The organism is Neptunomonas marina, from assembly GCF_004005935.1.
Taxonomy (GTDB): Bacteria; Pseudomonadota; Gammaproteobacteria; order Pseudomonadales; family Balneatricaceae; genus Neptunomonas; species Neptunomonas marina.
In genome coordinates this window covers 115,344-230,686 of sequence record NZ_SACQ01000001.1, presented here as the reverse complement: position 1 = coordinate 230,686, position 115,343 = coordinate 115,344, and the positions used below count along the sequence as shown (strand labels likewise).

Annotated in this window: 107 protein-coding genes and 1 tRNA gene (2 of these 108 cut by a window edge); 43 read left to right on the top strand and 65 right to left on the bottom strand. The window is 50.3% G+C overall.

Annotated features, from left to right (window positions below; genetic code table 11):
• The 3 genes in view from EOE65_RS01075 to EOE65_RS01065 are tightly spaced (at most 10 nt apart) and all read right to left on the bottom strand, a layout consistent with a single transcriptional unit that may run on beyond the window.
• Positions 1-177 carry the beginning of a class II glutamine amidotransferase gene (locus EOE65_RS01075; protein WP_127692444.1) on the bottom strand. Its footprint begins 624 nt before the window's first position, so the window shows 177 of its 801 coding nt (coding positions 1-177); the start codon lies at positions 175-177; its stop codon lies off the left edge, out of view.
• Between the two features lie 10 nt (positions 178-187).
• Positions 188-640 (bottom strand): bactofilin family protein, encoded by a 453-nt coding sequence (locus tag EOE65_RS01070; protein ID WP_127692443.1) that lies wholly within the window; start codon positions 638-640, stop codon positions 188-190.
• Complete coding sequence (locus tag EOE65_RS01065; protein WP_127692442.1) at positions 589-1,566, bottom strand: peptidoglycan DD-metalloendopeptidase family protein; 978 nt, start codon at positions 1,564-1,566, stop codon at positions 589-591. Before EOE65_RS01065 ends, EOE65_RS01070 begins: the two co-directional genes overlap by 52 nt.
• Positions 1,567-1,753: 187 nt before the next feature.
• Here EOE65_RS01065 and EOE65_RS01060 point away from each other — a divergent pair, with 187 nt between their 5' ends.
• Positions 1,754-2,938, top strand: coding sequence for an acetyl-CoA C-acyltransferase family protein (locus EOE65_RS01060; RefSeq protein ID WP_127692441.1), 1,185 nt, complete (start codon positions 1,754-1,756; stop codon positions 2,936-2,938).
• Between the two features lie 59 nt (positions 2,939-2,997).
• On the opposite strand, the gene ppnN is transcribed toward EOE65_RS01060, so the two are convergent.
• The 4 genes from ppnN to cobB all read right to left on the bottom strand — a co-directional run bounded on the left by ppnN (position 2,998) and on the right by cobB (position 7,051).
• Positions 2,998-4,368: a nucleotide 5'-monophosphate nucleosidase PpnN gene (gene ppnN / locus EOE65_RS01055; RefSeq protein ID WP_127692440.1), complete on the bottom strand. Its 1,371-nt coding sequence runs from the start codon at positions 4,366-4,368 to the stop codon at positions 2,998-3,000.
• Positions 4,369-4,620: 252 nt separating this feature from the next.
• A complete protein-coding gene (locus tag EOE65_RS01050; RefSeq protein ID WP_127692439.1) occupies positions 4,621-5,640 on the bottom strand; it encodes an alpha/beta hydrolase family protein in 1,020 nt (339 codons plus the stop codon).
• A 67-nt stretch (positions 5,641-5,707) separates the two neighbouring features.
• A complete protein-coding gene (locus tag EOE65_RS01045) occupies positions 5,708-6,235 on the bottom strand; it encodes a DEAD/DEAH box helicase family protein (RefSeq protein WP_127692438.1) in 528 nt (175 codons plus the stop codon).
• A 99-nt stretch (positions 6,236-6,334) separates the two neighbouring features.
• Positions 6,335-7,051 carry a Sir2 family NAD+-dependent deacetylase gene (gene cobB / locus EOE65_RS01040; protein WP_127692437.1) on the bottom strand — a complete coding sequence of 239 codons (717 nt, stop codon included), beginning with the start codon at positions 7,049-7,051 and terminating at the stop codon, positions 6,335-6,337.
• Between the two features lie 107 nt (positions 7,052-7,158).
• Here cobB and EOE65_RS01035 point away from each other — a divergent pair, with 107 nt between their 5' ends.
• From EOE65_RS01035 to EOE65_RS01020, 4 genes are all read left to right on the top strand, one after another.
• A complete protein-coding gene (locus tag EOE65_RS01035) occupies positions 7,159-8,559 on the top strand; it encodes a PhoH family protein (protein ID WP_127692436.1) in 1,401 nt (466 codons plus the stop codon).
• A gap of 109 nt (positions 8,560-8,668) precedes the next feature.
• On the top strand, positions 8,669-9,520 hold the full coding sequence (locus EOE65_RS01030; RefSeq protein ID WP_127692435.1) for a GGDEF domain-containing protein: 852 nt from the start codon (positions 8,669-8,671) through the stop codon (positions 9,518-9,520).
• A gap of 2 nt (positions 9,521-9,522) precedes the next feature.
• Positions 9,523-9,795 (top strand): membrane protein insertion efficiency factor YidD, encoded by a 273-nt coding sequence (gene yidD, locus EOE65_RS01025; RefSeq protein ID WP_127692434.1) that lies wholly within the window; start codon positions 9,523-9,525, stop codon positions 9,793-9,795.
• A gap of 55 nt (positions 9,796-9,850) precedes the next feature.
• Positions 9,851-12,061, top strand: a complete 2,211-nt coding sequence (locus tag EOE65_RS01020; protein ID WP_127692433.1) for a sodium:solute symporter family protein — start codon at positions 9,851-9,853, stop codon at positions 12,059-12,061.
• Between the two features lie 37 nt (positions 12,062-12,098).
• On the opposite strand, the gene EOE65_RS01015 is transcribed toward EOE65_RS01020, so the two are convergent.
• Positions 12,099-12,938 carry a mechanosensitive ion channel family protein gene (locus EOE65_RS01015; protein WP_206052583.1) on the bottom strand — a complete coding sequence of 280 codons (840 nt, stop codon included), beginning with the start codon at positions 12,936-12,938 and terminating at the stop codon, positions 12,099-12,101.
• 200 nt (positions 12,939-13,138) lie between these two features.
• Between EOE65_RS01015 and EOE65_RS01010 the strand changes: the two genes are divergently transcribed.
• Complete coding sequence (locus tag EOE65_RS01010) at positions 13,139-13,711, top strand: TIGR04211 family SH3 domain-containing protein (RefSeq protein ID WP_127692432.1); 573 nt, start codon at positions 13,139-13,141, stop codon at positions 13,709-13,711.
• 43 nt (positions 13,712-13,754) lie between these two features.
• On the opposite strand, the gene EOE65_RS01005 is transcribed toward EOE65_RS01010, so the two are convergent.
• Both EOE65_RS01005 and mqo read right to left on the bottom strand, forming a co-directional pair.
• Complete coding sequence (locus EOE65_RS01005) at positions 13,755-14,306, bottom strand: nucleoside deaminase (protein ID WP_164846983.1); 552 nt, start codon at positions 14,304-14,306, stop codon at positions 13,755-13,757.
• Between the two features lie 87 nt (positions 14,307-14,393).
• Positions 14,394-15,893, bottom strand: a complete 1,500-nt coding sequence (gene mqo / locus EOE65_RS01000; protein ID WP_276317490.1) for a malate dehydrogenase (quinone) — start codon at positions 15,891-15,893, stop codon at positions 14,394-14,396.
• A gap of 519 nt (positions 15,894-16,412) precedes the next feature.
• Here mqo and EOE65_RS00995 point away from each other — a divergent pair.
• Together EOE65_RS00995 and EOE65_RS18280 are read left to right on the top strand one after the other, a co-directional pair.
• A complete protein-coding gene (locus EOE65_RS00995) occupies positions 16,413-16,655 on the top strand; it encodes a GrxA family glutaredoxin (RefSeq protein WP_127692429.1) in 243 nt (80 codons plus the stop codon).
• Positions 16,656-16,696: 41 nt separating this feature from the next.
• Positions 16,697-16,825: a hypothetical protein gene (locus tag EOE65_RS18280; RefSeq protein WP_276317489.1), complete on the top strand. Its 129-nt coding sequence runs from the start codon at positions 16,697-16,699 to the stop codon at positions 16,823-16,825.
• Between the two features lie 37 nt (positions 16,826-16,862).
• Here EOE65_RS18280 and recD read toward each other — a convergent pair whose 3' ends face one another.
• The 4 genes from recD to EOE65_RS00975 are packed head-to-tail and all read right to left on the bottom strand — an operon-like array spanning position 16,863 to position 25,646.
• Positions 16,863-18,686, bottom strand: coding sequence for an exodeoxyribonuclease V subunit alpha (gene recD, locus EOE65_RS00990; RefSeq protein ID WP_127692428.1), 1,824 nt, complete (start codon positions 18,684-18,686; stop codon positions 16,863-16,865).
• On the bottom strand, positions 18,686-22,195 hold the full coding sequence (gene recB / locus EOE65_RS00985; RefSeq protein ID WP_127692427.1) for an exodeoxyribonuclease V subunit beta: 3,510 nt from the start codon (positions 22,193-22,195) through the stop codon (positions 18,686-18,688). Before recB ends, recD begins: the two co-directional genes overlap by 1 nt.
• Entirely contained in the window at positions 22,192-25,425 is a 3,234-nt protein-coding gene (gene recC, locus EOE65_RS00980; protein WP_127692426.1) for an exodeoxyribonuclease V subunit gamma, read from the bottom strand. The genes recB and recC overlap by 4 nt, the downstream gene beginning before the upstream one ends.
• A gap of 14 nt (positions 25,426-25,439) precedes the next feature.
• Positions 25,440-25,646, bottom strand: coding sequence for a hypothetical protein (locus tag EOE65_RS00975; RefSeq protein ID WP_127692425.1), 207 nt, complete (start codon positions 25,644-25,646; stop codon positions 25,440-25,442).
• A 135-nt stretch (positions 25,647-25,781) separates the two neighbouring features.
• Between EOE65_RS00975 and ptsP the strand changes: the two genes are divergently transcribed.
• Positions 25,782-28,031: a phosphoenolpyruvate--protein phosphotransferase gene (gene ptsP / locus EOE65_RS00970; protein ID WP_127692424.1), complete on the top strand. Its 2,250-nt coding sequence runs from the start codon at positions 25,782-25,784 to the stop codon at positions 28,029-28,031.
• Here the strand turns inward: ptsP and EOE65_RS00965 are convergent.
• The gene (locus EOE65_RS00965) at positions 28,028-28,462 is read right to left on the bottom strand and encodes a PACE efflux transporter (protein WP_127692423.1); all 435 of its coding nucleotides are present in this window, start codon (positions 28,460-28,462) and stop codon (positions 28,028-28,030) included. The genes ptsP and EOE65_RS00965 overlap by 4 nt on opposite strands.
• A gap of 83 nt (positions 28,463-28,545) precedes the next feature.
• Here EOE65_RS00965 and EOE65_RS00960 point away from each other — a divergent pair, with 83 nt between their 5' ends.
• The gene (locus EOE65_RS00960) at positions 28,546-29,427 is read left to right on the top strand and encodes a LysR family transcriptional regulator (RefSeq protein WP_127692422.1); all 882 of its coding nucleotides are present in this window, start codon (positions 28,546-28,548) and stop codon (positions 29,425-29,427) included.
• A gap of 434 nt (positions 29,428-29,861) precedes the next feature.
• On the top strand, positions 29,862-30,953 hold the full coding sequence (locus EOE65_RS00955) for an acyltransferase family protein (protein ID WP_127692421.1): 1,092 nt from the start codon (positions 29,862-29,864) through the stop codon (positions 30,951-30,953).
• 149 nt (positions 30,954-31,102) lie between these two features.
• Here EOE65_RS00955 and EOE65_RS00950 read toward each other — a convergent pair whose 3' ends face one another.
• Positions 31,103-32,284 (bottom strand): MFS transporter, encoded by a 1,182-nt coding sequence (locus tag EOE65_RS00950; RefSeq protein WP_127692420.1) that lies wholly within the window; start codon positions 32,282-32,284, stop codon positions 31,103-31,105.
• Between the two features lie 187 nt (positions 32,285-32,471).
• On the opposite strand from EOE65_RS00950, the gene EOE65_RS00945 reads away from it, so the two are divergent.
• Positions 32,472-33,275 carry a response regulator gene (locus EOE65_RS00945; protein WP_127692419.1) on the top strand — a complete coding sequence of 268 codons (804 nt, stop codon included), beginning with the start codon at positions 32,472-32,474 and terminating at the stop codon, positions 33,273-33,275.
• 68 nt (positions 33,276-33,343) lie between these two features.
• On the opposite strand, the gene EOE65_RS00940 is transcribed toward EOE65_RS00945, so the two are convergent.
• The 6 genes from EOE65_RS00940 to EOE65_RS00915 all read right to left on the bottom strand — a co-directional run bounded on the left by EOE65_RS00940 (position 33,344) and on the right by EOE65_RS00915 (position 40,543).
• Positions 33,344-35,137: a methyl-accepting chemotaxis protein gene (locus EOE65_RS00940; protein WP_127692418.1), complete on the bottom strand. Its 1,794-nt coding sequence runs from the start codon at positions 35,135-35,137 to the stop codon at positions 33,344-33,346.
• Between the two features lie 150 nt (positions 35,138-35,287).
• Positions 35,288-36,010 carry a M48 family metallopeptidase gene (locus EOE65_RS00935; protein WP_127692417.1) on the bottom strand — a complete coding sequence of 241 codons (723 nt, stop codon included), beginning with the start codon at positions 36,008-36,010 and terminating at the stop codon, positions 35,288-35,290.
• Positions 35,997-38,078 (bottom strand): transglutaminase TgpA family protein, encoded by a 2,082-nt coding sequence (locus EOE65_RS00930; RefSeq protein ID WP_127692416.1) that lies wholly within the window; start codon positions 38,076-38,078, stop codon positions 35,997-35,999. The genes EOE65_RS00935 and EOE65_RS00930 overlap by 14 nt, the downstream gene beginning before the upstream one ends.
• Positions 38,075-39,028 carry a DUF58 domain-containing protein gene (locus tag EOE65_RS00925; RefSeq protein WP_127692415.1) on the bottom strand — a complete coding sequence of 318 codons (954 nt, stop codon included), beginning with the start codon at positions 39,026-39,028 and terminating at the stop codon, positions 38,075-38,077. Before EOE65_RS00925 ends, EOE65_RS00930 begins: the two co-directional genes overlap by 4 nt.
• 4 nt (positions 39,029-39,032) lie before the next feature.
• Complete coding sequence (locus EOE65_RS00920; protein ID WP_127692414.1) at positions 39,033-39,947, bottom strand: AAA family ATPase; 915 nt, start codon at positions 39,945-39,947, stop codon at positions 39,033-39,035.
• A 113-nt stretch (positions 39,948-40,060) separates the two neighbouring features.
• Complete coding sequence (locus EOE65_RS00915; protein WP_127692413.1) at positions 40,061-40,543, bottom strand: FKBP-type peptidyl-prolyl cis-trans isomerase; 483 nt, start codon at positions 40,541-40,543, stop codon at positions 40,061-40,063.
• 285 nt (positions 40,544-40,828) lie between these two features.
• Between EOE65_RS00915 and EOE65_RS00910 the strand changes: the two genes are divergently transcribed.
• Positions 40,829-41,074, top strand: coding sequence for a hypothetical protein (locus EOE65_RS00910; protein WP_127692412.1), 246 nt, complete (start codon positions 40,829-40,831; stop codon positions 41,072-41,074).
• 45 nt (positions 41,075-41,119) lie between these two features.
• Here the strand turns inward: EOE65_RS00910 and EOE65_RS00905 are convergent, their stop codons facing one another.
• Positions 41,120-42,061: a LysR family transcriptional regulator gene (locus tag EOE65_RS00905; protein WP_127692411.1), complete on the bottom strand. Its 942-nt coding sequence runs from the start codon at positions 42,059-42,061 to the stop codon at positions 41,120-41,122.
• Between the two features lie 147 nt (positions 42,062-42,208).
• On the opposite strand from EOE65_RS00905, the gene EOE65_RS00900 reads away from it, so the two are divergent.
• From EOE65_RS00900 to EOE65_RS00875, 6 genes are all read left to right on the top strand, one after another.
• Entirely contained in the window at positions 42,209-43,657 is a 1,449-nt protein-coding gene (locus EOE65_RS00900) for an NAD-dependent succinate-semialdehyde dehydrogenase (RefSeq protein ID WP_127692410.1), read from the top strand.
• Between the two features lie 150 nt (positions 43,658-43,807).
• Positions 43,808-45,124 carry an omega-aminotransferase AptA gene (gene aptA, locus EOE65_RS00895; protein ID WP_127692409.1) on the top strand — a complete coding sequence of 439 codons (1,317 nt, stop codon included), beginning with the start codon at positions 43,808-43,810 and terminating at the stop codon, positions 45,122-45,124.
• Between the two features lie 432 nt (positions 45,125-45,556).
• On the top strand, positions 45,557-46,579 hold the full coding sequence (locus EOE65_RS00890; RefSeq protein ID WP_127692408.1) for a TRAP transporter substrate-binding protein: 1,023 nt from the start codon (positions 45,557-45,559) through the stop codon (positions 46,577-46,579).
• 142 nt (positions 46,580-46,721) lie between these two features.
• On the top strand, positions 46,722-47,279 hold the full coding sequence (locus EOE65_RS00885; RefSeq protein WP_127692407.1) for a TRAP transporter small permease subunit: 558 nt from the start codon (positions 46,722-46,724) through the stop codon (positions 47,277-47,279).
• Positions 47,269-48,585 carry a TRAP transporter large permease gene (locus tag EOE65_RS00880; RefSeq protein WP_127692406.1) on the top strand — a complete coding sequence of 439 codons (1,317 nt, stop codon included), beginning with the start codon at positions 47,269-47,271 and terminating at the stop codon, positions 48,583-48,585. Before EOE65_RS00885 ends, EOE65_RS00880 begins: the two co-directional genes overlap by 11 nt.
• Before the next feature lie 6 nt (positions 48,586-48,591).
• Entirely contained in the window at positions 48,592-49,032 is a 441-nt protein-coding gene (locus EOE65_RS00875; RefSeq protein WP_127692405.1) for a universal stress protein, read from the top strand.
• A gap of 47 nt (positions 49,033-49,079) precedes the next feature.
• On the opposite strand, the gene csiR is transcribed toward EOE65_RS00875, so the two are convergent.
• Positions 49,080-49,754 (bottom strand): DNA-binding transcriptional regulator CsiR, encoded by a 675-nt coding sequence (csiR, locus tag EOE65_RS00870; RefSeq protein WP_127692404.1) that lies wholly within the window; start codon positions 49,752-49,754, stop codon positions 49,080-49,082.
• Positions 49,755-49,931: 177 nt separating this feature from the next.
• Between csiR and glaH the strand changes: the two genes are divergently transcribed.
• Together glaH and lhgO are read left to right on the top strand one after the other, a co-directional pair.
• Positions 49,932-50,891, top strand: coding sequence for a glutarate dioxygenase GlaH (gene glaH, locus EOE65_RS00865; RefSeq protein WP_127692403.1), 960 nt, complete (start codon positions 49,932-49,934; stop codon positions 50,889-50,891).
• Between the two features lie 84 nt (positions 50,892-50,975).
• Complete coding sequence (lhgO, locus tag EOE65_RS00860) at positions 50,976-52,202, top strand: L-2-hydroxyglutarate oxidase (RefSeq protein WP_127692402.1); 1,227 nt, start codon at positions 50,976-50,978, stop codon at positions 52,200-52,202.
• A gap of 66 nt (positions 52,203-52,268) precedes the next feature.
• On the opposite strand, the gene sodB is transcribed toward lhgO, so the two are convergent.
• A complete protein-coding gene (gene sodB, locus EOE65_RS00855) occupies positions 52,269-52,850 on the bottom strand; it encodes a superoxide dismutase [Fe] (protein ID WP_127692401.1) in 582 nt (193 codons plus the stop codon).
• A gap of 547 nt (positions 52,851-53,397) precedes the next feature.
• On the opposite strand from sodB, the gene EOE65_RS00850 reads away from it, so the two are divergent.
• A complete protein-coding gene (locus EOE65_RS00850; protein ID WP_164846982.1) occupies positions 53,398-54,063 on the top strand; it encodes an outer membrane protein in 666 nt (221 codons plus the stop codon).
• 296 nt (positions 54,064-54,359) lie between these two features.
• On the opposite strand, the gene EOE65_RS00845 is transcribed toward EOE65_RS00850, so the two are convergent.
• The 10 genes from EOE65_RS00845 to EOE65_RS00800 all read right to left on the bottom strand — a co-directional run bounded on the left by EOE65_RS00845 (position 54,360) and on the right by EOE65_RS00800 (position 62,807).
• Positions 54,360-54,436, bottom strand: a tRNA-Pro gene (locus EOE65_RS00845).
• A 56-nt stretch (positions 54,437-54,492) separates the two neighbouring features.
• A complete protein-coding gene (locus EOE65_RS00840) occupies positions 54,493-54,855 on the bottom strand; it encodes a MerR family transcriptional regulator (RefSeq protein WP_127693126.1) in 363 nt (120 codons plus the stop codon).
• Positions 54,827-55,138 (bottom strand): integration host factor subunit alpha, encoded by a 312-nt coding sequence (gene ihfA / locus EOE65_RS00835; RefSeq protein ID WP_127692399.1) that lies wholly within the window; start codon positions 55,136-55,138, stop codon positions 54,827-54,829. Before ihfA ends, EOE65_RS00840 begins: the two co-directional genes overlap by 29 nt.
• Before the next feature lie 19 nt (positions 55,139-55,157).
• Positions 55,158-57,548, bottom strand: a complete 2,391-nt coding sequence (pheT, locus tag EOE65_RS00830) for a phenylalanine--tRNA ligase subunit beta (protein ID WP_127692398.1) — start codon at positions 57,546-57,548, stop codon at positions 55,158-55,160.
• Positions 57,549-57,597: 49 nt separating this feature from the next.
• Positions 57,598-58,581, bottom strand: a complete 984-nt coding sequence (gene pheS / locus EOE65_RS00825) for a phenylalanine--tRNA ligase subunit alpha (RefSeq protein ID WP_127692397.1) — start codon at positions 58,579-58,581, stop codon at positions 57,598-57,600.
• 207 nt (positions 58,582-58,788) lie between these two features.
• Entirely contained in the window at positions 58,789-59,145 is a 357-nt protein-coding gene (rplT, locus tag EOE65_RS00820; RefSeq protein ID WP_127692396.1) for a 50S ribosomal protein L20, read from the bottom strand.
• A 41-nt stretch (positions 59,146-59,186) separates the two neighbouring features.
• A complete protein-coding gene (gene rpmI, locus EOE65_RS00815; protein ID WP_127692395.1) occupies positions 59,187-59,381 on the bottom strand; it encodes a 50S ribosomal protein L35 in 195 nt (64 codons plus the stop codon).
• 90 nt (positions 59,382-59,471) lie between these two features.
• Entirely contained in the window at positions 59,472-60,029 is a 558-nt protein-coding gene (gene infC / locus EOE65_RS00810; RefSeq protein WP_476739120.1) for a translation initiation factor IF-3, read from the bottom strand.
• Between the two features lie 3 nt (positions 60,030-60,032).
• A complete protein-coding gene (gene thrS / locus EOE65_RS00805) occupies positions 60,033-61,949 on the bottom strand; it encodes a threonine--tRNA ligase (RefSeq protein ID WP_127692394.1) in 1,917 nt (638 codons plus the stop codon).
• Positions 61,950-62,111: 162 nt separating this feature from the next.
• On the bottom strand, positions 62,112-62,807 hold the full coding sequence (locus EOE65_RS00800; protein WP_127692393.1) for a FadR/GntR family transcriptional regulator: 696 nt from the start codon (positions 62,805-62,807) through the stop codon (positions 62,112-62,114).
• A 137-nt stretch (positions 62,808-62,944) separates the two neighbouring features.
• Here EOE65_RS00800 and EOE65_RS00795 point away from each other — a divergent pair, with 137 nt between their 5' ends.
• Genes EOE65_RS00795 through EOE65_RS00785 form a run of 3 tightly spaced genes read left to right on the top strand, consistent with a single transcriptional unit; the run spans position 62,945 to position 65,825 of the window.
• Positions 62,945-63,733 (top strand): (Fe-S)-binding protein, encoded by a 789-nt coding sequence (locus EOE65_RS00795; protein WP_127692392.1) that lies wholly within the window; start codon positions 62,945-62,947, stop codon positions 63,731-63,733.
• Positions 63,734-63,744: 11 nt separating this feature from the next.
• The gene (locus EOE65_RS00790; protein WP_127692391.1) at positions 63,745-65,148 is read left to right on the top strand and encodes a LutB/LldF family L-lactate oxidation iron-sulfur protein; all 1,404 of its coding nucleotides are present in this window, start codon (positions 63,745-63,747) and stop codon (positions 65,146-65,148) included.
• A gap of 5 nt (positions 65,149-65,153) precedes the next feature.
• On the top strand, positions 65,154-65,825 hold the full coding sequence (locus EOE65_RS00785; RefSeq protein WP_127692390.1) for a LutC/YkgG family protein: 672 nt from the start codon (positions 65,154-65,156) through the stop codon (positions 65,823-65,825).
• 66 nt (positions 65,826-65,891) lie between these two features.
• Here the strand turns inward: EOE65_RS00785 and EOE65_RS00780 are convergent, their stop codons facing one another.
• Both EOE65_RS00780 and EOE65_RS00775 read right to left on the bottom strand, forming a co-directional pair.
• Positions 65,892-66,029: an entericidin A/B family lipoprotein gene (locus EOE65_RS00780; RefSeq protein ID WP_127692389.1), complete on the bottom strand. Its 138-nt coding sequence runs from the start codon at positions 66,027-66,029 to the stop codon at positions 65,892-65,894.
• Between the two features lie 39 nt (positions 66,030-66,068).
• Positions 66,069-66,302 carry a DUF2789 domain-containing protein gene (locus tag EOE65_RS00775; RefSeq protein WP_127692388.1) on the bottom strand — a complete coding sequence of 78 codons (234 nt, stop codon included), beginning with the start codon at positions 66,300-66,302 and terminating at the stop codon, positions 66,069-66,071.
• A 150-nt stretch (positions 66,303-66,452) separates the two neighbouring features.
• On the opposite strand from EOE65_RS00775, the gene EOE65_RS00770 reads away from it, so the two are divergent.
• The 7 genes from EOE65_RS00770 to EOE65_RS00745 all read left to right on the top strand — a co-directional run bounded on the left by EOE65_RS00770 (position 66,453) and on the right by EOE65_RS00745 (position 71,528).
• Positions 66,453-67,073: a YigZ family protein gene (locus EOE65_RS00770; RefSeq protein WP_127692387.1), complete on the top strand. Its 621-nt coding sequence runs from the start codon at positions 66,453-66,455 to the stop codon at positions 67,071-67,073.
• A 47-nt stretch (positions 67,074-67,120) separates the two neighbouring features.
• Positions 67,121-67,294: a hypothetical protein gene (locus tag EOE65_RS18005; protein ID WP_164846981.1), complete on the top strand. Its 174-nt coding sequence runs from the start codon at positions 67,121-67,123 to the stop codon at positions 67,292-67,294.
• Positions 67,295-67,503: 209 nt separating this feature from the next.
• Positions 67,504-68,463: an alpha/beta hydrolase gene (locus EOE65_RS00765; protein WP_127692386.1), complete on the top strand. Its 960-nt coding sequence runs from the start codon at positions 67,504-67,506 to the stop codon at positions 68,461-68,463.
• A 12-nt stretch (positions 68,464-68,475) separates the two neighbouring features.
• Complete coding sequence (locus EOE65_RS00760; protein ID WP_127692385.1) at positions 68,476-69,024, top strand: nuclear transport factor 2 family protein; 549 nt, start codon at positions 68,476-68,478, stop codon at positions 69,022-69,024.
• A 61-nt stretch (positions 69,025-69,085) separates the two neighbouring features.
• Complete coding sequence (locus tag EOE65_RS00755; RefSeq protein WP_127692384.1) at positions 69,086-69,625, top strand: hypothetical protein; 540 nt, start codon at positions 69,086-69,088, stop codon at positions 69,623-69,625.
• A gap of 28 nt (positions 69,626-69,653) precedes the next feature.
• On the top strand, positions 69,654-70,541 hold the full coding sequence (locus EOE65_RS00750) for a helix-turn-helix transcriptional regulator (RefSeq protein ID WP_127692383.1): 888 nt from the start codon (positions 69,654-69,656) through the stop codon (positions 70,539-70,541).
• Between the two features lie 105 nt (positions 70,542-70,646).
• On the top strand, positions 70,647-71,528 hold the full coding sequence (locus EOE65_RS00745; RefSeq protein WP_127692382.1) for a DMT family transporter: 882 nt from the start codon (positions 70,647-70,649) through the stop codon (positions 71,526-71,528).
• 10 nt (positions 71,529-71,538) lie between these two features.
• On the opposite strand, the gene EOE65_RS00740 is transcribed toward EOE65_RS00745, so the two are convergent.
• The 6 genes from EOE65_RS00740 to EOE65_RS00715 all read right to left on the bottom strand — a co-directional run bounded on the left by EOE65_RS00740 (position 71,539) and on the right by EOE65_RS00715 (position 76,338).
• Positions 71,539-72,354: a helix-turn-helix domain-containing protein gene (locus EOE65_RS00740; protein ID WP_127692381.1), complete on the bottom strand. Its 816-nt coding sequence runs from the start codon at positions 72,352-72,354 to the stop codon at positions 71,539-71,541.
• Between the two features lie 14 nt (positions 72,355-72,368).
• Positions 72,369-73,163 carry a hydroxyacylglutathione hydrolase gene (gloB, locus tag EOE65_RS00735; protein ID WP_127692380.1) on the bottom strand — a complete coding sequence of 265 codons (795 nt, stop codon included), beginning with the start codon at positions 73,161-73,163 and terminating at the stop codon, positions 72,369-72,371.
• Between the two features lie 30 nt (positions 73,164-73,193).
• The gene (locus tag EOE65_RS00730; protein ID WP_127692379.1) at positions 73,194-74,147 is read right to left on the bottom strand and encodes a PDR/VanB family oxidoreductase; all 954 of its coding nucleotides are present in this window, start codon (positions 74,145-74,147) and stop codon (positions 73,194-73,196) included.
• A gap of 101 nt (positions 74,148-74,248) precedes the next feature.
• Complete coding sequence (locus tag EOE65_RS00725) at positions 74,249-74,635, bottom strand: cupin domain-containing protein (RefSeq protein WP_127692378.1); 387 nt, start codon at positions 74,633-74,635, stop codon at positions 74,249-74,251.
• A 49-nt stretch (positions 74,636-74,684) separates the two neighbouring features.
• Entirely contained in the window at positions 74,685-75,107 is a 423-nt protein-coding gene (gene gloA, locus EOE65_RS00720) for a lactoylglutathione lyase (protein WP_127692377.1), read from the bottom strand.
• Between the two features lie 106 nt (positions 75,108-75,213).
• Positions 75,214-76,338 carry an aromatic ring-hydroxylating oxygenase subunit alpha gene (locus EOE65_RS00715; protein ID WP_127692376.1) on the bottom strand — a complete coding sequence of 375 codons (1,125 nt, stop codon included), beginning with the start codon at positions 76,336-76,338 and terminating at the stop codon, positions 75,214-75,216.
• Positions 76,339-77,016: 678 nt separating this feature from the next.
• Between EOE65_RS00715 and EOE65_RS00710 the strand changes: the two genes are divergently transcribed.
• The gene (locus EOE65_RS00710) at positions 77,017-78,636 is read left to right on the top strand and encodes a BCCT family transporter (RefSeq protein WP_206052582.1); all 1,620 of its coding nucleotides are present in this window, start codon (positions 77,017-77,019) and stop codon (positions 78,634-78,636) included.
• A gap of 235 nt (positions 78,637-78,871) precedes the next feature.
• Here EOE65_RS00710 and EOE65_RS00705 read toward each other — a convergent pair whose 3' ends face one another.
• The gene (locus EOE65_RS00705) at positions 78,872-79,729 is read right to left on the bottom strand and encodes a LysR family transcriptional regulator (protein WP_127692375.1); all 858 of its coding nucleotides are present in this window, start codon (positions 79,727-79,729) and stop codon (positions 78,872-78,874) included.
• Positions 79,730-80,034: 305 nt separating this feature from the next.
• Here EOE65_RS00705 and EOE65_RS00700 point away from each other — a divergent pair, with 305 nt between their 5' ends.
• Positions 80,035-80,943, top strand: a complete 909-nt coding sequence (locus EOE65_RS00700) for a DMT family transporter (protein ID WP_127692374.1) — start codon at positions 80,035-80,037, stop codon at positions 80,941-80,943.
• 79 nt (positions 80,944-81,022) lie between these two features.
• On the opposite strand, the gene gcvP is transcribed toward EOE65_RS00700, so the two are convergent.
• From gcvP to EOE65_RS00680, 4 genes are all read right to left on the bottom strand, one after another.
• Positions 81,023-83,908 carry an aminomethyl-transferring glycine dehydrogenase gene (gcvP, locus tag EOE65_RS00695; protein ID WP_127692373.1) on the bottom strand — a complete coding sequence of 962 codons (2,886 nt, stop codon included), beginning with the start codon at positions 83,906-83,908 and terminating at the stop codon, positions 81,023-81,025.
• A 14-nt stretch (positions 83,909-83,922) separates the two neighbouring features.
• A complete protein-coding gene (gene gcvH, locus EOE65_RS00690) occupies positions 83,923-84,309 on the bottom strand; it encodes a glycine cleavage system protein GcvH (RefSeq protein ID WP_127692372.1) in 387 nt (128 codons plus the stop codon).
• A gap of 80 nt (positions 84,310-84,389) precedes the next feature.
• The gene (gene glyA / locus EOE65_RS00685; protein WP_127692371.1) at positions 84,390-85,691 is read right to left on the bottom strand and encodes a serine hydroxymethyltransferase; all 1,302 of its coding nucleotides are present in this window, start codon (positions 85,689-85,691) and stop codon (positions 84,390-84,392) included.
• Between the two features lie 21 nt (positions 85,692-85,712).
• Positions 85,713-87,098 (bottom strand): L-serine ammonia-lyase, encoded by a 1,386-nt coding sequence (locus EOE65_RS00680; RefSeq protein ID WP_127692370.1) that lies wholly within the window; start codon positions 87,096-87,098, stop codon positions 85,713-85,715.
• Between the two features lie 492 nt (positions 87,099-87,590).
• Here EOE65_RS00680 and EOE65_RS00675 point away from each other — a divergent pair, with 492 nt between their 5' ends.
• The 3 genes from EOE65_RS00675 (at position 87,591) to EOE65_RS00665 (ending at position 90,741) form a co-directional block, all read left to right on the top strand.
• Entirely contained in the window at positions 87,591-88,973 is a 1,383-nt protein-coding gene (locus EOE65_RS00675; protein ID WP_127692369.1) for an alanine/glycine:cation symporter family protein, read from the top strand.
• 63 nt (positions 88,974-89,036) lie between these two features.
• On the top strand, positions 89,037-90,167 hold the full coding sequence (gene gcvT, locus EOE65_RS00670; RefSeq protein ID WP_127692368.1) for a glycine cleavage system aminomethyltransferase GcvT: 1,131 nt from the start codon (positions 89,037-89,039) through the stop codon (positions 90,165-90,167).
• 19 nt (positions 90,168-90,186) lie between these two features.
• Positions 90,187-90,741: a hypothetical protein gene (locus EOE65_RS00665; protein ID WP_127692367.1), complete on the top strand. Its 555-nt coding sequence runs from the start codon at positions 90,187-90,189 to the stop codon at positions 90,739-90,741.
• A 29-nt stretch (positions 90,742-90,770) separates the two neighbouring features.
• On the opposite strand, the gene EOE65_RS00660 is transcribed toward EOE65_RS00665, so the two are convergent.
• The 11 genes from EOE65_RS00660 to EOE65_RS00610 all read right to left on the bottom strand — a co-directional run bounded on the left by EOE65_RS00660 (position 90,771) and on the right by EOE65_RS00610 (position 104,969).
• On the bottom strand, positions 90,771-93,152 hold the full coding sequence (locus EOE65_RS00660; RefSeq protein ID WP_127692366.1) for a DNA polymerase II: 2,382 nt from the start codon (positions 93,150-93,152) through the stop codon (positions 90,771-90,773).
• Positions 93,153-93,166: 14 nt separating this feature from the next.
• Positions 93,167-94,165 (bottom strand): diphosphomevalonate decarboxylase, encoded by a 999-nt coding sequence (mvaD, locus tag EOE65_RS00655; protein WP_338067666.1) that lies wholly within the window; start codon positions 94,163-94,165, stop codon positions 93,167-93,169.
• On the bottom strand, positions 94,155-95,090 hold the full coding sequence (gene mvk / locus EOE65_RS00650; protein ID WP_240656886.1) for a mevalonate kinase: 936 nt from the start codon (positions 95,088-95,090) through the stop codon (positions 94,155-94,157). Before mvk ends, mvaD begins: the two co-directional genes overlap by 11 nt.
• The gene (locus tag EOE65_RS00645; RefSeq protein WP_127692364.1) at positions 95,065-96,111 is read right to left on the bottom strand and encodes a mevalonate kinase family protein; all 1,047 of its coding nucleotides are present in this window, start codon (positions 96,109-96,111) and stop codon (positions 95,065-95,067) included. The genes mvk and EOE65_RS00645 overlap by 26 nt, the downstream gene beginning before the upstream one ends.
• Positions 96,111-97,280: a hydroxymethylglutaryl-CoA synthase gene (locus tag EOE65_RS00640; protein WP_127692363.1), complete on the bottom strand. Its 1,170-nt coding sequence runs from the start codon at positions 97,278-97,280 to the stop codon at positions 96,111-96,113. The genes EOE65_RS00645 and EOE65_RS00640 overlap by 1 nt, the downstream gene beginning before the upstream one ends.
• A gap of 2 nt (positions 97,281-97,282) precedes the next feature.
• Positions 97,283-98,329, bottom strand: a complete 1,047-nt coding sequence (fni, locus tag EOE65_RS00635; RefSeq protein WP_127692362.1) for a type 2 isopentenyl-diphosphate Delta-isomerase — start codon at positions 98,327-98,329, stop codon at positions 97,283-97,285.
• Positions 98,329-99,366, bottom strand: a complete 1,038-nt coding sequence (locus tag EOE65_RS00630) for a hydroxymethylglutaryl-CoA reductase (RefSeq protein ID WP_127692361.1) — start codon at positions 99,364-99,366, stop codon at positions 98,329-98,331. The genes fni and EOE65_RS00630 overlap by 1 nt, the downstream gene beginning before the upstream one ends.
• 118 nt (positions 99,367-99,484) lie before the next feature.
• Positions 99,485-100,786: a TolC family outer membrane protein gene (locus EOE65_RS00625; protein WP_240656885.1), complete on the bottom strand. Its 1,302-nt coding sequence runs from the start codon at positions 100,784-100,786 to the stop codon at positions 99,485-99,487.
• A gap of 33 nt (positions 100,787-100,819) precedes the next feature.
• Positions 100,820-101,431, bottom strand: coding sequence for a helix-turn-helix transcriptional regulator (locus EOE65_RS00620; protein WP_127692360.1), 612 nt, complete (start codon positions 101,429-101,431; stop codon positions 100,820-100,822).
• An 84-nt stretch (positions 101,432-101,515) separates the two neighbouring features.
• Complete coding sequence (locus EOE65_RS00615) at positions 101,516-102,841, bottom strand: HlyD family type I secretion periplasmic adaptor subunit (protein ID WP_127692359.1); 1,326 nt, start codon at positions 102,839-102,841, stop codon at positions 101,516-101,518.
• A 7-nt stretch (positions 102,842-102,848) separates the two neighbouring features.
• On the bottom strand, positions 102,849-104,969 hold the full coding sequence (locus EOE65_RS00610) for a type I secretion system permease/ATPase (protein ID WP_206052581.1): 2,121 nt from the start codon (positions 104,967-104,969) through the stop codon (positions 102,849-102,851).
• A 67-nt stretch (positions 104,970-105,036) separates the two neighbouring features.
• Here EOE65_RS00610 and EOE65_RS00605 point away from each other — a divergent pair, with 67 nt between their 5' ends.
• Positions 105,037-105,393 carry a hypothetical protein gene (locus EOE65_RS00605; protein WP_127692357.1) on the top strand — a complete coding sequence of 119 codons (357 nt, stop codon included), beginning with the start codon at positions 105,037-105,039 and terminating at the stop codon, positions 105,391-105,393.
• Here the strand turns inward: EOE65_RS00605 and EOE65_RS00600 are convergent, their stop codons facing one another.
• From EOE65_RS00600 to EOE65_RS00590, 3 genes are all read right to left on the bottom strand, one after another.
• Positions 105,394-106,974 carry a tetratricopeptide repeat protein gene (locus EOE65_RS00600; protein ID WP_127692356.1) on the bottom strand — a complete coding sequence of 527 codons (1,581 nt, stop codon included), beginning with the start codon at positions 106,972-106,974 and terminating at the stop codon, positions 105,394-105,396.
• 108 nt (positions 106,975-107,082) lie between these two features.
• Positions 107,083-108,309, bottom strand: a complete 1,227-nt coding sequence (locus EOE65_RS00595) for an argininosuccinate synthase (RefSeq protein ID WP_127692355.1) — start codon at positions 108,307-108,309, stop codon at positions 107,083-107,085.
• Between the two features lie 160 nt (positions 108,310-108,469).
• The gene (locus EOE65_RS00590; protein ID WP_127692354.1) at positions 108,470-109,336 is read right to left on the bottom strand and encodes a flagellar protein MotY; all 867 of its coding nucleotides are present in this window, start codon (positions 109,334-109,336) and stop codon (positions 108,470-108,472) included.
• A gap of 163 nt (positions 109,337-109,499) precedes the next feature.
• Here EOE65_RS00590 and rnt point away from each other — a divergent pair, with 163 nt between their 5' ends.
• Positions 109,500-110,129 carry a ribonuclease T gene (gene rnt, locus EOE65_RS00585; RefSeq protein WP_127693121.1) on the top strand — a complete coding sequence of 210 codons (630 nt, stop codon included), beginning with the start codon at positions 109,500-109,502 and terminating at the stop codon, positions 110,127-110,129.
• Positions 110,130-110,196: 67 nt separating this feature from the next.
• On the opposite strand, the gene EOE65_RS00580 is transcribed toward rnt, so the two are convergent.
• Positions 110,197-110,799 (bottom strand): peroxiredoxin, encoded by a 603-nt coding sequence (locus tag EOE65_RS00580; RefSeq protein WP_127692353.1) that lies wholly within the window; start codon positions 110,797-110,799, stop codon positions 110,197-110,199.
• A gap of 77 nt (positions 110,800-110,876) precedes the next feature.
• Positions 110,877-111,212, bottom strand: a complete 336-nt coding sequence (gene grxD, locus EOE65_RS00575; RefSeq protein ID WP_127692352.1) for a Grx4 family monothiol glutaredoxin — start codon at positions 111,210-111,212, stop codon at positions 110,877-110,879.
• A gap of 279 nt (positions 111,213-111,491) precedes the next feature.
• On the opposite strand from grxD, the gene EOE65_RS00570 reads away from it, so the two are divergent.
• The 3 genes from EOE65_RS00570 (at position 111,492) to EOE65_RS00560 (ending at position 114,648) form a co-directional block, all read left to right on the top strand.
• On the top strand, positions 111,492-112,694 hold the full coding sequence (locus EOE65_RS00570; RefSeq protein ID WP_127692351.1) for an aspartate aminotransferase family protein: 1,203 nt from the start codon (positions 111,492-111,494) through the stop codon (positions 112,692-112,694).
• 48 nt (positions 112,695-112,742) lie between these two features.
• On the top strand, positions 112,743-113,645 hold the full coding sequence (gene argF / locus EOE65_RS00565) for an ornithine carbamoyltransferase (RefSeq protein ID WP_127692350.1): 903 nt from the start codon (positions 112,743-112,745) through the stop codon (positions 113,643-113,645).
• An 88-nt stretch (positions 113,646-113,733) separates the two neighbouring features.
• On the top strand, positions 113,734-114,648 hold the full coding sequence (locus EOE65_RS00560) for a LysR family transcriptional regulator (protein WP_127692349.1): 915 nt from the start codon (positions 113,734-113,736) through the stop codon (positions 114,646-114,648).
• Between the two features lie 14 nt (positions 114,649-114,662).
• Here EOE65_RS00560 and EOE65_RS00555 read toward each other — a convergent pair whose 3' ends face one another.
• Entirely contained in the window at positions 114,663-115,052 is a 390-nt protein-coding gene (locus EOE65_RS00555) for a carboxymuconolactone decarboxylase family protein (protein WP_127692348.1), read from the bottom strand.
• Positions 115,053-115,175: 123 nt separating this feature from the next.
• Between EOE65_RS00555 and EOE65_RS00550 the strand changes: the two genes are divergently transcribed.
• A protein-coding gene (locus EOE65_RS00550; RefSeq protein ID WP_127692347.1) for a class II 3-deoxy-7-phosphoheptulonate synthase crosses the window boundary here: on the top strand, positions 115,176-115,343 show its 5' end (the start). It continues 1,188 nt past the right edge of the window; only the first 168 of its 1,356 coding nucleotides appear in the window; its start codon is at positions 115,176-115,178; its stop codon lies off the right edge, out of view.

Sequence of the window (115,343 nt, the reverse complement as noted above, 5' to 3'; positions counted from 1 at the left end):
CCGCGACTGGCAGCTAGGCTCGGGGTCGTGAAATGAGCGAACACCCTTACCTTCGTAGAAGGCGATCCCCCAACCGTCTCGATGTGGCCCGGTGCCGCCACCGCGCTGCATCAAACCGCTAAAACTAAAGCAGATGTCCGTCGGGACATTTGCGCTCATACCTAATAGTTCACACATAATCGCAGAATTAAGAAGACTCGGAAGGCAGGGTTATCTTATCAGGGAGAGAATCGATCGCTTCAACTCCCGCTTTATACTCAGAGGCTTCCAGAGTCCGCCCAATACTTGTCTCAGGCTGGCGGCGCTCTCCTAAAAAGCAGCCTGCAGGATCAATTGCCATGGTCTTGCTAAGTACCGTTGCACGTACCTGGCCACCCTTTTCAATATGCAGCTCATCGCACACCACCTCACCTTCAAGAAGACCAGAAACCATGATCTGCTTAGCTTTGATGCTACCCGTCACATGGCCAGATTTTCCGATTGAGATATCATCCAACGAGCTGATGCTGCCATCAAACATACCGTCTATGTGCATCTTTCCGACGATACTCATGTCACCGGTAAACTTGTTGCCTTCAGCGATGATCGTTATGGCTGAGCGGATTGATTTAGCGGATACAGATTTTTTAAGGATGCCCATTTAACACTCTTTACGTTTGAAAAAATTGTATCGAAATTGGCGATATTCCAAGACACAAAATGCGCCGGATTCAGCGGTTTATAGAGATATCTTACCTCATAATGCAGATGCGGGCCTGTCGACTTACCCGTATTGCCACTTTCAGCGATCTTCTGCCCTTTGTGAACCAGCTCACCCCGCTTCACATTGGTGGAATTTAGGTGCGTATACACTGTTTTAAAGCCAAAGTTATGCAGTACAACCACCTGTTTACCGTAGCCGTCGCCTTTATTGCCTGCATACTCCACAACACCATCTGCCGTAACATAAACAGGGGTACCGATGTTAGCTTTGTAATCAATACCGTTATGCATAATACGCCGCTTCTTAATAGGGTGCATCCGCATACCAAACTTGTCGGTGATACGCAGCGGCTGAATCGGCAACCCGTTTGGAATGCTGTTCAGCATAAAGAGACGCTGGTTCGCCATCAATGTGAGCTGTTCTAAGCGTTCAGGCGTGACCTCTTCGGTGGTATCTAAGTTGAGCATCGCCTCCAAGCCGTTGAGGCTTGCACCCAATGTGGCATGCAGCTCTCCTACGCGAATGGTCTCCTCCTGCAGCTGATCGCCCATACGGATGTTCTCGGCTTGCAGCCGATCCCGCTCGAAGGCCACACGTGATAAAGATGCACTGAGCTGGTCTAACTCTGTTTTATATAGGCTTTGCGTACCCAGCATCAGCTCGTACTGATCTGTCAGTTGCTGATGATCCTCTTCAAGTACCGCTAGATCATCTTGCGTACGCACTAGCAACCAATTAGACACCGCAAAGCTCAGCATCGTGAGCACAATAAACAACGCGATCACATAGCGCGCTAACTGCCCGAGCGAATACTGCCTAGAACCCTTTACGGTGGTCAGTGTAACTATTAACTTGTTCTTCAAACCAAAACTCGTTCCCACTTTAAGCGCTGCTAAATATACCACCACGCCCTAAACGTCGCTAATGTCCGGTGCAACTGGATGATTCATTAGTCTAATTTTACGCCTATTTGCTTAGCTGCACCGATGACCTGTCGCAAACGTTTGTTTTAACATCAAGACACAGTGCAAACAGGAAAGGTGAATAAGAATGAGTCAGAACGAAGTTGTGATCCTTAGCGGTGTACGAACAGCGATCGGCGGTTTTGGTGGCAGTTTAAAAACAAAAACGCCATGCGAGCTTGCTGCAGCCGTCGTCGCTGAGGCAGTCAACCGCTCCAATGCAGACGCAGACGCCTTCGGGCATTGCGTCTTTGGCAATGTTATTCACACCGAGCGTCAGGATATGTATCTCAGTCGTGTCGCTGCAGTTAACGGTGGCTTAGCCAAAGAAACACCCGCTGTAACCGTCAATCGCCTCTGCGGCAGTGGTCTACAGGCCATTGTTACTGCGGCTCAACAAATTGAACTCGGCGAATGCGATGCTGCGGTTGCCGGTGGCGCAGAGGTTATGAGCCGCTCGCAGTACTGGATGCCAAGCGCACGTTTTGGACAACGCATGGGTGATGGCCAAATCGTTGATGCGATGGTCGGTGCACTGACCTGCCCGTTCGACGACACTCATATGGGCATCACTGCTGAAAATATCGCTGAAAAATGGCAAATCAGCCGCGCAGACCAAGATGCACTCGCAACGCAAAGCCACCACCGTGCCGAAACCGCGTCAACAGAAGGTCGTTTCAAATCACAGATCATGCCAGTTGAGCTTGTCAGCCGTAAGGGCACAACGGTGTTCGATACCGACGAGCATATCCGCTTAAACTGTGAAGTTGCAGATATGGAAAAGCTGCGTCCAGTCTTCAAAAAAGATGGCACTGTGACAGCAGGTAACGCATCAGGCCTGAACGACGCAGCTGCGGCAGTCACACTGATGAGCGCAGCCGAAGCTGAGAAGCGCGGCCTGAAGCCGATGGCTAAATTAAAAGGCTACGCATTTGCCGGTGTCGAACCCAAATATATGGGTATCGGCCCGGTTCCAGCGGTGAAAAAGCTGCTTGATAACGCAGGTCTATCGGTCGCTGATATCGACGTTTGGGAAGTGAACGAAGCGTTTGCCGCACAAGCACTCGCGGTTTGCCGTGACTTGGAGCTACCTAGCGATAAAGTTAACCCGAATGGTTCAGGCATTTCCTTAGGCCACCCTATCGGCGCAACGGGTGCCATTATCACCGTCAAAGCGCTGTACGAACTCGAGCGAGTTCAGGGTAAATATGCCGTTGTCACCATGTGTATTGGTGGCGGACAAGGTATCGCAGCACTGCTTGAGCGTCCGTAACAGCACCTCTGCTCCGTATAAGCGCACCCAGCAAAACGCTCGGTGCGCTTTTTTATTGCCTAATTAACGATGCGATAGCAGGGCACATACTCTTCGTGATTGATCTTCATACGATGCTGATTCACGAATGACTCCAACAGCTCATCTAGTGCATCCATAATGACCTTGTCACCAGTCAACTCGAACGGGCCGTGTTTCTCAATGGCAAGCACCCCAGGTTCTTTCACGTTGCCAGCCACAATACCAGAGAGCGCTCTGCGTAGTTGCGCGGCCAGAATATAATCAGGCTGCCCCTCTTTTAAGCACAGTTGCGCCATCGCCTCATGCGTCGGCTCAAATGGTTGCTGAAACTCTTCGGGGATATGTAACTGCCAATTAAAGTGAAATGATTCATCGGTCTGCTTACGGTACGCCAGTACCTGCTCCATCCCCTCTTTAATTGTCACAGCGACACCATGCGGGTCATCAACAATAATCTGGTACCGTTTCGTCGCCTCATCACCCAGTGTTGTGCGGATAAAACGATCTACCGTCTCAAAGTATGCCTCGCTTCCTTGTGGGCCGGTGAACACCAACGGATAAGGCACATCCGCGTTTTTCGGATGGAGCAAAATACCCAACATATAGAGGATCTCTTCTGCCGTTCCGGCACCACCTGGGAACACAATAATACCGTGCCCAAGGCGCACAAAAGCTTCTAGGCGCTTCTCGATATCGGGCAGTGTCACCAGCTCATTGACGATGGGGTTAGGCGATTCGGCCGCGATAATGCCAGGCTCAGTTAAACCGATATAACGCGGATTGGCTTTGCGCTGCTTAGCATGAGCAATCGCCGCGCCTTTCATCGGGCCTTTCATCGCCCCCGGGCCGCAACCGGTGCAGATATCAAAACTGCGCAGCCCTAGCTCATAGCCGACCTTCTTGGTGTACTCGTACTCGTGGCGCTTGATGGAGTGGCCACCCCAGCACACCACGAGGTTCGGTTTTATGTGTGGCCGCATCGCCGCCGCATGGCGCAGGATATGAAATACGGTGTTGGTTGTACGCCCGGTCTCGTCGAGACCATCACAGCATTGATCAAGCTCATCGCCGATATACAGCAGGTCTCGTAACACCGTGAAGAGGTGCTCACGGATACCCTGAATGATCTCGCCATCCACAAACGCGGACGCAGGCGCGTTGATCAGTTCCAACTGAACACCCTGATGTTTGTGAGCAATGCGGATATCAAAATCACGAAACTTATCGAGTACTTGGCTGGTACTGTCCATTTCGCTACCGGTGTTTAAGACGGCCAAGCAACATTGGCGAAACAAACGATAAAGACCGCCTTTACTGATATCCTGAAGCTTGGCGACCTCATGGGGGGATAACGTATCTAAGCTCGCCAACGGCGTCACTTTCGCGTTAATAAAATGTTCTTTAATCATACACAACCTCCAGAACGGGCCATGCAGCTAATAAATAAAGCGCTAACGATCAGCGGCATGCCTTTGATGACGCAGTGGTCTTTTCACCATAGTCCACTTTTATGACAGATTAAACCTTTGTATTACAGCAAGTTAATCTATCTTGATGCCAGCATTGACCTAAGCGCAGGTGAATAGATGACTTAGTGGCAGTTAAACTGATACGGCCTCTCTAGCCCTTACGATGACAACAAAGGGCGTGGCCACCTCGGGCTACGGCGCTCCATCATGCGCCGCTGTTTGCGTCGCTAGCCAGCTTGTGATCTGCGCTAACAAACGCTGCTGCTGTGCCGCCCGAGACTCATCCGCCGGTTCGTCACAGATAGGACTTCCCACCTTTGTTAGCATCGCTTTCCCCTCTTCGGTGCATACGCTAAATGCACTCATGGCGGCGATACTGGGCTCTGCTTGATAATCAATCGATAGCGCGGCGCGGGCCGCATCGTTAAACGCCAGCGCCTCCTGCCCTGATCGATTTAGCTCGAGAACGTTGGCTGGCACACCGATGCGGCTAAGACCAAATGCAGCACTAAACTCTGGGTTGATCGCTAGCACTCCCGCTATACGGCGGTCCTTTCTGGAACCTGCCAGCGGCTGTAACACCTGCGCGGTTAACTCAACGCCCTCTCGGGCTAACCAAGCGCAATCGACTGTGCTGTTAGCTCGGTTACAGGTCTGCATTAATCTGCCAATATCAAACTCCATTCCCGCTAGCGATAAAACTGCAGCGCCTCCAACGAAAAAGCCAACACCGAACACCTGCTCAAAGCGGCTATGCGCTGCCAAAAGATCATGTTGCTGGAGTGCTGTTAGCGCACTTGAAAGATCAGCGGAACGCAGCGCCAACTCATTAAATGCGGAACTTGCAGTGATCGCGCGCGGATCCGGTGGCACCGGTGTCGCCACAATGAAACCCTTGCGCGCCAGCGAACGGGCAACCCAGCTATAGTGGCTAAACGCGGCACGAATACCTCCGTGAGAGAGCACTATCACAGGAAAACGACCATCGACAGGTTGCGCGCCGTCCAGCACTTCGGGTACCGCAAAGACCCGTGTATTGCCAATCTGTTTTAGCTTCCCTTCGCTCACACTGGGGTACCAAAACACCACCTCTATGGGCGTTTCGCGGCTGCTACTGACGGCGTCTGCTGTCACAACAGCGACAGGGTAGTCACTGGCACAAGCGCCAATGCTAACGGCCCATAAAAAAGCAGCTAAGAGTTTTTTCAACACACTCAATCCTTTATTAGGTTGCAAATGCCAACATACTGCTGACAGATGACACTTTTGCTAACTATCTCTAGTCTACGTGGCGATGAATCACGCCGGCGACCTGCTCCGCGGTCAGTTCGGTATTGTCGATAACAAGGCCGTTCTCATGCTCTATGGCTGCAAACGGTTGTTTATCGAGCAGTGCTGCGACTTTTTTTGAGTCAGAGAGCTTGTGTGAAGGTTTTCGCTCATCGCTTATGGCACGCTCTAAGAGCGCGCTACGGCTTGGCTGTAGGTGTACAGGATACGTCTGTATCCCCTGCGATAGAAAGAAGGCGAGGTAATCTTCCATGATCTCTCGATCATGATCAGCACAGGCCATGTGGGTCATCACAAGATGAGAAACGCCAATCTCCTTCGCTTTAGCTAGCGCAAGTTGGCGGACCTGCTTGGTAAAACTGAGAAAGTCTTTCTCGCCAAACCGATCATAGATCGCAAGGCCAATATCAACGGCCAAATGATTGTGAAACAGCTTGTAGCCAAACTGCTCTTTTAAGCAGGTAGCGACTGTTAACTTCCCTGCAGCTGGCGGCCCGTAGATCCATACTAATTTCACGCCAAGCTCCCTAGCCAGATTCAACGCAACTAAAAATGTAACTACAAGAACTGTAACTACAAGCGTGACTCAAAAAACAACAGCACGACGTCCACGAAACTACTGGCGGCCAGCGGTTATTAGTGAGTTCACAAACTCAGGCACACACTCACTCGCCAAGCCGTAAATATGCTCTTTAAAGTGCGATTGCTTTTGGCTCGGCTCAAGGTTGATCTCAACCGTGTGTGCACCCGCTTCATTGGCGACCTCGACAAACCCCGCGGCGGGATAAACATGCCCCGATGTCCCGATCGATAGAAAAAGATCGCAATGACTCAATGCGGTGTAAATCTCGTCCATAAACATCGGCATCTCACCAAACCACACGATGTCTGGGCGCAAGGTGCCTTTCAAGCCGCAACAAACGCACGATTCGTTTTCAGAGCTATCGCCATGGTGATCAAAGGAGTACCCCGATTCATTACAACGCAAGCGCAATAACTCTCCGTGCATATGGCGCAGAGCATGGCTGCCAGCGCGCTCATGGAGGTTATCGACATTTTGAGTGACCAAGAGAAACTCTCCGGCAAAGTGCTGCTCTAACTCAGCCAAGGCTAAGTGTGCGGCATTGGGAACGACCGCCGTATCCTGCAGCTGCGCGCGGCGAGCATTGTAAAAGCGATGTACTAACGTTGGGTCTGCCGCAAAGCCTTCAGGTGTGGCAACCTCCTCAATGGGATGATTTTCCCATAAACCATCGCTCGCGCGGAACGTTCGAATACCTGATTCCGCAGAAATACCCGCGCCGGTCAGCACCACAATTGAACGATACTCCACATCTGACTCCTTAATGTCGCTTTTCCGTCATCTGTCATAGACTATCATGAAGAGGGCAAAGTCATATGATTTTGCACCGCTACCCATGGCTGCAAAGGATAACGCTCATGAGTGCTACAAAGCTGTACATTCTCGACACCAACGTACTACTCCATGATCCTCGCTGTCTCTACGAGTTTAAAGAGCAGGATGTCACCATCCCCATGACTGTTCTGGAGGAGCTCGACGATATCAAAGATCGCAAGAAGAATGTGGCCCAAGAGGCTCGCTTTGCCATCCGGGCGATCGACGAAATACTCTCCAAAGCTCACTCTCCGGCTCAGATAAAACGGGGCGTACCCATTTTTCTGCCAGGAGAAGACCAGACCCAAAGCCATAGCACGAAGCTAGGCAAGCTCAGCATCTTCCCAGACCACGAACTACAAGCCACCAAAGAGTCACTGCCCAACAACCGCAACAAAGATAATCTGATTATCAATTGCGCGTTACATCTGCAGTCGCTTGAAACAGATCGCCAAGTCATTCTGGTGACCAAAGATATCAATATGCGCCTCAAAGCACTGGGGGCTGGCCTTGAAAAGGTAGAGGACTATCGTACCGACCAGTTAGTGGCTGATATCGACCTGCTGCCGGCAGGCCATACCCATCTTGATGGCGTGTTTTGGGAGCAAGTGGACGATGTCGAGAGCTACCAAGAGGGCGGGCGCACCTTCCATAAAGTGGCGCATGACCTTCTACCCAACGCATATATTGGCCAGTATATCTACGACGACTCCAAAGACTTCGCGGCACGCGTTGCCGATATCGATGGCGAGACACTCATCCTGCGCGACCTTGGCTACGATAAACTTATGCAGCAATCGTGCTGGGGTATTCAGCCGATCAATATCTATCAGGCTTTCGCCATGCAGGCTCTGCTTGATCCAACACTGGACCTAGCCATTCTTAACGGCGCCGCAGGCTCTGGTAAAACACTAATAGCGTTAGCCTGTGCACTTGAACTCGTTATCGAAAAAGGGATCTTCAGTAAGATCATCGTGACCCGCTCGACACCACCGGTTGCAGAAGATATCGGCTTTCTGCCGGGCACCGAAGAGGAGAAGATGACGCCTTGGATGAGCGCAATACACGATAATCTTGAGGCGATGCATGAAAACGATGACCGCCCACAAAGCAGCGTGAAATATGCCATTGAGAAGGCCAACATTCAGTTTAAGTCCTTAAACTTCATTCGCGGTCGCAGCATCCAAGACGCTATTGTGATTATTGATGAGGCACAAAACCTAACGCCTTCGCAATTAAAAACGATCCTGACGCGTTCAGGTAAAGGAACAAAGATGATCTGCCTCGGTAACTTAGCGCAGATCGATTCCAATTACCTGACACCATTAACGTCGGGTTTGACCTATATCGTCGAACGCTTTAAGGGCTATGAAGGCGCCGTTAACGTGCACTTCGAAGGTATATTCCGGTCACGTCTTGCCGAGTATGCTGAACAGCATCTGTGATCGACTAAAAGGAAGCGAAACTCGCCTTGATACGGCCAAGGGCGAGTTTCTAAACACCTGTTTACATCGTATGATGTACGCACAGATTCAATGCCGTTAGGGAAATGTTATGGTTGATGAAACTCTCTCGTTAGATACGCTGCTTGAAGGCAGCCCTACTGCGGCTATTGCAGTCGATGCGCAGTACCATATTCACTACGCCAACGAGGCCGCCGTTCAGCTATTTCACACCCAACGTGATGACTTGCTCAATATGGCGCTGCGCCAACTCAATCAAAGCAGCGACGTGGTGGAAGCGCTAGAAGCCTTCACAGAGGATGCTCAACTGTCAGCAGAAGCCAGCACACACCGCTTAAGTTTGGTCAGCGGCGATGGTTTACACCACTACCGGGTTACCTTTTCACCTATCGACAGCCACATTGCCCTTTTCTTCCAAGATGTCTCCGACCTTGTCGAGATGGAGAAAAGCCTCAAAGACCAAGCCACCCACGACACGCTAACGGGCCTTTTTAATCGTCGCCAACTCTTCACGATGGGTTCGCAAGATGTTGCACGAGTGAAACGCTACCGCACGCCCTACTCAATCTTGATCGTTAGCATCGCCAACATTCGCGATATTAATCAAACGTACGGTTACGTCATGGGCGACCATGCGTTGATCTGTGTTGCGCGCACTCTGCAAGAGCAGCTGCGTGAATCTGATTATGTTGCGCGTTTAGATAACAAGAGCTTTGTGGTTTGCCTAATTGATGCGACGTTAGAGCAAACCAGTTTGGTAGAAAAGCGTATTCTTAACGCATTAGGCCAGCGCAAAGTGCGTATCGCAGACAGCACCATCCCAATCAAAATTGCCACTGGCGCCGCTGAGTTTCAAGCCGAGACAGATCAGCTCTTTGACGACCTTCTGCTACGTGCTGAGCACGAAGAATATGAGCGCGAACAAAAGATGCATGGTTCTTAACAGTGCTTGAGAAACTGATAAAGACACTACTAACAGGGCTCGTACGCGGCTACCAACTGCTCATTAGCCCTTTGCTTGGGAATAACTGTCGCTTCTACCCAAGCTGCTCGCACTATATGATTGAAGCGATTGAGACACACGGTATCTTTAAAGGCACTTGGCTCGGTCTCAAGCGAATTGGCCGGTGTCACCCTTGGAATGATGGTGGAATAGACCCTGTGCCACCAAAATGTGGCTGCGAACCATCGCCAAGCGAACAGGTTAAGAAGCACTAGCTCACAGATACAACGCGCACATCTCAGCTAGTGCAGACGAAGTGGAGTAAGGCGTATGTTCTCACCGCTTGTTGTTGTATCGACCATCCTGATCTACATGGCCTGCCTTTTTGGCATCGCGCAGCTGGTTGAGCGGCGCGTTGCCACAACCGGCGAGACTTTCAAAAGCCCTTGGATCTATGCCCTCTCGCTCGCTATCTATCATACCTCTTGGACATTTTACGGCAGTGTTGGCTTTGCCAGCACCTCTGGGCTGCTTTTTCTTGGCATCTACGTTGGCGCATTGATTGGTATAGCGCTCTGGTGGGTCATCTTGCGCAAGATGGTCATCGCTAAAGAGGTTTTTCGGATCACCAGTGTTGCTGATTTTCTCTCCACGCGATATCGGCGCTCACAAAAAATCGCAGGCCTCGTGACCCTGATTGCGCTCACCGGTTTGCTCCCCTATATCGCCTTGCAGCTAAAAGCATTCATTAGTTCGTTTGAGATAATTACCCAACAAAGCTCTGATCAGTGGTCCTACAGTGGGTTACTGGTCACCCTGCTGATGACCCTCTTTACGATTCTATTTGGGGCGAAGCGCCTCGATCCCACCGAGCGGCACCAAGGTATGGTAGTGGTCATGGTGGTGGAGAGTATGGTGAAGATTGTCGCGGTATTCTCTGTTGGGCTCTTTGTGCTGTATGGGCTGTATGACGGTATCGGTGATCTCAATGCCCGCATCGCAGAGGCAGAGCTTACTCACCTAACCAGTGCATCGGCAACAGAGCATAGCTTCTCCATGTGGGTTACGCTGATCATTCTGAGCTTCTCTGGTATCTACCTGCTACCACGTCAATTCCATATGAGCGTGGTCGAAAATACCGATCAACACCATATTAAAACGGCCATGTGGGTCTTCCCGCTGTATATGATAGCGATCAATCTGTTTGTGATACCTATCGCCGCCGCAGGTCTATTGGGCGACTTTTCCAACCACCAGGCAGACTACTTTGCGCTATTGCTGCCGCAGGAGGCAGGCCAGTCAGCGCTCACCATGCTGGTGTTTATCGGTGGCTTCTCCGCGTCAACAGCGATGATTATCGTGACAACGGTGACGCTAGCAACCATGGTATCTAACCACTGGGTGTTGCCTACGATAGAGCGGTTTAGCAAGGCACAAGGACTCCGTCCTTATCTGCTGCAGATGCGTTGGGCACTAGTTGCCCTGATACTGGCCAGTGCTTACTGGTTCGAGCATGAGTTCAGTGATTCCTATATTCTTGTCGCGATAGGACTTCTCTCATTCGTGGCGGTCTTGCAGTTTGCACCCGCGGTATTTGGTGGTCTTTTTTGGCCTAGGGGTAACAGCGCGGGAGCATTCGCAGGTTTGCTAGCGGGCTTCGGCATCTGGGTATACACCCTTGCGATCCCCACTTTTATCAAGAACGGTTGGCTAGATCCAAATATTTTGCTGGCTGGCCCATGGGGAATTGAGCTGCTGCGGCCAGAGGCACTTTTTGGTCTTGATGGATTCCACCCAATCGCTCATAGCGTGATCTGGAGCTTGAGCTTCAACTTGATATTTTATGTCGTCGGTTCGTTGATCTATCAGCCACACAAGGACGAGCGCACGTTCACCACCGAGTTTATGAGTGTGCTTACCCCCGTAAGGAAGCCTGCAAAAGCGCGCCCCACGGGCTTGGACTCCTACATTCCACTGAGCGCAAAACTCGAGGAATCCCAGCATCTGCTGGCGCAGTATCTGTCTGATGATAAGTCCCGTGATGCGATCTTCACGATTTGTGAAGATCTGCAAGTTGCTGGCAAAACTCACATCACTATTATCGAGCTGATGGAGTTTCACCGTATGGTCGAGCACATCTTGGCCGGTTCCATTGGCGCGGCGAGCGCACACCGCGCTATGGAGCAAAATATTCGCTACTCCACCCGCGAATCAAGCGATCTCAAAGCGCTTTATAGCCATATCGTTAGCGAGCTTAAGGGCGGCCCGAGCAGTACTGCGGGCAGTATGCTAACCACCGACACCAGCGCACTTGAACAGCACGGCTTAATCGGGGAGCTACAATCATCGATCGACAAGCTCGAACTTAAAAACCAAGAGCACTTAACCCGCCTTGCACGACTGGAAGAGAAACTTGAAAAGCGCGACCACGATATCTTTAAGTACCGGATGGAGGCACAACGCAAAGAGCGGGATAACAAAGATTTACGCTTAGAGCTTGAGGATATGAAGCAGAAACTGCTCGCCCAGCGAGAGGAGTAGCGCCACAGCCAGTGTTGCCATGGCGCTGGTGCGTAACTTAGTTACTTGGGGTTTCTGTTTTATGCAAGTGCACATCCATTTGTGGGAATGGAATACTGATGCCTGCCTCATCAAAACGCAGCTTCACTGTCTCGTTCATATCCCAAAGTACTTTCCAGTAATCTTCCGATTTGACCCAAGGGCGTACGATGAAGTTCACGCTGCTATCGGCGAGCTCTGAGACTGCGATAACAGGCTCAGGCTCTTTCAAGATTCGCTCATCTTCCTGAACAATGGTTTGCAAGATGCGCTTAGCCTCGCGTAAGTCTGAATCGTAACCGATGCCAAACACCAAATCGACACGACGTGTTTTACGCTTCGAATAGTTGGTTATAACCCCGGTGTAGATCGACCCATTCGGCACAATGACTTCGCGGTTGTCACCAGTACGCATCACGGTGTTAAAAACTGTGATGTTCTCAACAATTCCAGATACGCCGCCCGCTTCCACAAAATCACCTGCACGAAAGGGGCGAAAAACAATCAACATCACGCCTGCGGCAAAGTTCTTCAGTGAGTCTTGCAAGGACAAGCCAATCGCCAAACCAGCAGCACCCACAATAGCGATCAGCGATGAGGTATCAACTCCCAGCTGGTCAAGCGATGCCACGATGACAAATAGCAGTAACAACGCAGAGAGAATCGATGCAAGAAATTCAACTAGCATCTGATCCATACGCGTGCGCCCCAGTACACGCTTGAATAGCGCCATAATGACGCTAACCACCAGGCGACCGACGATAAAGACCAGCAACGCAGTTACAATATTAATGCCCCAAGGAATAATATATTCCTCTTGCAGGGACTGGATCATCGTAGGATCGAACCACTTCTCCATTCAGCTAAACTCCTTTTGTATTAAAAAAATTAACGAAAGCTTAAGCTGCTGAGACCAGTCGAAGCAAGCCCTCGATGAAAAAGCACAGGAACTTAACAGCCCGATGGCCATCAGAACCCTTTATCGGCCGCATTTCACTAGCCCTGCTAGCTAGAATCCGTAAAATGCTCCGTCAGATAGATAGAGGACTTCCCACAAGAATGAAAAAATTGATTTTAACGACTGCGCTTTTGATCGCATTCCAGCCCGCTTTTGCCGAAAAGGGCCATATCGCTGATGATGTATTTGTATTTATTCATGGCGGCCCAAGTAATAAATTTCGTATTACAGGGCGTGTACGTAGCGGCTCTCCGATCACCATCCTTAAAAAAAGCCCCGATGGTAAGTTTGTTCAGATCCGCACAGCATCAGGAAAAGTAGGCTGGGCTGACGGCAATAATGTTGCTAGCGGCGACAGTATGCAGATTAAAGTACCAAAGCTAGAAACGGCACTGCAAAAGAGCGAAGCGATGGTCACTGAGCAAGGCGAAGAGATTGAGCAACTCGCCGCTGAACTGGATACTTACAAAGCTGAAAACAGTACCTATACCGAACAACTCGATAAGCTAAACGCAGAGATAAAAGGCCTCAATCGCCAGATCGAAGGCATGGACGAAAGCAACCTTATGCGCTGGTTTACGCACGGCGGGCTTGTGGCACTCGGTGGCGTTATCCTTGGCTTGCTCATTCCGCTGCTGCCGAAAAAGAAGAAACGCCGAGACGACTGGTTCTAAATGATGTAATACTGATAGGTGGGTTACTCAGGTAGTCTCCCGCCTACCTTCCCATTGCCTTGAGCAGTTTCTCTCGTAATGCCGATCTGTTCACGTTAGCAAATCCAGCTGCCAACTCACTCAGCCTGGCATCGCCATGGAATTGTGTTACCCGCGTCAGTGTTGCGAGGTTACGCCATGCAGGCGGAAGCTTATCTTGGTGTGACGCCATTCCGCCGCTACTGTCAGGCGCAAGATAGATTACCCGCCCAATACCTGCTGAGATGATGCGGCAAAAGCACATCGGACACGGCTCCAGTGAAACCACTAAGGTCATCTGCTGTCGCGGACAAACAGGTGCCACTTCCTGATCTAACAATGCGAGCAACTGCATCTCTGCATGGGCAGCAGAGTTAAAGCTGGGGCTAAACACCGCATTGCTCGATTCTAGTAGTATGTTTTGATCCTCATCGAGGAGCACCGCACCTACGCCATAGTTGCCAGCCTCGAGCGCTGCTAACGCAAGCTCACAACAACGCAGCGCCCAACGCAATCCACTTGCAGCATGTTCCGTCTGAGCTATCGCGAGCTGCACCCGTAGATCATCAATGTCCATACTCATTCTCTCTTGTTTCGCTTCGCTATATATTTGCCACAAAAAAAAACCGCCCTGCAAGGGCGGTTTTTATCATGTCTTCAAAGGCTAAGCTTCATCAAGCTGCAGCGTCGAGAGCGTAAACTCACGCACCTCTTTGAGTAGCTCTGGATTATCCACCAGCGACTCACCGTATGAAGGAATCAGCTCTTTAAGCTTCTTATCCCAACCTTGGTTAGCCAACTCATCAGCAAAGCAATTTTCAACAATGCTGACCATCGTATTCACCGCTGTCGATGCACCCGGAGAAGCGCCTAACAACGCTGCTAGAGAACCATCTGAGCTGCGAATCACCTCAGTACCAAATTCTAGCTTACCGCCCTTCTCTTCATCTTTCTTGATGATCTGCACACGCTGGCCGGCGTAAGCCAGTTCCCAATCATCGTTTTGCGCATCTGGATAGAAGTTGCGGAGCGAATCAACACGCGCTTCGTGCGATTGCATCACTTCACTGATCAAGTAACGCGTCAGGTCCATATTGTTCATGCCGACAGAGAGCATAGACTTAAGGTTGTTGGCACGCACACTCTTCGGTAGGTCCATAACCGAACCCTGCTTAAGGAACTTCGTTGTAAAGCCAGCAAACGGACCAAACAGCAACGCCTTCTCACCATTAATGATACGCGTGTCCAAGTGAGGAACCGACATCGGCGGAGCACCAATTGGCGCTTGACCGTAGACCTTCGCCAAGTGCTTCTCAACGATCTCTTTCTTCTTACAAACTAGCCACTGGCCACTAACTGGGAAGCCGCCATAGCCGTCACCCTCTGGGATACCTGAGAGTTGCAGTAATGGCAGGGCACCGCCGCCAGCCCCCAAGAATACAAAGCGGGCGTTAACGGTTTCGTTTTCACCGGATTTGTCATTACAGACAACAACATCCCACGTGCCATCATCACGCTTTTGTAAGTCTTTAACCGTTGAGCTTAGCTTAAGCTCAAAGTTCTCCTGCTCGTTAAGATGCTCACACATGGAGCGAGCCAAAGAGCCGAAATCAACATCAGAGCCGTATCGAACGCGTGTACCCGCAACCTTCTGCATTGGGTCGCGGTTTTCCAGTATGAGTGGCATCCACTCACGTAGAACGTCAGGATCTTCGCTGTACTCCATATCAGCAAACTGCGCAGACTGGCTAAGTGTTTCGTAGCGTGTACGCAAAAACTCAACGTTCTCTTCACCCCAGACGAAGCTCATATGGGGTGTTGGGTTGATGAAAGCACGTGGCTCAGGAAGAACATCCTTTTTAACCAGTGACGACCAAAACTGTAAGCTCACCTCAAACGCAGCATTGATCGCATACGCCTTAGTTGCATTCACAGAACCATCGGCCTGTTTTGGCGTGTAGTTGAGCTCGCAATATGCGGCATGGCCCGTGCCAGCGTTATTCCACCCGTCGGTGCTTTCGCTTGCAACATGGTCCAAACGCTCAACCATCACAATGTTAATGGAGGGGTCTAACTGCTTGAGCAGCATACCCAGGGTGGTGCTCATTGCACCGGCCCCAACTAACAATACATCTGCCGTTTTTGCCGTCATCTCGTTACTCACCGTTTGATACGTGGTTGTGGGGTTCGAAAATCACCGCGGTCAGTCTAAAAGCCCTGCTTTTTTACAGGTTATTCCGCACTGCAACGAAACTTTTGGTTCCGCTTTTTACCGCTGATGTCGCCCAGCTATTTTCGTATTCTGTTTTTATGCACATGAATGTGACAGTACTGACATCCACGCGGGGCTTTTTGCGCAGAATTATACGGATTATTCTCCAAAAGTCTTGGCTAATTGGCTAGATGATCCTGAGCAATTCGTAGTATATCTCGCAAATGCAGCACGCTATTTTGTTCTCGGCAACCGCACTAAGTGGTTAAAATAGCTTAAATTTTCGTCGTTTTTACAAAACCTAGAGATAATGCCACTCACAGCGGTTTCAGCACGGATATCTACAAACTTATCCACACCTTCTGTGGATAGCTAACACGATAGTCAATTCCAATAACTCAGATAGCTACAACTGATTAGATTTCTTGTCGATTTTACGGTTTCATATAGGAAATAGATGAGGAGATACCCATGCAACGAGTTACAATTTTTGGCCGACCAGGTTGTGGATTTTGCACACGCGCAAAAGAGCTATGTGAGATTAAATCACTCGAGTACCGCTACATCGATATCTATGCGGAAGGCATCAGCAAAGCCGACCTAGAAAAAACGATCGGCCGCCCTGTTGAAACGGTTCCACAGATCTTTATTGGTCAGGAATACGTAGGAGGATTTACAGACTTTGAACAAAAAGTTGCTGAACAGGGTCTATAAAGACTAGAGTTAGTTTATAGCCAATAAAACAGGAGTCGCTTATGACGATACTGGCCGCACTTCTACTGATTGCCACCATCGCTTATTTGGGTAAAACCACACTTGAGCGGAGCAACAATCAGCTAAAACCGATCCGCATCAAAGTGGAAGATGAGAAGCGTCGCCGCTAGCGTCTCCCTGTGATGCTCCACCAACGGCTGTGAGGCTTCACCCCCACAGCCGTTCTGCTAGCCCGCTCATTCTCACCGTGGGCTGATCAACCGCCGCTAACATCACCGCTTTTTTGCCGTACAGATTACAATGCTGTTTTGCGCGTGTAATGCCCGTGTAGACAAGTTCCCGGCTCATCACCCGAGCGCTATCCGTTAGCACAAGCGTAATCTCCTTAAACTCTGAGCCTTGGCTTTTATGCACTGTCATCGCGAAAACCGTCTCGTGTTGAGGGACGCGGCTGGTTGAGTAAGATCGCATCTCTCCGCCTTGCTCAAAGTACACTCGCAGCTGTTGCTGCTCGGTGTCGAACAACGTGATCCCAATATCGCCGTTATACAGCTGCAACGCTGCATCGTTACGCGTAATAATTACAGGCCGCCCTTCATACCAGCGGTTATCAGCGGCTTTTAAGCCCCGCCGCTCTAGGTAGTTTTCGAAGGCTTCATTCAGTGCATCAACCCCAAAGACGCCTTTGCGCAATCCACACAGCAACTGGAACTTGGCAAACGCAGCATGCGCCTCGTCTGGGCTAATCGCTTGCTTAAAGCAGCTCAAGTAGTGGCTATACTTTTGGGCCATGTGCTGCACGAGATGTTGGTTATCTGCCGTTAGTGCCTCTATCCAGTTAAGGTCATCAAAACCACGACGTAACACCGCCTGCGTTTGCTTCACACTGCCTCTATTGACTGCACTGGCTAGCTCCCCGATACCACTATCTCCGGCGAAGCGGTAACTTTTGCGCAAAAACGCCACGCTATCAGCCAGTACACGCGTGTCTCCCTCAGTAACTGGTAGCCCACACGTTACACAGAGCAGCTCTTGCATCGCTTCTGTCGGCACGGCTGCACTTTGCATCGCGCACAAATCACCCAATACACTACCGGCTTCTACTGAGGCAAGCTGCTGCTTATCACCAATCAATACCAAACGAGCATGCTCTGGCAGCGCTTCAAGTAACGCGGCCATCAGTGGCAGATCGATCATGGAGGCCTCGTCTACCACCAGTAGGTCAACCTGAAGCGGGTTATCACGATTGTATCGATAACGCACACTTCGTGGCCTTGCTCCAAGTAAACGGTGCAAGGTTATCCCCTGCTCTGGGATAAGCTGTTTGATAGGTTCCGCCACTGGCAACTGGGCTTTAGCTCCGGCAATCGACTCCGATAACCGAGCAGCAGCTTTACCTGTTGGGGCGGCAAGCAGAATATGCGGGCGCGCTTGCCGGTCGGCGCTCAAGGTCTGTTGTAGGTACATCGCCAACATGCGGGTCACCGTTGTGGTTTTACCCGTTCCCGGCCCACCACTAATCACCGCTAAACGCCGCGCAACCGCCGTCACCACAGCGACCCGCTGCCAATCAGGTTGCTCGGTCGCACCTATAAATAGTTGATCAAGCGCAGCGCCAAAGCTTGGCAAGTCACAGGCGGCGTCGCGGGCTTGTGCGCGTGCCAATAGCGCCTCAGCAACCTGCTTTTCCGCGTGCCAAAGCCGGTAAAGATAAACACGATTACGCTCAAGCACCAACGGCGTTGGCTCTGTACCATAGCCAAGCAGAAGCTGATGAGTATCCAAGGCCGCATCAAGTTGCGCATACCACTGCTTGGCGTCGCTATGCAGCTCATCCGGCCAGCTCGCGATCAAGTTGGGGAGTTGTTGTAAGTGCAAGCAGGCGTGCCCCTCGCCCGATTGCTGGCTAACAACTGCCGCTAGGGTGAGTAGTGTATGAGAAGCCTCGAAGCGCTGGCCCAACCACCGAGCAAACTGTAGATCGATATCACGTAATAGATCCAGCTCATATAGACGTTGTAATAGCTGCATCACACACCCTCCTGCAGCAGATGGTCCAGCTGCTCGATAAGAGCGCGCTCGGGCTTGGTGTAGTAGATACCATGGTCACTGCCCGGCGCCATGCCGCGCAAGAAGAGGTAGTAAACACCGCCAATATCGCGGTCATAGTCGTAATCGGGCAAGCGCAGTTTGAGTAGGCGGTGAAGCGCCAGCGTGTAGAGCACATATTGAAAATCATAGCGGTGATCACACATCGCATCTGCCATAGCTGACTGGCTATAGTCTTCCACCGTATCGCCTAGGTGGTTGGATTTATAGTCCAGCACGTAGTAACGCCCACCAAAGCGAAAGGTCAGATCGATAAAGCCCTTCAACATACCGCGCACCTGTTCAAAACGCAGCTCGCCCGCACTTTTCGCGAGCGGATCGTACTGCTGCAACAGCCTATTAACCGGCGCTGCACTTAAAGATGCAAAGGGGATAAAGAACTCCATCTCCACACAACGCTCTGTAGGACCGATATCAGCCAGTGCACAACCTGCCTGCGATAGTTCGGTGCTGAGCACACGGCGCATAAAATCGATCAACACCGGCTGCCACTGTTCATCAAAACCTGCCAGCAAAAGCTGTTTTTCGATGACGTCGGCTAAAAGCGCGTCATCGGTGTTCTTGAAGTCGATCTCTTCAAATAGCGTGTGCAAAAAAGTCCCGGCGACGGCGCCGCGGGGGAAGTGCATAATATCGGGTATGTCATCATGCTGCGGTGTATCAGCCTCTTCAGCAACCTCCAGATCCAGCGCATCAACTAACACAGGTTCTGCGGTGATCGTTTGATGGCCACGGCTCAACGCAGAGTAGCTGGTGACGCGCCACTCCCGCTCAATCTCACCGACGAAGCCTCGTGCGCTTAATGGCGGCGCACTGCATGCGGCCAGCAGATCACCGGTTTCCATAGGCACGGCGCTATCAAACTCGATTGCAGCAAAATCCACGGCTGCTGTTTGCTCAACAAATGCATGTAAACGCTCGGCCAGCGTATCGCCATCGGCATCTAACAGATAGCCCAGCGCACTGCCGGAAACTCTGCTAATGCGCTTACTCCCCCAATCAGCCACCCCAAGATAGCAACCGTAAACGGCACGCGTGACCGCAACGTACAATAAACGCAAGTCTTCCGCGAGGCGCTCACGATCCGCTCTGGCGAGGGCTTCGTCATCAGCCGCCAGATTAAGCACCGTGTTACCGTGCTCATCGTGATATAGCGCTCGATCACTGGCGCGATAGAGCGTTGCGAAGGGCAGAAAAACAAGGTTGTACTCCAGGCCCTTCGATTTATGAATAGTGATCACCTGCACCCGAGAACGATCACTTTCTAGGCGTAACTGTTGCTCTTGTGCATTGTGGTTTGGCGATGTCAGGTGCTCCGATAACCACCGCAAAATACCGCTCAGCCCTTCCACTTGTTGGCTGGCTTGCTGCAGTAACTCACCTAGGTGTAGCAGATCGGTTAACCGGCGTTCGCCACTGGCCGATGCTAGAAAACCGCCGGTTAGCTCGCGTGTAACCAGTAGTTGGTGCAACATCGCCAGCACGCCAAGGCGCTGCCAGACCTGCTTCAGCTCACGAAACTCAAGCACCAGCGCCTCCCAAGCTAACTCATCCTGAAACAACGCTTCCAGCTGCCCTACCGAAAGCTGAAAGACTGATGTCGCAATCGCTGTACGCAATAAACGCTCATCGGTAGGCTCTGCCACCGCCTCTAAGATGTAGTAAAGCTCGCGTGCTTCCGGTGTGGTAAACACACTATTGCGGTTGGACATAAACACCGAAGCGACGCCCTGCTCATCCAGCGCTTGTTGCACCGCTGCCGCTTCGTTGCGATCTCTGACTAAAACCGCAATATCAGCAGGCTCAACTGCCCGCCCTTTCAGTTGAAAGCGCTGATCGGTGAGCAACGCCTTGATCTGCTGCGCCGTTAACTGTGAAAACTGCGCTAGGTATTCCGTCTTATTGAGCCGCTCTGGAGCCAACCAAAGCTGCAATGCCGGTTGCGGGGTGCTGTCAAACTGCAGCGTTTTAGCACCTGCATTGGGTGCCGACGCAACAGGGGAGAAAGGAATTTGCTCAGCGTAGATAAAGGCCTCAGGGTGATGGCTGAAGAGCGCATTGGCGGCTGCCACCATGCTTTCACCCGAGCGCCAGTTCGTCTCTAGTGTGTAGTGTGCATCCACCTCCTGTTTTGCCTGCATGTAGGTGAATATATCCGCGCCACGAAAAGCATAAATAGACTGCTTGGGATCACCGATCATCAGTAACGCGGGAGCCGTTTTATCTTGGCTGTCCGCACGATAGATGCAGCTAAAGATCTGATACTGCAACGGGTCGGTATCTTGGAACTCATCGATCAGCCCGATGGGGTATTGGTGGCGGATCGCGTCTGCCAGTTGGCTCCCCTGCGCTTTTTGCAGCGCTCCCGCTAATTGGGTCAGCAGATCGTCAAATGCGAGCAACTGCTGTTCCTGTTTAGCTCGGGCTAAACGTATACGCACTTGAGCGAGTGCTTTGGAGGTAATAGCCGCTTTGATCGGCACATCGGCTGCAAAATAGGCATCCACCAGCGCGAAGATCGCATGTTGTGGCACAGCACCTTTCGTGGTTTTCTCGTGCAGCATGGCGGTTGAGAAACGTGACAGCGGCTCACGCCCCTCTTTCATGCTGATCACGCCGGCCAGCATATCGCTTACTTTATCCACCCATTTGGGGACGTTACCTTTGCTGTAGGAGCGCTTGTTGATATCGGAGTCAGCAATGATCTGCGCCAGCTCACCGGCAGCACTTGGCCACGCTTCACGTAGCGCTTGCAGGGCGGAGTCTTGCGCCGCCCAAGCTGCGGCTAAGTCGAACTCAGCGTAATCAGGCGTTTGAGTTAGCAGTGGCAAACCCAGATAGCTGCGCACCTCACCTAATAACGCATCGGGCGATGCAAACTCAGCTAAAACCGCGTCAGCCAAGGACTTGGGTAACGGGTACACAGTGGTGCGCCAGAAATCCAGCAATGCCTGGCGCACGAGCGGCTCATCATCCGTGGTTAGGGTTTGGCTAAACATCGCGCCGCTCTCGAACGCGTGTTGGCGCAGCATTCGTTGACAAAAGCCATGGATTGTGAAGATCGCCGCTTGGTCCATCGCAGCGCCCGCTATCTCCAGTAGCTTAGCGCTTTGTGCATGATCGCTGTTGTCGGCCACCAAACGTTGCAGCAACGGGTCATCACTACTGCCTTCTAAAAAGGCTCGCCGAGCCTCTCGGATACGTACGCGGATACGGTCACGCAACTCTTGTGTGGCAGCTTCTGTGAAGGTTACCACCAGAATTTCTTCCACCCCGAGCGGGCGACGTTGCTGTTGGTCGTTGCCCATACCAAGCAACAGACGCAGATAGAGCGCCGCCAACGTGAAGGTTTTACCGGTGCCAGCACTGGCCTCGATTAAGCAGCGCCTCTGAATGGGCAAGCTAACCGGATCTAATAGCTGTGCGCTCATTTCTCATCCTCCTTGCGGTAACGCAACAAAGATCCAAACAGCGCCTCGGTCTGCTCAATCATAAGCGGCTCAATCACCTCCCAGCGATACGCTAAGCGGGTTAGATACGGGTCATATTCTTGTGCTTCAAGAAAGGCTTTTTCGCCACGCTTCCTCGCCTCTTCTGGGTCATGCTGATAGCCCGTGAGCAGCGGCCATGCAGCTTTTGGCTGCCAACTCGTCGCTTTGCCCCTATAACGGAGCATAAACTCAATCAGCTGGGCCAATGTCTGGTGTGCTTCAGATGGCGGTACCGGTTGATAAGCAAAACACTTATCGATACCTCGGTAGGTGGAATCGCGTTCAAGCCCCATGGCATTCATTGCCAAATGGCGAATCCATAGCCCAAAACGATGATGATCGCGGCTTTTGGAAGCGCGATATTCTAGGCGTGTCGTTGCGTAGATGTCGCGCAGCCAGCCTTGCAGTTGCACTTTCTGCCCAAAGCACTCAAAGCGCAGATCTATCGCTTGTTTTGAGGGCTCACCCACAAGAAAAGCTTGCATCTTGTCTTTCAGCACAGCCATCTGCTCCAACTCCCGTGTAAGGACTAACTCACCGGCAGGGCCAACCGGCAAGATCCCTTCAGCACGCAGTTGCTGGCTGATCCGCTCAGCAGGCTCGCCTTTGAGCGCATCGTCTAGCAAGCGCTCACGCAGAGCAAACAACGCTAGGTTCGAGACAGCAAACGGCTCCTCTTCTGGCAGCGCCTCCTCCTGCTCGGGAAAATACACTTGCAGGTGTTGCTCAAAGTAGTATTTTGCTGGGCTGCGGAAAAATCGCACCACACTCTCGATATCTAACATGATGGGCTCATCGCCCAACGGCTCGGATATCGGCTTAGCGTCTGCTACTAGCGGTTGTGCTGTTGGTAACCAGCGCCCGTTGTAGCTAAACAAGCGCGCATCTGAGCCATCAAAGTAACGCTCGCTGTAGGCGGTGAGTGGATGATCGACTTGCAACAAGGCCTGCAGGCTCTCGCCTTGCTCCGCTATACCGTAAGCTTGCTCACAATATTCAAGTAGTTCGCTCACCAATACTGAGGGGATGCGCGGCGTGTTATCCGCGATCGAACGTCCCACATAGCTTAAGTAAAGCGTCTCTTTGGCGGACAACAGGGCTTCTAAAAAGAGGTAGCGGTCATCGTCTCGTCTTGAGCGATCACCTTTGCGTGGATGGTTGGCCATTAAGTCAAAACCTAGCGGCGGTAAGCTGCGCGGATATGCGCCATCGTTCATACCAACGAGGCAGACGACACGGAACGGAATCGCCCGCATCGGCATCAAGGTACAAAAATTGATCTGCCCCGAAAGGAAACGCTGCGATGCACGCTGTGCGCTCAGTGATTCGGCTAGATGAGCGCGTAAAATATCCGCCGCCAGCGGTTGCTCAAAGGCCGCCTCCGCAAAGGTTGTTTGCAGGTTTTCTAGCGCCTGGTTGATCAACGCAAGCGCCTCATGGTCGTGATCATCTGGCTGATAAGCCGTTTGGGTCAGCTGCAGAATTTCACTGATCCATTGCGCTAAGCTGCGCTCGCCGGTGAACACCTGACGGTAGTGTTTTAGGTCGCTGATGAAGGCAGCAAGCTGACCAAGCGCCACCGACGATAAACCGCTGACACCCGCATAGGGTGCTGTATCCTGCCATAGATCTACATCCCCGAGTGCGTAACCACCAAAGAGCCGATCTAAACCAAATGCCCAGCTGTTTTCAGCAAAGGAGATATCGCAAACCTCGGCACGCATATCGGCATCTAATCCCCAGCTAATGCCCGATTCCGCCACCCAGTGGCGAATATCTTCAAAGCTCTCGGGCGAGATACCGTAAGCTCGCTGCGTCGCCGGTAACTCTAACAGCTCGATAATCTGCGGGGCGGTAAAGCGGCTCTTTTGCAAGTTCAACAGCTGTAAGAAGCTGTTGATCAGCGGGATCTCTTGATCAGCGGACCGGTCCGATATGGAGTAAGGCAGGAAGTGTTCAGGCTCTGCATTACCAAACACCGCATCAATATAGGGCGCATAGCTGGCAACATCCGGCATCATAACAATAATGTCGCGGGGTTTAAGTGCGGGATCTTCGGCAAACATCGCCAATAATTGGTCCTGCAGCACCTCAATTTCACGCAAAGGGCTATGGGTTGCATGCAGCTGGATGCTCTTGTCATCCGGACGATAGCGAAAGGCGCTGGTGGTGTCTGCCGCTGCACTATCTTGCAGGTCTAAAATATCAGACTGCACCGCATGGAGCAGGTTGTCGTAGCACGGCTCTGAAAACAGGCCAACTTCTGGCTTTTCGAGCTGCTGCACAATGTGGAGGTAATCACGGCCCAGTTTACCCATGGACGCGAGAATCGGATGCCCCACGTGGTGGTAACTCTGCGCTTCACCTTGATGTTTGGTAAGCCACTCTCGGTTTAGCCGAGCAAGATATTTGGGATCAACAATATCTCCCCAGTAGTGGCGGCAGGGGTTTGCAATCATTAGGTGCACATCCACCTTTTCACCCAGTCCGGCCAACGCCTCAACGTAGTTCTCCGGTAGTGCAGAGATACCAAAGACAAACACACGCGATGGCAAGCTGTTCAGTCGGTCAGCTTTGGTTAGCGCCTGAAAAAAGGTTTCATACATATTGGCACGATGCCAATGGGGTAAGCCACGCTCAGTAACATCGGCCACAATGCGACGCCATAGAATGGGTTGCCACGCGTGTTCTGTATTGGCTGCGGGGCTATTTTCTCCCGCTTCCCACGCTGCAATCCAATCGGGACGATAAACGAGATACTGGTCAAACAGGTCAGCGATACAGGCGCAGAGCTGATATAGGCGCAGCGGATCGCTGTCTTCGCTACAGTAACGGCGCAGCACAGCGAAGTGCGCTTGCTCGAGTAGTTCGGGAAGCTGGCGCATCAACACCCATGTCATGGCTGCTTTGTTATATACCGAGCGCTCAGGCACCTCATCCAGCACATCCACAAACACTTGCCATAAAAAGCTAGCCGGTAGTGGAAAGTCGATGTTGGCAGCGATGCCCATGCGCTCCGCTAGCTCCAGCTTGAGCCACTGAGCCATACCGGGGCTTTGAACCAAAATCTGCTCACTCGCGAATGGATCGCTGAGCGGCTCGCGATGTACCATTTCAACAAGTACATCGCGCAGTGTTTCGAGGGAGTTTGCGTAGTAGATGCGTAGCATTTAGGTGTCCCGAATCATCCTTGTTCTGGGGGTGGATCATCTTGTGGTGAATTGAGGTAAACAAAGCCACTTTGCTCTGTCCAGTAGTCCTTGCCCTGCTCCACGCGCACCACACCTTTAAAGCGGATATGTAGATAGTCCACTGCCTCTTCGAGGGTATCGAGATTGCAGAGTATCACGCCACCGCGGTCATTATCAGTTGTAAACAAAAAGCTCTTCACACATTACCCCTTGTTAGCATCAAACACATGTTTGAAGGCGTTTTTAACGCAGCACAACAGCCGTTGCTAATCAATTGTTTTATGTGCGATTATCAAGAATCGCTCAGCCTTCTCGATTATACAGGACCGGCCCGTATGCAACACTCATTAGCTAATCTGACCCCCTTGGTACAAGAGATATCTGATGCGGAAAATGCAGTCGCGGCCATGCAGACGATTGTGGCCAGACTCAGCGATCTGATGGAGGTGCCTGTTTGCAGTCTTTATCTAAAATCCCCCTCGCGTGCGCAACTGATTCTTGCCGCCACGCAAGGCCTATCTCAGTCGGCTGTGGGGAAGATTCGCCTTAATCCTGAGGAGGGTTTGGTTGGTACAGTTGCTGCCACAAAAAACTTGCTAAACCTTGAAGATGCCTCGCTGCATGAGAAGTTTCGTCTGTTCCCAGATGCAGAGGAAACCCCCTATCGCCAGTTTATGGCTGTTCCGCTGATTCACTTGCGCCAGTTAGTGGGCGTTATTGTTATTCAGGGTACTAAACGTGCGCCTTTCTCACCGGAGGCTGAAGCGTTTTTGGTGACCGTGGCTTCACAGCTTGCTGCAACGCTGAACGCGATTCAAAAGTCTGGCGACTGGATGCCAAGACGCCGACCCGGCAAGCTATATAAGCGTTATGACGGTATCTCTGGCTCGACAGGCGTTGCTGTTGGTCAGCTTACGCAGCTAAACAGCCAAGTGGACCTTAAGGCATCCCTGCCGAAAAAAGCCGATGATATTCAAGAGGAGCTGGAGCGCTTTCATCACGCACTCGAAGGTGCGATCGCCGAAGTAGAGCAAGGCGAGGCCCGTATTGAAAAAGACCTACCCGAAGATATCGCGTCGCTTTTCACCGTTTATCGCATGATGCTGGCGAGCCCAGAACTCTCCGCAAACGTCATCACCCTCATCGAGAAAGGCAACACAGCGATCTGGTCGGTGCGTAAAGCTGCGCTTGATCACGCGGCGGTGTTTGAAGCCTCAGAAGACCCTTACATGCAGGCGCGCGCTGAAGATGTGCGTAATATCGCCATTAAGCTGATCAATCAAATGCTCCGCAAGAAGCGATTGCGTGAGCCCCCTAAAGATACCGCCATCATCCTGGCGGGGGATTTGATCAGTATTACGGACCTATCTGATTTCGATAAAGATCAGCTTGTCGGCATTATTTGCCGCTCGGGCTCGGCATTATCCCATACGGCAATCGTTGCAAACGCCTTAGGTATTCCCGCAGTGATGGGCGTCACTGAGCTAGATATCGAACGTTACAGCGGCCAGACCGTCATCATCGACGGCAACAGTGGTTTTGTTATCGCGTCACCGCCTAAAGAGATGACACGCGAATACCGCCAGATCAAGCGTAATGAGGAGAAGTTCAACTCCCAACTGGCGCAGCTCAAAGATTTACCTGCAGAAACAGACGATGGCTTCCATGTCACGCTACTGACCAATACCGGCCTATTGGCTGACGTATCGCCGGGGCTTGTGAATGGTGCCGAGGGTGTGGGGCTGTATCGCTCTGAAATCCCGTTTATGGTCCACGATGGCTTCCCAACAGAAGATGAGCAGTACCGGGTTTATAAGCAGGTCATCGATGCCTACTACCCAAGACCCGTGTCGATGCGGACGCTAGATATTGGTGGCGATAAGCAACTCCCCTACTACGAGATCAAAGAGGAAAACCCCTATCTTGGCTGGCGAGGTATTCGCTTCACATTGGATAACACTGCGCTGCAAATTACGCAGCTACGCGCTATGGTCCGCGCTGGGCACGGCCGCGAGAACCTGCAGATCATTGTGCCAATGGTCAGCCGTATTGACGAGATCAAAGCGCTGCGTGCCCTGCTCGATCAAGTACTCAAAGATCTACACAATGAGGGCAAGCAAGCAACGGCGCCAAAGCTCGGTATTATGATCGAAGTACCCGCAGCTATCTTGTTGTTAGAGAAAGCCGCACCCTATATCGACTTTGTATCTGTCGGCACCAACGACTTAGCGCAGTACTTGCTCGCCGTTGATCGAAATAATCCGAAAGTCTCGCGTCTATTCGATCCGCTGCACCCTGCGGTGTTGTCAGCGCTTGAGATGATACAAGCGCGCTGTAAAACACTTAACCTACCCATTTCGCTGTGTGGAGAGATGGCTGCCGATCCTGCGGCCGTGCTGCTGCTAATCGCGATGGGCTTTGACCGGCTGAGTTTGAGTGCTCATCGTATTCCGATGATTAAATGGGTGATTCGCAATACGAGCCGCAAAGATCTCGAAAAGCTACTGATTAAAGCGCAAAAAGCGGAGGACGAGAGTGAGATCCGCCGTATGACCAAACGCAAGCTCAAAACGCTGGGGCTTTAACACTCCCCCAGCGTAGCAGGGCTATCGGAGCGCACGCGTTGGCGAATCAGGTCGTATGACCAGTTGAACACAAAGGCATACACCAAGAAGAAGACCACCATGCCAAGATCCAAAACCAATACCGACCAAAAATCCATCTTTAACACGTACATCAATACAGGTAGTGAAACCGCCATTAAACTTAGTTCAAACAACCCTGCATGAAGTAGCCGTAGCTTCAGCCCACGGACCGCACGATCAGCACCGGCCACGTGGTCGAATACCCAGTTATAGATAAAGTTAATCATCATCGCTAGCAAAGACATGCCGATACCCAGCCCCGCTAAGGTGGCAGAGTCACCTTGAGTCACTACGCCAGCTAAAAGAACAAACAGCAGCAGCGCAATGGCCTCAAATAACAGCGTGTGAAAAATACGCTCCATCACAGACATTGAAAAACCTCCAGTAAGAAACTGGCGTCGATTCTATCTAGATATACAATAGTATAAAGTTAGTTACTATCAGGTTATGTGATATGTTGAGCCTTGATCAAATCCATCTCTTTATTACCGTTGTTGAGACCGGCTCTTTCTCTGCTTGCGCCCGCAAACTGGGCAAAGCGCAATCAGCGATTAGCCAAGGCATCGCTAATCTAGAACTCGATCTCAACGTGACGTTATTTGATCGCTCCACTCGCATCCCCTCGCTTACCAGCGATGGTAAGCGTTTACTACCGCAAGCTCGTGCCATATTGATGCAAGCCGCTGAATTCGAATCAGCCGTGGTAGCGGTCAATAAAGCGGAAGAACCTCTCATTCGAGTGGCAGTGGACAGTGCACTGAGCTACCCACGATTATGGAGTACACTCAAGCGCTTCTCCGATACCTTTCCAAATACTGAGCTTGAGCTTTTAGAGTGCGCCAGCCCAGACATTCACGAGCTCCTGCAAAATGAGCGCCTTGATATAGGTTTAGTGTTTTCAGATGTGGCACTGAAAAGTGCGCTAAAGATCTATCTTATTGGTTATGTGCCATTTGTCGCCGTATGCGACCCGCAGCACCCGCTTGCCTTAGCATCCGACCTAGACTTATCTGACCTACTTTTACACCGCGAAGTTGTGATGCGCAGCCAGTCACAACAAGTGCTGCAGCTGTTACCTCCCATGTCACCAAAAACTTGGTGGGCAGATAGCTTTTACCAAATGCGAGAGCTCATTGCTGCAGGGGTTGGTTGGGGCTACCTGCCTCAACCGATCGCTGCGGAAGGTTTAGGCAACAACGAATTACACACCATTGATTTAGCCCTAGACTATAAAACGTGGGCTGCACCTGCCGACCTTGTTGTAACAAAATCACGAACATCCGGCCCTGCGATGCAGTGGCTTGTCGCAGAACTGAAAAATCTATTGGATCAGTAGATCAACTCAATCCACTGCCGCGACCATGATGTCTAGCAAAAGCCACGATCACTGATCTCACTTTAACTGAATAAACACAACGAGAACTGATAACTTTTCCGACTTTCTATGCTATTTCCCGTACAATCAGGCTAGGAGTGATCGCCAGCTAACGCTAATGCACACGCAGCTAGGTTAGAGTCGGCGCTAGGACTAAGCAGAGAGGGTAATTTGGCTGTATAGGCTTAAGTTCACTCTTTAGAAAGCAATTCTATGAGATGATCAAGATCGCGTTTTCTATCTCCATTTTGGCCAGCCCAAGAAGTAGGTAGGCTTAATGATAAGTAGTAACACAACGCAGCAACGCTTCTATGAAGCCATGAAAAAAGTGCCGTTTGGTTCGCTTAAACGACGACCTTTTTCGCGTGTGTTTGGTAGGTAAGCTTAATCTTTCTATGAATAGACAATTTTCTGTATATTTGGATTTAGTAAGGTTTTCAGCGGCAATCGCTGTTTTCATATCACATGTGCCTGCCTTTGCAGGCGGATGGCTTTGGCAATTATCGGGCTTTGGCCATGAAGCTGTCGTTATATTTTTTGTTTTATCTGGCTTCGTTATTTCTTATGTTGTATTTGATAGAAAAGAAAATGCCCAAAAATACACAATAAGTCGATTATCGCGAATATATTCTGTCGCCATCCCCGCCATTATTATTACTGCGGTGCTTTATTACGTAGGCCAATCACTAAATCCTGAGGCATTCTACTCGCTAGGCGAAGAAAAACCAAACCCATTATTAACGTTATTTTCAGCTTTAACGTTCACTAATCAAAGCTGGATTGCAACTCCAATACTTTCAAATCTTCCATATTGGTCATTAGGCTACGAAGTTCTTTATTACATATTTTTCGGTGTATTAGTTTATACAAAAGGAAAGTCTCGCATTGCCCTACTCGCGTTGATCACACTGGTTATGGGGCTAAGCATATTACTCTACCTTCCTATATGGCTGGCCGGTGTATTCTGCTTTAAAAAGCTCAACGCTTATTCACTCACTCTGCACCAATCGCTATCAATCTTTATTCTCTCTGTGGTAGGTATCGCATTATTCTCAACAGATAATGCGCAAGACCTAATCAATGGCTTCTCTCAAAGCATTATTGGACCGGGATTTTATCAACTTTTATTAGAACCTGCAGAAAAGTTTGCTTCTGATTATATTCTTGCTTTTTTTGTAACTGCACACATATTTAGTGGCTATCACCTCACTAAAAAATCCAATTTCTTTGCAATAAGCCAAAAAGCAGAGCAGCTTATAAAAGAAGCCTCATCCCATACTTTCTCACTATATCTTTACCATATGCCAATGCTTTACTTCATATCAGCTGTTTTCCCATACAGCTCAAACCCCGTTATGAGTATAGTTTTTTGCTGGATTATAGTGCCTACTTTAATCTTCATGATCAGTAACATCACAGAGAAACGAAAAGGTCTATATACGGTGTTTTTTAATAATTTATTGGCTAAGCACTTCAAACTCTCGTGAAGACTTTCTCAACGAAGCTCTCTGATATACCTATCTAACCGCGCGCTCTGTAGAATAGCTCTCTCGCCCAACAAGTACCTCACCGGCGGGAGAGCTAAGCAGGGCTCAGCTATGCAAAATACGTTGACTACACACTCCAATAACGATCACTAACTTACACATTCTGCGCGACTCGTCATCTTGCGCGAAAAAATAGCGATCACAAGCATCGCCCACGCTACAATAGGCACCATCATCCAGTTCATTGTTTGCCATCCCACCGTTGCTTCAAGCCAACCGGTCAACATGGCTGAGAGCGTGACCATACCAAAGACAAGAAACTCATTCGTCGCCTGCGTTTTTGCTCGTTCTGACTCACGATACGTACTGGTAACTAAACTCGTTGCGCTGATAAACATAAAGTTCCAACCCACACCCAAAGCGACTAGCGCACACCAAAAGTGCCATTCGGACTGGCCATTAAGATTGATCGCTGTGCATAAAAGCAGCAACGCGCCACCACATTGCATTAAGTTCACAGCACCAAAGCGCTGAATTAAGCGCCCTGTGAAAAAAGAGGGTAAGAACATCCCTAACACATGCCACTCGATCACCCACGTTGTCTGAGGGAACGAAAAGCCACACCTTGCCATCGCTAACGGGGTTGCCGTCATTAATAGGTTCATTACCGCATAACTGGTCATGCCCGCAACAACAGCAACCACGAATATAGGCTGTGAAACGATCTCTATCAGTGGCCGAGCGGTGGCTTGGCTCCTCACACTCACAGCGGGTTTCGGAATTTTTACGCCGGTCAGAAGCAGCAACGCCAAAATATAGAGCCCCATTAAACCCACAAACGAGCCAACAAAGTCATAGCCTTGCACCCAATCACGACTCTGAACAGCCAATGCAGGGCCGATCAGCGCCGCGAGCACTCCCCCTAACATGACAAGTGAGATAGCTCGGTTCTTTTGCGCCGGCTCGCACGCTTCAACAGCTGCAAAACGGTACAGAGTGCCAAAACCAATCCCTACACCTAGACATAAGGTTCCAACACAGAATAGGTAAAACTGCTCGCTCATTAGCGCCATCGAGGCAAGTACAGCACCACCAATACCGATACTATTCCCTAGATAAAAGCCGTTGCGGCGACCTATTTTTTGCATGATTAGCGACGCTGGAATGGTTGCCAGCATTAAGCCGACAAACTGCATGGCCACTGGCAAGGTGATCATAGAACTACTCGGCGCTAGGCTCTGCCCGATAAGCCCTGTTACAGCGACTAACAGAATATTTCCGGTTCCTAATAGCGCTTGGCACAGGGACAACAGAACAACACTGCGATTCATCGATAACTCCAAAACTGCATGACAGCTCAAACCACTTAGCTAAATTAGCGAACCATAATAGTGCTTACGCCTTTACATGGGCCAGTATTATTGCCACCGCGGTCAAAAAAATGGCCAGATTCCAGCAGATCTGGAGATCAGGTGTTAAACTGATTAACACATGTAAACGCTAAATGAGAGCATCCTTATGACGCTGGAAGATCTCTTTGTATTAGTGATCGAGCCATCCAATATGCAGCGCGGCATTATTGTTAATCGCTTGAAAGCACTGGGTATTGTTAACATCGACGAGTTTGAAGAGGGAGCCGCTGCCATCACAGCCATGCAGCAGCAAACGCCCGACCTTGTGCTATCCGCTATGCACCTTCCCGATATGACGGGCACAGAAGTCGTGACGCAAATGCGAGAGCAGGCAGAACTCTCTGATATCACCTTTCTACTGATCTCGTCGGAAACACACTATCGCTACCTAGAGCCCATTCGCCAGGCCGGGGCCATTGCAATTCTTCCCAAGCCGTTTGATGAGAACGATTTTCGCAAAGCGCTGCAAAGCACGCTGCACTATATCTGTGACAAAGATGAGATCACTGACCGCGATACATCGGAGTATGAGAACCTGCGCGTTTTGCTTGTGGATGATAGTAAGTTCGCGCGCAAGTACCTCAATCAGATTCTGACGAATATCGGGATCGAATCGATTGTTGAAGCAGAAGACGGCGCTCAAGGACTCGCTTTACTGGAGCAAGAGCGTTTCGACTTAATTGTCTCTGATTACAATATGCCCAATGTTGACGGCAAAGAGATGGTTGAACATATCCGCGCTAGCGATGATCAGCCAACCATTCCGATTATGATGGTGACATCAGAACAAAATGAGAGTCAACTGGCCGCGATACAAGCAGCAGGAGTCTCGGCGCTGATATCTAAACCGCTCTCCTACGACATGATGAAACAGCTGATCGAAAAGCTCGTTTTCGACTCGGACCTGTAACCGATCACTCCACAAAAAAGCCGGCACTCAATGCCGGCTTTTTTATATCAGCTATCGCAAGACTCGGGCTACTCCTCCAACAATGTTTCTGGGTTGAAGCCCATGATCAAAGCGCCCCAGTGTTTACCATCAACATAAATGGGGATCGATAAATCGTTCAACACTTCGCCCGTATCACGAATAAAAGTCTGAAGTAAAAACGGCGAGGTATTTTGAGCACGGCGGATCTCCGCACGGTTCCCCGCAAAGATCCGACGGTGACGACTCTTAAGATTGTCTACCGAAAAATCGCCGGTGATAGGGTTAGATACCTTCTGGTGGTGAGCAGGCGCATAGCCATTTTTATCCACCGCGATCGCATAAATAAACTCTGGGCGCTCAGAGATAAAGCGGTCAAACAGAGGCTGTAACGCCGCTTCGTAAGCATCGGTGTAGCTGAGGTCAAACTTTGCAGGCTCAACACCTTCATTAGTACGGCGATACTGCACATCAAACACATTCAAGCCCTGATGCGCCAACGCCTGAATAGCGTCACTTGTTTGTTTCGACCAGCTTCGTCCAGCCATAATCATCGACTCAAAACCACCAAAGCCTATGATAAAGCGAGATAGCAGTTCTTGAGTCTCTTCGGTTGCAACTTCTAGCTTGTCAGAGTGCTCAACAGACTCATCAACTTCATGTTTGATCTCGTGCGCAATACTGGCAATTTCAGAGACATTTTCGTGGGATTGCTTGTTGCTGTATGCCAACTCATCAATCGCCGCGCTAATGCCCGAAAGTTGGCTATTCACCTGCTCAAAATCGCCCACGAGTTTTACAAACTGCTGGTTGGTCGACTCGATAAAGCCCTCGGTGTTGTGAACATACTGCTGAATATCTTCAGCACTGCTGCGCGTGGTTTGTACCAGCGTGGCCATTTGTGAAATATTTTTATCAATCTCACTCGTCGCTGAGCTGACTTTCTGCGATAGCGAGCGGACCTCATCAGCCACCACCGCAAAACCGCGCCCCGCTTCACCTGCACGCGCAGCTTCGATCGATGCGTTCAAAGCCAGCAAATTGGTTTGGTCTGAAAAATCTTGCACCATCGATAGGATCTGCGTGACATTTGCCGAGTTCTCACTTAATTGAGAAACCGTTGATTGGAAATTATTCACCAGATTGCGTATTGAACGTACCTGCTCAAGGACTTTCATTAGCTCATCACCTGACGAGCGCACCTCTTCCATATTGGTATCGGTTTGAGTGCTAATCATCATGGTGCTGTTGGCCACCTCATCAATGGCGACCGTCGACTCCTGGCTCGCTTGGAACACCAACTGAGCTTTCTCTTCCTGCTGCGACACTTTGCCCGAGGCACCTACCAACGCTTTCTTCAAGCGTGTTGCACTGAGTGCAACGCTCACACTGCGGCGGCGGGACTCTGAGATCATCTTTTTCAAGCTATCAGAGAAACGGTTATAGCTGCTCGCCATCTCCGAGATTTCATCGTAGGTATACTCAGGCAACGTCACCGAAATATCGCCATCCTTATCGCTAATTTGGCTTAAAACATCAGTGATGGCGCGCACTGGACGCAAGAAAAGATGACGCATAAAAAAGATGGTAAAGATACCCGAAAGAACCGCTACAACCACAGTAACGCTCGCAATAACCCACAATTCGCTCGATAACGTTAACAGCGCACTTTTTGCGCCCTCATCGAGCACACTTTCAGTGGCGATACTGACGATCTCGGCAGAGTAGTAGAAGCCTACTCCTAGGAGCACAAGGTGGGGGAGAAGAAGGAAAACGACGTTACCAACAATCTTTTTCGTTAACGAATTGAACAGCGCTTGCTCAACTGCCGTGTATAAACTCATTGCTACATCCCTACTACGTATAATTATTGTTTGTTGGCTTTAAGCAACTTTCCTTTCAGTATAGAAGCTCTCAGCGTAATAGCTTGATGTTAGGGTTCGAAAAGATAAAACTGAATCCAAAAAGAGACAAATCGACCAAGTTATTGATCTCTATCGCCATTGCAACCAAACACCACGCTCACGAAGAAACGCCCGGCTCTGGTCAACATGATGACAGTGGCGATGAACAAGTGCCCAAAAACGAGCAGAGTGGTTCATCTCTTCGAGATGCGCCAACTCATGAATCACCACATAATCGATCACCTCTGGCGGCGCCATCATCAGGTGCCAATTGAGCGCGATTCGCCCACGTGAGTTACACTGTCCCCAGCTCGATTTGAAGTTTGCGACTTTAAGCTCGCTAGGCTGCAGCTTCATGACTGCCGACCAGTAGTCCAACCGCTCACTAAGATAATCGTTTGCTTGCTCTTTTAACCATAGCTTAGTCAATTCATTCGTTAACTGCTCTGGCACTTTGGTACTGCGTCGTCCTAACGAGATCACGAGGTGCTCGTCGGTTAAGGTTGCTGATGATGCGCGAGCGCCAGCAACTACCTGAAGCGGCAGACTTTGGCCTAGATAAGGAAGGCATCGCGCTTCCCAAGGGTTAATAGTGTGCTCTGTAAGTAGAACTTGCTGCTGGGCAAGGTGTTCCCTTACCCACCCAGCACGCTGAGTAAGGAAGTGGATGAGCCAAGCTGCAGGGGTACGCAGCGGTACACGCGCTAGCGCTTCACCATGCCTTACTTCGATGGTTGCCGTTTTGCGCCTAGAGAAAATGACTTTAATCGAAAGCCCTTCAACAGTAACAAAGCATGTTTTAGGCTGAGGCACGCGCGGGTTTCCCTAACAAACGGGTGGGTTTCTTGACTGTTTTGATCATGTTTTTGAAGCTGGCATGGTAGCTTGCATCACCTTCGGGCTGCCCACGGGCAGGTGAGTAGCGTAACTGCTCTAGGTTATTTAGCCATTGCATTAAGCTCTCTTCCCAATAAGGTTGATGCTTCGCGAGGCGCCAACAATAGGTACGAACGGTTTCTCCTTGCTCACGCGCTAAGCTTGAGTCAGCTCGACTCACCAAGCGAGATAGATACTGCACATCGGCATCGACAGCGTGATAGCGCCTTGGGCGTGCACGCAGCAGCCACCAGATCAGCCCCCCTGTTACTAGCGAGCCCGGCACAAAGATCACTAAGAGCAGTTTTAAGGTGCTCAGACTACCCATCAGATCATGTAAAAAATCGACCTGCTGGTTGTGGTAGCCCAAGATCCAGCGGTGCCAACTATAGTTAACCGCCTCATAGCGCAAGCGCACCTCATTCAACCACTCTATATTTTTACCTAAGCGCAGCACCGACAGCGGCGACTCAGCAATAAAGTCATCACTGCTACCAAATAATTCATCGAATGGCAGTTGGATACGCTCAGGTGCCACTGCGGTCGTCGGGTCTAAACGACGCCATCCAGTGTTTTCATCCCATACCTCAACCCAGGCGTGGGCCTCGTACTGGCGCACCAGCATATACTTTTCGTACGGGTTCCACTCACCACCCTGGTACCCGCCCACGAGCCGGGTAGGATGCCCAGCTAGGCGCAGTAAGTAAGCGGTGCTACTGGCAAAGTGCTCACAAAAGCCCCGTTGGGTTTCAAAGAGAAATTGATCAACGCTGTTACGCCCCAAGCGGCCGGGCGATAGCGTGTATTCAAACGATTGATTAAAGCGCCGATAGAGTGCATCGATCTTCTCAGTTAAGGATAGCTGCTGCTCAACCCAAGAGGCGGCCAGCGCACGCGCTTGCGGATTTCCATATGGCGGCAGTCTAAGAAAACGTTCCCGGTCTTGCAGAGATAATTCTTGCGTTGCTTCACGCACAACGGAACGCCCAGAATAGGAGAAACGATCCAAAATAGGCTTACCCGCGGTCACGGTAAAGTCGTTTTTTAGAGTTAAAGTCCCTCTAGCCGCACGGACCGACTGGGGATAATCAAGCGCCACCAGCCATGGCCGTGCTGTCGGCTCCATGATGATTTCATAGTCATAGTAGGTATCTGTATCAATCGCGCTGGCCTCAAGCCCAACATTTTTACCCACATTGAGCCAACTGCGGCCATCGTAAAAATCATACGTAATCGCGCGCCAATAGCGTTGCGACCGCTCGGGTGGCGCGTCATCCGTGAAACTGGCACGGAATGCAACGCTATCATTGCGTGTTAAGTTAGCAACAGAGCCTGGGTCAACTTCGTTAGACAACCCTGTTTTTGCCACTGCACGCTCGGATTTAACACTCCATAGCGGCTCGATTCGCGGAAACACGAGAAATAGCACCACCATCACAGGGACAGACTGAGCTAGTATCGTTGCACTCCTTTTTAATGTGCCAAAGTTCACCTGCTTGGCCTGTACCTCGTTCAGAGAGATCAGAGCCGCGAATGTGATAGCCAGAGAGAAAAATCCGTATAGCGCCGCGACAATCGACTGATCAAACAGGAAGTTAACGGCTACCATGAACAGGGATACCAGCACTAAAACCCAGCCGTCACGACGCGTACGTAGCTCTAAAACTTTCAGGCCAGCGCCTGCAATCAGCAGCGTTGCCAGACCTGCTAGGCTCTCTAAGCCGGATGCCGAGACCAATACGCCCACTGACATCAGCGGGACCACAGACCATCGCACCCAGCGCGCCAACGGTTTGCGAACCTTCAGCGTGCTCGCAAAGCCCCATGCAAGCAAAGCGCCTACAACGATGGTAAGCCATAACGGAATTTCGCGTATCTGTGGCAAGCATACTGCGACCAACATCGTTAGCAGCCATAGCTTGCTAGAGCGGGCGAGCAACACCTCTGGTTTGTTGGTAGCCTCCGCTACTGTCGACTTTTTAAATTGAAACGTTGGAAGTTTCACAGCAACGCTCCCTCATCATAGAGTGCTAAGTGCTTGAGCACTTCGCGCAAATGATCATCCCCGACTGCTGGTTCCATCGTCACATTTGGCAATACTAAGCCAAAGGGCGTTTGGCGCTCATTCAATGTGACTGCCCAGTAGGTCAACCGCGATAGCTTTGCTTCGGTGTCCAGTTGCGGCCACAAGTGCCAGGAGAGCCAACGCTCTTGAGCCTCCTCCCCTTGGTAAGATTTCACATGCAGCCCATAGCCTTTTGCGTATACTTTCCATGCCACTCGGCTGAGCGGGGCTCCTGGCTGATAACTTTTCAGTTCTTGGAAGTCCTCTTCACCGACATGCCCCTCGGCACCGTCTCCGCCCACAGGGCGATTCAGTTGCCCCAGCTCGCCTCCAGCGACGGGTCTTGGGTAGATTAGCGCAGGCTCTTCGAAGCGCAGCCAAGTCCAGCAACGAAAAATACCCAGCGGGTAAACAGATGAGATGCGTAATAGCGCAGGGGCTTGCCACCCTCTCACCTCACTACTCGCAGGCACGTAAACCAACAGCGGCTTATCCCGCTCAAGATCATAGGTAACCTGCTCTTGGCCACGAAAGCCAAACTGTAGCTGTTTCAGGGAGCGGCTCGATAGCACTTCAAAACGATAACGGAGTTCATCGCCAACAAAAACCGGCGAGGGTGTTTGTATACGTATTCGTAACCCAGAGAGGTTGGCGTAGGTATGCATAATTGCCGTGATGAAAAGCGAAGTCAGTGTAAAACAGATCGCATAGGCTAAGTTGTTTTGGTAATTGATCGCGAGCATCAAGACAAGCAGTGCCACACAGATAAATGCAAGCCCTGCCAAGGTGGGGAAGATGTAGATGCGCTTATGGGTCAGCAACACCTCTGACTGAACAGGGTAGCGACTTACCAGCCAGTTTCTGAACTTATGATCGACCGTATCCCACATGCGTTTAGCTCAGTACATCCACGCTAGCAAGAATATTGGTTGTAATACTCTGCCCTAGCTGGGTGCCAGAACGAAGCATCAGACGGTGTGCAACCACCGGCTCAAATACAACTTGAACATCATCTGGGGTCACAAAATCGCGGCCTTCCATATAAGCCCACGCTTTGGAAGCTTGAATCAATGCCAGCGCACCACGCGGCGATAAACCAAGCTGGATCGTCTCAATGGCACGTGTTTGCTGGGCAAGACGCTGTACATAGTCAACCACGGCATCGCTCACCGTAACTTGATCGCACGCAAGCTGAATATTCATAAGCGTCTGGCGATCAATACTGACGGCCAAACGACCGATATCCTGTCGAGTATCGCCATGCTTTAATAGCGCGCGCTCAGTTTCCTCATCTGGATACCCCAACGAAAGCCGCATCAAAAAGCGGTCCAACTGAGATTCTGGCAGCGGGAACGTACCATACTGGCTTGCGGGGTTTTGTGTTGCTATCACAAAGAAAGGCTCTGGGAGCTGACGCGTTGCTCCCTCCGCAGAAACCTGCCCCTCCTCCATCGCCTCAAGCAGCGCACTTTGCGTTTTTGGCGTCGACCGGTTGATCTCATCCGCAAGTAGTAGCTGCGTAAAAACCGGCCCTGGATGAAACTGAAAACCACCTTCCTGTTGATTGAATACCGCACTGCCGATGATATCAGCCGGCAGCAGGTCGCTGGTAAACTGCACGCGACGATACTCAAGATCAAAAACATGAGCTAACGTGTGCGCCAGTGTCGTTTTACCCATCCCCGGTAAGTCTTCAATTAAGAGATGCCCGCGAGACAACATACATGCGACGGCGAGTTTTACCGTTTCCTCTTTACCCATCACAACCGATGATACCGCTTGCACTGCTGTTGCTAATCTATCCTGCATCTCCAACCCTTTTCCTATACAAACCAACCAGTTGAGCTTTCACACCACTATAGTCTAGACACAAAAAACGCAGCTAATGCTGCGTTTTTATAAAAAGAATTTAAGCGAGTGTATTAGTGGTGATGACCACCTTCACCATGGGCATGACCATGGCTAAGCTCATCTTCAGTGGCAGCACGCACTTCTGTCACTTCGATATCAAAGAACAACTCTTGGCCAGCCAGTGGATGGTTGCCATCCAATGTTACGCCGTCATCTTCAATTTTGATCACAGTTACTGGTTGCTCTCCCCATGGGGCCTGCGCCATAAATTGCATACCCACTTGCAACTCGTTAATGCCTTGGAAGTTTTCATGTGGCACTTTCTGCACCAACTCTTCACGCACGTCACCGTAACCCTCTTCAGGTTTGACAGTTACTTCTAGCTTATCGCCTGTCGCCTTGCCCACCAACGCATTCTCTAAACCCGGAACAATGTTGTTCGCACCGTGAAGATACGCCAAAGGCTCTTGGCCTTGTGACGAGTCAAGCACTTCACCTGCTGCGTTTTTGAGTGTGTAGTGCATTGTGACTACTGCGTTATCTGCGATTTGCATAACATTGCTCCTGATTATTGGCTTTGAAGACAGAACACCCACGCCTGAGCGCCCTCTTGGGCCATCCTAACCATTGCGATCCAAAACCGAAAGGCAAAACAGATATTAATGTTGAAAAAGCCACTCAGTGAGCGTCGCTATTCACTCGACACTTTTACCCTGCAAAATTAAAATGTCTGTTTTAAACTACGCTACAGACCCCATAATCTCTGGCTAAAAGTAAAAAATAGGAATTATTCCTATCGCTCTATGCGTCGCTCAGACTTATCATAGTGGTTAACAAAAATGGATTTTTCGTTGGAGTTTATCGTTATGGATAATATCTGTGTCCAGTGTCAAGAACTGGTCAGTTACCAAAGTGTGCGTCCTCATGCTCAGCTTAAACTCATGAGCAGCCTACCTAATAGCCAGCTGTATAAATGCTCTGACTGCGGGTCTTATCTACATGCGTTTGATCAAGACTGGGAAGTACTTATCGAAGGTGGTGAGCAACCAACCGACAGCCCTTCCCATATCGCGGCATACGCTTAAGTACCGCTAACAACTAGACAAGCTACCTTAAACAGCACGAGTAAGCTACGAGGCTCCGGTTAAAGAGTCCGGATGGAAAGACCTGATAATCTCTTGAAAGATCTCAGTGGGGCGATTTTGATGGGCGCGCTTCTTGATAACCGCTGCGATGCCAAGGGTATAACAGCGCTCAGCTCCGCCCACTTGCCTTAACTGCCCCTCTTCGACATAAAGCTTTGCATAATTTTCGGGTAAGAAGGCGATGAACTTACCCGATAATATCATCGCTAAACGCGTTTCATAAAAGTACGCTGTGCCCTTAAAGCTCATGCTTGATAGCTGTGCACTCGCCTCCTCGTGGGGCTTCAAGCCCGGTAAGATCGCCGTGAACTGATTAATTACTTCATCGGTGATCTCACTCTCCGGCAGATCAAACAACGGGTTTCCGCGCCCACAATAAAGGCGACACACATCACTATAAAGGTGATAGTACTCCAACCCATCCAGCTGTCGGTGATATGGGATCAAACCTACATCGACCTCGTCATTGAGCACCATGCGCTCAATCTCCGCCATATAGGAGACTTCGCTTTGTAGCTTGATCTCAGGTGCAAGCGTCGAGAAACGGCTGATCATCTCGGGGAACTTCGCTCGTGGATCAAGACTAGTGCCGTCTGATACGAGGATGCGCATAATCCCAGCCGGGTTCTGGCTCATATCGTTCACGACATCGCGGAACTCATCCAATGATTCCAATAGCTTATTTGTCATCTCGTAGACAACGGCGCCCTCTTTAGTCAGCGAGAAGCCGGCACGCCCGCGCTTGCACAAGGTAAGGTTGAGCCGAGACTCAAGGTTCGAGATGTGGATACTGATCGTCGAACGGCTGATATTTAGATCGGTTTCTGCCGCTGAGAAGCCCCCGTTATCAACGACCGACTTGAAAATTCTCAACTGCTTAATTTCGAAGTCACCGACTTGACCAAGCGAATAGTTTTTCAGACTCATGAGTTACTTTCTAAAACTGAACGTTAATAGATCTTCATCTGTTAACCGCAGAGCTATTGCTATATTGCGATCAATATTACGAAGAGAAAATCACACAACACCGATCCTTGCGTGTTTTCAGTTTAAGAAAGTTAGGGTGTAACAACAATGAAATTCAGCGAATTATTAAAAGAATCAGCTTATATCAATGGTCAGTGGGTCGACGCAAAGTGCGGCGGAAAAATGGAAGTTATCAATCCAGCCGATGGTAGCTACATTGCTTCTGTTCCTGATCTTGATGTTGACGATGCAAAGAACGCGATTGCAGCGGCTGAGGTGGCATTCCACTCATGGAAGAAAACCACAGCGAAAGCGCGTGCTGCTATTCTCCGTCGTTGGTTTGACCTAATCACTGAAAACGCTGACGTGCTGGCAGAGCTTTTGACAAAAGAGCAAGGCAAGCCATTGCGCGAAGCAAAAGGCGAAGTGCTCTCATGCGCATCCTTTTTTGAGTGGTTCGGCGAAGAAGCCAAGCGTACATACGGCGAAAACATCCCATCAAACATGGGCAGTACACGTCTACTAACGATCAAGCAACCGATTGGCGTTGTAACGGCAATTACGCCGTGGAACTTCCCCATTTCGATGATTGCACGTAAAGCAGCACCGGCTATCGCCGCAGGGTGTACGATCGTGATTAAACCTGCAGAGGATACGCCGCTATGCGCACTCGCATTAGCTGCACTGGCAGAAGAAGCGGGCGTTCCAGCAGGTGTTATTAACGTTGTAACGACCAAGCGCCCTATTGAAGTGGGCCGCGAACTTTGCACCAACCCGATTGTTAAGAAAGTCTCTTTCACAGGCTCAACGCCGGTTGGCAAAATCATCCTAGGGATGGCAGCTGAAACCGTTAAGAAAGCCTCGATGGAGCTGGGCGGCAACGCACCTTTCATTGTGTTTGATGACGCTGATCTTGAATCTGCTGTCGCTGGGGCAATCGCTTCTAAATACCGTAATGCAGGCCAAACTTGCATCTGTACAAACCGCTTCTATATCCAAGCGGGCATTTACGACGCATTCGCAACGCGCTTCAAAGAGGAAGTTGAGAAGCTAGCGTTAGGTTCTGGCTTTGATAGCAGCACAGATATTGGCCCACTTATTAATAATGCAGCGGTCGATAAAATCGATGGTCTGGTGCAACGCGCCGTTCAAGAAGGTGCTGAACTAAAAGTAGGTGGCCAACGCGACGCGGCTGGTGAGCGCTTTTACCAACCGACGCTGCTCGCCAACGTTACCGATGAGATGGAGATCTCCCAAGCAGAACTGTTTGGCCCCATTTCAACATTATTTAGCTTTGAAGACGAAGCTGAAGTTATCGAACGCGCGAACAACACACCGTTCGGTCTAGCTGCCTACGTATATACCCGCGATATTGGTCGCGTATGGCGCGTATCTGAAGACCTTGAATACGGTATGGTTGGCGTCAACGAAGGCTTAATCTCGAACGAACTCGCGCCATTTGGCGGTGTTAAAGAGTCAGGTGTCGGCCGTGAAGGCTCCAAGCACGGCATGGATGACTACATGGAACTGAAGTACATCTGTATGGGTGGTATCTAACCCGCCCGCTTTAACGATAAAGGTTATGGGAGTTAAACCTTTGTTTGGCTCTCATAAAAGTTTAAATCGAATAGCGGTGATTTTTCCTACCGCGCTCCCCCTTTATCGTACACACACAATTGCACATCTCTATTTAATGGTTGCAGATATATGAAAAACTATAAGAGTCTCGATGCTTTCTGGATGCCGTTCACACCCAACCGCGCATTCAAAGCAAACCCACGTATTGTTAGCCGCACTGAAGGTGTATTTTGCTACACCGACGACGGTCGTCAAATTCTTGATGCGACAGCAGGTCTGTGGTGCGTAAACGCAGGTCACGGCCGCAAGCAAATTGCCGAAGCGATTGGTAAACAAGCTCTTGAGCTGGACTACACATCGCCATTCAACTTCGGTCATGATATTGGCTTTGAGTTTGCGGAGCGTTTGATTCAGTACACGCCAGACCCATTGAATAAAGTTTTCTTCGCAAACTCCGGCTCAGAAGCCGTTGAGAGTGCGCTTAAAATTGCTCTGGCATACCAAAACGCGCGCGGCAAAGCGAACAAATTCAAGTTGATTGGCCGTGAAATGGCTTACCACGGTGTTAACTTCGGTGGTATTTCGGTGGGCGGCCTTACGCCTAACCGTAAGGCGTTTGGTCCATTGCTGCCAGTCGATCACTTGCCACACACGCTAGACCTTGAAAACAACGCCTTTAGCAAAGGCTTGACTGAGCACGGTTTAGATCGCGCGGATGCACTCGAAGAGCTGATCAAGTTCCACGATGCTAGCAGCATTGCAGCAGTGATCGTCGAACCAATCAGCGGCGCTGGTGGTGTTATTATCCCACCAAAAGGTTACTTGCAGCGCCTACGTGAAATCTGCACAAAGCATGACATCCTGCTGATCTTCGACGAAGTCATCACCGGCTGGGGTCGTCTAGGTGCACCTTTCGCGGCTGTTGAGTTCGATGTAGTACCTGACATGATCGTATCTGCGAAAGGTATCACCAACGGTATCGTTCCTCTGGGTGCAGTATTTGTAGCAGATCATATCCATGACACGATCATGGAAAATTCACCTGAAGGCGGTGTTGAGCTTTACCACGGCTACACGTACTCAGCGAGCCCTGTCGCGTGTGCAGCAGGTATGGCAGCGCTTGACGTATATGAAGAGGAAGGCTTGCTAACGCGTGCCTCCGGCGAAATTGGTAAATACTGGGAAGAAGCACTGCACAGCTTGAAAGATATCGAGCAGGTCGTCGACATCCGTAACTACGGCTTAATTGGTGCTGTGCAGTTTGCACAACCAGAAGGCAGCAGTGCACCAATCGGCGGGGCTTTCCAAGTGAAGTGTTACGAGAACGGCGTTATGATCCGCGCAATGGGCAACATCATCGCCTTCTCACCACCACTGACAATCGAACCTGAGCAGATTGATCAACTAGTAGCTGCCATTCGTAAAACAGCAAGCGAGCTGTTTTAACCCCTTTTAGGCAGTGACACCCCACTGCCTACTCATGCGTGAAGGTTCGCCCTTTTCAGCATTAGCTGCCCTGCTGCACTAGCAGGGCCGTCTCACCCTTCGCTTATGCTCCGCGTAAGCAACAAGCTCTAACGCAAGACCTTGGCCCGTCGATTCTAATCCACGGGTCTTTTTTATTCCCCTCTCATATAAATGTCATCAATATTTTGTAGGCTAAAAACCCTTTAAGCATACGACTTTTGCGTAATACCAACCTATTTACACCCCAAAAACCCTAATAAACTCATAGGTTTTTGCTAAAGTTTGACCTATGCAAAACTTTACGTTTTAAGAGCCTGATGTAATTCACCTACCCCCTTTGCTAACTTGGCTGTGTGTCATGCTGGTACCAAAAATCCGGCGTTATAAAACAATTAGAAAGAGAATGAAGACATGCGGAAAGTTCTTTGCAAATTTAAAAAACAGATTATTTCTAGCTCTTTGGCTGTCACTCTGGGTCTAGGTGCTGTTGCAGCGTCCACTGCACAAGCAGCTGAACACAACTGGCGTTTTGCAAACCTGTACACACGTGGTACAGCGTTTGGTGAAGTGTATGGAAATCTGGCAAAAAATATCGAAGAGATGTCTAACGGCCGCATCAAAGTTAAGATGATGTACGCTGGTGAAGGTGTCGACACGAAGGGCATTCTAGGTGCTGTGAAAAGTGGCCTGATCACAATGGGCGCGACATTCCAGCCGATGAACGCTGGCGAACTACCTGCGGGTATCGTTGAAGTTGGTCTACCTGGCGGTACTGCTGACGTTGGTGAACTGAGTGTTCTTTTCCACGAGAAAGGCTGGAACGAAGTCCTAACTAAAGCCTACGGCGAGCAAGGCCTAGTTTACCTAGACCCTTACATCCAGCCACCTGTTTACTTGCTGACAAAGAAAGAGATCAAATCTGTTGAAGACTTCAAAGGTTTGAAGCTTCGTGCACCCGGTGCATACGGTAAGTTCGTACGTAACTTGGGCGCTTCTCCAGTATCTCTAACGTGGAGCGAGATCTACACAGGTTTAGCAACAGGCGTTATCGATGGTTCTATCGGTTCTAACCTGATTGACCACCGTGACGGTAACCACGTTGAAGTGGCGAAATACATGTACCGCCTACCACTCGCAGGGGCACAAGTTCTGCCTGTATTCGTGAACCAGAAAGCTTGGAACAAGCTACCTGACGACCTGAAAGCGATTGTTAAAGCAGCAACAGCTGTTCACGCTCGCGAGCAGATGACTAAGTCACGTCTATGGGAATCTGAAGCGATTGCTGACATGGAAGCAAAAGGCATGAAGTGGAGCCCAGCACCATCTGCTGAAGATAAAGCAGCATGGACAAAAGCGGGCGAATCCCTATGGGATGAATACTCTGCTCAAGATAAGCACAGCAAAGCGCTTATCGACATCCTGAAAAAGCAGTAATCACCGCTTAACTCAGTACCGAAGAAGCTTCTGACTCTTGGGTCAGAAGCTTCTTTATTTCGCCCCTCTGGCAGTATACTGAGGCCTGCAAAAGGTAAAGGGAAGTTCCTTTAGATTCCTTTCATTTCAAGGCTGTATAACCATGTTCACATCAACCCTTAGACTCTATTGCACTGCAGTGCAAAGGCTTGTTGCCTTTATCGGCCGTGGTGTTTCTATCCTGATGCCGATGATTGCGCTTGTCATCGCGTTCGAAGTGTTTGCGCGCTACTTTCTAAACAAGCCAACGATATGGGCTTATGATCTATCGCTGTTTCTATCAGGTTATCTCGCAGCGCTTGGTGGTGCCTATGCTCAGCAGCGCAAAGCACACATCAATGTGGATATCTTGTACCTGTCTGTTTCTGCCAATGTGAAGCGTATCTTTCACCTTGTTTCCGGTGCGCTGGCCATCTTTTTCATGGCAGTGGTGGTATTGGTGTCTATTGACAAATTCAACGAAGCACTCAACTTCAATTATCGCCGTATGAGTGAATGGGCGCCGCCAATGCATCACTTTTGGATGATGCTGATCGTCGCGTGCTCTTTGCTGATACTTCAGATTATCAGCGACATTATTAACGATCTTTATCACCTTGTTACAGGGCGTGACTTGGTACCGGTATCTGACGAAGATGCGGAGGATGACAATGGAAATTGAATTACTTACTGGCGTCCTGTTGCTGTGTATTCTCGTTGCCTTCGCAATCGGAACTCCGGTTGGTTTAGCACTGGGCGGCATCGCCATGGCAATTGGCTACAGCACATGGGGTGAAGGCATTTTCAACATCGTGCCAAGCACGTTCGAATCAATCTTGTTTAGCTTCATTCTGTTGGCTATCCCGCTATATATCTATATGGGGCAGCTACTCACCCGCTCAGGCATCGGCGATGCGATGTTTAATGCCAGCCAGTTGGTTATCGGTAAGGTACGTGGGTCATTGGCAATTAGCGTTGTGGGCGTTTGTTCCATGATTGGTGCCATGGTAGGCATCATTGGTGCAGGCATCATGACATCCGGCAGTATCGCGCTAAAACCCATGCTAGAGCGCGGTTACGATAAGCGCCTTGCTTTAGGCGTTATTATGGCCGGTGGTGGTCTTGGTATTTTGATTCCGCCAAGCGTACCGATGATCATGTTTGCAGCGTCCACGCAAAACTCCGTGGGTAAAATGTTCATTGCCGCACTTGTACCTGCAGTGGTCACAATTGTTTTGCTGGTTACGTATATCGTTATCAGTTGCAAAATTAATCCAGAAAAAGCACCGCTAGGAACAGGCGCCGAAGCTAAGATGACGCCTGAGCAGAAGTTCCGCACGCTGCGCGATGGCTTACTATCGGTTCTGCTTATCGTGGCAGTGTTGGGAAGTATTATTAGTGGTATTGCAACGCCCACGGAGTCAGGAGCAATCGGCGTCGTGGGTGCGATTATACTAGCGTTCTTCTTTAAACGTTTCCGGTTTGGTCTGTTCAAGTCCGCAGGTTTAGAGACAGCTATGCTTGTGAGCGTAGCCATGTGGATCATTTTGGGTGCCACCCTATTCAGTAACTTCCATCTATTGATGGGTGTTCAGGATATGGTTGCGGGCTTCACCTCTGACCTTGGCCTCCCCCCGCTGGGCGTTGTTATCATGATGCAGCTCGTGATGCTGTTGCTCGGTTTCATCATCGATGAGTTCATCATCGTATTGATGTGTGCACCGCTGTTCACGCCGATCGTCGTTGATCTCGGTTTCGACCCAATTTGGTTCGGTATTTTGATGATTCTTAATATCGAGATTGCAGTACAAACACCACCTTACGGCTTCGCCCTCTTCTACTTGAAAGGTATCGCGCCGCCTGATGTCACTATGCTCGATATCTATAAATCGGTCACGCCGTTTATTCTTATCAAGTTACTGGTGCTCATACTGTGCTTGCTCTTCCCTGATGCCGTGATGTGGCTACCGAACAAGATCATGGGGTAACTTGTTATGTATAACAATATTCTGATTCCGATCGACCTAGAGCATGTCGAGATGTTTCCACGAGCGGTTGAAGTGGCAATTCAGCTGTTCGGAAACGAAAAAGGCAAGATACATAGCTTGTATGTGGATTCCACCAAGATCCACAGCATCTCATTCACGCAGGTAGACAACGAAGTTGCGAGCCAGATGCGTAAAGAGATGAAGAAGCGTGTACGCCGCGTCTTTGAAGAGCATGTTCCAGAGGAGATGCAAGGCAGCTGCCACATCCGCAACGGCGTTGTTTACGACGAGATCCTCGAGGAGGAAAGCCGCTTGCAGCCCGATGTCATTCTAGTGGCTGCAGGCAAACCTGGCGTTGCCAGCTACCTGTTGGGCTCTAATGCCGAAAAGGTCTTGCGTCACGCGCAAGGTAACGTCTTTGTTATCCGCGATAACAAACACTGGTAGAACAAAAAAGGGGAGCTTAGCTCCCCTTTCTCATGCATAGCACGCTACTAGTTTTCAGCGATCAACTCGCTAATGATGGACACCGGAGACATCAGGTGAGCATACATCAACGCACTTGCCCTCTCTGCGTTTTTGTCGAGCAGTGCATCGACCAATGCTTGGTGCTCCTCCCGCTTTGCCGCCAGCGCAGACTGCGAGAATACCGTCTGCTTAAGCCAAAGCTGCCGATAGCGTTCAGCTTGGTCAAATAAAGCGGCGCGCATCTCGAGCAACTTCGGCGAGCTACAGCCCTTCGCTATCGCCAAATGGAACGCTTTATGGCGCATATCCCAAATATTGAGCATATCTTCAGCCGAGTTGATCTCATCGACCCGCGCTAACGTGTGTGCTTTACCGATGACTTCCGCCTCCCACTGCTCATCACCTCGCTCCACGGCCAAACGAACAATCAAGGCCTCCAGATGAGCACGCGCATCATAGATATCTTCCATCTCTTCCTGAGTCATCTGCGCTACCCGAAAACCACGCTGGCTAATAGCTGTGACTAAACGCTCTGATACTAGTTGCGAGAGCGCCTCACGCATAGGCCCAGCCCCAATATCGTACTGGGTTTTCAGATGGCTCATTAGTAGCTTGTCGCCGGGCCGATGAGCGCCATTGATAATATCAGCCTTCAACAGGTCATAGGCGATTGCCGCCTGGCTTGTCTTCTCTTCACTCATGTCGTTTGTAATCGCCCTTTTAGCGTCAGCGCTTTTCAATAGATGGTGCGAATTATATCCCGCCGTACAAAAGTGACAACATGGATAAAAATCAATAAAACATAAAAATGTAGATATTTTTAAATTTTAGCGATATTATTAGCCCATCTTAAAGATTAGCCATCCAGGAATAAGAAAATGAACAGCATTGTTAACCTAGATACACAATTCACAGGTTTCTCCGTTAAACCAAGCGAACAATACCCAGAACGTCTGATTGAGTTGACGTTCCCAAAAGAAACACTCGATGCATTCTTCGCTGCAACTGAAGAGTGGCCTGTTCAAGCGTTGGAATATAAGTCTTTCCTACGTTTCCGTGTGGCGAAGATTTTAAACGATATCTGCGGTGGCCAGCTGCAACAATTCCTGATCGATACAATGGTTGATCGCGGTACAGGCGCAATCCTGTTCAAGCCTGAGGGCCTAGACGACGTATCTCGTGCAGAAGATATGGTTAAGCTAACAACAGCCGTTGCTCACAGCTATGGCCGTTCAAACTACGATGCAATGAGCGGTCAATACTACGCACGCTTTGTCGTACAAAACGTCGACAACTCTGACAGCTACCTGCGTCAGCCGCACCGTGTAATGGAGCTGCACAACGATGGTACATTCGTTGAACAAGACACTGACTACGTTCTGATGCTGAAAATTGATGAGCAGAACATGGAAGGTGGTAACTCCCTGCTGCTACATTTGGACGACTGGGAAGGCCTAGAGAAGTTCTCTAACGATCCTATGGCTTACCGCGAACTGCGCTGGTCTGCGCCACCAAGCAAAAAAGTATCGAAAGAGGTCTTCCACCCAGTATTTGATCTGGACGTGGAAGGTAAGCCGATCATGTCTTACATCGATCAGTTCGTTCAGCCTGCTAACTACGAAGAAGGTAACTGGTTGTGCGACCTATCTGAGTCAATCGAAAACAGCCCAGCTATTCACGGTATTCGTGTTGAAACAGGTAACTTCTTGCTGATCAACAACCACTTCTGGTTGCATGGCCGTGACAAGTTCACGCCACATGATGGTCTGCGCCGTGAGTTGATGCGCCAGCGTGGTTACTTCACGCACAAGAAGACGCTACGTAAACCAACACAGTAAGTGTCATAAAACATATAATACACAAAGCCACTGACCTCTCAGTGGCTTTGTCGTCTCAGCTTTACAGTTCTTAGCGAGGTCAGGGTGTACGATTTTATTATTGTTGGCGGCGGTATCGTCGGTATGTCAACTGCAATGCAGCTTCTGCAACAGATGCCAGACAAGAAGGTTCTGGTCCTAGAGAAGGAAAGCAGCGTTGCCCAGCATCAAACAGGCCACAACAGTGGTGTTATTCATGCCGGTGTTTATTACACACCGGGTAGCCTTAAAGCGAAGTTCTGTCTCGAAGGCAACCGCAACACTAAAGACTTCTGTGACGAGAACGGTATCCCATACGACGAGTGCGGTAAGCTTCTGGTAGCAACCAACGATCTTGAGATGGAGCGCATGAAGGCGCTGTGGGAACGCACCGAAGCGAATGGTCTAGAGCGTAGCTGGTTATCTGCTGGTGAGCTAAAAGAGCGCGAGCCAAATATCACGGGTGTGGGTGGCATCTTTGTTCCATCAAGCGGTATCGTCAGCTATAAACGCGTCACCGAAGTGATGGCGGAAAAATTCCAAGAGATGGGCGGCACGATCGAGTTCAACTGCATGGTGACCGGCGTTACGGAACGTGCAGGTGAGGTCAACGTATCCACATCAAAAGGGACTTTTAGCTCGCAATACATGATCTCCTGTTCTGGCTTAATGGCTGATCGCGTAGTGCGCATGCTGGGTATTGAGCCTCAATTTAAGATCTGCCCATTCCGCGGTGAATACTACCTGCTCAAGCCTGAGCTCAATCAGGTTGTAAACCACCTGATCTATCCGATCCCTGATCCAAACATGCCATTCCTAGGAGTTCACCTGACACGCATGATCGATGGCACGGTTACCGTTGGCCCTAACGCGGTGATGGCATGGAAGCGCGAAGGCTACAAGAAGACAGATATCTCCTTGAAAGACAGCCTTGAAGCACTAACTTACCCGGGTATTCTTAAGGTACTCAAAGATAACCTGAAGCCGGGTCTGATCGAGATGAAGAACTCATTGTTCAAGAGCGGTTATCTGAAAGAAGTGAATAAGTACTGCCCGATGATCGAGAAGGCAGACCTTAGTCCTTACCCTGCTGGTGTGCGTGCACAGGCGGTTTCTAAAGATGGTAAGCTCGTTGACGATTTCCTATTCGTAAACACTGATCGTACGATCAATGTCTGCAACGCACCATCACCAGCTGCCACATCCGCACTGCCAATTGGCCGCCACATCATCAATGCAGCCGCAGAGCAGTTTAATCTAAAAACGGTGAGTGACCTTAAGCAAACGGCTTAAGATTCCTACCCGGAAACAAAAAAACCCTGCCAAAGCAGGGTTTTTTATTACCTAGGATGTGCTCAATTAAGCAGCGTAGTTCTGCGCTACGAAGTCCCAGTTTACAAGCTTCCAGAACGCATCAATGTAGCTTGGGCGAGCGTTACGGTAGTCTACGTAGTATGCATGTTCCCATACATCACATGTCAGCAGCGGCGTGTCACCTGAGGTTAACGGTGTACCTGCACCTGTTGTGCTCGCCAGCGCTAGGGAACCGTCAGCTTTTTTGACCAACCAACCCCAACCAGAGCCGAATGTACCGATAGATGTTTTTGTAAACTCTTCTTTAAACGCGTCGAATGAGCCAAACGCTTCATTGATTGCGTCAGCCAAAGCACCTGTTGGCTCACCGCCGCCGTTCGGGCTCAAGCAGTTCCAGTAGAACGTGTGGTTCCAAACCTGTGCAGCATTGTTGAACAAACCACCAGTCGATGTCTGGATGATCTCTTCTAGGCTTTTGCCTTCATTCTCAGTGCCAGCGATAAGGTTGTTTAGGTTAACAACGTAAGTGTTGTGGTGCTTGCCGTGGTGAAACTCCAACGTCTCTGCTGAGATGTGAGGTTCCAGTGCATTTTTCTCGTAAGGAAGTGCTGGTAATTCAAAAGCCATGGTTCTTCTCCATTCAATATAGTGTGAATCACTCGCCGAAGTAGGCATCAAACCTGCTTACTCCGTCACGGCACCTCTCGTAGGGGATGACTCCCGCTGGGTGCTTTCCGCTGTGCATTACAGAGGTTCAATCATACCACCTGCTAGCGGTGCTATCTACGCACCAATCATGTGGTCTTTGGAGGAGATAAAGTCTGTAAAGTTAACGACTTAACAGGTAATTGGCTTGCACATTATGTTGTTAAACCTAGGGGTTGATTCACTTAGGGCGCCAACGAAAATCCCCACAACAACCAAATTCAAAGCCACGCTAAAACGCTAAACCTCAATAATGAGTGATTTATAACCATTCGCACTAATCAAAGAGCATTTGGGCAAAACGTAACAAGACCGCGTGAGAACTCACATACTTTTGTGATGTTTCGGGATATTTGCTTGCTCAAATTGTTACCTAATTTGGACAACTCTTTAGCGGTCACCCCATACACTGAGCCCGGTTGCATATTCTCATCATTCCACTTCGCCAGTTAAAATGAGGTATTACATCATGGTACGGTTAACTAAACAGGTGAGTGCACTCGCATTTGCCATCAGCGTAGCTGCATCTACATCAGCCATCGCTTCAGAGGGCGGTTTCTATGTAGGTGGACAGCTACAAAGCTCTACCTTCGGACATACTATTCAGCGTGATACAGGCAGCGCAACTAACCCGAGCATCACCACCTTCACTGAAGAATCGGACGCAGCTTTTGGTATCCATGCAGGCTATAAGCATCACCTAACTAGCGACGTTTTCGTAGCTACAGAGGTGTTCTATAACGCCGAAGGAGCTGAAACACGCAATATCAACAACATGCTTCAAACCGAGCTAGAACTAAACTCTACTTATGGTATTAACTTCAAAGCCGGTGTTGATGTAACTGACAAGTTCTCTGTATACGGTATTGCCGGAGCCACAGTACTCGACTTTGATATCCACAACAGCTATCCCTTCGCACCACCTATGCGCAGCGGCAGTGCAGATGAAGTAGGCCTATCGTTAGGTGCCGGTTTCGAGTATCAAATTGATGATAGATGGTCCGTTCGTGGTGAATATATTCAAGTCCAAGACGTAGACTTCTCACCACTACCTGAAGTTGCTGTACCAGGTAAGATCAACCCAAATGACGTTGACTACAGCACACTGTCGTTCGGTGTAAGCTACCGTTTCTAAACGCCTAAACCTATCCAGCTCTCTTCCCCTCTGCTGGATAGGTTCACTGCAGACCACCCTGGAAAAGAAAATACCAGACCGCCTATATCTGCTATAGCTTTACTCTGGTTGATTACTCTGGATACCAGGCGATAACACCTGCTGAGACAGGCCACTACTCATATCAGAGCGCAGCTTACGGGCCTTTAATTACGATGAGTAAAAAGGTTTGGAGAACTATCTAAGAAGGGTGCGAAAGAAGCGTTTAAAGACTTTTAAAGCTATATAGTGAGCGATTGTATAGGAGAGATGTTATTTGGTCGGGACAGTAGGATTTGAACCTACGACCACCGCCACCCCATGACGGTGCGCTACCAGACTGCGCCATGCCCCGATATGCTCATTGAAGAGACGTGAATAGTAACCTAAGTTTTTGATTTTGTGAAGCTTTCATGAGCCTGTTTTAAGTGTCTTTAAAATCTCTTCAAGCTCTATGATTGTTTGTCGGATCACCTGACGATATCGCGCACTTTCATCACTGCCCTGCTCACTACTGAACCACTGCCGAGCACCATTAATGGTGTAGCCTTGATTATGCAGTAAATCCTTTATTTGCCGGATAATAACGATATCTTGCTGTTGGTAATAACGTCGGTTGTTACGCTTTACAGGCTTGATCTGTTCAAACTCTTGCTCCCAATACCTCAAGACATGTGCTTTAACATCGCATAGAGACGATACCTCACCAATGGTGAAGTATCGCTTACTCGGTATGGCCGGGAGATCAGGCTGAGTCGGATCGGCTGTCAGCATATGCATCTACTCGATCCTTGAGCTTCTGTCCCGGACGAAACGTCACAACCCGACGGGCAGAGATCGGCACCTCTTCACCCGTCTTCGGGTTTCTACCAGGGCGCTGGCGTTTGTCACGTAGATCAAAATTGCCAAACCCTGATAGCTTAACTTGTTCGTTGGTCGCTAAGCTCTCACGAATTTCATCAAAAAAGGATTCCACCATGTCCTTGGCTTCACGCTTGTTTAGGCCTAATTCCTCGTGCAAACGCTCAGCCATGTCAGCCTTAGTTAAAGAACTCATGAACCCACCTTTGCTTTGTCTAATCTCTTAATGTTGCCCCTACAGCAGACTGCAATCTGTTGATCACATTTTCTACAGCTGTATTGATCTCTTCTTCATTAAGAGTGCGCGATGGATGCTGCCAGGTCAAGCCTAGAGCAAGACTTTTTCTCCCAACTTCAATACCTTGGCCCTGGTATACGTCGAACAGCGTCACTTTTTTGAGGTACTCTCCGCCTTGCTCCATTGCCACAGCTTTGACTGCATCGTAAGCGACATTTTCCGCTACTACGACAGCTAGATCGCGGCGAGATTCAGGGAACTTAGAGAGGTCATCGAACTTAGATACCTTACCTTCCAACACCGAACCTAGCTCAATCTCGAACAGGTAAACAGGCCCAGTTACACCCAATGACTTCACGAGAGCAGGGTGCAATGCACCCACTCGGCCCACAACGTTACCATTACGATGTATCTCGGCACTTTGCCCTGGGTGCAGTGCAACATGGCTACCCGCGACAAATGTAAACTCATCCGCCACACCACCTAAGCCAAGCACGGCCTCAAGGTCACCTTTGATATCGTAGAAATCAACCGGTGACGACTTACCTGTCCAACGCTCAGGCTCGCGATTTCCGGATAATAGACCAGCTAGCATTTTCTCTTGCTTTAGCTCATCGCCCTGCTGAATAAAACACTGGCCAGTTTCGAACAGGCGTACTCGGCTTTGTTGACGGTTTTGGTTATGTTGCAGTGCTTTCACAAGTCCTGGCCAGATCGTTGTGCGCATAACAGCCATCTCCGCGGAGATCGGATTAGCTAGCGCTAACGCTTCGTGCTGATCATCAAACTGGCGCTGCAAGCCCGCTTCAATAAAGCTGTATGTGACGGCCTCTTGATAACCCAACGCAACCAGCGTGCGGCGCAAAGACTGCACGGTAACCTGAGACTCAGCACATGGTGTGAACGGCAGCTGTGCTGTCGGCACTTTCACCGGCAGATTGTTATAGCCGTATACGCGCGCCAGCTCTTCAATCAAATCGACTTCGATCGTAATATCGAAACGATAAGATGGGACTGCAACACGCCATTCACCTTCACCAGATGCCGTCACCTCCATACCTAAGCGCGTCAAAATCTCTTCGATCTCTGCGCTTGGCATATCAAAAGCTAGCATCGCATTCACTTTGCTATGACGCAGTGTAACCGTACTTGCGCTCGGTAAATGCTGCTCATCAGATGCCTCAGTCACGGGGCCTGCTTGACCGCCTGCAATCTCAAGCAACAACGCCGTTGCTCGCTCAATACCTTCACGTTGCAGCTGCCAGTCCACGCCACGCTCGTAGCGATGCGAGGAGTCCGTATGCAAACCATATGCGCGTGCACGGCCCGCGATCGCAATTTGATCAAAGAACGCACACTCAAGGAAGATATCTTGCGACGCTGCGGTAACGCCAGTCGCTTCACCGCCGAAAATACCTGCCATGGCTACTGGCTTGGACTCGTCGGCAATAACTAATGTATCGCTGTTTAGTTCAACTTCATTACCATCGAGCAAAGTCAGCTTCTCGCCCGCTTCCGGGTAGCGCACAACGATTCCACCATCCAACTTATTTAAGTCAAACGCGTGCAATGGCTGACCCAGTTCAAGCAGAACGTAGTTAGTCACATCAACAATGGGATCAATGGAGCGAATACCTGAGCGACGAAGCTTCTCAACCATCCAAAGTGGTGTTTTCGCTGTAACATCAACACCACGGATAACGCGGCCTAGGTAACGAGGGCAAGCATTCGGTGCTTCCAAGCGGATCGGCAATGTGTCGTCAATTGACGCAGGTACGGCTTCGATCGGTACGTAAGTTACTGGCGCCTTATTCAGAACGCCAACCTCACGCGCAAGACCCTTAATACTCAAGCAGTCGCCACGGTTTGGTGTGAGATCAACATCGATAATATGATCATCTAAACCAAGATACTCGCGGATACATGCTCCGACAGGTGCGTCTGCAGCAAGCTCCATAATGCCGCCATGATCATCGGAGATTCCTAGCTCATCTTCGGCACACAACATGCCAAACGATTCAACTTGACGCAGCTTAGCTTTCTTAATTTTAAACTCGCCGCCTTCAGGTGTTGGCAATACGGCGCCTACTTTCGCGTACGCTGTTTTTAAACCTGCACGAGCATTAGGCGCACCACATACCACTTGCAGCGTCTCAGTGCCATCTGACACAGTGCACACTTGAAGTTTATCTGCATTGGGGTGTTGCTCAGCGGTAAGAATTTCGCCAACAACAACATTTGAAAAAGCACGAGCTGCGGGAATAACCTCATCCACTTCAAGCCCGGCCATTGTCACTTGATCAACTAACGCTTGCGTACCGATATTTGGGTTGACCAGTTCGCGTAACCAATTTTCACTGAATTTCATTCTGCTTTCCTAAACGTTCTTAATCGTCAAAATCACTGGGTTCAAATGGCTACTTAAATTGGCCAAGGAAACGCAGATCGTTTTCAAAGAACAGACGCAGATCATTTACGCCGTAACGCAACATCGCTAAGCGCTCAACGCCCATACCGAATGCAAAGCCAGTGTACTCTTCTGGATCAATACCTGACATTTCGAACACCTTCGGATGCACCATGCCACAACCCAATACTTCCAACCATTTTCCGTCACCGCGATCGATATCGACCTCGATAGAAGGTTCAGTGAACGGGAAGTAGGAAGGACGGAAGCGGACTTTCACATCCTCTTCAAAGAATTCGCGCAAGAATTGCTCAAGCGTACCTTTAAGGTCAGCAAAGCTAATGTTCTTATCGACAAGCAGCCCTTCAACCTGATGGAACATTGGGCTGTGAGTTTGGTCGTAGTCACAACGGTATACGCGGCCTGGGCACACAATACGAATCGGCGGTTGCTGAGTTTCCATCGTGCGAACCTGCACACCAGATGTATGGGTACGCAACAATGTATTCGCATTAAAGTAGAACGTGTCATGCATCGCACGTGCCGGGTGGTGCGACGGAATGTTTAATGCTTCAAAGTTATGGTAATCGTCTTCGATCTCTGGGCCTTCAGCAACACTGTAACCAATGCCCGCAAAGAAGGATTCGATACGCTCAAGGGTTTTAGTCACAGGGTGCAAGCCACCTAGTTCTTGGCCTCGGCCTGGCAGCGTGACATCAACGGTTTCAGCAGCCAACTGGGCTTCCAATGCTGCGGACTCTAACGCCGACTTGCGTGCACCGATTTGCTCAGCAACTTGTTGCTTCGCTTCATTAATCTTCGCACCTGCTTGCGGGCGTTCCTCAGGAGAAAGCGCTCCTAAACCTTTCAGTAACGCTGTTAAATGACCCTTTTTACCGAGGTAGTCTACGCGTACCTGATCGAGTTCTTGGACGGTGGTAGCTGCTGCAACCGCCTTCGCTGCCTCCTCCAGGAGACTTACCATATTTTCCATTTCCAACTCCACGTGATGGGGGAAAGACAAGATAAAAACATCTCGTGTTTAACTGATAACTTAGCTCAATTGACTGCCTTAAACCGGGCAAACAACTCACCTAAGTCTCTACAAATTAGCTAACGACGAACGAAAAAATAGGGGAAGAGCTCACACCCTTCCCCTACTTCGACAATCTATGCTACCTCAATAAATGAGGTGGGTGCATTACGCCAGTGCAGCTTTAGCCTTCTCGACAACCACCGCAAATGCAGCCTGCTCGTATACAGCTAGGTCAGCAAGAACCTTACGGTCGATTTCGATGTTAGCTTTTTTCAAGCCAGCGATGAAACGGCTGTAAGACAAACCGTTGATACGCGCAGCAGCGTTGATACGTGCGATCCACAGAGCGCGGAACTGACGCTTACGCTGACGACGGTCACGGTATGCATATTGACCAGCTTTGATAACAGCCTGTTTGGCAACTCGGAATACACGGCTACGAGCACCGTAGTAACCTTTTGCCTGCTTCAAGACTTTCTTATGACGACGACGCGCCTGAACACCACGTTTTACACGAGCCATTCTTTACCTTCCTATACTAAATTCTGTTAAAAAAATGCGACTTAAATGTAAGGCAGCATGCGACGGATCAGTGCTTTATCAGCAGCGTGAACCTGAAGCATTGGACGAAGCTGGCGCTTACGCTTAGTGCTTTTCTTAGTCAGAATGTGGCTTTTGAAGGCTTGCTTGTGCTTGAAGCCATTAGCAGTTTTCTTGAAGCGCTTAGCCGCTCCACTGTTAGATTTAATCTTAGGCATTACAAATCTCCACGCATTCGTTAGTTTAGGTAACGGACAAACAAGAAACCCGCAGGTGCCAAGCAGCTACGGGTTAACTCGCTGATCACATTACTTTTTCTTCTTCGGAGCAATAACCATGATCATTTGACGACCTTCCATCTTTGGACGCTGCTCAACAGTTCCGATCTCGATCAGATCCTGCTCGATGCGTTGCATCAGTTGCATGCCCAAGTCTTGGTGAGCCATCTCACGACCGCGGTAACGAAGCGTTACCTTGGCTTTATCTCCTGCTTCAAGGAAACGTATCAGGTTGCGTAGTTTTACCTGATAATCCCCTTCATCCGTACCCGGACGGAATTTCATCTCTTTGATCTGAGTCTGATGCTGCTTCTTCTTAACTTCAGCCTGCTTCTTCTTCTGTTCGTACTGGAACTTACCATAGTCCATCAGCTTACAAACAATCGGATCAGAATCAGATATCTGGACCAGATCAAGTTCAGCCTCTTGGGCCATCCCAAGGGCCTCGTTAAGCGATACGATACCTACCTGCTCACCATCAGCACCGATTAGGCGTAGTTGTTGAGCTCTAATATTGTCGTTAATTGGCGCGCGATTCTCACGACGCGCGCCTCTTCTGTTATCGCGCTTAATGGTTATATCTCCCAATAATTATTCTTCGCGACTCTTGAGTTCCACGTCTTTTGATAGTAAATCAGTGAAAGCTTCGATTGGCATAGATCCTAGATCTTCACCGGAGCGGGTACGGACGGCAACACAGCCGTTTTCAACCTCTTTATCACCTACCACCAGAAGGTAAGGAACTTTCTGAAGAGTACGCTCGCGGATTTTAAAGCCGATCTTCTCGTTTCTCAAGTCCGAAGTCGCCCTAAACCCACAATTTTCCAATGTTTTTACTACATTATCGCAGTATTCAGCTTGTTTGTCGGTGATATTCATCACCACGGCCTGTACCGGCGCCAACCAAGTCGGTAGTGCACCCGCAAAGTTCTCGATCAAAATACCGATAAAGCGCTCGAAAGATCCGAGGATCGCACGGTGCAACATAACCGGTGTTTCACGATCACCATGCTCATTGATGAATTGCGCACCCAAACGCCCAGGCATCGAGAAATCAACTTGAACGGTGCCGCACTGCCACACACGATCCAAGCAGTCTTTCAACGAAAACTCAATTTTCGGGCCGTAGAATGCACCTTCACCTGGTAGCTCTTCCCAATCCAGACCTGCAGAGTCTAGCGCATCCGCTAGTGCTTTCTCAGCTTTATCCCAGATCTCGTCAGAGCCAACACGCTGCTCTGGGCGCGTTGATAGCTTGTAGATCACCTCTTTAAAGCCGAAGTCTGCATACACTTCATGGAGGAAGTCGATGAAAGAGGATACTTCACTCTGAATCGAGTTTTCAGCACAGAAGATGTGCGCATCGTCTTGCACGAATCCACGTACACGCATAATGCCATGTAGGGCACCTGACGGTTCATTACGGTGGCAGCAACCAAACTCAGCTAAGCGCAATGGCAGATCACGGTACGAACGCAAGCCTTGGTTAAATACCTGAACATGTCCAGGGCAGTTCATTGGCTTGATAGCGAAGTCACGGCTTTCAGAGTGTGTTGTGAACATCTCTTCGGAAAACTTATCCCAGTGACCGGACTTCTCCCAAAGGGCACGCTCAACAACCTGCGGAGTACGAATCTCTTGATAACCATGCTGGCGCTGCTTAGCACGCATGTAACTCTCAATCTGCTGATACAGTGTCCAGCCGCTTGGATGCCAAAACACCATTCCTGGTGCTTCTTCTTGCAAGTGGAACAAGTTTAGCTGCTTGCCTAGCTTACGGTGGTCACGCTTTTCCGCTTCTTCTAAGCGGTGTAGATACGCTTTAAGCTGCTTCTTATCACCCCATGCTGTGCCGTAAATACGTTGCAGCATCTCGTTGTTGGAGTCACCACGCCAGTAAGCGCCCGCCACTTTCATCAATTTGAAGGCTTTCAGGTGGCCAGTTGATGGTACGTGTGGGCCACGGCATAAGTCGATAAAGTCGCCCTGCGAGTAGAAAGAGAGGTCTTCTGAATCAGGAACCGCCTGCAACAACTCAACCTTGTAGGTCTCACCCATCTCTTGGAACATCGCTGTCGCTTCATCACGGCTCATTAGAGAGCGCGATACCGGCAAGTTTTGCTTCACCAGTTCAGCCATCTTTTTCTCGATCTTTTCAAGATCTTCGGGCGTGAATGGACGCTCGTAAGCGAAGTCGTAATAGAAGCCATTTTCGATAACAGGACCAATAGTTACCTGTGCACCAGGGAACAACTCTTGCACCGCCATCGCCATCAAGTGAGCTGTCGAGTGGCGAATCACCTCTAAGCCATCTTCATCACGCGCAGTGATGATCGCAAGCTCAGCATCCTTATCGATTACGTAAGAGGTATCTACAGCAGCGCCGTCGACTTTACCAGCCAGAGCCGCTTTCGCGAGACCCGCACCGATATCAGCAGCGACATCAAAAACAGTAACAGGGTTAGCAAACTCACGTTTGCTACCATCAGGGAGTGTAATAACAGGCATGTTCAGATTCCTAAAATTTAGCGCGTCACATCTGACCCCTACCAAAGGCCCGATGTCTGCAATACGTTTAAAGTGACATTCGTACAAACCAAGTACTAAATGCTGGCGCGAAGTCTACCTGATTCGCTGCTATAAAACTATGAAACTTGCCTTACAGTGCCCTTATTCCGCTGTCTCCAGCAAGCGACGGGTGTAATGGATATGCTCGGTTGCAATCCGCTTTGCCTTATCGGCATCGCGCTGCATGAGGGCTTGATAAATCTGAAAATGCTGAGCGGCTATTCCATCCGGGTAACGGCCATAGCGCTTCAGTGTATGATCTAATACTCCGTAGATCGCATTAAAGTAGCGGCTGTAAAAGAGCTGACTGAACGCCGTGATCAGCAGATGGTGGCTTGATTCAGCCACCAGCATATGGAACTTCAGATCGGCCTTAGCTTTTTCAAGTGTCGAAGCACCGCGACCACGACGCTGCATGCGTTGGTACTCGTTCTCAATCGCCGTCATCTGTTGGTCCGTTGCGCGTAATGCACAGAAATACGCTGCCTCCCCTTCGATAAAGGCGCGCGCCTCAAGTACGGCAATTTGCCAAGGTAGGCTATCGATCTGCCCAACCGGTAGCTCAACACGGGACGCCAGCAAATTAAGGCATTCGCTTCGTCCACCGGGCTTGGTTGCAATCATGCCCTCTAACTCAAGTTGCTGGACAACCTCACGCACAGTGGAGCGCGATAACTGCCGTTGCTCGGCTAACTGGCGCTGAGATGGCAAGCGCTCGCCCGGGATAAGCTCGCCCTGCGCTAATGCCTTAATAAGGTCATGGTACAAAGCCCGTTTTTTCTGGCTTTCGTTACTCATTGCTCTCCCCGGCCTCTTGGTCAGACCAGTTTAGCGTTAAACATTTCTTTTGCGTAGTGCTTTACCTATTCTTGGTTCATAAAAAGAACAACGTACACACCGCTACTCAGACAAAGACAAGAAATCAGGTATCTCTCATGCAAACATCAGCCAAACGACATCAGGTAGGGCTTTTTGTCACCTGCTTAGTCGATATGTTTCGCCCTAGCATTGGATTTGCGACGATCAAACTGCTCGAAAGTGCGGGCTGCGACGTCAATGTACCGAGCACGCAAACTTGCTGCGGACAGCCCGCTTTCAACTCGGGTGACAAAGCCACCTCTATCGATATTGCGAAGCAAACTATCGAGGCGTTCGATGGTTTTGAATATGTTGTAGGACCCTCGGGTTCATGCATCAGTATGCTGCATCACTACCCTGAGCTGTTTGCAGAGAGTGACCCATGGCATGCACGTGCGACCGCTCTCAAAGGTCGCGCTTACGAGATTACATCGTTCCTAACCGATGTTCTGAATTTTGATGACATTCTTGCCAGTTATGAAGGCGTTGCAACCTATCACGATTCCTGTTCAGGCCTGCGCGAGCTAGGCGTTAAGCAACAGCCACGCACCTTGCTAGCAAAAGTCGCGAATTTATCACTGAATGAGATGGAAGAATCCGAGACCTGCTGCGGCTTCGGCGGCACGTTCTGCGTGAAATACCCTGATATCTCAAACCGTATGGTAGAGAACAAGTCTGCCAATATCGATGCTTCTGGCGCAAATACGCTGCTCGGTGGCGACCTTGGCTGTTTATTAAATATGGCAGGCAAGCTGAAACGCCAAGGCCATGCCATTGAGGTTCGCCATATTGTGGAAGTGCTAGCGGGAATGACCGATGAGCCAGCTATTGGCGATGCAAACTACAACCTTGGCAAAGCTGTTTAGAGGAGGTCGCTATGCAAATTGAAAGCCCAGCGTTCAAAGAGAACGCACGTATCGCACTGCATGATGTTGACCTGCAAAAAGCCCTTGGCAACCTCAAGGCAGGTTTCCCGACGAAGCGAGCCGCAGCTATCGAACGTATGCCCGAGTTCGACTCGCTCCGCGATGAAGCGATGCAGCTTAAAAACCATATTATTGAGAACCTAGATCTCTATCTCGAGCAGTTTGAAGAGAATGTTACCAAGCAAGGCGGACATGTTCATTGGGCGCGAACGTCAGATGATGCTTGCAAAACGATTCTTGATATCTGCCGCCAAGTTGGTGCCAAAACCGTCACTAAAGGCAAATCGATGGTATCGGAAGAGGTCAACCTCAACGAATACCTCGAAGCCAACGGCGTAACGCCAGTTGAAACAGATCTAGGTGAGTACATTCTGCAACTGCGTGGCGATCATCCAAGCCATATTATCGCACCAGCCATCCACCTGAACTTGGAAGACGTGACCGAGGCTTTCCATGAGCATCACGGCCGCCCACGTTCTAGCGACCCTGCTGTTCTCATGCAAGAAGCCCGCGAGATGCTACGCGAGAAGTTTGTTGCAGCGGACGTCGGCATCACCGGCGCTAACTTCTGCGTTGCGGAAACGGGGTCAACGATTATCGTGACCAACGAGGGTAACGGCGATCTGACCCAAACGCTCCCAAAAACTCATATTGTCATCACCTCGATCGAAAAAGTGGTCCCAACACTCGAGGATATGACGCTATTTCAACGCCTGTTGGCGCGCTCCGCAACGGGCCAAGAGTTTACGGTTTACAACACACTCTCTACAGGCCCTCGTCGTGCCGATGATCAAGATGGTCCAGAAAACTTCCACGTTGTACTGGTTGATAATGGACGCAGCGAAATGGTCGGTAGCGAGTTTCAAGATATGCTGCGCTGCATCCGTTGCTCTGCCTGTATGAACCACTGCCCAGTTTATGGATCTGTCGGTGGCCATAGCTATGGCTGGGTATATCCGGGCCCGATGGGTTCAGTTTTAACGCCTAAAATGATTGGTATCGAAAAAGCAGGTCTACTGCCAAACGCCTCCACCTTTTGTGGTAAATGCGAGTCGGTTTGTCCTGTGCGCATTCCGCTACCTAAACTCATGCGCCATTGGCGTGAAGATGAGTTTAGCAAACACCTATCGCCCAAGGCGGCACGCTGGGGGCTTGGCGGTTGGGCGTTCTTCGCTAAGCGCCCTTCCTTGTACCGTTTACTGTCCAAGGGCGCAAACCGAGCACTGCGCTTAATGGCAGGCAAGAAAGGACGTGTGACTAAGCTGCCGCTTGCCGGCGGCTGGACAGACTGGCGTGACATGCCAGCACCCAGCGGCAAAACCTTTATGGAACAATACAAGCAACAGCAACGGTGATCACGATGAGTCGAGCAGAGATTTTTAGCAATATTCGTCGCGGCTTAGGGCGTGGTGAAGCCAGCGCAGAACAGAAAGCCGCCGTAAAAGCGCGCCTTGATCAACACAAAGCCAACTTGATCCCGATGCGCGCTCAGCTGCCGCACCACGAGCAGGTAGCATTATTTAAAGAGATGGCGCTTGAAGCCGCGGCCGAGATTATAGAGTTAACCGATATTCACGAGGTTCCAGCAGCCTGTGAGGCATGGCTCGCTAACCGAGAGATCAACGAACTCATCGCAGCTTCTGACTCGCAGATTACTGCACTGGACTGGCAAAGCACACCACGTATCCAGCTAAACCACCGTGTTGGTAAGGTCGGCGATATTGCCAGCTTGACCACCAGCTTTGCAGGCATTGCAGAGACGGGCACGCTGATGCTTTACTCACGCCAAGAGAGCCCCACCACACTGAACTTTCTACCCGATGTTCATATGGTGATTCTTCACGAAAAAGATATCGTCGGCCCCTACGAAGATGCGTGGCAGAAGCTGCGCAGCAGCACGGCGGGCACGATGCCACGTACTGTGAACATGATCACAGGACCATCGCGCAGCGCCGATATCGAACAGCGGTTGCAGATGGGAGCACACGGCCCTAAAGAGCTGGTTATCCTGCTTATTTCAGACAGCCAATAAAACAAAACCGCCCCTGAAATCACTATCAGGGGCGGTCTCTTCGCGCTGTAGCATCCGGCTACCGCACTAGCTGTTATCCTTCGCCGCTTTCTCAATCGCTTGACCGCCTTTGCGGATATCCTTACCCAAACCTTCTACGGTACTGCAGCCAGAAACAGCGACAACTAAAAGAAGCGCAACCACGGCGCTGATCTGCTTTTTCATTTAAAACCCTAATACTTTCAACTGACGTGAGTGCTTACTTTACTCACAGCGCAGCGAAGCATCAAGCTCGTCGACCAACTCTGACCAATCGCCGTCGCTCTCGCGACACTCGCGCAGAAACTGCACCTGAGCTTCACTCCAGAATGGCGCATCTTCTAAGCAGACATCATGATCAAGCTGATGGGAGCGAATGAAAGCCTCCACGGCAGCTGCATCTCCGTTAAGACCTAACTGCTGAAAAAGATGTGTGAAATCATGCTTTACTGTGTCCATTCCCTTACCCTCGTCATTATTTGGTTATTATAGTTACGGGCGATGCCGTATTTACCTGCCTTTGCTCCATAAAGGCAATTCAAGCATTTACAGAATAAAGCCTATCCGCTCAAAATAGCAGCTTTATTACAAGCGATGGATACATGAGTTTTGCCTCAACTGACCTACCTCAAACCTCAAGCGCCAGCAGAGATCGTTCTAGAGATCAAAAAGAGCCGCTTTATCGCCGCAGCGATACCGATCAGCCATGAGAGCGAAGCGAAAGCCTTCCTCCAAAAATGGCGCGAATCGGACCCCGGCGCTAACCACCACTGCAGTGCGTTTATTAGCCAACACCCCAGCGATCACCGCGGTTTCGGTTACAGTGACGATGGTGAGCCGAGCGGCACTGCCGGCAGGCCGATGTACAACGTTTTACATGGCGCTAACATTGGCGGTATCTGCGTGGTTGTGACTCGGTATTTTGGTGGGATTAAGCTGGGTACCGGCGGTTTAGTACGCGCATATTCGGCCAGCGTTAAAGAGCTACTGCCTGAACTCACATTAGCCGAGGTAAAGCCAAAAGCGGTGCTCAGTTTTAGCTATCCGTACTCGCTATCGAGTAATATAGAAAAGGTGCTACACAGTGCTAATGCCACGCTAATCGAAAGCCATTACGGTAGCGATGTAATGCAAGAGATTAGTATCGATGTAGACCAAGTAGAACCGCTCAAAGCCCTGTTGATAGAAAGCTGCCACGGCCAACTCACCATTCATCAAGATGAGTCTTAAGTGCCAACAAGCTACAATAGAGGTGTGACCAACCTGGGGGATACGAGATGAGTAATGTTGTCGACTTCAATGATAAAAAGGCAGCGGCCAAACATCGTAAGAAAGAGCAAGGGCTCGATGAGATGCGCCAACGCTTTGAAACCGTGCTGCCTGATAAGAAAAACACACCCAAAGAGCGCTTGCTTGATATCTTTCGCAAAGGCAAACCTAAAAAGCGCTAACGCAACCTAGTAAAGCGCTTCCCGCCCCAACCCATCGGGTGTTTCTCTGCATACCGGCACTTTTGGCATACAAGCTTTGCATAAAAGTGCACCGTCACCCCAGTGCCATCGCGCGCAATAACCTACCAAAACCGAAGCAGTAATTTGCAATATCTCGACCGCTTGGCCGCATACACTGCACCTATCTTACCCAAAGCGGAGACGTTCTGATGTTAAAGAAACTCATCATGCTGACCTTGAGCGCACTACCGTTGGTGGCAAGCGCAAGCGCAAGCGACAACCTAACAACAAGCGGAGAGACCACCATGCAAAAGATCACCTTAAATACGAGCGTTGGCGAACTAGCCGCCAACCTTTACTTGCCAGAGGGCATCGAAAAGCCGCCCGTCGTGATCGTGACAGGTGCTTGGACAACGGTAAAAGAGCAGATGCCCGCCGTTTATGCGCAAGCGCTTGCAGAGGAAGGTTACGCCGCCATTACTTTTGATTTCCGTGGCTGGGGTGAGTCCGCAGGCAAGGTTAAGTTTCTTGAAGACCCACAGCGCAAAACTGACGACATCCGTGCAGCGATTGCAGCCACCGCTGAGCTCAGCAGCATTGATAGTACCCGTATCGCGGGCTTAGGTATCTGTGCGTCATCAGGCTATATGCTTGATGCCGTAGCTCATAACCCTGCGATTAAAAGTGCCGCTGTTGTTGCACCATGGTTACACGATAAGCCAATGGCAACAGCTATCTACGGCGGTGAAGAGAGCGCAAAATCTCTGCTTGCTGCCGCAGCAAACGCGCGCCAGAGCACTGACCCTGTTTACATTGAAGCTGCGAGCTTAACGAACGAAAGCTCCCTCATGTACCAAGTGCCCTACTATACGGAAACCGATCGCGGCCTGATTCCAGCCTACGACAACCAGTTTAACGTGGCCTCTTGGGAAGGCTGGCTGAACTACGATGCGCAGCAAAGCGCTTTCAACCAAGATAAGCCAGTCATTATGGTGGCATCGGAAGCGATGGCGCTGCCGCTAGGAGCACACCAATATCTAGACAATGCCGGAGATAATGTGAGTGCTGTTTGGTTAGATCAGATCTCGCAGTTCGACTTTTATGACCAACCTGCCGCGGTCCAGCAAGCTGTCAGTGCGATCACACAGCATTTTGAAAAAAGCCTGTAAGTGAGGTGCCGCATGAAAACACTCATCTCTGTGCTCGTTTGGGGGCTGATATCGATGAACACCTTCGCAGCTGAAATCTCGCGCGATGAAGCGCAAATTCGTAGCAACTTATATGGCTTCTCTGCACTAGCAGACCACAATGCTTACGAATACCTAGGCCGTATACTAGCACCAACTGTGAAAGTTGATTACACCTCGCTGTTTGGCGGTGAAACTGAGCACGTTGCACGTGCAGAGCTGATGAAACGCTGGGCGGCATTCCTTCCAGGCTTCGATCTCACATTCCATCAACTGAACGCCATTAACGTGCAGGTGGATGACGATAGCGCCAGTGCGAGTGCTGATTTCATTGCCCGCCACTGGATCGGGGATGACAGTTTTTGGTCAGTCGCGGGAACGTACCTTTTTACATTCAAGCGCTCGGATGGCCAATGGCTGATCACCTCCATTGCGCTCACCAACCCGACCGAAGCGGGCAGCCGTGATGTGCTCGGCATCGCACCCGAACGCGCGGCAGAACTTCTGAGCAAACGCCTGTCTAATCGCCTCGACTATCAATAATGCTTGTGCGCGGGCACAGCTGACTCACTCAGTGTGCTCGCGCTCGCCTCAGGAGGCTCTCGTGAAAGCAACCCTAACCCCTGCTCGCACACTGATCGCGCTTACACTCAGTCTACAGGTGCTAACCGTCTCAGCGCAGACATCACCAGAAACGCCGGCGCCTCAGGCCCAAATCAACTCACTTAGCCCAAGCTACGATAAGGAAGCGCGTTTTCAGCTAAGCGAAAACGATGTAAAAAGCTTTATTTACCAATGGTTTGCTGCTTTCGACCACCAGCGAGAAGCGGGCTTTTTTCTGAATCGTTTAGCCTCACCTATTGATCTGACTTACCCCGGTACACCTCTGCGGTCTGAGACCGATTTTCTGCGCTGGTACGGTAATGTCACGCAGAACATCGCTTGGAACAGCCACAGTATAAAATCACTCACCGTAACCGGAGATCAACAGACAGGCTGGCAAGTGGCTCTGCAGGTTCGCTGGCAAGCCCGCGAACATACAGGGAAAAAGTATGACCTTGTGGTTGCGCAACAGCTGAAAGTTATCCGTGTGGGTGACCTACTGAAAATCGCTCAGCTTCAGTCTAAACTGGTGGAAGGTTAATCATCTTAATGACTGGGTAGGATTAAACGTGCGCTCACAGTTGCAATTTATCGACCATGCAACCGGTAAAGCCTCCGACTGCGGCAAGGTTCTTGAGATCGAGGTGGCTAGCCATGCACTCAACTGGCCCGGGGTGGTAGTTGAAAAGGGCCGATCACCCCATTTTTACCCCAACCATGTGAGCACACCCTACTTCTATTTCGCGCTGGGTCTTGAGCAAGCGTTACATTGGGAAGCTGAAACCGACGAGGGCATGTCGCACCTCACCACCATACCCGGCGAAATCTGGATCAACCCACCGGAAACGCCCTTCACGCATAAAATCGATGAACCCTGCTACTTCGTGATTGTAGCCATCGAAAAAGCCACTTTGTTTCAACACTGCCCCCTGTCGATTAAAGGCAAGCAGCTGAGTTTTCTGAAAAACTACAACGTTGATGATGAAGCCTTACGCGGGCTGATCAACCTATTTCTGCTCGAGGTACAGAGTGGCGGTAAAAACGGTAGCGCCTACCTAAATAGCCTCGTCTCCATGCTGTCTGTCCATTACTTAAACAACTACTCGGACCTCAACGACCTACCTGAGCGCTCAGTCTCCAAGTTTGGGGCTCGTGAACAGCAGACTATCGACGCGCTGATCGATAACCGTCTTGATCAACCCATCACTATCGAGGAGATGGCCGCTGCGTTGGGTTGTAGCAAATTCTACTTCCTCAGAGAGTTCAAGAAGCTCACCGGCCAAACCCCCTATCAGCACCTACTCGAAAAACGTCTAGAACGCGCTCAAACCATGCTCGCCCAAGGAGAGACGAACATCCTCACCACTGCGCTGGCGGTTGGCTTTAGTGATCAGTCACATTTCACGCGGGCATTTAAAAAGCGTTTTGGCACCACTCCCGGTAAGCTCAACCGTTGATTCTCTGCATTAGCCAAGCTCATGTGAGATTACGAAACCTCATTGGCAAAGCGCAGGATTGCTCGGTACTTTCGCTTGAATGTGATTTCATCGAGATATCAGCCAATGAGTTCCTATCAAGACTACCTGAAAGGCGTCGCTTTGGTTTTGCTAGCCACGGTGTGTTTCTCTTTTCAGCCAATTTTTGGGCACCTCGCCCACAGTGATGATGTGAGTGTTGTCACACTGATCTGGCTGCGGTTTTTAATTAGCGCAGTGCTTTTGCACCTCTTTCTATTTCGCCAAACGACACCCTATTGGTATCGCCCTTTCATTATTGGCGTCTTGTTTTCGTTTGGCTCAATCTGCTACTTCTCTGCCTTACGCAGCTTATCGGTCGGGTTAACAACCCTGCTGTTTTTCCTCTTTCCGGTCTATATCTTCCTACTCTCGGTGCTGCTAAAGCATGAGTCGATCTCGTGGCTTAAACTGCTTGCCGTCGGTATTGCAGCGATGGGCGTATGGACCAGTGTGGAAGTGGAAACGATAAGCTCATGGCCCGGTTTAATGATGGGGCTAGCGGCAGGTGCCAGCTACGGTATCTACATCATGCTGAGCAATCACTATCTTAAGCATAACTCCCCTTTTGATGCGCTGCGCTGGGTAACCACCGGTGCAGCTGCCAGCCTGTCTTGCATGATGCTCTGGACCGACGCCACCCTACCAAACAGCTGGTCTGGCGCAGGTGCTGCTGTAGGGCTGAGCTTAGTGTGCACCTTAATGTCGATGGTATTTCTACTCACCGGAACGCGTTTGATTCAGCGCTCCAGCGATGTCTCCGTCATCGCTTCCACCGAGATAGGGATGACGCTGTTCTTAGCCTGGTTGCTGCTCGATAGCCTGATCTCCAATAGTGAGTTAGTCGGTGCAGCCATGGTGTTTGCATCCGCTCTGCTCATTGTTGTGGCGAAAAAACAGGAGACACGCAAAGCGCTACAGGCACCGTAGCTGGTAGCGCTTAGTTTCCATTGGCAAGCCGATCTTTTTTAGGGGCAATCCCAAACTGGGATCGGTAGCAACGCGAGAAGTGCGCCAACGATGAAAAGCCACAACGCGTGGCCACTTGGGAGATGGGTAAAGGGGTCGCTAGCGTCAGATCCCGCGCAAGCAGCAGTCGCAGCTTAAGATAATAACGGCCCGGAGCCATGGCTGCGTGGCGATGGAAAATCCGTTCTAACTGGCGTAAAGAGATATGCACCGACGCTGCCAAGGCAGACACTTTGAGCGGCTTTTCTAGATTCTGACACATCAGTACCACCACTCTCTGCAGCCTGCTTGCATCTCGATTCTGTGCATGGAAAGCCCGGTGATAAAGCCCTAGTAAACGCAACGCTGGCAGGTGCTGCCCAAGCACACCACCATGGGAGGAGTCGCTTTGGGGACTATTGCACACCTGCTTGCAAAACCCTATATCGAGTTCTGCGGGCAACCCATTCGTCAGCCCTTCACCCAGTAGCTCTCTGACACAGCCGAGCGTTAGCTGCCGTATCAGCCAGTGTTGCCACTCAGCATCGCGATACTCAATGGCAACAGGGCCTGCACAAACAACAAGATTGTCTGGATCGTGGTGTTGATAATGCGTTGCGACAAGGCCGCCCACATCATTCGGTGTGGCATCGTCAACCGAGAGCAGCGCCCAGCGATAGAGCGGTTGCTCGGCAAGTGTATTCAGTTGATCTAAATAGAGGAGAGAGGCTTCCAGACAGCGCAGGTTAAAGCCTGGAAGCACTAGGAATGAGAGCCAGCAGCAGCCGTCTTGATCGCGTTTTAGCACAGCAGGCTCTTCTATTAGAAGTTATCTTTACGGCGACGAACCTCTGTAAATACAGTCTCGGAAGATTGGTCTGACATACCGATAGCCGCTTTAAAATGAGGTAAATCCGCTCTTAAGAAGGGGTTGGTTTGCAACTCCAAACTGAGCAGCGTAGGCACCGTTGGCAGATCGCGCTCACGCAGCAAGGCAACCTGCGCAACACGCGCTTGTAGCTCAGTATTATCCGGTTCAAGGCTGATCGCAAAACGGGCATTGGCCTGTGTGTATTCGTGACCGCAAAACACCTGGGTAGACGCTGGCAACGCCTTCAATGTTTGCATACTCTCCCACATCTGCTGCGCCGTACCCTCGAACAGCCGTCCACAGCCCATCGAGAAGAGTGTATCGCCGGTAAAAACCGCGGCTAAATCTGGGAAGTAGTACACCGTATGGCCCAGCGTGTGGCCCGGCGTTGCCAATACTTGGCAGGCTAACTCCCCCAACAGAAGGCTCTCGTTGTGCTCAACGGTCCGCTCCATCATAGGGATCTGACCTTGATTCGCTTTTGGGCCAATCACCTGGCAACCATAACGTTCAACGAGCGCCTCGTGGCCATCGATATGGTCCCAATGGTGGTGGGTGGTCAATATATAATCAAGTGACCAGCCGCGCTGCTCCAACTGCTGCTCAATGGCGCTAGCATCCGGCGTATCGATGACAATTGTCGTGCCGGTTGCTGCGTCATTGACTAAATAGCAGTAGTTATCTTTTAAGCAGGCAACTTGCACTATCTGTGCGGAAGTTGACGCCGCAGTATCTGGACTCTGCATCTTAGTTTCCATCATTCGTGAAACACTGCTCTAAATATCGAGCTTTAAACGTGGGCTTACAGCACGCGAGCAACAAACCATGAGGACGCTCTGCTCTGCTTTTTCCGCCTCATTGAGAACGCTATCGCGGTGGTCAGCCTCCCCTGATAGCAGGTCAACTTCGCAACTACCACATAGCCCCTCTTCACACATGGTTTCAACCGTGAAGCCTTCACCACGCAATACCTCCAGAATGGTTTGGTCAGGTGATACGGTTAACACTTTTCCTGAGCGTGCCAGCTCGATTTCAAATGAGGTGTTGTCACTGTTGTCCTGCTCAACCGCTGCAAAACGCTCAAAGTGAACAGTAAGGTTGGGGTGGGGCTCTGCCGCATCTAAGATTGCTTGCAACAAGTGCTCAGACCCGCAGGTATATATTTCCGTGACTTCGCTCTGCTGCGCAAACAGCTCTGCTATATTCAGCCGCTCATCCACTGCGTCGCTAAAGTAACAGTGCAACCGCTCACCAAATGTGTTGCGTAGCTGCTCGGCGAATGCCGCATGCTCGTGGGAACGTGCCAGATAATAGAAGCTGAAATTCTTACCAAGCGCCTGCAACCTCTGGGCCATCAACATAATTGGGGTGATGCCAATGCCTCCAGCAATCAGCAGGTAATGGTCAGCACTTTCATCCAGCTCAAAATGGTTCCGCGGTGGGTTGATCTGTATCTCGCTGGCCGTATGGATATTAGCGTGGATCCACGAAGAGCCACCTCGCCCCTGCTCCTCCAACTGCACTGCAATCTTGTACTCTTGCGTATTGGTTGGATCTCCGCATAACGAATACTGCCGCGTGAGCCCATTGTCTGTTAACACATCAATGTGGGCGCCAGCACCGAATGCTGGAAGGGTCTCACCGTCTTCTCGGGCTAAGGTGTAGGCGCGAATATTTTTAGCGACTGTCTCAGCTGTGACAACGCGTACGGGTATGCTTTGGGATGCCATCACTGACCTCCTATGCGTATCAAAAAAGGGGAACTAAAAAGAGAGGAGCGGCGCGCTACAGCCTGAATGCGGCCGCCCTAAGTGAGGTTATAAAACCCTAATTACATATCTTCTGGATCAATGCCCGGTACTTCGGTAATGCCCAGCTTTTGCTTCCAATCTACTGGGTAGACCGCATAGAAAATGATGCATTTTTCATCGCATTCGTACTTAACATCCATCCCTTTTGGCATGTAAAGCACATCACCTTCTGAACACTGATATGCAACACCATCTGCGATGAGACGGAAGTTACCCTCTTTAACAAACACGATCTCATCAACTTCCAAGTTCCAAGGCACTGAGATGTTGTTAAGAAAGTTAACACCACCGGCCATCGATTCGCTGACTTTGACGTTAACCCACGGCTTGATGAAGGTACCGCCCGGTTGTAGCTCTTGGTAACGGTGCTCGATATCGGAGAACTTAAATAATGTTGGAGTTGGCATAGTCTGGTTCCTTACTTTGTTAGATTTGTTGTTAGGTAGAACGGTTTTCTTAAGCTGGCTGGTTGATTGGCTCGTTTAGCTCGATGACATAGCCATCTGGATCTTCGATAAAGCCCAGCATGCGAGTGCCGTGGTTCATCTGCTTAGCTGGGCTGCGAATGGTGACACCTTCACTCTCAAGGAAGGCCATCGCATCAACCACACTCGCAACATTGAACGCTAGATGGCCGTATCCCTTGCCTTTGTCATAAGGCTCGGTTTGATCCCAGTTGTGCGTTAACTCAATGGTGGTGGTTTCGTTTTCTGGGCCGTAACCGATGAAAACGTTAGTGAAACGACCTCCCGGATATTCGTTGTGGCGCAGTACTTTCATGCCCATCAGGCGGGTATAGAAGTCGAGCGATTTTTCCAGATCCACCACGCGAATCATGGTGTGATCAAGACGGAATTTGATTGGATTCTCTGTAGACATAAGCTCACCCTTGTCAAAATAGTCTGTGAATCAGCCCCAACAGACACGTTAGGGCGCGCCGGTGTAGACACCGGCTTGTTATCGTTTTTTGGCTTAGTTTGAGGCGTTACTCGCTGACCGCAGCAACTACCTGCTCTTGGAAGTTGCGCACACTATCTTCCCAATGCGGAGACAACACACCACCGCTCTGTGCCACAACCGACTTGCGTCCCTCTTGCAGACGGATACACATTTCGTGATCCTCTTTATGCACGTCCACCCATAACTGTTTGAGTTTTTCTGCACTCTCTGCATCAAGCTCGGTGCCATCAGTCATGTATATAGCGCGGCGTTGCAGCGTTTTATTCGGGCCAAGTGGGATGTTTAGGTGCACTCCCATTTGGTCGGGGAAGTAGCGGCCGAAAACGAAGGTCGGGAACAGCGTTAAGTAGCGCGAACTCACCGCGAGCGTATCGCCACTGCCATCTCCCCCTTCATCGGTTTCATCCAGATCAACAGCGCTACCTTGGCAATGGCCATCGTTAACCGTGTAATGGTCAACTAGCGGCTGATCTGTGGTGCTGGAGTGCACAAATTGCACGTGATAAGGCTCGATAAAGTTCTCCATAAGGAACTTCCAGTTGGTATCGATCACCCCTAGGTCAATCACGCCCACCAGCTTAGCCTGATCAAAGTCCAACCCTTCAAGGCGGCTCTTTACCGGCTCAATGAAGGTTTCAAATGGCTGAGCATCGCCACTGACATTCACGAAGATCCAGTCGTACCAAACCGCACAGTTGACCTCTTTTAATCCATGCTCTTTGGGATCGAACCCTTCCGGCACAGATTGTGGATCCTCACCACCAAAATAAGGCGTCGTACGTAGCTCGCCGTCTAGGCCATATGCCCACGCGTGGTAGGGGCATTTCAGCATCCGGCCTACGTTCTGCGCTTTGTCCACCAGCTTCAGGCAGCGGTGACGACAGACATTGTGAAACGCTTTGATGGTGTTATCTCGGTTACGCACCAGCACAATCGGGTTATCGCCCACGTTAACGGGCATGGCATCGCCTGGCTTATCCATCTCATGGGCGAAACCAACCAGAACCCACGAGCTTGGAAACAGTTCGTTTTTTTCAGCTTCCCAAAACTGTTCCGAGGTATATGCAAATGGGGGCAGACCGCGTTTAACTGCACCTGACTCATTAAATGCGTCTAAGTTGCCGACTTTATCTGTAGCTATAAGGCTCATTATTTTTCTCCGAACCATTCGCGATAGCTTGTAAGGTTTGCTATCGCTTTACTTATTCTTGTTGGTGTTCGTCGCTTGCTGTTGCAGGCGTACTGTCAAATAACGATGTGTTCTTGTCGTACAACACCGTTTGCCGCAATGGCACGGCACGGAGTCGTAGTTGGCTGAGACGAAATCTAGCAATCGATAATGGCGCCCGACCAATTGAAAAATCACAAAGGTCATGAGCTGAGCTAATGAGGAATCGATCCACACAGCTCGCACACCACACAAAAAACCATATAAGCCATTGATTTAAAATGACTTATAAGATACTTAGATAACATTAACCAAAGTTATGTACCGCAGAGCTTCTCATAACGCGTTATGACTAAACCCCGATAAAATAGACGCCATGAGTTTTCCTAATGACGGTTGCGGTTTTTGAATTAGGCGAACGTTTTACGAGCGGTTAACTTAAACGCTCTGGTCGGATCGTAGTTGGCTTACGTGATCAGATAGAGACATCGGTTAGCAGTCGCTAAGCGGTGATCAACGTCTCTTTTCTCGATTAATCCAAAAATAAAAAGAGCGGTAATCAGAGAGATGACGTCCAGATGCGCAATTGCGAACAGCTCCGCACGAAAGCTCAAGCGTTGACTCGCAACTGGACTTATCTCACCTGAACCGGGAGAGATCATGAATAACAATAAAACCAATATAGCCAAAGCCGGAATCTTCTCCGGTATAAACCCCGCGATGGGATTGTTGGCAAAAGGTATGGTGGTCGCCTTTTTGGTGTTCACTATTATCAATGTCGACTTTGCCGGGGGTATCTATGCTGACATCAAGAACTGGATACAAACCACGCTAAACTGGTATTACGTCAGTCTTGTTTGTGGATTTTTCTTCCTCTGTACATGGTTAACATTCGGACGGCTAGGTAACTTGCGCCTAGGTGCCGACGAAGAGAAACCGGAGTTTAGCTTCTTCTCTTGGTTTGCCATGTTATTTGGCGCCGGCATGGGGATCGCGATGCTATTTTGGAGTATCGCTGAGCCCATCTACCACTTCCAAGGCAACCCCTTTATCACCATGGCGGGTGTTGAGGCGAAGTCTGCGGAAGCCGCGCAGGTTGCTATGCGTATCTCCTTCTTCCACTGGGGTTTCCATGGATGGGCTATCTATGCGGTCGCTGGCTTGGCAATGGCTTACTTTGCTTTCCGTAAGGGTTTGCCGTTAACCATACGTTCTGCTCTCTACCCACTACTTGGCGATCGCATTTACGGACCAACGGGCCATGCGGTTGACCTACTAGGTGTCTTTGCAACCATCTTTGGTGTCGCGACATCGTTAGGTTTGGGCGTAGCTCAAATGAACGCGGGTCTTAACTACCTATTCGGCCTGGAGATCTCTGTCATCAACCAAGTTGTTCTGATCTTGGTGATCTCAGTTGCGGCAACTTTCTCAGCTGTTTCCGGCGTTGCTAAGGGGATCCGGATCCTCAGTGAACTCAATATCAAACTAACAACAGTACTGTTTGCTTTCTTCCTATTTGCAGGGCCAACCGTGTACCTGCTTGGTTTCTACGTTACCAGCGTGGGCGACTACCTATGGAATATGATTCCAATGGGCTTCTGGACCGACCCGAACCCAGAGAGCCAATGGCAAGGATGGTGGACGGTATTCTATTGGGGTTGGTATATCTCATGGGCACCGTTTGTGGGCATGTTTATCGCCCGCATTTCGCGCGGACGTACCGTGCGCGAATTCCTGCTTGGCGTTATCTTAGTGCCTTGTTTGGTGAGCTTCCTTTGGCTATCGCTCTTTGGTGGCACTGCGCTACATATGGAGCTCTACGGCAACGGTGGCATCGTCGATGCTGTTAATAACGACCTGACAACAGCGCTTTATGTCACTCTTGAAGCACTGAATGTTGAGTGGGCAACATGGGCGATGGCAGCGCTAGCCACACTTATGATTCTGACCTGGTTTGTGACCTCGGCAGACTCAGGCACGCTCGTCATCTGTACGCTACTATCAATGGGTAATGAAAACCCACCAGCGCGTTTCCGTATCGTATGGGGCGTCGGTGTGGGTGCCGTTGCCGCTGTTCTGCTACTTGCGGGCGGCCTAAAAGCGTTACAAGCCGCTTCAATCGCCGCGGCACTCCCGTTCTCTATCGTTATGATTATGATGATTGTTGGCTTACTAAGCTCGATGATCTCGAACCCGGAGTATCAGTCGGCTCCCGTCGCAGATACCGATAGCCAAGATGAAGAGGGCCCTGCTAACGCAGAGGTGTCTGCTACCAGTTAAGTAAGCCCCCCTACAAAGAGGCGTTAACACGCCTCTTTTTTTGTTTTACCTCTCCCTTTACTACACAAAAAAAATCTTGCGGTTTGCCAGCCCAGCACCTCCCGAGAACCGGCCTTGCCACTCCCTGTTACTGCCCTCAGCAGCAGTTTTGGAATCACGGTGTATAAACATAAACGCCCTGACACAAGCATCGCTACCTGCATCAAGGCGCTAGAAGGAAACTGTTAAAAGCGTGCTATACCTGCTCTTTTAACCAGCTTACGAAGGTGCGCACTTTACTGATGTTCATCCGGTCATCCGGCACGATCAGATAGTAGCTATAGCTGGGAAGATTATGCCGAAATGGGCAGACTAAACGCCCTTTACGAATATCCTCCGCCACCAACTCAGGGCAAACCAATGCAAAGCCCAGCTTTTCAATAGCCGCTTGCTGGCGCACATTAGTATCGCTGTAATACTCGTTGCGCAGTGGCTGCAATTCAGAGTGTCCAACCATGGTTAACCACTCACGCCAGCTGGTGGCATCGGTCTCGTGGAGCAGCGCGAAACGTTCTAGCAGCGCAGGCGATTGGGTATCCTCGAGCCCCTCCAAAAGATCTGGATGGCAGGCTGGCGTTAAGCGCCCTTCAACCAGCAGATGTGCATTGCTAGGCACTTGGCTAACGTGCAGCCACTCAATCGATAAGTGGATATCCGAGTCGCTAAAGTCAGCAGCACTATTGCTATGGTAGAAGCGAAAATCAAAGCCAAATTGCGTCCCACTCAGGCGCGGCGATAACCACTTCATCGCAAAGTGTGGCCGTACAGAGATCCCGATTGGGCTGATAGCGGTTTTTGCTTTTACGCGTCCCACACCACGCCTGACTAGGCTCATCGCCTCGGAGAGGTCTTGATAAAGTATCTGCCCCTCTTCAGTCAAAGCGATCACAGGCCCCGAGCGATCAAGCAGCTTGATCGAAAAGAACTCTTCGAGATTTTTCACTTGATGGCTAATGGCAGATTGCGTGACGTTCAACTCTTCTGCCGCTTTGGTAAAGCTGCAATTCCTTGTTACAGCCTCAAACACTAATAGTGACTTAAAAGGTAACAACATATGTATCACCCCGGTTCATTGTCGTTGGGTACCTCAAGAGAGGTGCTTGTTATTATTTTCCCGCGTATTGGTTGAGGCAGCGCCGCACCAACACATCTATGAGCTCAACTAATATCACAGCTTGTGCTGGTTGAATACGGCATTTTTCTAAATCTAATTAAAATCGACACAATTCTCTTGCGAACGCCGCATTACGTCGCTTTTAGGCAAGTTTAGCCCGCCTAATGACCCATGAGATATTTGATTCGTGGCGCGAATTGCGCATCGTTACACTGGCCCTTTCTTCACGAATCAGGGTGGCAAACATGCACGAAAAAAATATAAAAAGTGACCTGATACTCTTAGTAGTAGCAGCAGTATGGGGCGCATCGTTGGTCGCTCAAAGTATGGGCTTAGAGTATCTCGGGCCACTGGGTTTCAATGCAGGGCGTTTTCTCCTGGGGGCACTCACACTGCTGCCGTTACTGTTACTAAGTCGCCGTATGCTGAGCATTTTTGATCGACCGCTGCTCTTAGCAAGCGGGGCGGCTGGCTTTATACTCTTCATGGGCGCATCACTGCAACAAGCGGGTTTGCAGTATACGACGGCCGGAAACGCCGGCTTTATCACCAGCATGTATATTGTGTTGGTCCCTATTTTCGGGCTGGCATTTGCGCAAAAGACCGGCAAAAACACTTGGATTGGTGCCGCATTCGCCGCAATTGGACTGTACCTTTTGAGCGTAGGCGATAGTTTCACCATCAACCCAGGCGATGCATTAGTGTTGGTCGGTGCCGGGTTTTGGGCAGGTCACGTTATTCTGATCGCAAAAATAGCTAAGCAGTTTGATAACCTAACACTCTCCCTTATGCAGTTTCTTTTCTGCGGTCTTCTATCGCTAGCAGGCGCACTGCTATTTGAGAGCGATGAACTCGCCATCAACAATATGATTGCCGCATGGCAACCACTCTTGTTTGCGGGTGTGCTTACGGTGGGTATCGGCCATACACTTCAGGTTATCGGGCAAAAATCAGCACCCGCATCGCATGCTGCAATTATCATGAGCCTTGAGGCTGTGTTCGCAGCCGCTGGTGGCTGGTTATGGTTGAATGAGCAGCTGAGTTCACGTGAACTGCTCGGCTGCTTGTTGATGTTAACGGGGGTTGTCGTATCGCAGCTTTCATTCTCTTGGCTAGGTGCCCGACGTGCTGCATCCAAAGCGCAGCAGCTTTGATAACGTTTCTTTAGTGCCAAGATAAACAAAAAAGCCGCTCAATGAGCGGCTTTTTAAATTGCTGGTTAACAACCAAATATTAGTCTTCTTGGTAAGCTTCGATGCCAGGGCAAGAGCAGATGAAGTTACGGTCACCGTACACGTTGTCTACGCGGTTTACGGTTGGCCAGAACTTGCTATCACGCGTTGCTGCCGTTGGGAATACTGCTTCCTCTACAGAGTAAGGGCGATCCCATGCATTGGTGATATCTGCCAGCGTATGCGGCGCATTGAACAGCGGGTTGTTGTCCGCTGGCCATTCGCCATTCTGCACACGCTCGACCTCAGCGCGGATCTTAACCATCGCTTCGATAAAGCGATCCAGCTCACCTTTTGACTCAGACTCAGTCGGCTCAATCATCAACGTGCCTGCCACTGGGAACGACATTGTCGGCGCGTGGAAACCGTAGTCCATCAGACGCTTAGCAATATCTTCTTCTGTGACGCCAGACGCTTCTTTCAGTGGACGAATATCAACGATACATTCGTGAGCCACTTTGTTGTTACGGCCGCGATACAGAATCGGGTAGTGCGCACTGAGTTTTTCAGTCAGGTAGTTAGCGCCCAAGATCGCATTTTGCGTCGATGCTTTCAGGCCAGACTTACCTAACATGCGGTTGTACATCCACGTGATCGGCAAGATAGAGGCGGAACCGAAAGGCGCTGCAGCAACTGCACCATTCTCTGGGTTCAAGCCATCAACTGGGCTGACCTTGTGGCTTGCCAAGAATGGCGCCAAGTGGCTTTTAACACCGATTGGACCCATACCAGGACCACCACCACCGTGTGGGATAGCGAACGTTTTGTGCAAGTTAAGGTGCGATACGTCAGAACCGATTAAGCCCGGTTTAGAGATACCAACCTGCGCGTTCATGTTGGCGCCGTCCATGTAGACTTGGCCACCGAACTTATGGATCACTTCGCAGATCTCAACGATATCTTCTTCGTAGACACCGTGAGTCGACGGATACGTGATCATCAAGCAAGACAGGTTCTCAGCGTGCTGCTCAGCTTTCTCCGCCAGATCAGCCAGATCTACGTTACCTTGCTCATCACACTTGGTTACGATGATCTTCATATCCATCATCGCAGCCGACGCTGGGTTAGTACCGTGCGCTGATGATGGGATCAAGCAGACATCACGGTGACCTTCACCAATCGACTCTTGGTACTTACGAATAGCCAATAGGCCTGCGTACTCACCAGAAGCACCTGAGTTAGGTTGTAGTGATACCTTATCGTAGCCTGTGATCTCTACCAGTTGCTCTTCAAGCTCTTCCAGCATCTGGTGGTAGCCTGCTACCTGATCCGCAGGTGCGAATGGGTGCATGTTGGCAAACTCAGGCCATGTTACTGGGATCATCTCTGCTGTCGCGTTCAGCTTCATCGTACATGAACCCAGTGGGATCATGCCGTGTGCCAGAGAGTAATCTTTGTTCTCTAGCTTCTTCATGTAGCGAAGCATGTCTGTTTCAGAGTGATAGCTGTTGAATACTGGGTGCGACAAGATAGCGTCATCACGGCGCACATCAGCAGATAAGCCAGTGGCTGCGCCTGCAGTAATGGCTGCATCGAGTGCTTGCAGATCAACACCGTGATCATCACCTAGGAAGACTGCGAACAGTTGTTCCACGTCCGCCGCTTGCGTCGTTTCATCCAACGCAACGCCTAGGCGGTTGTCGCCCACTTTACGCAGGTTGCAACCGGCATCTAAAGCGCGCTGATAGATCGTTTCTTGGTCTGCGCCAACGTTAACCGTGATGGTATCAAAGTAAGTGTCGTTAGAGCTTAAGCCCTTAGACGCCAAACCTTGAGCCAGAATCGCCGTGAGGCGGTGAACACGTTCAGCGATCGTTTTCAGACCTTCTGGGCCGTGATAAACCGCGTAGAAGCTCGACATGTTGGCTAGCAACGCTTGCGCTGTACAGATGTTTGACGTGGCTTTATCACGGCGGATATGTTGCTCACGTGTTTGCATCGCCATACGCAGAGCTTGGTTACCGCGAACATCTTTGGATACACCGATAATACGGCCCGGCACCGAGCGCTTCAGTTTATCGCTTGATGCGAAGAATGCCGCGTGTGGACCACCAAAGCCCATCGGTACACCGAAGCGCTGTGCGGAGCCAAGCACAACATCAGCGCCCAATGAACCTGGTGATTTCATTAGCACCAACGCCAGTGGGTCAGCCGCTACAGACACCATCGCTTTCTGCGCTTTGGCCTGGTCGATGATCGCTTTGATATCAGAGATATCACCGAATGTGCCTGGGTACTGCAGCTGAACACCGAATACGTCGTGCTGATCAAGCTCAGCAACAGGCGCGACGATGATTTCAAAACCGAAGTACTCAGCGCGTGTTTTGATCACGTCAATGGTTTGCGGGTGAACATCATCTGCGATAAAGAAGCTGTTGCTCTTCTTACGATTAGAACGCTTACACAGCGTCATCGCTTCGGCAGCAGCCGTTGCTTCATCTAGGAGAGAAGCGTTCGCCAGATCCATACCCGTCAGGTCCATCACAACCTGCTGGAAGTTTAGCAACGATTCCAAACGTCCCTGAGCGATCTCAGGTTGGTAAGGCGTATACGCCGTATACCAGCCTGGGTTTTCCATCACGTTGCGCAAAATTACGTTAGGGACCAGCGTGTTGTGGTAGCCCATGCCGATGTAAGACTTGTTTACGACGTTTTTAGCCGCTTTCTCTTTCAGCTCTGCTAATGCGTTAACTTCGGTTACCGAGTCAGCCATCTGCAATGCGTCATCCAAACGGATCGATGCAGGTACTGTGTCTTCGATTAGCGCTTCAAGAGAGCTCGCACCCAGCTCGTCCAACATAGCTTGTTGGTCTTCTGGCTGAATACCGATATGACGACGCGTAAAGTCGTGCGTTTGTTCCAGTTCACTCAGAGTACGTTTTTCCACGTTGGTGTTACCCCTTATTCTGCTACGTTGGCCTCGTACGCTGCTGCATCCAGCAGGTCTTCCAGTTCAGCTGCATCGCTAACTTTCAGCTTTGCAATCCAACCATCTTCGAAAGCGGATTCGTTGATTGTTTCTGGCGCATCTTCTAGTGCTTCATTCACCGCGATCACTTCACCGCTCAATGGTGAGTAGATATCGGATGCAGCTTTTACAGACTCAACCAAAGAGAACTCTTCGCCTTTCTCTACTGCACGGCCAACTTCAGGCAGTTCAACGAAAACCACATCACCCAACAACTCTTGTGCGTGCTCAGTGATACCAACGGTTACAGTGCCGTCACCGTTGTCCAGAACCCACTCGTGAGATGCTGCATATTTTAAGTTTGCTGGAACGTTGCTCATTGTTCTTTCCTACCCTTTCTGATTCGTAAGGTGTGTGGGCAATGACTGCCCACACCTGTGAATATGTTTATTGTCTAAAATTAGCGATACAGTGGGAAGCGCTTGCAAAGGCTCTCAACTTCCGCTTTAACGCGTGCTTCTACTTCCGCGTTACCTTCTGGTTGCTCCACCAGCCCATCAAGCACGTCATTGATCAGGTTACCGATCAAGCGGAACTCCTCTTCGCCAAAGCCACGCGTAGTGCCCGCGGGTGTACCCAGACGAATACCCGATGTCACCATGGGTTTCTCTGGATCAAATGGAATACCGTTTTTGTTGCAGGTAATACCCGCGCGCTCAAGAGCGTCTTCTACTTGGTTGCCTTTTAGGCCTTTCGGGCGCAGATCAACCAGCATCAGGTGCGTATCGGTGCCGCCAGTCACGATGGCACAACCGCGCTGCACCATCACCTCAGCCAACGCCTGAGCGTTTTTAACCACCTGCTTGATGTAATCAGTAAAGTTGGGTTGCAGCGCTTCGCCAAACGCAACCGCTTTACCCGCGATCACGTGCATTAGCGGGCCGCCTTGCAAACCTGGGAACACCGCAGAGTTAAACTTCTTACCCAGATCCAGATCGTTACTCAGGATCATACCGCCACGTGGACCACGCAGAGTTTTGTGGGTAGTGGTTGTCACTACATGAGCGTGTGGGAATGGACTCGCATGAACGCCAGTGGCCACAAGACCTGCAATATGCGCCATATCTACCATCAAGTACGCGCCCACTTTATCGGCTATCGCGCGAAATTTGGCGAAGTCTATCTCACGTGGGATCGCAGAGCCACCCGCAATGATCAACTTTGGCTTACACTCAAGGGCAATCGCTTCTACCGCGTCGTAGTCGATCTGATGATTTTCTTCAGATACGCCGTACTGTACAGCGTTGAACCACTTACCCGATTGCGCTGGACGCGCACCGTGTGTTAGGTGGCCGCCTGCGTCTAACGACATCCCTAAGATCGTGTCGCCCGGTTGCAGCAGTGCCATGAACACAGCACCGTTCGCCTGTGCACCTGAATGTGGCTGAACGTTGATGTACTCGCAGCCAAACAGCTGCTTCGCACGTTCGATCGCCAGTGTTTCTACTTTATCAACATGCTCGCAACCACCGTAGTAACGACGGCCAGAGTAACCCTCTGCATATTTGTTAGTTAGAACCGTACCCTGTGCCTGCATCACCGCTTTAGAAACAATGTTCTCAGATGCAATAAGCTCGATTTGGCTATCCTGGCGCTCAAACTCTTCTGTAATGGCATCTTGAACCGCGCTGTCACGCTGATCCAACGATTGGGTAAAAAAGTCCGCGTAAATAGAATCGCTATACTGATCACTCATACTCATTTCTTATTCTCTTTTGATTGATTAGCAGGCAACGACATTGACGGCTAACCCGCCCGTTGACGTCTCTTTGTATTTGTCTTGCATGTCCAAACCGGTTTGGTGCATGGTCTCGATCACGCTATCGAGCGACACATGGTGCTCTCCGCTACCGCGCAGTGATAGGCGCGCAGCGTTGATCGCTTTCACCGCTCCCATCGTGTTGCGTTCTATACACGGCACTTGTACCAAACCGCCAATGGGGTCACATGTCAGCCCTAAGTTATGCTCCATACCGATCTCGGCTGCGTTCTCGATCTGCAGATTTGTACCGCCCAACACCGCACACAGGGCACCCGCTGCCATCGAACATGCAACGCCAATTTCGCCCTGACAGCCCACTTCCGCTGCCGAGATAGACGCATTCTTTTTGTACAACATGCCAATAGCCGCCGCCGTCGCTAGGAAGGTCTTGATACCTTGCTCGCTACTGTTTGGAATAAAGCGCACGTAGTAAGCAAGCACGGCAGGGATAACACCAGCGGCACCGTTTGTCGGTGCAGTGACCACGCGGCCACCTGCTGCGTTCTCTTCATTCACCGCCATTGCATACAGGTTGATCCAGTCCATCACGGTGAGCTGATCTTTCAGGCCAGCCTCTGGCTTATCCACCAGCTCTCTACGAAGATCATGGGCACGGCGCTTAATCTTCAGCCCGCCCGGCAGTAGACCGGTTTGCTGACAGCCACGCTCGATGCAGCCGTTCATCACATCCCAAATGCGCAGGATGCCATCATGAATCTCCTGTTCGCTGTGCCATGCGCGCTCGTTGCGCATCACCACATCAGCAATCGTGATGCCATCTTGCTCAGCAAATTCGAGCAGCTCTACACCGTTTTCGAACGGGTATTGCAGTTGAACGGCCGGTGCAGCACCGGGTTTGCCTTGGTCATCCGCTTCAGCATCGCTCAACACAAAACCGCCACCTACTGAGTAGTAGATAGAGTCAAGCAAGATGACGCCAGCCGCATCGTATGCTTGGAAGCGCATACCATTAGGATGCTTTGGCAACAGTGCGCCAAAGTGGAAAGGAAGGTGTTCGTCTTTAATAAAGGGGATACGCTTACGACGGCCAAGCCACAGCTCGCCCGATGTTTCGATCTCTTCTATATAGGAGGCAACTTTATCTGGATCCACCAAATCTGGCTTCTCACCCAACAAGCCCACCATCGTTGCAACATCAGTTGCGTGGCCGTGGCCTGTCATCGCGAGCGAGCCATACAGGCCCACTTTTACAGTCGCTACCTGTTCAAACAGCGCTTTTTGATCGAGCTCTTCTAGAAAACGGTTAGATGCCACCATGGGGCCTACCGTGTGGGAAGATGATGGACCAATGCCTATCTTAAATAGGTCAAAAATACTTAACGCCATAGCGCCATCTCCAATCTTATTATTATGGCTTTTGCCTTCTTACTTATTTGCTAAACAGCAAGACAAAAACGTCTCTCTAGCCGGATTAGGGTCGCGTTACGATTAGCATGTTCGCGGTGAGGGACACCCTCCCCTCCCCGTATGAGCCGGTCTTAACCTCTTAACATTGGAACTTAGACTATCAACAAGGTTTCACAAAATCAAAGAAAATTTCTTATAGGAAACATGGTTATTTTTTAACCAGCCCTATCTTCCTGATTATGCAACTGTTTTAGCGATAACTGCTGCGCCTGCACAATACAGCCTCGATTCTCTTATCCACCAGAGCACCGCTCTTTTTTCTCAAAAGTGTTGAAACAAGTTAATTGATCATATAATTTGTTTCTCATTGGAAACTTATTCTACTTGATTACAAGCAGAGTAAACATACCAATAGTTAGATCTGCTGATCCATCAGCAAACAATAAAAATAAATACGAGAGGTTCACAATAATGGAAACGCTTTCCGCAATTATCGGCGAGATTAATGGGATCGTATGGGGCCCCATGATGCTCGTCTTAATTCTCGGTGTTGGTCTGTTCTTGATGCTCGGACTACGCCTAATGCCTATCCTCAAGCTTGGCAAAGGCTTTCAACTGCTATTTGAAGGTCGTAAGTCTAAGCAAGGTGAGGAGAACGAAGGTGAAATCTCGCCTTTCCAAGCCCTGATGACGGCCCTATCAGCAACGGTAGGTACGGGTAACATCGCAGGTGTTGCTACTGCCGTATTCCTAGGTGGCCCTGGTGCCCTTTTCTGGATGTGGTGTACAGCGCTCGTTGGTATGGCGACTAAGTTCTCCGAGGCTGTCCTCGCAGTGAAGTACCGCGAAGTTGATGAGCATGGCAACCACGTCGGTGGTCCTATGTACTACATCAAAAACGGTCTAGGCTCGAAATGGACGTGGTTGGGTACAGCATTCGCAATCTTTGGTGCTGTTGCGGCATTCGGTATCGGTAACACAGTACAGTCAAACTCTGTAGCTGATGTACTGCAAGCTAACTTCGGCCTAAACGTTTGGGTGACAGGCGGTATTCTGACCGTGCTGGTAGGTGCTGTATTGATCGGTGGTATCAAGCGTATTGGTAACGTAGCCGGTGCTTTAGTACCTTTGATGGCTATCGCCTACCTTAGCGCTGGTATTGTGGTACTGGCTATCAATGCTGACGCGATTCCAGCGGCACTGGATCTGGTTTTCACTCACGCATTCACACCTACAGCGGCTGAAGGTGGCTTCGCAGGCGCGGCTGTTTGGGCTGCTATCCGTTTCGGTGTAGCACGTGGTGTTTTCTCGAACGAAGCGGGTCTGGGTTCTGCGCCAATTGCTCACGCAGCGGCACAAACCAAAGATCCTGTTCGTCAGGGCCTTGTAGCGATGCTGGGTACGTTCATCGATACCATCATCATCTGCTCTATTACAGGCCTTGTTATTATCACATCAGGTGAATGGACATCGGGGGTTTCAGGTGCTGCACTGACATCTGCAGCCTTTGCAGAAGCACTCCCAGGTGTGGGTAACTACCTAGTAGCGATTGCTCTCGCAATCTTTGCTTTCACAACAATTATTGGTTGGTCTTTCTATGGTGAACGCTGCGTCGAGTTCCTATTCGGTGTGAAAGCGATCATCCCTTACCGTGTTCTTTGGATCGCTGCCGTACCAGTGGGTGCAGGTGTCAGCCTAGACTTCATCTGGTTGGTTGCGGACACACTAAACGCGATGATGGCCCTACCAAACTTGATCGCACTGGCACTTTTGAGCCCAGTTGTTTTCAAACTTACACGTGAGTACTTCAACCGCCAAGAGTCTGCACCTGAGCAGGTAACGCAAGAGAAGTAACTGACATCTATATGATCGGGGCGCTTGCGCCCCACCTTATCAACAAAACGTTGGAGAGAATAAATGGCTGAGAATCAAACAGAAAATTTGTTGAAAACCCCTCTGTTTGACCTGCATGTCGAGCTTGGCGCAAAAATGGTGCCATTCGCTGGCTACGAAATGCCGGTCCAGTACCCACTGGGCGTTAAAAAAGAGCACCTTCAAACACGAGATCAAGCTGGCCTCTTTGACGTTTCCCACATGGGTCAGATCAAGCTAACCGGTGCCAATGCTGCCGCTGCGCTTGAGAAACTGGTCCCTGTCGACATCATCGACCTGCCTGCAGGCAAACAGCGTTACGCTCTGTTCACTAACGAACAAGGCGGCATCATGGACGACCTTATGGTCACTAACTACGGCGACTGGATCTATGTTGTCGTGAACGCGGCTTGCAAAGAGCAGGATATCGCTCACATGCGTTCTAACTTAGGTGACGATGTTGCTCTTGAAGTATTGGATGATCGCGCACTGGTTGCCATTCAAGGCCCTACTGCCGCAGCAGCGGTGGCTCGTATTCAACCTGCAGTTAGCGACATGGTGTTCATGGATTCTCGCATTATGGAGATCGATGGCGTTGAGTGCTTCGTGTCCCGCTCAGGTTACACCGGCGAAGACGGTTTCGAAATCTCTATCCCAGCGGATCAAGCTGAGCGCCTGTGCCGCTTGTTCTTGGAACAACCAGAAATCGAAGCAATTGGCCTTGGCGCGCGTGACTCTTTACGTTTGGAATCAGGTCTTTGCTTATACGGCCACGACCTAAACCAAACAACGACACCGATCGAAGGTTCACTGATCTGGGCGATCTCAAAAGTACGCCGCGCAGATGGTGAACGCGCAGGTGGTTTCCCTGGCGCTGACAAGATTCTTGAGCAGATCGCAGAGAAAAACTGGGAGACCAAGCGTGTTGGCTTAGTGAGCTCTGGTAAAGCACCGGTCCGTGAAGGTACGGAACTGGTAGACGCTGACGGTAACAACATCGGTACCGTGACCAGCGGTACATTGGGCCCAAGCGCAGGCGTGCCTGTAGCCATGGGTTATGTCACTAAAGAGTTTGCTGCGCTAGACAGCGAAGTGTTTGCAGTGGTGCGTGGCAAGCAAGTACCGATGACGGTTTCTCGTATGCCATTCGTTGAGCAGCGCTACTATCGCGGTTAATTAGCGAGGAGAGTGAAGAATGCAAGAGAATGTAACCTCAAATACGGCCGACCCTATTGTCCATCTCGCTATCGGCAGTCGAGTTGATCAAAACAATCGTGTCCAACACATTGCGGTCAACGAGCATCCCTTTATCGGTGATCTACAGCTCGACTCTGAACCTGACAATCATGCTCTCTTGATTGCAGTTGGCGAAATGATGGGAGTCAAACGCCCACTAAGTGCTCGGCGCATTACCTGTTTGGGCAGACTGGCCATTTTATGGCTCGATAACGGCCGTTGGTTGGCGCTTCGTGCGCCTGGGGTGCAAGCTTCACTCTCCGAGCTCTTTTCTGAAATCTTTGGCGATAACATCGAAGTTTCAGAGATAGGCGAGGATATCAGCGTAACACTGAACGGTTTAGCGCAATCGCACCTGCTAGAGGCGGAACATACGATCACCTTTGGGCAGTTCAGCAGCGAGCTATCTTTAAATCAGCCGATTCTGGTTCACCCCATCGAGTCAGAGGAGTACAACGTACTCGTACGCCGCGCCTGCGCAGATTACCTGTCACGCTGGTTAGCACCCGCCTAACCGCTTTACTGTCACCTAGTGCCTATGCACTAGGTGAACAGATCCCGCTGTAGCGCTATCAGATCGCTAAACTGCTTACCTTCAAATACTAAGATCGTATCCACCACCGGCGTTAGCTGCTTCTCCAAGTAATGCTCATAATCGATAGCAGACACGCGATTTTCTATCGGCTCAGGGCCGTTCACAGTCATCACGTAACTCACATGCGATCCGGTCCGATACGGAGATTCACGGCCTTGCGTCTGCCAATATTGCTGCGCCTTGATAGCCGCTTGTACATGAGGCGGCCTAACTTTGTCATAGTCGGCCACCGGCTGGCGTAACCTGCGTCGGTAGATCAGCAGCTCATCGAGCTTTCCTGCCCGCAACTGCGCAACGGTGTCTTTCAGCCGATCAACATAAGAATCACCACGGAACACGGCTTCGTACAACCAGTTCTGCACATCACGCGCTAGCAAGGTCCAGTCGGAGCGAACATTTTCGAGGCCCTTGAACACCATCACTTGCCGCCCGTCGTCATGCTGTTGTAACCCTGCATAACGCTTTTTCGTCCCCTTTTCAGAGTGGCGCATTCGCGGCATCAGAAAGCGTACAAAGTGCGTCTCGTACTCCAGCTCTAGGTGGCTCTCAACCGCATAGCGTTGCGTGATCTCTTCACGCCACCAGCGATTAAGGTGCAGTGAGAGCTCGCGCCCCTTTTGGGCTGCGCTCTCGCTATCAACATCATCGCCCACATGGACAAAAACAGAGTCGGTATCGCCGTAGATAACGTTATAGCCGAAGGTTGCTTCAATCTCAGCCCGCGTTTGCTGCAGCACTTGGTGACCACGCAGGGTAATCGAGCCGGATAAACGCTGATCGAAGAAGCGGCAAACGTTAGAACCTAAAACCCCATAAAAAGAGTTCATAATGATCTTGATTGCCGTGGATAACGACTGGTTCCCTTTGCGTTTGGCCTCATCACGCGCGGCCCATAGCTCGGTAATGATCTGCGGCAAGATCGCACCTTGCTTGCGAAAAATAGCCCCATTAAAACCGGGGATAAGCTCATCTTCTGACAACTCGCCGCCCAGTGCATCGGCCATTCCCGCAGGATCTACGCAGAAGGTTTGGATAATACTCGGGTATAGGCTTTTAAAATCGAGCACCAACACATGACTGTAGAGCCCCGGTTGCGAATCCATCACATACCCACCCGGAGAGTCGAGTCCATGCGCACCCGACGCATATTGCGGGGCCACATAGCCATAGCGGTGCAGCCGCGGTAGGTATTGGAAATCAAATGCAGCCGCTGATCCGCCGACTTTATCCAGTGCTAGCCCCGTTAAACGAGCACGCTCAGTCAGATAATCCATCAGCTTCGTGTGCGCAAAAATATCGCTAACTAAGCGGCAATCTTCAAGGTTATAGCGTGCCAGTGCAGGTTTGTCCTCACGGAAAAGCCGCTGAATTTCGGCACCACGATCATTGGGCTGATGAATCAGTTTGCCACGCTGGAACAGCTGCTGGGCAACAAACTCGAGAGCGTAACTTTCAAAGTGATAGGTTGCGCCTTTGAGAGTATCGATGCCGTCGATCACCAAGCGCCCATCCAGTCTTATATACCACTTCCCCTGCTCAGACTGGTGCACCTGCAAAGGGTTGTGCGTGCGGCCTAGTGTTAAGGGCACCTGTAGCGCCTGCGCGCGTGCAGCTAACACCCGAAAATCAAAACCTATGACATTCCAACCAATAAAGATATCAGGGTCCCACGCTTGCACTTCACGCACCAGCGCACGCAACAGTGCCCTTTCGTCGGCAACGTATTGTACAAGGCCATTTGGCAACACCTCTTCAACTTGGCGTTGCCCTCGCGGACCTGCGTCACGCATCAGCACCTTCGCTATGCCGTGTTCACCAGCGCTGTGTAAGCCGATGGAGTGGATCACATCGCCCCGCATACTGGTTTCTATGTCAATCGATAACACGCGCAACGCAGGTGTGACCTCTGCGGGACGCAATAATAGGCCCTCCGGCCCTTTCAATACGGCCACCCCACCGAAAATAAAGCGCTCCATCAAGTATCGATCGACAGGGCGAATATCCTCCTCCAACAAAGCAATACCTTGCTGTGTCAGCCGCTGGATGATCTGCCGCTGCAACCGTAGCGAACTACTATAAAGCGCCACGACATCCTGATGATCTAGCGTTTTCAAGGAGAGGGGTTTTAGTTCCCAGCTTGCACTGGGGATATCAGCAAGGCAGTGCTGGACACGCTCAACGTCGTCCTGATGGAGAAAAAAGACAGCACGTTGTTCAGCAATATCGATCTTCTCGACACGCGGCCCAAGCTTTACCCAAAACGAAAACAGGATACCCCTTGGTGTATCCTGTTGTTGTCTTGAGATGATAAAGCCGTCATGTGCTTGCATAGCGTCTCAGTGTTTTAAGGCACTGCACTGAAGGGGCTCACCACCTCGATTTCGCCAAATGCAGTTAGCACATCGGCTTCATATTCGGCTTCGAAGAGCAGTTTCAGGTTTGGCCCTGCATCCATCGTAAAGTAGATAGGTATCCCCTGCTCACGCAACTGCCACACCTTTTGCATCGCAGCAAGGGAGTCTGGCTGCCAATAGACCAGCGGTGGCCATGAGGCGATCATCGTCGCGTGCATTGACAGCGCGTTGTGTTCAGCGGTTTCACCGAGCAGCTGAAAGTCTTTATCGGAGATAGCGCTATGCAACCGGCTGATATCACGCGCAGCTTGCGCCGGCCAAGCTTGATAGAGGCTGGCGGTTTCAAGCGTCCGGGTCATACCACTGCGTGAGTCGACTTTCTTTTCGCCCGTCGCCACTTTTACCAACCCTATGCGCAATGTATCCCAGCGTGCTACCAAGGGACGAGCAAAGCTATCCATGCCATCCTCTTGCTGTCCCATCTCCCACTCAACAAATCCCTGAAATAGCGAACGCGATGCACTGCCGCTCCCCATACGCGCAAAAGCGGAAAGCACATCATCCGACAAATCGAGCGCGAAAAACTGATTAATCGCTAAGCTCAGCGCGGCAAATCCTGAAGCAGAGGAGGCTAAACCGGCGGCCGTAGGGATATTGTTGCGTGTATCAACTTTTAATGTTACCGCTTGATCACGGCGAAACAGATCAATGAACGCTATCACTTTACGTGCGAAGGGCGTGTCATCCGTAAGCCGTTCACCGTTCAGCCAAACTTGATCAACCTCTGCAAGGCTGAGGGTCGTTTGTGTCCCCAGATGCCCCAAAGAGATGGATAAACTTGAGTTGACCGGCAAGTTAAGCTCTTTTTCGCGCTTACCCCAGTATTTACAGAGTGCGATGTTGCTCGGTGCAAAACAAGTAACCGGCTCCGACGACGCTGTTAGCAGGCTCGGTAGGTATCGTTCAACGACATCAGCTTTAGTTAACACGTACGGTTCCTTTAGCACTGATATTGACGGGAATAGACTCAAATGGCACATCTAGGTGGCTATCTTGGCCCAGCGCGATAACACAATCACCCAAGCCCGACCCCGAGATCTTCGCGCCATTAATCAAAGGTGTCGAGCGCAACTGATAAACAAGCTGCGCGAGGTTTGCATCGGTAACACCCAAGGCATCCATCAAGCCTTGATAGACATTCATCAGCCGCCCTAATGCTGGCCAGTCTTGCTGCTTGATGGCCGCTTCAGCCTCACAGCTGGTCTTATCCATCAACTGATAGATCTGCTCATACAAAGCGGGATGCTGCTCACTACGCTGCGCTACCACACTTAACACCTCTGGCGTCGTGGTCTTGTAGCCAACATAAAATAGCGAAATCGGTGGTAAGCCCGGTAGCGGACATACCTCACGAGGCTCCACCGTGTAAGCGATCAAACCGCCATAGATGCTGGCGGCCAAGTCAGTACCCGAGCCGCGCCCCTGCACCTTGTGCACAACGGCTAATGCCGCAGTAAAAATGGCCTCTGGGGTATCAGACTGACCGGAGTAAATCGCCAGTGCTTTCACAACTGCCGCAGTGACAGCAGCCGAGGATCCAAGACCGACCGTGTGCGAAAACCCAGCTGTAATTTTAAGCGTAAGCCCTGATGGTAATGCAGGCTGAAAATGCGCTATCGCAGCCAAAACAAAACGAATACGCTGATCATCATGCAAAGCGTTAAGCGAACCGCAATATTCAGCTAAAGCAGAATCAATGATCACTTGATCATCGTCCCGAGGGGTTAAATCGACATGTATATACTTGTCGACCGCACATGCGATGGCACGATGGCCAAAAAGCACTGCGTGCTCGCCCATCACCATGATGCTACCGGGGGCAGACACACTAATCGTTGAGGTATCGAGCGCCAAGTCTATCCTCCTCTAAGGGGCCCCATGAATACTGTGGGAACGGCACCAACGCCGACTCAATATCACCCTCTGGCATATATGCGATCACCAAGCCGCCAAAGCTCCCACGGTGAGCACCCGCGCCACTAATCTTAGCTGCACCACCGGCGGCTTCAAGCGCTTCAATAAGGGCAACTGCACTATCAGGGACAACTTGAATGTGTTTCAGGAGCTGGTGATTCTCTTTTACAAGCTCCAGTACGCTGTGGTGATGGCTTATCTCATCAGCCAGCGCTGCAGTAACCCTAGAAAACTGATCCCACAGGGTATGATCGGTCGCGAAGTGCTGTCTAACAAACTGCACACACTCCCCCGTGGACACCGACGGCTGACCGGTAAAGATCCAGTACCAGCCCGGCCCGATATTCGTATCCAGCCGTTTTACACGCTCCTGTTGAACTTGCACCATGCCACCATAAGTGACAGCCGCCGCATCAATTGCACTGCCTTTGCCGTGTTGCAAACGCTCACAAAAACGCACGAGCTCAAAACGCTGCTCCGCACTTAGGGGCTTATCTAGGAGGTTTTCAAAAAGAACAAGAGTGGCAGCAATAGCGGATGCAGATGATCCCATACCCGCACCAAGCGGCAGCTCTGATTCGCTGGATAAGCGGCCCGGCACTGGCAGGTAACTACTACGGGAGCGTCTTCCGGGAACAACCGGCAGATGGTGCACCAGTGCTGATAGCGTATACATCAGCAGGTCGTCCGGTTGCGAAAGAATCTTTTGTATCGGTAGATCGCCTTGTACAAAGGCATCAAAGCGGGTGTCTAGCTTGCTCTTCAACGCACTCAGCGCGTGTAACGGGTAGTGAAAGCCAGAAGAGATACCCGAGAACAAAGTACTAATTGAGTTGCTCTCGGTTATCGGGGAAAAACTTACGTAGGTATGCTTACGTATCGCAATCGCAATCGCCTGTGCACCATAGACTACGGCGTGCTCCCCACTGAGAATCACTTTTCCTGGAGCACAGGCTTTCATTAGGCAACAACGTATTCGCGTTTATGATTGTCGATCTTCGCTAAACGGAATCGACCTGTTGTCGCCGCGGGTATTTCAACACACTCACCCTCTTGCGGGTCGGGTGCTGCATAAAGCTTGAGATATTGGTCATAATCGACCTCCTCGCGCGCGTCTAGCATCGCGAGATGGGCATCTTTAAAGAGGTGCTGTTGATATCCAGCCACAACCTGACCGGCAAAGAACTCTGCCACACAGCCGGATCCATAACTAAACAACCCAATTCGCTGATCAGCCATATCTTGCGCGCTATTTTCAAGCAGCGAGGCTAGGCCAATGTACATGGATGCGGTATAGCTGTTACCTATCGTTTTGTTGTAACGCAAGGTATCAGCAATCTGCGCCTCTAACTGCTCTGCAGATAGCTCACTTTTGTTGACCTTAGCAAGGTGCTGATGCGCTTTCTGCGCCATACGGCTGAAGGGCAAGTGGTAGCAGAAGTGGGAAAAATCAGCAAATGTCAAAGAGCTCACCGACGTATAATTTTCCCACGCTTTTTTGAGGGCGCGCAGATATATCTTGGTCGAGTACTTACCATCCACTAACGCAGTCTTGCGGTAGTTAGGGCGCCAGAAATCCATCACATCTTCCGTGTAGTTACCCACCTCAGGATCGATGGAGAGAACGCGTGGATTGGCCGTCACAAGCATCGCCACAGCACCGCAGCCTTGGGTTGCTTCACCCGGCGTATTTAGCTCATAACGTGCAATATCAGAGGCGATCACTAGCACCTTTTTTTCAGGCTGACGTGCAACGAGTGCACACGCCATCTGCAGAGCCGCCGTGGCGCTATAACATGCCTGCTTAAGCTCAACGGCACGGCAGTTATCAGAAAGCCCCAGTAAGCGGTGAACATAGACCGCTGCAGCTTTCGACTGATCAATACCGGTCTCGGTCGCAAACATTAACGTACTGATCTCTTGTGCCACGTCCCCTTGCACCAGCGGGTATGCTGCATTCGCAGCCATCGTTACCACATCCTCATCATGCGCGGCCATACCCATTTTCTCCTGACCGATACCCTGATAATACTTATCCGGATCGGTGTCTTGGACTTGGGCCAACGTTCTTAGATCGAAGAAGAAGTTCGATGTATAAAAGCTAATTTGATCAATACCAACAGATGACATACTTAGATATGTTCCCCAGACGCCTTCAGAATTAACGATTCATTTCCAAAAAGCGTTGCCACATCGGGCATTCCTAACAAAAACATCGCTGTCGTAAACTCTCGACGGAAACGCTCGATAACAGCGACTACAGCGTCCGCGGAATCCATCGCGGGCGCTAAAAATGGTGCTGCAACCCCGCAAAGAGAAGCGCCCATAATAACAGATTTCGCCATATCAATCCCATCTCTTATACCGCCACTTGCAACAAAGCTGGCTTGAGATCGATAGGGCTTTGCTATCTGCAAAGCCAGCGGAGTAGGGATACCCCAGTCTTGGAAAACCAGACCAAGATCTTCACCTTTATCACCTCTACGATGATGCTCAATCCGGCTCCAAGAGGTACCGCCTGTACCGGCCAGATCGAAAAAACTCACCCCGGCGCGCAAACCGGCTTCGATATCAGGAGCAGATAAACCCGAACCAACCTCTTTTAGCAGCAAAGGCACACTCAAAGAACCGGCAACCTCTGTGATCAGGTTTTCCAGATTTGAGAAGTCGGTATCGCCTTCTGGCTGAACGGCTTCCTGTAACGGATTAAGGTGCAGGTACAACCCATCCCCTCCCAAAAGATCAACAGCCGCTTGGCATTGTTCTAATGAGAAACCGTAATTCAATTGCACCGCACCAACGTTTCCGATCAACAGAGCATCCGGTGCATACTCGCGCAGGTCAAAACTAGCTCGTGCCGCCTCATCGGTGAACATCACCCGTTGCGAACCAACAGCCATCGCAACACCTGTACGTTGAGCCGCTTCTGCTAAGTTACGGTTGATTGTCCGAATTAGTTCATGATCGCCACCGGTCATGGAAGAGATCAATAACGGAAAGCTCAAACGCTTGCCGAGAAACGTGCAGCCAGTATCAACCTGATCAAACGCTAAATTAGGTAACGCTCGATGCGTTAAGCGAATACGATCAAAATGGCGTGCGTCGCGCTCGATAGCAGGATCAATATCAAATGCTCGGATATGTTCCAGCTTACGATCATTTGTCGTGTCAGAAGACATTAACGCTCCAGCTTAAGATGCGCTTCCATCAGCTCACCCGGATTTGTTTGGGCTGCCATCAATGATAGCTCTCCGCACAAAACGGTTGCCGCACAAATGGCCGCTAAACGACGAGCGTTGTCACCTGGCTCGCGGTCTGCTCGGCATCCTAACTTCTCGAGGTTCTCGGTTACGAAATCGATACCTTTGCCGTTGCCGACACTGCCGACGATCAAGTTCGGTAAGGTACACGAGAAATAGAGGTCGCCATCACGAACTTCAGCGTGAACAACACCTTGCGAGCCCTCTATGATATTCGCCGCATCCTGACCTGTAGCTAAATAAAATGCGAGCAACATATTAGCGTAGTGCGCGTTTGCACTGCGTAAACCGCCTGCGATCATGGTTCCGATCAAGTTTTTCTTGATATTAAGATCCACGACTTTTTCTGGCGTCGTGTGCAGACGGCGCTCGCATAGCTCACGTGGAATCGTAATTTCAGCCACGACATATTTACCGCGACCTAGAATACCATTGACGGCCGTGGCTTTTTTGTCGGAGCAGTAGTTACCCGAGATAGAGGAGTAACGCAGTTGTGGATACTCAGATAAGATCCATGGAATCAGCTTATCCGCTGCATTGGTCACCATGTTGTGCCCAGATGCATCACCTGTCGTAAACTCTAAGCGCAGGTAGATCAGGTTCGCCACAACTTGACTGTTGATTTCAATCAAGTTAGCAAACCGGCTAGACGTAGCCACCACATCATTTAGATCTGCTCGGCGAGCCTTAATCGACTCAACCGCCAGCATCGCAGCTGTCGCATCGTCCGCCTCAAGCAGAATCGAGCGCGTCATACGCTCATCCAGTACCGTTGTACGAATACCCGCTTCAGTAAGCGCAGAGATACGAGCGCCGCGCCCCACAGAGGGCCACAAAGGCGTTTCATAAGTGGCGAGGGGAACAGATAGTTTCTCTTCCAAAACCGGCCCCGATATCTTAACAGGGCCGACCCAACGCATCGGAATAGGTGCTTCTAAAATTTTATGTGATTTCATATCAACCAAAAATAGAAAGGGCCGCCTAGCAGCAGCCCTTCTTGTGACTATAGGCCCGCGAATTTTATATTGCGCAGCCTTTAAATTGCAAACGAGACCTTTTGGTCACTGCGGCATTTTACATCGAGTCAGCGATCTTCACGCCCATAACATCAAGTATTTCACCCATACCGTTAAGCAGTCGATACTGAGCGATCAGGTAGTCATACTTGCCACTAATAAAAGCGTTTTTCGCAGCGAAGACTTCGTTTTCCGTATCCAATAAGTCCAGCAACGAACGCTGGCCGATATTGAACTGCTTCTCGTAAGAGGTACGTGTCGCCGCGCTAGACTCAACGTGTTGCTCCAAAAACGGCAACTGCTTACCTAGAATTTCATATGCGTTCCAAGATAGCTCGACGGCTTCAACCGTCTGGCGGTGAGCATTGCTCTGGATCTCAACGGCTTGATCGATCTCCTGCAACGTCTGCTGGATACGTGCTTTATCACTACCACCATTGAACAGGTTATAGCGCATCCGCACCATCGCTGTTAGATCTTCGTTATGACCGTCTACACCATCAATATCGTGGTTCCAAGTGCGATCAACCTCAAAGGTTACCGTTGGGAGCATTGCACTCTTGGCCGCACGATACTGCGCTTGCGCTTCTTCGATATCACGCTGCGCGACACGCAGCGTCGGATGATTGTCTAAGGCAATCTTTACCGCCTCTTCTGAAGAGCCAGGCAGCCCCGAAATATTCTCTGGCGCTTCTGGTGATGTCGGCGGCATAGAGCCCGCAACTTTCAGATAAGTCGCTTTTGCATCCTGAAGATTGTTTTCAGCAGCCAGCAAATTCACCTCAGATAGCGCTAAACGGCCTTGAGCCTGATCAACTGCAGATCTAGCCCCTAAGCCTGATTCAGAGCGACGACGAATCTGATCAAACACTTTGACATGGCTGTAGTAAGATTCATTCGCTTGCTTGTAAAGCTCTTCGCGCTTCAGCACTTCTAGGTAGGCTCGCGCAATCTCGAGCGCTTTCTCTTCAGCAACTTCCTTGACGCGGTAATTCAAGGCATTTGTCTTTGCCGTAAAACGCGCTACTTCGCTTTTTGTGCGGGAGCCATCAAACAACATTTGACGAATGCTCAACGCCGCTTCACGACGCGTTGTATCGGCGTCACCATCTCCACGGCTATCGGTCGTTGGGTTACGAGTCCACTCGTAACCAATACCCGCCGCGATATCAACGGAAGGTAAATAACCGCCTTTAGCTTGCGCAATCTCTTGCTCAGCAGCTTGCTTTGCATAAAGCGCCGCCTTAACTTCTGGGTGAGCAATAACGGCCTCAGCGACAACTTCAGCCAGAGAACCGGCGCTCACCTGTTGCGCTGCGGCTACCGTAATAGCGAGTGCTAACAATTTGCGTTTTAACATCACTGACATCCCCTTCAGTGCAGACAAGCCGCCTTAAACTGCCTGCTTATTAAGCTTCAAAATAAGAGTTAAACGATCTTTCGTTTCTGTTTTTTTTAAGATCGAAGTGACATGTGACTTCACTGTCCGTTCTGTTATGTTCAGCTCTCTCGCAATTTCCTTATTGGAGCATCCAACCAGCAGCAAATCTAATACACCAGACTCACGCTCAGTTAGCTGATAATTTTCTTGCGGTGGCTCCACTTCATCAATACCACCACTTTGTTGCTGCAGAAACTGCTTTAGCAGCTTTTGCGTTAGCGCGGGGCCAGCCCAAATATCATTTCGTGCAACGACTGCCAAAACTTCTGCAAAAACGGAAGCAGTCGGATATGCATTCAAGTAGCCACGAAAGCCCTGCCCCAACAAGGATAACCCTTCGCGGTCATTAGGTACATCAGATAACGCTATCCACTTCAAAGCCGGTAAGCGCTGACACAATCCATCAATTTCCGCAGGTGCTACCGAAGAGATGTGAACCAAGCCAATCGCTTCGGTCGGTTCAGCAAGCTCAAGTTTTTTTGCAACCTCAGCTCCCACACTCTCGGCAAAACGGCACCAACGGGCCTCTACTTCATTGTTGTGCACAAGAAAAAATAACTTCATCGCTTACCTTATGCGCCGGGTTAACTTGCTCGTCCCTGTTCTCGCTTGCCCAGCTCAAGCCGACAGACGCTATACAACTGTTGATTAACGTTCCGTTAATGCTGCACTTCTGGCCTTCAATATAGGCTTCAGTAGATAGTCTAGTACGGTTTTTTCACCGGTCAGAATATCAACACTCACGGTCATCCCCGTCATAAGCGGTAACTGCTTCGACTTACCATCAACATAAGGTTTTTCAGCCTCTAATCTAACAATATAGTGCGGCTCACCCTCCTCGTCTAACACGGTACTTGGCGAGACAAACACCACGCGCGCGTCGACGCCGCCATAGATGCTAAAGTCATAGGCAGACACTTTAACAACCGCTGGCAACCCGACGGTGACGTTCGCTATGTCTGACGGTTTAAGCTCAGCTTCAATGAGTAAGCGATCTTCCCAAGGAACGATATTCAAGAGCTCATCCCCAGGCTGTACCACGCCCTCTATTGTATTAACCAACAGCTGCTTCACCGTACCTTTGACCGGCGCTTTTACCTCCGTACGGGTGATCCTATCTTGCATACCACCCAGTGCCTCCTGAAGGCGCGCTATCTCGGATGTGGTTTCATTTAGCTCTTGGCGAGCCAAACTCTCGAAACGGAAGGTCGCCTCATCCAGCTTCTTTTGCGTCTCTGCAATCGTTGACTCGATACGCGGCATACTGAGACGAATGTCACGCAGCTCACCCGACAAGTCATTGACCTGACGGCGCAAGCGCAGATATTCAACTTCCGATATCACCCCCTCTTTGAACAGCGGTTCGGTGATCTTTAACTCTTTACGCAGCAAGCTGTAGCTACCCGATAGCTGCGAACGCTTCGACTTAGCTTGGCGCAGCTCCTGCTTCTTTTGCTCAACTTGTTGACCTAACACGTCAAGATTGGCACGCAGCTCGCTTTTTCTAGCTCTGTATAGTGTTTTCTCCTGATCGAGAATCGAACGATACTCTGCAGGAAAATCATCAGGCGCCGCAAACTCTTTGCCCTCTGCTTCAGCTGTTAAACGCGCAGCTTTTGCTACCAGCTCAAACTCTCGCACCTTGTTTTCATTAAACGAGCTGGCAAACCGGGTAGCATCGATTCGTAGCAAGACCTGCCCTTTTTCAACTAAGTCGCCCTCCGCGACCAAGATATCGGAGATGATCCCGCCTTCTAGGTTCTGCACCACTTGTAATTGGCGCGAAGGGACCACTTCACCCGGCCCGCGACTGATCTCATCCAACGGTGCGTTCGCAGCCCATGCTATCGCGATTGCGACAAATAGCACCATCACCCAAAGAAGTAATCGCGCCGCGGCGGGAGTTTGCTCCAGCATCGCCTCGCTCACGCTCGACATATACTTTAAATCCGCTTTATCCACCTGCTTATCCATACCGCTCTCACTTCTTAATATGTAAGCGCCCTTGCTTCAGTGCGTCTAGCACCGCAGCCTTTGGACCATCTGCAACGACATTGCCTGCATCTATAACGATAATGCGATCCACCAGCGAAAGTAGTGACATTTTATGCGTCACCAGAACTAGCGTTTTATCTTTCGCATAATTCGCAAACTGAGCACGTAAAAACTCTTCAGATGAGTTATCCATTGAGTTAGTTGGCTCATCTAAGATGAGGATATTCGGTGAATGGATCAGCGCCCGAGCGATCGCAATCGCCTGTTTTTGCCCGCCAGAAAGTGCACTTCCGCGCTCGCCAACCGGCATATCAAAACCGCGCGGGTGGCGATTTACAAAATGATCAACACCTGCCAACTCGGCGGCACGCAGCAATACATCATCACTAACCTCCGCAGCCCCCATAACGATATTTTCACGTACAGAGCCATCAAACAGCATGATATCTTGCGGCACATAACCGATGCTGCGCCGCAGGTCCACAGGATCGATCTGGTTGATATCGATACCGTCTAAACGAATACTTCCCTCTGTCGGCCGATAAAGCCCCAGCATCAGCTTCTCGATGGTCGTTTTACCCGACCCGATGCGGCCTATCAGTGCCACTTTCTCACCGGCATTAATGTTGAAGCTCACTTTCTCTAGCGAAACATTATCCGCACTGGGGTAAGCAAACTGAACATTACGAAAAGCGATATTGCCATCCAGTGTGGGGCGGTGAACGTACTGCTGGTCGCTTTCACGCTCACTCGGCAGCTGCATGATTTGATCAAGCGCCTCAAGCGCCGTGCGAGATTGATGATAGCTAGCAATCAAGCTTGCTACTTGGGCCATCGGTTGCAGAACTCGCCCAGATAGAATGACACATGCTATCAATGCGCCCATCGATAGCTCCCGCTCAGCAATCAAGTAGACGCCCGTAATCACCAGCGCAACTGAAGATACTTGAGTGACCCAACCGGCAAACGAGGTCACCGATGTTGAGATCATCTTCGCCTGCATACTCCACTTTGCGATGTAGCCGACCGCCTGTTCCCACTGGAGCTGCAAAGTAGACGACGCGCGCTGCGTCTTGACGGTCTCCATCGCGGTTAAAGCTTCAACCAAAATCGCATTCTTTTTCGCTGAAGAGGTGAAAGTACGCTCAATAGCCGCGCGCAAGCGCCCCTTAACCACAAGAGAATAGAGAATGATCAACGGCACCCCGGCAAGCGGCACAAACACAAGCGGCCCTCCGATCATCCAGATCACCAAGAGGAACAGCACGGCGAAGGGAATATCGATCAGAACGCTATTCGTCGAGGAACTCAGGAATGTCTTGATCGCATCAAATTCCCGCAAGTTATTCGCAAATGCGCCAACAGAGCGTGGCATCGCGCCATACTGCAGCGACATGACCTTCTCGAACAGCAATGATGAAAGCAAGATATCTGTTTTCTTACCCGCAAGCTCAATAAAGTGAGCTCGCAGCATTTTCAAGCCAAAATCAAAAAGAAACACAATGAATACCCCAATGGCGAGTACCCAGAGCGTCTCGATTGCGGCGTTTGGCACCACTCGGTCGTAGACGTTCATCACGAAGAGCGGGTTAGCAAGAACAAAAAGGTTAATTAAAAACGAGGCGATCAAAACATCGCGATAGATACCCGCCGAACGCCGTATTGTGCCCCAGAACCAGTGTCCCTCCTGCTGATCTAGCACTTTGGAGACACGCTCAGTGAAGCGATACTCCAGACGAACAAAAATAGCGTAGCCTGTGTAAGCACGCTCTAGCTCTTCAATCGCCAGTCGATGAGCACCACCACTCTCGGGTTGATAGACTGTCGCTTCACCGCTTGCTAGGTCGAGTTCTTGCAGCACACAGGCGTTGTCACCTTCGAGTAACAGCACAGCAGGCAAGGTCAATGGCGAGATTTTTTGTAAAGGGCGTTGGGTAATACGTGAAGAAAATCCCGCGCGCTTAGCGGCACGGATGAATAGTTTTGGAGTGAGTGCGCCGTTTTCAAGCGGCAAACCATCGCGTAAAACATCACCCGTCATGGGGCGGTGGTTCTGATGGGTTAAGTGCACAAGGCACCCTAACAGCGGATCTTGTACTTCTTCCATTTTCTTGACCAAATCCTAATAGAGCCTAACATACTAGCATCCGTTGTTACCGAGGAGAGCGCTTCAGATGCTTTACGCTATACGCAATGACGAGGGCCGCATTACAGGCCTTACAGAAACAGCCCAAGATGGCGCCGAGCCTATTGCACTAAAAAGTCCCGAGGTGCTGGACTTCCTCTCTGGCGGTAATGCTGATTTCCAACCGGATGACTACTTAAATAAGTCAGATAATTCCGTTTCGCGTATTTTAGAAGATCTTATCGACCTACTTATCACCAAAGACGTGATTATGTTCACTGAGTTACCTGATGTAGCTCAGCAAAAACTACTCAATCGTAAATTGGCGCGCCGTATTCTTAATGATGATGACGCCCCCGAGATTGAGCCAACGTCAATACTCTCAGACGACTCACCTGTGATCTAATTATTCAGTATTATCGGCAGCGTGGCGCACACCTGAATAGGCTTGATAAAGCTTTTGATACCGCTCGCGCTGTTTATCCGAGCATAGGGCAAAGCTCGTTTTAGCCATTTGATGTAAACACTCAACCGAATCCGGTTCGGAGAAGATCGCGCTATCGTGCTTACCACGGTCAATTAGCAACTGAACGGCATCTAGCCGGGCACGCACACTTGCTTCAGGTTGCTTGGCCGCTGAGACCATATTATTAAGTGCCACCTCGTACTTGCCTTCTGAATAGGCGGCGCGCCCCTCATTATGGTATTTTGCCCAGCTCACCTCTTGGGCTTTGCGGGCTAGAAACTTGCGATAGTTCAGCATTTTCGGCTCATGCTCAGTGCCGGACACGCGATCTAATAGTGGCTCGATCCAGAACCACTGTGCCTCAATGGTCATCCGTTCAAACGCATCCACCGCCAGCTGTAACTCTGATGCAACCAGCGCACTATTCCCGGCCTGTTCACGAAAATCAGCCAACACCAGGTGAGAGCGAAATTGCACCTCAACCGCCTCATCAAAGTCGCGGACAGTGGCCTCCATGGTACGAATCACTTCAAGCTCTAACACATCTGAAAGCGGCTTACCCTCGTTCGCTGCCAACGTCGACACAACAAACGCACACGAGTCATCTGGGTTTTGATAGATCGAGTGACGGCCATACTCCATTGCCTTACGAAACGCCTCCAAAGAGATCACCCACTCACTATTCCACGCGGCGAGATTGCCTAATTCAGAGTGCAATTGAGGCACGGTAGGCTGGAGCATAACGGCCTTACGCATCAGACTTACCGCTTGACCCGCATCACCGCCCATCCACAAACTACGTGCTAACCAAGAGAATGCTTCAACTGAAATATGCTGCTGATCAATGACACCTTGCAACACCTCTGTCGCCGCTGCATGATCACCGAGCCGATAGAGCGCGATACCAAAACCCACCTGCGCCCAGACAACTTTTCTCACTGCAGACAGCGCTGCAAATAGATCACATGCTTCACGGTACTGGCCGGACTCAAGTAGACAAACACCCAGTAAACGCTCTAGATACACTTTGAGCGCAGGATAGGTCTCAATCAGATTGTGACAGTGGCTAACCGCCTCTTCCCAACGCCCTTCATCCATCGCCTGATCGAGCCTTGCTGTGGCCTTCTTAACCCGTAGCAACTTATCAAGTGTCGCGGCAATTTTTGAACGGCTAAACGGCTTTGAGATATAAGCATTGGGCGCGGTTTCAAGTGATCCCACCAAGATATCCGCTTCGCGGGCATCAACAACGAGCACGAACAACGTACCGAACAAGCGCAAACGTTCAGCATGAGACTCTTGCAACACCTGAAGACCGTTTTTCTCGCCCTTGCCCAGATCATAGCAAGCTAGAACAACATCGAAAGACTGCTCCCGAAGCGCCGACATGGCCATGTTAACCGACGAGGCAACCTCAACTGTTTGAAAACCCAGCTGCAACAGGATCTCCCGCAGCGCGGCTAGCTCCTCCAGCCGGTAATCAACGATCAGCGCACTCTTTCTGGCAGATTGATTCGACATATGCTTTTTCTTAGTTACAGCAGTCTCTTACAAATCAGACTATTAGATATTTGGAGTTTATACAAAAAAACCCGCACTAGGCGGGTTTTTCTTTACTTAGATCAAGACTTAATCTTCTAGCAAGTCGCGGCCTTTACTAGCAGCGATACGCATACGCAGGGCATTCAGTTTAATGAAACCTGCTGCATCTTTCTGATCATAAGAACCCGCATCATCCTCAAATGTTGCGATGCTCTCATCAAACAAGCTATCTGCAGAACGACGTCCCACTACATCAACTGAGCCTTTGTACAGCTTAACGCGCACTTCACCATTCACATTGCGCTGCGAGTAATCGATCAGTTGTTGCATCATTTTACGCTCTTCAGACCACCAGAAGCCGTTATAAATGACCTTCGCATAACGCGGCATCAGCTCATCTTTCAAGTGGGCAGCTTCGCGATCCAGCGTGATCGATTCGATAGCACGATGCGCTTTCAGCATGATCGTACCACCCGGTGTTTCGTAACAGCCACGAGACTTCATACCAACAAAGCGGTTTTCAACAATATCAAGACGGCCAACACCGTTTGCACCGCCAACTTTATTCAGGTACTCAAGAACCGTCGCAGGGCTCATCGCTTCACCGTTAATAGCAACGATGTCACCCTTCTCGTAAGTTAGCTCAAGGTAAGTCGCTTCATCTGGTGCTTGCTCAGGAGAAACTGACCAACGCCACATATCTTCTTCAGCTTCTGCCCATGGATCTTCCAAAATGCCACCCTCGTAAGAGATGTGCAGCAAGTTCGCATCCATAGAGTAAGGCGACTTCTTCTTGTTCTTCGCGAAGTCCACTTCGATATTGTGGTCTTCACAGTATTGCATCAGTTTTTCACGGGAGTTGAGGTCCCATTCACGCCATGGCGCAATCACGTGAACACCCGGCATTAAAGCGTAAGCGCCAAGTTCGAAACGCACTTGGTCGTTACCCTTACCTGTTGCGCCGTGAGAAATAGCATCGGCGCCTGTCTCTTGAGCAATCTCAACTAAACGCTTAGCGATCAGTGGACGCGCAATAGAGGTACCCAGCAGGTACTCACCTTCATAGATTGTGTTAGCGCGGAACATTGGGAAAACGAAATCACGCACAAACTCTTCGCGCAGATCTTCGATGTAGATCTCTTTAACACCTAGTGCTTCGGCTTTTGCACGCGCCGGCTCAACTTCTTCACCCTGACCCAAGTCAGCAGTAAAGGTTACAACTTCAGCGTTGTATTCATCTTGTAACCAACGAACGATTACCGATGTGTCCAAGCCGCCGGAATAGGCCAACACGACCTTCTTGATTTCGGACATTCTCAAGCTCCAACTTGCGATAACAGCGCGGCTGCACAATCAGTGCAACCAACAGTTTAAAAAATAAGCGCGAAATTATAACAGAATCGACGTAAAAAACAGAGGCTCTGTTATAGGTTTAGATTACGCATAGTCAAACAATAGTGGCATGGCCGCCCAGCTAATCACGCTCCAGACGCACAGTTACACGGCGATTACGTGCTCGATTAGCTTTTGAATTGTTCGCCACAACCGGATAGCGCTCGCCATGGTAGCGCGTGGTGAGCATATCTTCGTCAATACCTTGCGTCACAAGGTAGCGCGTTACCTCTTCGGCCCGCTGTTTAGACAGATCACGGTTCAACAAGCGGCGCCCTGCATTATCTGAATGGCCATCGACATAGATACTGGTCACTTGCTTGTCTGTCTTCACATACTGCGCAATGGTATCAAGACGCTCCTTCGTAGCATCAGACAAGCGCCATTGCGCTGGCGGGAATAGCACTGCAGTACGGGCTACCTGCCGGTAGTTAACCGGTAGCAGGTTATCAACACATGTGATGTAGTCTTTATATGTTCGCTGGAAATTTGCAGACGAGAGCGCAACACGCACATCTTGGCCCGTACCGAGCCAGTTCAACATCGTAAAGGTTGGCGACATCCCCTTATACAGAGACGCTAACATCTGGCTGGCGTAATCAGGTTTGGCTAGAATTTTTCCCGACTGAGCATCCACATCAACTTGGCCAATGACAGCAGGTGCTGTACCCGGCTGCCATGGCGATGCCTCTGCAACCAGTTTTACCCGCCCCTTGTATGCCCCTTTGTGGGTTGGTGAAAGTTCAAAATAAGCACGTTCTCCCGCCTCATGAACAAAAGAGGCTAAGCCAAAGGAGGGCACCACTTGGCGCAACCGACAAAAAAACGGCGACGATTCAAGATCCCACTGAGACTGCTCGATGCTGGCACGAAACGTCACCGCATTCGTATATTGTGCAGCGAGACTCAAAACCAACACATGGCATACCGTTAAAACCCTTATACCCATTCAGATTTAGCCTTCATTCCCTATCTAGTGCTTAACCAAGACATTCGGCAGCGAGATGTTTGTTTATACCGGAAGATGACTGTTAGAATGTCGCTTATATGCACTTATTTCAAGCGGTCATTACTAAGGATTCCCTTTGAGCAATCATCAAATTTCTCAGCTCATGGCTGAGCGCTTCCGCGGTTACTTACCAGTCGTTATTGACGTCGAAACAGCGGGTTTTAATGCACGCACCGATGCCCTTCTCGAAATTGCTGCCGTCACATTGACGATGGATGAAGAGGGATACTTGATGATCGACGAAAGCTTTGAAGCCGAGGTGATGCCTTTTGAAGGCGCTAACTTGGAAGCATCAGCACTCGACTTTACAGGCATTGATCCCTACTCCCCCGACCGCAATGCAATGATCGAGAAAGAGGCGCTTGAGCTGATATTCAAGCCCATTCGCCGCGCGGTAAAGTCCCATGGTTGTAAGCGCGCTATTTTAGTAGGTCACAACGCATCCTTCGATCAGGGTTTTGTTAACGCTGCGGTTGAGCGCTGCGACATCAAACGCAATCCGTTCCACCCTTTTTCAAGCTTCGACACCGCTACTTTAGCAGGACTTGCTTACGGCCAAACAGTCTTAGCTAAAGCGTGCGAAGTGGCAGGCATTCCTTTTGACGGCAAAAAAGCGCACTCAGCACTATATGACACAGAGAAAACCGCCGAGTTGTTCTGTGGCATTGTGAATCGCTGGAAAGACCTAGGCGGCTGGGACATGGTACTCGCTCTGCACGATCAAGAGGGTTAACAGCCTCGTTTTGCAGGTACAAAAAAAAGCCGCGCATAAGCGCGGCTTTTTTATGAGCAGGACAAACTTACAGGTTGTCTGCTTCTTCAGATAGGTACTTAGCAACACCTTCAGGGGATGCAACCATACCTTTGTCACCTTCCTGCCAGCCAGCTGGGCACACTTCACCGTGTTCTTGGTGGAATGCTAGTGCATCAACCATACGCAGCATTTCGTCAACGTTACGGCCTAGTGGCAGATCGTTAACAACTTGGTGGCGAACCAGACCATCTTCGTCGATCAAGAAAGAACCACGGAATGCAACACCGCCTTCAGACTCAACATCGTAGCCTTGGCAGATTGCGTGTGTCATATCAGCAACCAGCGTGTACTTAACTGGACCGATACCGCCTGCGTCTACAGGCGTGTTACGCCATGCATTGTGAGAGAAGTGAGAATCGATAGAAACACCGATAACTTCTACGTTGCGCTTTTTGAACTCTTCGATACGGTGATCGAAAGCCAATAGCTCAGAAGGACATACAAACGTGAAGTCCAGTGGGTAGAAGAATACAACCGCCTTTTTCCCTTTAATTGCTTCAGACAGTGTGAACGTGTCAACGATTTCGCCGTTCGCCAATACTGCTGGTGCTGTAAAATCAGGAGCCTGTTTACCAACTAGAACGCCCATTTATCTTCTCCGATATCTTCCGTTGTTTTAAGTAGCGTGTCGCCTAAATATTAAACGACACAAAGATCAAATTTGTATTACGCGTCGTCTGCATCTTGCGGCGCAGCAGCTTTTACCATCTGCTCCAGTTCGCCCGTCTCTGCTAGTTCACAGATGATGTCGCAGCCACCAACCAATTCACCCTTAATCCAAAGCTGAGGAAACGTTGGCCAGTTTGCGTACTTTGGTAGCTCAGCGCGGATATCCTGATTCTCAAGAATATTCACAAATGCGAAGCGTTCACCACAGTTCATCAACGCTTGTACAGCACGTGAAGAGAAGCCGCACTGCGGAAAACGCGGTGTGCCCTTCATATAAAGAAGGATCTCGTTGTTATCGATTTGTTCTTTAATAGTGTCAACTACGCTGCTCATCTATCTACCTTCTTGTCTCGCTGCTTCACCTAAAAGTTAATGCTGTGGACTCTAACACATAACCAAGTAAATTACTCGGGTACATTTAAAAATCCACGGTAAGAATCAGGTGCATCAAAAATGTTATACAACTTTTTATGGTGTTTACCTCATCATATTTCAAGGCCATCATTCACAGACAATGCGGAAAGTTGCGAAACCGCATAGCTCACAATAGAATGCTAATACTAGGATGGCAGCTCAAGCTGCCTTTTTGCGTTGTAGGGAGTAAGAAAAAAGATGTCTCAACAGCCACTTATGAACACATACAACCGCCTCTCCGTTAGTTTTGAACGAGGCGAAGGGTCGTGGTTATACGATACCAACGGCAACAAATATCTAGATGCTTTGTCTGGTATCGCAGTGTGCGGTTTAGGGCATGCTCACCCAGCAGTAACGCAAGCCATCTCAGAGCAAGCGGGTAAACTGGTCCATACTTCAAACCTTTACTCGATCCCGTTGCAAGAGCAACTCGGCGCCCGTTTAACCGAGCTCTCCGGCTTAGATAAGGTGTTTTTTGCCAACTCAGGGGCCGAAGCTAACGAAGCAGCTATCAAAATCGCACGCAAGTTTGGCCATGCCAAAGGCGTCGAGAACCCAGCAATTATCGTTATGGAAGGAGCCTTTCACGGCCGCACCATGGCAACGCTGAGCGCCACAGGCAACAGAGCAGCCCAAGCGGGCTTCGAGCCTCTCGTGGCGGGGTTTATCCGCGCCCCGTTTAATGATGTCGAAGCCGTTAAATCGATTGCTGCAAACAACAAGAATGTTGTGGCGATCTTTGTTGAGCCAATTCAGGGTGAGAGCGGTATCCAGATCCCAGACGCTAACTATCTAGCAGATCTGCGCGATATCTGCGATGAGCAAGACTGGCTTCTAATGCTGGACGAAGTACAAACAGGTAATGGCCGCACCGGGCGTTACTTTGCTTATCAACACACAGTTGTTGTGCCAGATGTGGTCACTACAGCCAAAGGCTTGGGTAACGGCTTCCCGATTGGCGCTTGCATCGCCAAAGGCCGCGCAGCAGAAACTTTTGCGCCTGGCTCCCACGGTTCCACATTTGGCGGCACACCGCTGGCTTGTGCAGCCGCATTAGCTGTGACGGAAACGATCGAGAAAGAGAATCTTTGCGCCCGCGCGGAAGCACTCGGCCAACACCTACTAGAAGGTTTCAAAGACCAGCTTGAGGGCATGGATTACATCAAAGAGATTCGCGGCAAAGGCTTAATGCTTGCTATCGAGTTAACTGAGGCAGGCACCGAGCTTGCTGTCCTCGCGAAAGTGAAAGGCATTTTGCTTAACGTGACCGGCGGTGGCCGAGTCATCCGTTTGCTGCCACCTTTGACCATGACGGATACAGAAGCCGACCTTCTGATCAATACGCTAACTAAGCTGATAAAGATTTACGCAGCTGACGAGCGTTCTAAACCTAGAAAATAGCACACCATGCTACACGGAGCCGCCCGTCCGGGCGGCGTAGATAGGATTATGAAAACTAGACATTTTTTGACACTCCAGGATTTAACACCTGAAGAGTTTAGGCAGATTATTTCTCGCGCTAGCGAGCTCAAAAAGATGCAACACGAAGGTACGCCTCACAAACTGCTCGAAGGCAAAGTGATGGCGATGATCTTTGAAAAGTCATCCACTCGTACTCGGGTTTCATTTGAAGCAGGTATGGCGCAGCTTGGCGGCCACGCTATGTTTTTGTCCTCAAATGATACTCAGCTAGGCCGCGGCGAGCCGATTGAAGATTCAGCGCGCGTTATCTCAAGCATGGTCGACATCATCATGATCCGTACTTTTGGGCATGATATCGTCGAGAAGTTTGCAGAATACTCAAAAGTACCTGTTATCAACGCTCTCACAGATGAGTATCACCCCTGCCAACTACTGGCTGACATGCAGACCTTTTTTGAGCATCGCGGCGATATCCAAGGGAAAACTGTGACTTGGATTGGCGATGGCAATAACATGTGTAACTCGTATATTAACGCTGCCGCGCTGCTGGACTTCACCCTCAACGTGGCATGCCCACAAGGCTATGAGCCAGACAGCGAGTTACTTGCTAAGCACCAAGGCCGTGTCAACGTGATGCGCGACCCCAAAGATGCCGTAGCAGGTTCGCACTTAGTGGTGACCGATGTATTCGCATCGATGGGCCAAGAAGATGAGCAAGAAGCACGTTTGAAGCTCTTTGCCGACTACCAAGTCAACCCTGCACTGATGAGCCTTGCAGACAAAGACGCCTTGTTTATGCACTGTCTGCCAGCCCACCGCGGTGAGGAGATCAGTGAAGAGATGCTAGATACTGAGTGGTCTGTTGTGTTTGATGAAGCGGAGAATCGCCTACATGCACAAAAGGCACTGATGGAGTTTCTGGCGAGCTAAGCTTGCTAAAAAGACTCGCGAAGAACCGCCTTTTCCGTCTACACTGAGAATTAACTCAGACGTAGGCGGACAGGTTTAGGATAGAGGCATGATTGAACTCAGACACCTTAAAACGCTCGCTGCTCTCAGGGATGCAGGCAGTTTGGTTGAAGCTGCAGACAGGGTACACCTGACTCAGTCAGCCCTCTCTCATCAGATCAAGGACCTGGAAGACCGGTTAAACTGTTCACTGTTTATCCGTAAAACCAAACCTATTTGCTTTACCTCAGCAGGCCAACGCTTGCTGACACTAGCAGATGAAGTACTGCCCATGATCCGCAACACCGAGCGTGATATCGCAAGATTAGCGGGCGGTGAGGCTGGGCGTCTGAATATCAGCATTGATTGCCACAGTTGCTTCGACTGGCTAATGCCGACCATTGATCACTTTCGCCAGAACTGGCCTGAAGTGGAGATGGACCTGGCCAGCGGTTTCACCTTTCAACCGCTGCCAGCGCTCGCGCGCGGCGACCTAGACTTGGTGATAACCTCCGATCCAGAAAAGCGCACCGGCATCGCTTACATACCGTTATTTAGTTACGAATCTCTGTTGGCAGTGGGCAAACGTCACCCTTTGGCCACGAAACGCTATATCCAGCCTCAAGATCTAGCAGAAGAGACGGTTATCACCTATCCCGTTGAACAGAATCGTCTTGATCTATTTACGCGCTTTTTAGATCCTGCAGCGGTGGAACCGGAGTCCATTCGCACCGCAGAGCTGACACTTATGATCCTTCAGTTGGTCGCCAGTGGCCGTGGTGTGGCGGCGCTACCAAACTGGGCACTACATGAGTTCCTACAACGGGATTACGTTACTGCCAAACCGCTAGGCGAGAAAGGCGTATGGTGTACGCTCTATGCCGCCATTCGCGAAGACCAGCGTAACGCCGAATTTATGGTCGACTTCTTAAGCACCGCGAAAGAGGTCTCATTCAGTACGCTCGCTGGCATTAAATCAGCGTAGAAATCAGGGCGCAGCTAGGCGCCTTGATCTGCCTCCCACGCTTCAATCACCTCTTTCGCCGCACGGAACGCCTCTTGAGCCGCTGGCGCACCGCAGTAAACAAAAGAGTGTAATAGTACTTCTTGAATCTCTTGCGGCGTGCAACCGTTACGCAATGCGCCGCGCACATGGCCTTTTAGTTCGGCTGGCGCTTTAAGCGCTGCTAACATTGCTATCGTCACCAAGCTACGCGTACTGCGTGGCAACCCATCACGCTGCCACGTTGACCCCCATGCATGCTCATTTATCCAAGATTGCACGGGCTCTGTGAGTGGTGTTGTTTGCTCCATGGCGCGGCTAACAAACTCCTCACCCATGACTTCTGTGCGAACACGAAGGCCGTTTTCATAATCTTGCTGTGACATAGTCCCTCTCTTATCAACGAGTACATAAAAACAACGGTGCTTTTCCATTAACAGCTCTTGTTTATCAGTACCGATTCCTTACACTGGTCTCTCATTTAAACCTAAAGACGTAAGATGAGCACCATGACAACCTGGACACCAAGCAGCTGGAGAAGCAAACCCATTGTACAACAACCGGCCTATACCGATCTTGAAAAGGTTCGTGCGGTTGAACAGGAGATGGCTGCACTGCCTCCATTGGTGTTTGCAGGCGAGATTCGTTCTTTACATGACAAACTAGCTCAGGTTTCT

Bases quoted from the DNA above. Each gene is read 5' to 3' on its own strand.
- EOE65_RS00875 (WP_127692405.1), top strand. From the start codon at position 48,592: ATGTATAACAATATTCTGATTCCGATCGACCTAGAGCATGTCGAGATG.
- EOE65_RS00595 (WP_127692355.1), bottom strand. From the start codon at position 108,309: ATGTCCGAAATCAAGAAGGTCGTGTTGGCCTATTCCGGCGGCTTGGAC.
- EOE65_RS01035 (WP_127692436.1), top strand. From the start codon at position 7,159: ATGAGTGCTACAAAGCTGTACATTCTCGACACCAACGTACTACTCCAT.
- ihfA (WP_127692399.1), bottom strand. From the start codon at position 55,138: ATGAGTTCTTTAACTAAGGCTGACATGGCTGAGCGTTTGCACGAGGAA.
- pheT (WP_127692398.1), bottom strand. From the start codon at position 57,548: ATGAAATTCAGTGAAAATTGGTTACGCGAACTGGTCAACCCAAATATC.
- EOE65_RS00605 (WP_127692357.1), top strand. From the start codon at position 105,037: ATGCTTTACGCTATACGCAATGACGAGGGCCGCATTACAGGCCTTACA.
- argF (WP_127692350.1), top strand. From the start codon at position 112,743: ATGAAAACTAGACATTTTTTGACACTCCAGGATTTAACACCTGAAGAG.
- EOE65_RS00925 (WP_127692415.1), bottom strand. From the start codon at position 39,028: ATGTGGGATACGGTCGATCATAAGTTCAGAAACTGGCTGGTAAGTCGC.
- glaH (WP_127692403.1), top strand. From the start codon at position 49,932: ATGAACAGCATTGTTAACCTAGATACACAATTCACAGGTTTCTCCGTT.
- EOE65_RS00905 (WP_127692411.1), bottom strand. From the start codon at position 42,061: ATGAGTCTGAAAAACTATTCGCTTGGTCAAGTCGGTGACTTCGAAATT.
- EOE65_RS18280 (WP_276317489.1), top strand. From the start codon at position 16,697: ATGACGATACTGGCCGCACTTCTACTGATTGCCACCATCGCTTATTTG.
- glyA (WP_127692371.1), bottom strand. From the start codon at position 85,691: ATGAGTATGAGTGATCAGTATAGCGATTCTATTTACGCGGACTTTTTT.
- ppnN (WP_127692440.1), bottom strand. From the start codon at position 4,368: ATGATTAAAGAACATTTTATTAACGCGAAAGTGACGCCGTTGGCGAGC.
- EOE65_RS00840 (WP_127693126.1), bottom strand. From the start codon at position 54,855: ATGCTGACAGCCGATCCGACTCAGCCTGATCTCCCGGCCATACCGAGT.
- EOE65_RS00910 (WP_127692412.1), top strand. From the start codon at position 40,829: ATGGATTTTTCGTTGGAGTTTATCGTTATGGATAATATCTGTGTCCAG.
- EOE65_RS00760 (WP_127692385.1), top strand. From the start codon at position 68,476: ATGAAAACACTCATCTCTGTGCTCGTTTGGGGGCTGATATCGATGAAC.
- EOE65_RS00880 (WP_127692406.1), top strand. From the start codon at position 47,269: ATGGAAATTGAATTACTTACTGGCGTCCTGTTGCTGTGTATTCTCGTT.
- EOE65_RS01030 (WP_127692435.1), top strand. From the start codon at position 8,669: ATGGTTGATGAAACTCTCTCGTTAGATACGCTGCTTGAAGGCAGCCCT.
- recC (WP_127692426.1), bottom strand. From the start codon at position 25,425: ATGCTACGCATCTACTACGCAAACTCCCTCGAAACACTGCGCGATGTA.
- EOE65_RS00700 (WP_127692374.1), top strand. From the start codon at position 80,035: ATGCACGAAAAAAATATAAAAAGTGACCTGATACTCTTAGTAGTAGCA.
- gloA (WP_127692377.1), bottom strand. From the start codon at position 75,107: ATGTCTACAGAGAATCCAATCAAATTCCGTCTTGATCACACCATGATT.
- EOE65_RS00580 (WP_127692353.1), bottom strand. From the start codon at position 110,799: ATGGGCGTTCTAGTTGGTAAACAGGCTCCTGATTTTACAGCACCAGCA.
- EOE65_RS01020 (WP_127692433.1), top strand. From the start codon at position 9,851: ATGTTCTCACCGCTTGTTGTTGTATCGACCATCCTGATCTACATGGCC.
- EOE65_RS00785 (WP_127692390.1), top strand. From the start codon at position 65,154: ATGAGTCGAGCAGAGATTTTTAGCAATATTCGTCGCGGCTTAGGGCGT.
- EOE65_RS00995 (WP_127692429.1), top strand. From the start codon at position 16,413: ATGCAACGAGTTACAATTTTTGGCCGACCAGGTTGTGGATTTTGCACA.
- pheS (WP_127692397.1), bottom strand. From the start codon at position 58,581: ATGGAAAATATGGTAAGTCTCCTGGAGGAGGCAGCGAAGGCGGTTGCA.
- EOE65_RS00600 (WP_127692356.1), bottom strand. From the start codon at position 106,974: ATGTCGAATCAATCTGCCAGAAAGAGTGCGCTGATCGTTGATTACCGG.
- EOE65_RS00850 (WP_164846982.1), top strand. From the start codon at position 53,398: ATGGTACGGTTAACTAAACAGGTGAGTGCACTCGCATTTGCCATCAGC.
- EOE65_RS00890 (WP_127692408.1), top strand. From the start codon at position 45,557: ATGCGGAAAGTTCTTTGCAAATTTAAAAAACAGATTATTTCTAGCTCT.
- rplT (WP_127692396.1), bottom strand. From the start codon at position 59,145: ATGGCTCGTGTAAAACGTGGTGTTCAGGCGCGTCGTCGTCATAAGAAA.
- EOE65_RS00710 (WP_206052582.1), top strand. From the start codon at position 77,017: ATGAATAACAATAAAACCAATATAGCCAAAGCCGGAATCTTCTCCGGT.
- EOE65_RS00675 (WP_127692369.1), top strand. From the start codon at position 87,591: ATGGAAACGCTTTCCGCAATTATCGGCGAGATTAATGGGATCGTATGG.
- EOE65_RS00795 (WP_127692392.1), top strand. From the start codon at position 62,945: ATGCAAACATCAGCCAAACGACATCAGGTAGGGCTTTTTGTCACCTGC.
- gloB (WP_127692380.1), bottom strand. From the start codon at position 73,163: ATGCAGAGTCCAGATACTGCGGCGTCAACTTCCGCACAGATAGTGCAA.
- EOE65_RS00645 (WP_127692364.1), bottom strand. From the start codon at position 96,111: ATGAAAGCCTGTGCTCCAGGAAAAGTGATTCTCAGTGGGGAGCACGCC.
- EOE65_RS00560 (WP_127692349.1), top strand. From the start codon at position 113,734: ATGATTGAACTCAGACACCTTAAAACGCTCGCTGCTCTCAGGGATGCA.
- EOE65_RS00660 (WP_127692366.1), bottom strand. From the start codon at position 93,152: ATGCAAGCACATGACGGCTTTATCATCTCAAGACAACAACAGGATACA.
- recB (WP_127692427.1), bottom strand. From the start codon at position 22,195: ATGAGCGCACAGCTATTAGATCCGGTTAGCTTGCCCATTCAGAGGCGC.
- EOE65_RS18005 (WP_164846981.1), top strand. From the start codon at position 67,121: ATGAGTAATGTTGTCGACTTCAATGATAAAAAGGCAGCGGCCAAACAT.
- EOE65_RS00955 (WP_127692421.1), top strand. From the start codon at position 29,862: ATGAATAGACAATTTTCTGTATATTTGGATTTAGTAAGGTTTTCAGCG.
- EOE65_RS00610 (WP_206052581.1), bottom strand. From the start codon at position 104,969: ATGGAAGAAGTACAAGATCCGCTGTTAGGGTGCCTTGTGCACTTAACC.
- rpmI (WP_127692395.1), bottom strand. From the start codon at position 59,381: ATGCCTAAGATTAAATCTAACAGTGGAGCGGCTAAGCGCTTCAAGAAA.
- EOE65_RS01005 (WP_164846983.1), bottom strand. From the start codon at position 14,306: ATGGACATTGATGATCTACGGGTGCAGCTCGCGATAGCTCAGACGGAA.
- EOE65_RS00725 (WP_127692378.1), bottom strand. From the start codon at position 74,635: ATGCCAACTCCAACATTATTTAAGTTCTCCGATATCGAGCACCGTTAC.
- gcvT (WP_127692368.1), top strand. From the start codon at position 89,037: ATGGCTGAGAATCAAACAGAAAATTTGTTGAAAACCCCTCTGTTTGAC.
- EOE65_RS00620 (WP_127692360.1), bottom strand. From the start codon at position 101,431: ATGAAGTTATTTTTTCTTGTGCACAACAATGAAGTAGAGGCCCGTTGG.
- EOE65_RS00570 (WP_127692351.1), top strand. From the start codon at position 111,492: ATGTCTCAACAGCCACTTATGAACACATACAACCGCCTCTCCGTTAGT.
- EOE65_RS00920 (WP_127692414.1), bottom strand. From the start codon at position 39,947: ATGCAGGATAGATTAGCAACAGCAGTGCAAGCGGTATCATCGGTTGTG.
- EOE65_RS00765 (WP_127692386.1), top strand. From the start codon at position 67,504: ATGTTAAAGAAACTCATCATGCTGACCTTGAGCGCACTACCGTTGGTG.
- EOE65_RS00950 (WP_127692420.1), bottom strand. From the start codon at position 32,284: ATGAATCGCAGTGTTGTTCTGTTGTCCCTGTGCCAAGCGCTATTAGGA.
- sodB (WP_127692401.1), bottom strand. From the start codon at position 52,850: ATGGCTTTTGAATTACCAGCACTTCCTTACGAGAAAAATGCACTGGAA.
- EOE65_RS01070 (WP_127692443.1), bottom strand. From the start codon at position 640: ATGGGCATCCTTAAAAAATCTGTATCCGCTAAATCAATCCGCTCAGCC.
- EOE65_RS00730 (WP_127692379.1), bottom strand. From the start codon at position 74,147: ATGGCATCCCAAAGCATACCCGTACGCGTTGTCACAGCTGAGACAGTC.
- grxD (WP_127692352.1), bottom strand. From the start codon at position 111,212: ATGAGCAGCGTAGTTGACACTATTAAAGAACAAATCGATAACAACGAG.
- EOE65_RS00960 (WP_127692422.1), top strand. From the start codon at position 28,546: ATGTTGAGCCTTGATCAAATCCATCTCTTTATTACCGTTGTTGAGACC.
- fni (WP_127692362.1), bottom strand. From the start codon at position 98,329: ATGTCTTCTGACACGACAAATGATCGTAAGCTGGAACATATCCGAGCA.
- rnt (WP_127693121.1), top strand. From the start codon at position 109,500: ATGGCTGAGCGCTTCCGCGGTTACTTACCAGTCGTTATTGACGTCGAA.
- EOE65_RS00665 (WP_127692367.1), top strand. From the start codon at position 90,187: ATGCAAGAGAATGTAACCTCAAATACGGCCGACCCTATTGTCCATCTC.
- EOE65_RS00790 (WP_127692391.1), top strand. From the start codon at position 63,745: ATGCAAATTGAAAGCCCAGCGTTCAAAGAGAACGCACGTATCGCACTG.
- EOE65_RS00745 (WP_127692382.1), top strand. From the start codon at position 70,647: ATGAGTTCCTATCAAGACTACCTGAAAGGCGTCGCTTTGGTTTTGCTA.
- EOE65_RS00780 (WP_127692389.1), bottom strand. From the start codon at position 66,029: ATGAAAAAGCAGATCAGCGCCGTGGTTGCGCTTCTTTTAGTTGTCGCT.
- EOE65_RS00900 (WP_127692410.1), top strand. From the start codon at position 42,209: ATGAAATTCAGCGAATTATTAAAAGAATCAGCTTATATCAATGGTCAG.
- EOE65_RS01015 (WP_206052583.1), bottom strand. From the start codon at position 12,938: ATGGAGAAGTGGTTCGATCCTACGATGATCCAGTCCCTGCAAGAGGAA.
- EOE65_RS00590 (WP_127692354.1), bottom strand. From the start codon at position 109,336: ATGGGTATAAGGGTTTTAACGGTATGCCATGTGTTGGTTTTGAGTCTC.
- EOE65_RS01010 (WP_127692432.1), top strand. From the start codon at position 13,139: ATGAAAAAATTGATTTTAACGACTGCGCTTTTGATCGCATTCCAGCCC.
- EOE65_RS00885 (WP_127692407.1), top strand. From the start codon at position 46,722: ATGTTCACATCAACCCTTAGACTCTATTGCACTGCAGTGCAAAGGCTT.
- csiR (WP_127692404.1), bottom strand. From the start codon at position 49,754: ATGAGTGAAGAGAAGACAAGCCAGGCGGCAATCGCCTATGACCTGTTG.
- ptsP (WP_127692424.1), top strand. From the start codon at position 25,782: ATGCAACACTCATTAGCTAATCTGACCCCCTTGGTACAAGAGATATCT.
- EOE65_RS00965 (WP_127692423.1), bottom strand. From the start codon at position 28,462: ATGTCTGTGATGGAGCGTATTTTTCACACGCTGTTATTTGAGGCCATT.
- thrS (WP_127692394.1), bottom strand. From the start codon at position 61,949: ATGCCTGTTATTACACTCCCTGATGGTAGCAAACGTGAGTTTGCTAAC.
- EOE65_RS00945 (WP_127692419.1), top strand. From the start codon at position 32,472: ATGACGCTGGAAGATCTCTTTGTATTAGTGATCGAGCCATCCAATATG.
- EOE65_RS00625 (WP_240656885.1), bottom strand. From the start codon at position 100,786: ATGTTAAAACGCAAATTGTTAGCACTCGCTATTACGGTAGCCGCAGCG.
- EOE65_RS00940 (WP_127692418.1), bottom strand. From the start codon at position 35,137: ATGAGTTTATACACGGCAGTTGAGCAAGCGCTGTTCAATTCGTTAACG.
- EOE65_RS00800 (WP_127692393.1), bottom strand. From the start codon at position 62,807: ATGAGTAACGAAAGCCAGAAAAAACGGGCTTTGTACCATGACCTTATT.
- aptA (WP_127692409.1), top strand. From the start codon at position 43,808: ATGAAAAACTATAAGAGTCTCGATGCTTTCTGGATGCCGTTCACACCC.
- EOE65_RS01060 (WP_127692441.1), top strand. From the start codon at position 1,754: ATGAGTCAGAACGAAGTTGTGATCCTTAGCGGTGTACGAACAGCGATC.
- EOE65_RS00615 (WP_127692359.1), bottom strand. From the start codon at position 102,841: ATGGATAAGCAGGTGGATAAAGCGGATTTAAAGTATATGTCGAGCGTG.
- EOE65_RS00715 (WP_127692376.1), bottom strand. From the start codon at position 76,338: ATGAGCCTTATAGCTACAGATAAAGTCGGCAACTTAGACGCATTTAAT.
- EOE65_RS00915 (WP_127692413.1), bottom strand. From the start codon at position 40,543: ATGCAAATCGCAGATAACGCAGTAGTCACAATGCACTACACACTCAAA.
- EOE65_RS00680 (WP_127692370.1), bottom strand. From the start codon at position 87,098: ATGGCGTTAAGTATTTTTGACCTATTTAAGATAGGCATTGGTCCATCA.
- EOE65_RS00775 (WP_127692388.1), bottom strand. From the start codon at position 66,302: ATGGACACAGTAAAGCATGATTTCACACATCTTTTTCAGCAGTTAGGT.
- EOE65_RS00705 (WP_127692375.1), bottom strand. From the start codon at position 79,729: ATGTTGTTACCTTTTAAGTCACTATTAGTGTTTGAGGCTGTAACAAGG.
- EOE65_RS00630 (WP_127692361.1), bottom strand. From the start codon at position 99,366: ATGAAATCACATAAAATTTTAGAAGCACCTATTCCGATGCGTTGGGTC.
- EOE65_RS00555 (WP_127692348.1), bottom strand. From the start codon at position 115,052: ATGTCACAGCAAGATTATGAAAACGGCCTTCGTGTTCGCACAGAAGTC.
- recD (WP_127692428.1), bottom strand. From the start codon at position 18,686: ATGCAGCTATTACAACGTCTATATGAGCTGGATCTATTACGTGATATC.
- EOE65_RS00640 (WP_127692363.1), bottom strand. From the start codon at position 97,280: ATGTCATCTGTTGGTATTGATCAAATTAGCTTTTATACATCGAACTTC.
- gcvH (WP_127692372.1), bottom strand. From the start codon at position 84,309: ATGAGCAACGTTCCAGCAAACTTAAAATATGCAGCATCTCACGAGTGG.